The organism is Desulfitobacterium sp. PCE1, assembly GCF_000384015.1.
GTDB lineage: Bacteria > Bacillota > Desulfitobacteriia > Desulfitobacteriales > Desulfitobacteriaceae > Desulfitobacterium > Desulfitobacterium dehalogenans.
The window spans coordinates 3,777,267-3,892,609 of record NZ_KB913023.1 but is presented as its reverse complement, the minus strand read 5'-3'; the positions used below and the strand labels follow the sequence as shown (position 1 = coordinate 3,892,609).

Here is a 115,343-nt window from a genome sequence, read left to right as displayed (position 1 = left end):
ACTGCCTATTTCGCTAAGAAGAGCTATATTGAGGAAAATGCCGGTATCGTCCAGAAGTTCACCAACGCTGTCTATAAAGGCCAACGTTGGGTGGAATCCCACTCTCCGGAGGAAATTGCTCAAGCGATTAAGCCCCATTTCCCAGATACAGATCAGGAGATTTTAACCACGGTCGTAAAACGCTATAAAGATCAAGACAGTTGGAAAAAGGATCCCGTATTGAAAGAAAGGGATCTCGATATTCTGCAAAAGGCACTACAGGATGCCGGCGAATTAAGCAAAACTGCTCCCTATGAAAAAATCATCACTCCAGCCTTTGGAGAGACAGCAGTTAAAAATATCAAATAAAAGTTAAGAATTCTCGAGATGAGAGAACTATCTGAGTGAGTTCAAATAGTTCTCTTATCCGTGTCCTTTTCGGAGAAAATTAAGGTACAATCGAATGAAATATAGTATAATAACTATGTATACACAATAACCTCAACATCGTGTTTAGAGGGTGTTCTTATGTCTTTTGAGCTTATGATTCTTCTGATTTTTATACTAGGGTTGGGTATCTTATACAGTCAAAAATATCAACGGATCCTGGCTGATCGCGTGGAGCAAGTGCGGATTATGGAAAGTGCCTTTGAGCATACAGCTTTAGGGATGGCTATAATCAGCCCTGATTTTCGTTTTATAAAAGTCAACCAGGCCTATGCGGATATCGTAGGCTACACCCGAACAGAGTTACTTAGGATGGTTCCTAAGGATTTTATTTATCCGGAAGATCATGAGAAGGATACTCCCTATACTCAAGAAGTTTTTGCAGGTAATATTCACTCTTTTACTTCCTTAAAGCGCTATATTCATAAGAATGGCAATATCCTTTGGATAAGAGCAACGTTTTCCGCTGTGCGCAATAAAAGTGGCAATATAAAGTATTTTATTGCCCAAATACAGGATATGACGATTGCCAAAAAGGCTGAGGACGAGCTGCGCAAGTCACGGGATGATGCTGAAGTTCTGGCGCGTACCGACTATTTAACCAACACTCTGAACCGCAGAGCCTTTATCGAACGGCTCAAGGAAGAATTAGAACGAACCAGGCGGACCCAAAAAGGTTTTGCCATGATACTCGTAGATGTTGACTACTTTAAGAAAGTCAACGACCAATATGGACATTTGGCAGGAGATTATGTTCTTCAACAATTTGCGGAATGCTTGGGAAATATCGTAAGGGCTTATGATTTCATTGGACGCTACGGCGGAGAAGAATTTATTATTTGCTTACCGGATACGGGTATTGAGCAGGCTACCATGGTAGCGGAACGCATGAGGGAAAGTGTGGAAGCGCTTGAGGTAGACTATTTAGATTCCCTGATTAAAGTCACAGGCAGCTTTGGGGTAGCAGCTTATGACAGCCATTCATCCGATACCCTCGATGAGCTTATAGAAAGAGCCGATTCGGCTATGTATATGGCCAAGCATCATAAAAATACTGTTTACCAGTGGGTATCTTAGATAAATCTCTATTGATTCCTGGAAAATAATATGCTAAACTGTTCTAAACTGTTGATGGGGAAGTAAAACCGCAAGACCAGCCTTAAAGAGAGCCGGGGAAGGTGGAAGCCTGGCAGGTAACGGAGCGAGTAAATGGGCCCCTGAGGGCGGAGCGAAAAGCAATGAGTAGCTTACGACGCATAGCCAGCGTTACTGGGCTAAGGGTGTGATGGCACCCTGCAAGAGAGGATGTATGGTTTATTTCATGCATCAATTAAGGTGGTACCGCAGGTTTATACGCCTGTCCTTAAGTTAGAAACTTAAGGACAGGCGTTTTTGATTGGGTACGAGCCTAATCCCGGCCATTTCCGCGGATGGAGGGGATATTGCAGGGAAGAACCCTCAATCTTAATCAAAAAGAAAAAGAGTGGAGGAATCTTCAATGAAAAAGAAATTTGCGGGGATTTTAAGTGGAGTATTAGCACTATCTTTACTGCTCACAGGTTGCGGTTCCAAGGCTGCAGGACAAGGGAACACAGATGGCGGCAAGACAAGGGTGGGGATTGTTCAAATCGTCGAACACCCTTCCCTGAATACCATTCGCGAATCCACTATTGCCGAGCTTGCGGCCCAAGGATTTAAACATGACGAAAATATTATAATCGACTATAAAAATGCTCAGGGAGACCAAACCAATCTTAAAACCATTGCCCAAAAATTTGTTGAGAATAATTATGATTTAATTATTGCCATCGCCACTCCGTCGGCTCAGGCGGTGGTCAGTGAATCTAAAGAAATTCCTATCGTCTTCTCAGCGGCTACGGATCCCTTAGGCTCAGGGCTTGTCACCAACATGGAAAGACCCGGCGGTAATGTGACCGGGACCTCAGACCGGGTTTCTCCGGAGAAAATTATGGGCTTAGCCGAGCAGATCACCCCCGGAATCAAAACCGTTGGAGCACTTTACAGCACCAGTGAGACCAACTCTGTCTCCGTGATCAAGGATCTGAAAGACTATGCTGTCTCGAAGAACATCCAGGTAATCGAAGCTACCGTAACCAACAGCTCTGAAGTTCTGCAAGCAGTCAACTCCTTAACCGGCAAAGTGGACGCTATCTTTATTCCTATCGATAATACCGTAGCCAGTGCCATGCCCGCCGTGGCACAAGCCGCCAATAAAGCACAAGTTCCGGTTTATGTAGGAGCAGATTCTTTGGTAAAAGACGGAGGCCTTGCGACTTATGGCATTAACTACACCGTTCTTGGTCAAGAGACCGGGAAAATGGCCGCTGAAATCCTTAACGGGAAAAATCCTGGTGACATCCCTGTTAAATCCATGACCGATATGGACATCTACCTCAATCAAAAAACAGCTGATGCCATCGGCATAACCATCCCAGCCGACATCCTCAAGAAAGCTGCCCAAGTCTTCACTGAATAGCATCTACCCCTCCCCACCTTAACTTCCAGGAAGAGATCCGTTTGACGATAGTATATCCCTCATTTAACCTCAATGGTGCACAGGCGAGACAAGGGTCAATCGATTGCCTCAAGTCTCGCCAATTATTTATTAAAGGAGAGACCATCACCTATGAGTAACCTCGCCTTTCAAGGTTCCATCGAACTAGGAATCATCTATGCCATCATGGCCCTGGGGGTATTCTTATCTTTCCGTACCTTGAACATGCCGGATTTGACGGTGGACGGAAGCTTTGTCACAGGTGCGAGCATCTCCGTTGTTTTATGTATGAGCGGTCATCCTTTTCTCGGACTGATACTGGCATTTATTTTGGGTTGTGGTGCCGGATGCATTGCGGCCTTTCTCCACACCAAACTGAAGATCCAAGCTCTGCTGGCCGGGATTCTGGCCATGCTTGCCTTATACTCGATTAATTTAAAGATTATGAGCGGTCGCTCCAATATCGCTCTTTTAAATAAGGCCACCGTATTCAGCGAATTTGAGAAGGTCATGAGCGGAAAATACAGTCAACTGACCTTTGCCTTTACCGTGGTCATCCTTTGCCTTATCCTCCTCTTTCTCTTCTTAAATACTCGTTTGGGATTCCTGGTAAGAGCAACAGGAGATAATGACCAAATGGTAAGATCCTTAGGTGTGAACACCGATCTGACGGTTTTTGTCGGCCTTGCCGCAGCCAATGGTTTCGTAGCCCTTTCTGGAGCCATGATAGCCCAGTACCAATCTTTCGTGGATGTGGGCATGGGTGTGGGGATGGTGGTCATTGGCTTAGCCTCCGTCATTATCGGTGAAGTGGTTTTTGGGATACGAACCCTTCCGCGCCGGTTAATCGCCGTAGTTTTAGGTTCCGTTCTCTATCGCCTTATTATTGCCGTTGCCCTGGAGTTGGGAATGCCGGCTACCGATCTTAAGCTTGTATCGGCAACCATCGTGGCTTTAGCCATGTCCACTCCTATTTTGAAAAAGCAATTTGCACTTATGAAACGCCGGCATTTTTCCCGCAATAAAAGTGCCAAAAGGAATTTGCAGTGAAGGAGGGAACGATTGGAATGCTTAAGCTTATAGGAGTCAGCAAAACCTTTGGCATCGGGAGCAACAATGAAAAGCGGGCCCTGGATCAGGTAGACCTTTCCTTGCAGTCCGGTGAGTTTGTGACGGTCATCGGTGGGAATGGAGCAGGAAAATCCACACTCTTTAACTGTATTTCGGGAATGTATGAAATAGAGGAAGGTCAGATTCTTCTTGATGACCTGGATGTCACCTATCATCCCGAATATAAACGCTCCAAGCTGATTGGAAGAGTTTTTCAGGATCCCCTGAAGGGAACGGCCTTTGATATGACGATCGAACAGAATTTAGCCATTGCTCTGGCCAAAGGACAACCCATCAGCCTGCGCCCCGGCGCAACCAAAAAGGAATTGGCTTTTCTTAGGGAACGTCTGGCCATGCTGGATCTGGGCTTGGAGGACCGAATGAAGCACAAGGTGGGGCTTTTATCCGGAGGGCAAAGGCAGGCCTTAACCCTTCTCATGGCGACCTTGGTTAAACCTAAACTTTTGCTGCTGGATGAACATACAGCAGCCCTTGACCCCGCTATTGCGAAAAAGGTAATGGTCCTGACTCGTCAGATAGTAGCGGAGGATAAGCTGTGCACTCTGATGATCACCCATAATATGAAAGCCTCTCTGGAATTTGGAACACGGACTATGATGATGCATGAAGGAAGAATCATCATGGACCTCCAGGGCGAGGAAAGAAGGCAAATGACGGTGGATCGCCTCATTGAACAGTTCGAGAAGCGCAGTGGGACAGAATTGGATAACGACCGCATGCTCCTTGGCTAAAAATAAATAGAATCCTATAAAAAAAGACGAAAGAATAAGCATGGCTCAGCTAAACAAGTCTATCCTGCGATAATGTTCTGGTTTACCCTTTTATCTCTTTAGCGTATTAAAGTAAAATAGCATCAAGATTATTGCGAGAGAGAAGGGGTTGTTCCTATGAAGAAGTTGATTGCGGCCGGAATGGCTGTAATTATGTCAGGATTACTGTTAATAGGGTGTGGAGCGCCGCAGAAAAAAATAGTCATCGGATTGGATGATACGTTTGCTCCTATGGGCTTTCGGGATGACGGCGGCAATCTGGTGGGTTTTGATGTGGATATGGCCAAAGAGGCGGCTGCCCGCTTGGATATGGAAGTTGAGTTCAAGCCCATTGATTGGAACAGCAAAGAAGTAGAGCTTAACAGCAAAAAGATTGATATGATTTGGAATGGGCTAAGCATCACCGATGAAAGATTGCAAAAAATAGGGTTTACGAAACCCTATATGACAAATCGTCAGATTATTGTTGTTCTATCCGGTTCCGATATTAAAACCAAAGCAGATTTAGCCGGTAAGGTTGTCGGTACCCAGGAAGGAAGCTCCAGTTTAGATGCCATCAATGCGGAACCCGAAGTGGCAAGCACATTTAAGGAGCTGAGAACCTATGGGGACTTTGTGGCTGTTTTAAATGAATTGACCATCGGCCGAGTTGAGGCTGTGGTTGGGGATGAAGTTGTTTTAAAGTATTACATGAGCAAAAAACCAGGCACTTATGATGTGCTCGAAGATAATTTCGGTGAAGAAGATTACGGTGTGGGACTTCGCAAAGATGATACCGAACTGTTAGGAAAATTACAGTCTGCCTTAGATGCTATGAAAGCAGAAGGGAAGTCCGCAGAAATCTCCAAGAAGTGGTTCGGAGAAGATATTGTTAAGTAAAATACCATAAAGTCATTGTAGGAACGCCTCCTGTGTCGTTCCGAAGGGGAGTTTCCTTTTTCGGAATTGCCTGGAGGCAATTCCTTGCACTTTTTTTGCACTTAACCAATGAAGATCATTTCGTATTAAGGTAAATTTCTTTGAGAACTCACTAGGAGAGAAATCATGGACTATATTTTGCAAATACTGGGCCCTATGCTCAATGGCACGGTGGTCACTTTAAAAATATTCTTTGTCACCATAGTCATGTCCTTACCCCTGGGATTGATGCTTAGTCTGGGGCGCATATCCCGGTTTGGAGCGCTTCGCTCAGCAATAGGGGTCTATATTTGGGTTTTCAGGGGCACCCCATTAATGCTTCAGCTCTTATTTGTCTATTTTGGCTTGCCTTTTATTCCGGTTATTGGAGATATGCTTACCCTTACGGATTTTCAAGCCGCCATACTGGCCTTCGTCCTGAATTATGCCGCTTATTTCGCGGAAATTTTCCGGGCGGGAATTCAGTCCATTGAACGCGGGCAATATGAGGGGGCAAAGGCCTTGGGTATGACGTATAGTCAGCTCATGCGCCGAATTATTCTCCCTCAGGTCATTAAACGGGTATTGCCTCCCGTAAGCAATGAAACCATTACCCTGGTCAAAGACACCTCCCTCATCTATGTATTGGCCATGAATGATTTGCTGCGTACTACAAGAGCCTTGGTTCAGAGGGATTTTACCATGACCCCCTTTGTCGTCGCCGGAGTGTTCTACTTGCTGATGACCTTAGCTCTGACTTGGGGCTTCCAAAAGCTTGAGAAACGCTATGCGGCTTATGATGAATAGGGAAAGAAGGTGAGTATAATGAAGATGATCAGTGCCCTAACTATTGAAAAGAATTTCGATAAGCTGGAGGTCCTCAAAGGAGTCTCTCTGGAAGTGTTCAAGGGAGAAGTGGTAGCCATCATCGGTCCTTCCGGCTCAGGAAAGAGCACCTTTTTGCGTTGCCTGAACCGACTGGAAGTGATTGACGGAGGAAGCATCACCATCGAAGGGGATGAATTGGTCTCGACGACTGGGGAAGGAAAAGTAGTCTATGCTGAAGAAACCCAGGCCCGCATGATCTGTCGCAAAATGGGCATGGTCTTTCAGCAGTTTAACCTGTTTCCCCATCTCACCGTTTTGGAAAATGTCATTGAAGCACCCATAACAGTTAAAAGAGTCAAAAAGGATGAGATCATCCCCGAAGCCAAGGAGCTGCTTCGAAAGGTGGGGCTCCTGGATAAGCTGGATTGCTATCCTTCGAGGCTGTCCGGCGGTCAGAAGCAGCGGGTGGCCATCGCTCGTGCTTTGGCTATGAATCCCGACATTATGCTTTTCGACGAGCCTACGTCGGCACTTGATCCTGAATTAACCGGTGAAGTGTTAAAGGCGATGAGGCAGTTGGCGGAAGAGCATATGACCATGATTGTGGTGACCCATGAAATGAGCTTTGCCCGTGAAGTAGCCAATCGTGTTATTTTCATGGACAAAGGAGAGATTGTCGAACAAGGGGAACCGGAAGCTGTGTTTGGAGCTCCCAAGCAACAAAGGACCCAGGCCTTTCTCAATCACATGAGCGCAAAATAGGGAGCATTAACTTAGAAAACTTAACTTAGAAAAGTGTGTTCAAGCCAGCAAAGAATCATTGCTGGCTTGCTTTTTATGTTATCCAGCACACTAGGGAAAATGCGGTCGCTGAATACATAATAATCCGTAGCGAAAAAAGGATTATTTAACTACATGGCGAATAATCAGATAAGCTAGTAATTACTTACTTATTATTAGAATAATTTATAAGTATAGGAAAAAATTCTCTTATTTTTTATATTGATAAGTGACGTTTAGAACAAGCGTAAGGACTAATGTGTATGTTGGAGAATATACTATCTATTAATATAATATCTTATGCCTAACACCAAATTTCTAAGTATCCAGAATTCTATACTACGTTTAAAGCCGAAAGGGAGTGAGTAGCTTGAAAAAAATTGTTCAGATCTTTACCAAGCTGTTCATGAGTCATGCTCCTTTGATTCTCTCCCTATTAGGTGTCTTGTTATGGCTTTTAGTCTATTTTATTTACTGGTTTTTCCCTATGAATCAAGCACGCTGGGTTTGGCTGTCCGTCGTAGTCATCTTAATTTTTAACGGAGTCAGCTTGGGTGAATTTGTTAAAACCTTAGCGGTTAAGGGCTATACAGACTCCCTAACAGGATTGCCCAATAAGGGCTTTATGTACCTTCGTCTTAACATTGATATGGAAAAATACGCAAAGCAACAAAAAGAATACTCTCTAGCCATGATTGATATCGATCGCTTTAAGAACATCAACGATACGTATGGTCATCTTGCAGGGGATAAAGTGATTAAGGAAATTGCCGATATTTTACGTAAAAATGTTAGGGCCAGCGATGAAGTCATACGCTGGGGCGGAGAGGAATATGCGATCTTATTACCTGAAACCAGTGAAGAGGGGGCGGCTAATCTTATTGAGAGAATCCGCAATCTTGTAGAGAATCATGATTTTGGCCCGGAGATAGCTTCCCAAAAAGTAACTATTAGTGCGGGAGTGGTTTCTTACAAGAAACTTGAAGAAGTAAAAGTGAAAGAGAATAGACTCACCAACAACACTGATCTTATTGTGAATTTCTCCGACCAAGCTTTGTACCAAGCAAAGAAGACTCGCAATACAGTCTGTCGCTTTAGTCAAGGAGTTACCGCCTAAGTTCCTTCACCACTGATGAGGACCTTCGAGGGACTAAATCCTGAATGAAACAGGATTTGGTCCTTTTATTATGCTCTTAATTAAAAAATGTGGCGAGTATCAATGTCGTAATTTGTCGCAAAAAGAATTATCTGGAAATTAAAGATAGTATTGACATATTTATTGGAGTATTAAATAATAAACCAGGATGGAAGAGAGTGAGTACTTACTTACCCAACTGGAAGGTCTGGCTTAAAAATCAATGTGGTAAGGGGTTTCCCAATGAAAGGATCAAGTGATGAGGAAGAGTAATTTATCAGTCCGTAATAAAACAATTGTTAAAAATGAAAAGAAACTCAACCTCTACGAAAGTCAAGCATTAAAGACCCTGCAAAGACGCTTTCAAGTTTTAGTGCAAGATTCTCATGAGGTGTTTGAGATTATCAACTCCGATGGAACCATTCAATACATTAGCCCTGCTGTTCAAAAAATTCTAGGTTATCAACCTGAAGAACGGATAGGTAAGCTGGCTTATGGGCTTCTTGAGCCAACAGAAAAATATAAATTTATTCAGATGATGGACGTAGTTTTTAACCACCCTAATCAAGTGGTACAAGAAGAAATAAAGATTAAGACCAAAACAGGACAGGAGATTACCTTGGCATGCGATATGCGTAATGAGCTGTCAGAACCCTCCGTTCAAGGAGTTATTCTTAACTGGAGGGTGTCTTCCTCACATTGTAGCAGAGAGGATAGTTCAAATGCTTCGGAAACCATAGATGAACTAACCAGGCTTCCTAATCGGGCTGCTTTCGAATCTCTTTTAGATCAGCAAATGGCAGAGGCCAAGAAAGGCCAAATCCTGGCTTTGATGATTGTGGATATTGATCGATTCAAGTATATCAATAGCTATTTGGGATACGAGCATGGGGACCAATTGCTTGCACAAATCAGCCAGCGCCTGAGATTGGTACTGACGGATAAGGTATTCCTTTGCAGATTTTCAGGGGACCAGTATGCTTTAATGGTTACCCAAGGAAATAAACGGGATGACTATACTTATTTGGCTGAGGAGATTCTGCGTCTATTTGACTCTCCATTTATAGTAAATGATCATAAATTGGATGTCAGTGTGAGCTTGGGTATTAGTATATATCCTCATGATGCACAAGATAGTGAGACCCTGATTAAGTTCGCTTATACTGCTTTATTAAGGGGCAAAACCGCCGGTAAAAAACGATGCCAATGTTATTCTGCAGATGTGGATCATAAGAATTGTAGAGAATTTCTATTGCGCAGTGACATGCAGAAAGCTCTCGCTGAAGGTCAGTTTGTGGTGCATTACCAACCCATGGTCAACCTGCATACTAATGAAGTGCTTGCAGTCGAGGCATTACTGCGTTGGGAGCACCCCATATGCGGAATGGTTTCTCCTGCCGAATTTATCCCGATAATGGAAGAGACTGGTTTTATTGTGGATGTGGGAAAATGGCTGGTAGAAGAAGTATGCCGCTGTCATAGACAATGGAAAAAAGAAGGACTGCCTCCCCTTAAAGTATCCATCAACTGTTCCTCTGTTCAGTTTGCAGAAGAGAGCTTTGTGGAGAGCATCCAAGCCATCCTTCATAAGATGGGATTTGACCCCCGTCACCTCATTATAGAAATCACTGAAAGTGTACTCATTGAGAATGCCAAGAAAGTTATTTCCGATCTACAAAAACTTCAGGAAATAGGGATTATGGTTGCGGTGGATGATTTTGGGACAGGCTTTTCCTCCTTATCCTATTTACTTACGTTTAATATTGATATTATAAAAATCGATGGCTCCTTTATACAGAACATCCCCACGAACAAAACCAGCACCATTATTACCCATTCTGTGGTGAACTTAGCCCGTGAACTCAATATTAAATTGGTGGCCGAGGGAATTGAAAGCCTGGAGCAGCTTTCCTATTTGAAGCGGTTTAAATGTCACACGGGTCAAGGGTATCTCTATAGTAAACCCATTCCACAGCATAAGCTTATTGAAGTTATAGCTAATAAGAAGTGCGAGCCGAAAAAAACTCAAAGGTTCTAGGGCTTTAAATTAAAAGGAAACTGGAGGAACTGCGTGTTGAAAAGTATCAGAACGAAACTCGTCATTTATTTTTCCATTCTTGTACTGCTGTCATCCTTAGCCCTAGGTTATCTGTCTTTGTCAAGGGCCAGCGATGCTCTTACAGCTGAAGCAGAAAAAGCCTTGACTTCACTTGCCGACGATGCAGCCAGACTCACAGAAAGCCGTCTGGAGATCCAGAAGAAAACCTTAGAGATGATCGCCTTAAGAGAAGATATTCAAACCATGGATTGGCAGGTACAACAACCAATATTGCAGAGACAAGTCCCCAATACAAATTTTCTTGATATTGGGGTAGTTCAGTTGGATGGGACGGTCAACTATTCCGATGGGTCAACCAGTCAACTGGGGGACCGGGACTATGTGAAAAAGGCCTTAAAAAGAGAAACCAATGTATCCGACTTAATTATCAGCAGAGTAACCAATGATCGAGTTATAATGTATGCCACACCTATTATACATGATGGACAAGTGGTGGGAGCACTAATCGGGCGCCGTGACGGCAATGCCCTTAGCCTTATTGCTGAGGATACGGGATATGGCCAAAAGGGTTATGGATATATGATCAATAGTCAAGGAACAGTCGTTGCCCACCCGGACAGTGAAAAAGTACGGAATCAATTTAATCCCATCGAAGAAGTCAAAGGGGATCAAAGCTTAACATCCATAGCAGTTTTGTTTGAAAATGTGCTGAAAGAGGGTCGAGGAGTTGGTTCCTATACTTTTAATGGCCAAGATTTATACGCAGGATATGCCCCTATCCAGGGGAGTAACTGGATCTTCATTATTACAGCGGGTCAGGAAGAAGTTCTGTCAGCCATTCCTGCTCTCCAGAGAAATATTATCATCGCCGGAGTGGTCATTTTACTCGTAAGCATTGGCCTTGTCATCTTAATCGGGAATTCCATGGCTAAACCCATTATGAAAGTGGCAGAGTGCGCAGAGAGAATTGCCCAATTGGATGTGACTCATGATGTACCCGAAGCATTTCTTAAAAAGGAGGATGAGATTGGAACTTTAGCCAAAGGAATTCAGGTTATTACCTCCAGTCTCAGAGAATTTATCAGGGATGTCAGAGAGTCCTCTGAGCAAGTCGCTGCAGTGTCTGTGCAACTAACAGGGTCAACCCAGCAAAGTGCTGCCGTCGCGGAAGAAGTATCAAAAGCAATTAGTGAAATTGCCAAGGGAGCATCAGAGCAAGCCGGCAACACAGAAGAAGGAGCGGTGAAAGCAGTCCGCCTTGGCCAAGTCATAGAAAAGGACCTTGAGTTAGCTAAAGCTTTAAATACCGCATCCTATAAGGTTTCAACCGTTGTGGATGAAGGGTTGAAAGAGATTGATAACCTGACTCACATCTCCGAAGAAAACAACGAAGCTACTCTTGAAATCCGCCAAGTAATTTTTAAAACCAATGAAAGCTCTCAAAAGATCGGGCAAGCCAGCAGTGTGATTGCTTCCATAGCGGAGCAAACCAATCTTTTGGCCTTGAATGCAGCCATCGAGGCAGCTCGGGCGGGAGATGCCGGACGAGGCTTTTCCGTGGTAGCCGAAGAGATTCGCAAGCTGGCTGAGCAGTCCTCAGCTTCCACCAAGTCTATCGATCTTATGGTAAAGGAATTGCAAGATAACTCTCAAGATGCAGTCAAAAACATGGAGAAAGTATCCATGATATCTAAGCAACAAACTGAAAGCGTCATGACCTGCCAGGATAAGTATCGGGTAATTGCCCAATCCATGGCTGAAGCCATTCAAGCTGTGAATGAGTTAAATGCATCCGAAGCAGAGATGGACAAAATTAAGGATGAAATCCTGTTGACTTTACAAACTCTCTCCGCAATCGCTGAAGAAAACTCTGCCGCTACGGAGGAAGTTACCGCCTCCATGGAAGAACAAACCGCATCTATCCAGGAAATCGCTGCTTCCAGCGAAGGACTTTCGGACTTAGCTCAAAGTCTTAAAACGGTCATCATGAAATTTAGGCTATAAATACATTAAAGAAGGGTTATGTGTGCTGACGAGATAAGGAGAATTAATATGGATATTAATCTTATACATAGAAAAGAGAGCTTAGTCATTATGGCCATCTCCCTTATCAATGAAAAGGGCTTCCAAGGCTTATCCACAAGAGAAGTGGCCAAAAGGGAAGGAGTCTCAGAAGCTACCATCTTTAAGCATTTTAAGTCAAAACATGAACTCGTGTTAGCCGTTCTCGAGCACTCTTCCCAATATGATAATGCTTTGTCTGAGTCAGCCTTAAAAAAAGACTTAACTCCCAAAGAGAAGATTCTTCATTTAATTGACAGTCATATGACCTACTGTGAGAACTATCCGGAAATCACAGCGATTTTTCTAGCCTACAGTGGATTGTTGTATGAAAAAGAGCTCAGGGATAAGGTTATGGACATCATATCCCGACGGCTAAAAACCATCCAATCTTTAATCAAGAGTTCCATTGAAATCGGTGAACTTAACCCATCCGTTTATAGTGAAAGCTTAGCCAATATTATTCTGGGGATGATTCAACAGATTATCCTTGAGTGGCGAATGGCAGGGTTTAGCTTCTCATTAAGGGAGTACACCATTACTTCAGCGACCATGCTTTTGGATGCCTTCACCGCGACACACGAATCCAAATCGTAGAGAGGAGATAGAGAAGGGTGGATCCCAGCCTGCATTTAGTGGATAATATCCCTGCCCTTATATGGAGTAACGATCGGGAAGGAAAGCATGACTATGTGAATCAAGCTTGGTTGGAATTTACGGGGCTTACTTTTGAGGAAATCCGTGATGATGGTTGGGTGAGCAGCATTCATCCTGAGGATTACTCGAAGACCATGGATGTGATGGAGCATAGTTGCAGACATAATGCACCCTTTGAAGTAGAGTACCGGTTACGTCGCTATGATGGAGAATATCGTCATTGTTTGAATCGTGGTCAACCCTATTATGATTCCCAAGGAGAACTTGCAGGGTATACCGGTGTGGTCATAGATATTACGGATCGGAAATTGGTACAGGAGGCCGAAAGAGTATATCAGATTGTTTTCAGCCATGCTCGGGATATTGTTCTGATGATTGATGAGGAGGGACAAATACTTGATGCTAATGCAGCGGCGATTAATACCTATGGGTATAGCCGTGAGGAGTTAATATCCTTAAAAATATTTGACCTCCGTACAGAACCCAATTTTGCTTGGCAGCAAATATTTACTGCCCTGGAAAAGGGATGCTTTTTCGAGACGGTACACTTGCGTAAGGACGGAAGCAAAATTCCTGTAGAGGTGAGTTCTCAAGGCATTCTTTGGAGAGATAAACGAATTCTAATAAGCATCATCCGTGACATTACAGAGCGCAAAGAAGCAGAAGTTATTATCCGTGAAAACGAAGAGAAATTCAGAGAGATTTTTAATCGTATCACAGACTGTGTGTTTATCCATGAAGTTAAGGACGATGGACAAATTGGACGAATTCGAGAAGTCAATGATATGGCTTGTGAGCTTATCGGGCTGACCAGGGCTGAGATTATGGACTTAAGTAATGAAGTCATCCAAGCCAAGAGCCCTATGACCTTGGCTAACGAGTTCACTCAGAAATTGTTAAGTAAAAGTCACCTGGTTTTCGAGGGAATGCTTTTGACCCAAAAAGGGAGGGAAATCCCTGTGGAAGTCAAAGCTCATTATACTGTTTTAAACGGCCAAAGGGTGTTGCTTTCCATTGCCAGAGATATTACCAATCAAAAGCGGATCCAACAGATATTATTAGAAAGTCATAATAAATATCGCCAGCTTTTCGATAATATTACCGATGCGGTTTTTGTCCATGAACTAGAAGAAAATGGACATCCCGGGCCATTGATCGAAATTAATGAAAAAGCCAGCAGGCTTATGGGATATAATGAAGAAACCTTCAAACTTTTTATAGGAGCTTGTATCCGACCAGCCTCACCCCAATTGACCTTGGATGAAATGTGGGAAGGCCTTAAGAAAACCAATTCGGTAAGTTTCGAAGGGGTATGTACCAACCTGAAGGGTGAGGATATTCCAGTCGAAGTCAATTGCCATACCTTTAGATTGAACGGCAGAAATGTCATGTTGACTCTTCTTCGTGATATTACCGAGAGAAAGCAAATCGAACAGGAACGCAAACTGGCTGAAGTGGAACTTCAGCAGGCCAAAGAGAAGGCTGAAGCCGCCAATCGGGCCAAAAGCGAATTTCTGGCCAATATGAGTCATGAAATTCGTACACCTATCAATGGGATCATTGGTATGATTGATCTGACCCTCTTAGCCTCCTTAGAGGATATCCAAAAGGAGAATCTAAAGATTGCCAAGAACTGCGCCTATTCTTTGTTCAAAATTATCAATGATATTTTGGATTTTTCTAAGATCGAAGCCGGAAAATTAACCGTTGAAGAGATTGAATTTAACCTTAAGGAAATCATCGAGCAGATTATAAAAACTCATAGCCCTGAAGCTGAACGTAAAGGCTTAGACTTAGTCTATACCTTTTCAGCGAACCTTCCCGATTACTATAACGGGGATCCGGAACGCATTAAGCAGGTGCTTAATAACCTGCTGAGCAACGCCCTCAAATTTACTGAACGGGGGGAGGTCTCCCTTACGATCAAACGCTTACAATGGGACAAGGACTTCTCGGAATTTAAATTCACTGTTAAGGACACCGGGATTGGCATAGCCAAAGAGGAACAATTAAATCTTTTTGAAGAGTTTAACCAAGTGGACGGTTCTATTACCCGCAAATATGGGGGAACCGGCTTAGGGTTAGCTATATCAAGAAAACTGGTCGACATGATGGGCGGGAAAATCTGGGTTGAAAGTGAAAAAGGAAAAGGGAGTTCTTTTTGCGTTGTATTGAAGTTAAAGCACTGTGACAAAGACGCTATAGGCTTCAAACCAGCCCGGAATAAAGATGAGGCAAAGGTGACATCAACGGCAGGATCTTACCGAATCCTTTTAGCTGAAGATCATGCTGTAAATTCCGTCGTGATTACGGAAATGCTCAAAACCCAAGGGCATGTTGTGGATGTCGCCATGGATGGACAGGAAGCATTAGCTCTTTATCATAAGAATTCCTATGATGTCATTCTTATGGATATCCAGTTGCCTCGCTTGGACGGGATCGAAGTAACGAAAAGAATCAGGGAAAGTGAAGGGATCCAAAGCCATACCCCCATCATTGCCATAACCGCATATGCCTTGAAAGGGGATCGGGAAGGATTTCTGAATGCCGGAATGGATGAATATATTCCCAAGCCCGTGATGATGGAGGAACTGATCATGGTCTTGGATAGAGTGGTCACCAAGTTCGTTTCCGGAGATGGACAGGTCCAGCAGGAAGAGGTTGTCATTACAGATGAAGGAGTCTATTTGGCAGGTATGCCCTCTTCCTTAGAGAGAGTCAACGGGGAACTTGAGCTCTTCGAAATGGCCTATGATCTTAAAAAATTGCGAATCGCCCTAAACAATGGAGACAGCGTGGCCCTAGAACATATAGCTCATCGCATAAAAGAACGGTGCTCCGTAATCGGAGCCCATAGATTAAAGGCTCTTGCCTTTAAGATCGAGCTGGCTGCCCGACGCGGAAATCCTGAGGAGGCAAAGGAATATATGTATTATTTGGATAGTGAGTATAAACAATTAAGTGGAGGAAAAGTTGAATGAAAATACTCGTAGCTGAGGATGACTTAGCCAGCAGTGCCTTCCTGGCCCAATTCCTCGCCCAATACGGAGAGGTCGATCGGGTGGTGGATGGTTTAGAAACACTGGAGGCATATTCCTTATGTCGGCAAGAACTTAGGCCTTATGACATCATCTTTTTGGATATTATGATGCCTAAAGTCGATGGAGTCACGGTCTTAAAGGCCATAAGAAATTATGAAACCAAAAAGAAGATTAAACCTGAAAATAAAACAAAAGTTATTTTGACCAGTGCCTTATCTGAAACGGATTATGTCAAAAAGGCTAAAGAAGTCGGTTGTGAGGGTTGTTTATCCAAGCCTATCGATACACAAGAAGTACATAATCTATTGGTGCAATTAGGAATTGTAGATTAGAACCATTTATCAAGCTTATTTGACCTCCTATTGAGACTCTGTTCAAAGATGATTGTCGTTAGGAACTTCATTGATAAGAGGTAAAAAACAACTAGTGTGAGTTTTATCACACTCGCCAAAAACTGAGGTCACAGAATTGTTTTTTACCTTAGGATAAGATAATTCCAGACGGTTGGAACTGTACTAACTGTCAAATGACAAAATTGATGAACACAAAATCATATTAATTATGTATAGGAGGATACGAAAAGATGAGTATGTTCTGTTTTCAATGTCAAGAAACAGCTAAAGGAACTGGCTGCACCATCAAAGGAGTATGTGGAAAGACTGCAGATGTCTCCAACTTACAGGATCTTCTGATCTATGTCATGAAAGGAATCGCAATCAACAGCCTTCAAGCTCGTGAATTAGGAATTGTTCGTCAAGATATAGACAAATTCGTTATGGAAGGCTTATTTGCCACCATTACCAACGCTAACTTTGATAACGCTCGTTTCGTAGCTCTGGTTCGTGAAGGTCTTGCTTTACGTGATAGCTTAAAAGCTGACATCGTCAAAGCTGGAGGGGTTCTTCCTGCTAACCTTCATGACTCAGCAACTTGGGCTGCTGATTCCGCAGAAGAATTTGACCAAAAAGCAGCACAAGTGGGTATTTTAGCCACTGAAAACGAAGATGTACGCTCCCTCCGTGAACTTTTAATCTATGGACTCAAAGGAATGGCTGCTTACGCCGAGCATGCCTTCGCTCTTGGCTATGAAGACAACAGCATTTTTGCCTTTATGATGAAAGGCTTAGCGGCTACTACTGATGACAGCCTCTCTGCGGACCAATTGGTCGCTCTGGTTCTTGAAGCCGGAAAATACGGTGTAGATGTTATGGCTCTTCTGGATAAAGCCAACACCACGACCTACGGCAACCCGGAGATCACCAAAGTCAATATCGGCGTGCGCAATAACCCCGCTATCCTCATCAGTGGTCACGATTTAAGAGATTTAGAAGACCTCCTGAAGCAAACAGAAGGAACCGGCGTGGATGTTTATACACATGGTGAAATGCTTCCCGCTCATTACTACCCATCGTTTAAGAAGTATGATCACTTTGTCGGTAACTATGGAAATGCCTGGTGGAAACAAGATAAAGAATTTGAATCCTTCAATGGAGCCATTCTTCTCACCACCAACTGCTTAGTGCCCCCTAAGGATTCCTATAAAGACCGTCTCTTCACTACCAGTGTCGTGGGCTATGAAGGTGTAAAACACATCCCTGCCCGTGAAGAAGGAAAAGTCAAAGATTTCTCTGCAGTTATCGAGTTAGCCAAGACCTTACCGGCACCTACAGAGATCGAAACCGGAGAAATCGTCGGCGGATTTGCACATAATCAAGTCTTTGCCGTAGCAGACAAAGTCGTCGATGCTGTAAAATCCGGTGCCATCAAACGCTTTTTCGTCATGGCAGGTTGTGACGGACGGATGAAGAGCCGGGATTACTATGCAGAATTCGCTAAAGCCCTTCCCAAAGACACCATCATCCTCACTGCAGGCTGTGCAAAATATAAATACAACAAACTGGAACTGGGGGATATTGGCGGTATTCCAAGAGTCTTAGATGCCGGACAATGTAACGACTCCTACTCCTTGGCCGTCATTGCTCTTAAGCTTAAAGAAGTCTTCGGTCTTGACGATGTCAACCAGCTCCCCATCTCCTACAACATTGCTTGGTATGAGCAAAAGGCTGTCATCGTACTCCTGGCACTCCTCTACCTGGGCGTAAAGAACATTCACTTAGGACCCACCCTGCCTGGATTCCTCTCTCCCAATGTAGCCAAAGTTCTTGTAGAGAACTTCGGAATTGCCGGTATCACCACTGTCGAAGACGACATGAAAATCTTCATGGGTGAATAATCATCCTACTCAATACCTTCCCTCACCTAAAGCAGGAGGCCTAAGCCTCCTGCTTTTTTTTCTTCCGGAGAATCACTTAACCAATCTGCGATTCCGGTTAGCGGCCATGGAATTTTGGTTCGCGTTTTTCCAGGATAGAGGTGATGGCCTCTTTTTTGTCTTCTGTACCCATGCAGAAAGTGGAGCCGGCTTCTTCATACATCAGCCCTACTTCTAAAGGAGCATCCACAGCCAGGTTAATGGCTTTTTTAGCAAAGCGAATGGCATAAGGAGGCATATTGGCGATCTGTTCAGCCATATTAAAGGCCTCATCCAATAAATTTTCCGACTCTACCACAATATCCACAAGTCCGATGCGAGCTGCTTCTTGAGCATCGATCCGCTCGGAAGTGAAGATAAGGCGTTTGGCTTGGCTGGGGCCGACAGTTCGTGTCAGACGTTGCGTTCCTCCCATATCCGGGTTAAGACCAATCCGCACTTCGTTAATGGAAAAGACAGAGGAACTTGAGGCAATGCGGATATCTCCACATAGGGCCAGCTCCAAACCACTTCCCACGGTGATGCCATTGATTGCCATAATGACGGGTTTAATAAAACGATCCCAACGGGTGTTAATGCCTTGATAGCGATACAGATCACGTGAGATAAAATGAGAGTTAAGCTTGGCTAAAAGAGAGAGATCGGCACCCGCACAAAAGAATTTATCCCCTGCTCCGGTGAAGATAACCACCCGGATCTCATCATCATAATGAAGGTCCTCCTGAATTTTCTCCATCTCCTGGTAAGTATCTAAGGTCCAGGAATTTCCCTTATTGGGACGGTTTAAGGTAACAAGGGCTATAGCCCCTTTTTTCTCCACTGTAAAATCATTGTATGAACTCATCGATGCTACCCCTCTCATGGGTTGGTGAACCCATTTATTTAGTATCTCAATTTTCCCTATCGCTGATGGTATCCGGCTATGCAGCAAAAGCCTGAAGGCTGAATCTCCAGGATTTTGCTTTCGGCGTTCACTCTATAAGCTGTGCGGAGCAATCTAATCGCTCAAGACCTCCGCTGCGCCGGGTGCACCTGCGCCGCTAAGTAGTCTCTGTGGGGTGGCGGCTTGGGCGAAACCCTCGCCCGGGTTTCGTGGCTAAATCGGCTCCTCGAAAGCACTGCTTTCGCACTTGTTCTCATAGCCGGTTGGAAAAACCCTGTTCCCAACCCGACTCCGCTGCAGTCTTTTCGCGAAGATTGCTTACCTGCTCGCTTAGAATCCGTTCTCTGCCTTAAAGCAAAATCCTTGGGCTGTCTTTCGGGCTTGGGGGTTGCAGATGAAAAGAATGACCCCAGAAAGGACACGAAAAGACTCGCAAGCGTAGCTTTACGCACAAGAGGGAACGGCTTTCACTGTGTATAAGGCAGCTAAGGCTTCTGCTTCGCTTCACTCACCATAAGCCAAGCTTTCTTTAAGCGGAAGAGCGGTCGGGTCAACGAGGCTTTCTTAACGTAGCGAGCCACCGGTTCACATCAGGTACTACCCAAAGGTTTGGCGACGAAAGTGTCCGGTGGACAGTTTCGCTCAAAGCGGCACACCCCAAAGGGTTCTTATCCGCTGCAGATGCTGTTAAGAAAGCGAGTTAACCAGCTCTGGAGCTATGGAGTACGTGTGCTCCGATGAAGAAAGCCTCCGGTGGAGGGTTTCAGGAGCTCACGCCCGAAGGTTCGTTGTGCGTAAAGCTACATGACCCAGACAACACTTTTCGTCCTCTACCGGTGCCGCCCAAGCTGCATCCGGCTTAACCCAAACTAAGGGCGGCCTTATACCCGGTATGAACCGCATCCAACACTTTGGCGGGTTTAATGGCATCTCCGATCTGATGTAAGGTTACATGGGCGGGTAACCTATCCTGGAGAGCCTTCAGTAACTCCTGGTTAGCCACAGAGCCAACGGCTGACACCACAGTATCTCCGGGAATCAAGCTTTCGCCTTCCGGACCCTCCACCCAGACTCCGTCGGCACGAACTGCTTTTACTGCAGTATGAGTCAAAACTTTTACTCTATGACGTTGAAGATCAGCCAGCATTGCCCATCGGGTGCTTGAGCCCAGGTCGCGGCCCACGCCTTTGGTCATTTCCACCAAAGTAACTTGTTTTTTTCCTTGGAAAAGCAATTTAGCTAAGGCTTCTGTATTTTCCGCTTGATTGACGATCAAGAAACGGAGAGTTTCAGCATCCAGGGTTCCTTGACCGGCTAGGTAGAGGGCTGTTTCCACTCCCACCGAGCCGCCGCCGACAATCACTACATTTTCACCCGTCTCTTTTCCGGTAAGGACATCCCAGGCCTGGATAACCTCTGCCCCTTCATCTACCGGGAAGGGAGGATTCATAGGCAGAGCACCGGTAGCGAGAACGATATCCGTAAAGCCTTCCTTCTCAATACTTGCGGAGAGATTCTCCAGATTGGCCTCTTGATTAGTAAAGAGCCTGACTCCCTGGACCTTGCAGGCCTGAACCAGATATTCCGTAAACCGATTGAAATCCTGGCGATCCGGCGGTGCCGCAGCTAAATTGAGCTGTCCGCCCGGTTGGTCTGATTTTTCCCAGACCGTTATATCATGTCCCTGTGAGCTGGCTACCCGTGCAAACTCCAGCCCGGCAGGACCGGCCCCTATCACGAGAACTTTTCTAGGGGGTGAGGAAGTCCCTCCATTGATGGTATTATCGGTGTTCTTCGCGCCCTTACCCTGAGCCTTTAGCTCAGCTTCCCGTCCGGCTTCCGCATTGACCAGGCAAGCCACGGGCTTCCCGCGGAACACATGATCCAGACACCCTTGGTTGCAGGCCACACAGGGGCGAATGGGGGAGGGATCCAATCCCTGGGCTTTTAAAGGTAAATGGGGATCCGCCAGAATTGGCCGGGCAAACCCCACCAGGTCTGCATCCCCTGAAGTAAGGATATCCCGGGCCAACTCAGGGGTAGTAATGCGATTAGAAGCAAAAACCGGTACTGAAACCACTTTTTTAATTCCCCTCGCTAAATATCGGAATGCAGCCGGGGGAACGTTCATAGTAATCTGAGGGACGACTGTCTCATGCCAGCCCCCTGTTACATTAATAGCATTAACCCCAGCTTCCTCCAAAGCTTTAGCAAAAGTCTGCGCCTCCACGTTGGTATGCCCGCCCGGAATAAAATCATGACCCGCGATTCGGGCAATGACAGGAAAGTCAGGCCCTACCCCTTGGCGAATGGCTTCCACAATTTCCAGCGCAAAACGCATCCGATTGGAAAGATCCCCACCATACTCATCCGTTCTCTTATTGGTCACCGGGGAGAGAAATTCGGAGATGAGATATCCTGTCCCTGCCAGAATTTCCACGCCGTCGAAGCCCGCCTGTTGAGTACGGACAGCAGCCTGGGAGAATTTCTGGACCAGTTCCTTAATTTCTTCCACAGTCAATTCATGGGGGATTTCTTTCGTTAGTTTAGAAGGGAGGGGAGATGGGGCAACGGGTTGATTTCCAGTTAATAGAGAAGATGCATAATTTCCCGCCTGATAGAGTTGGGTTACGACCTTAGCGCCTTCTTGGTGGACGGCCTCCACGAGCCTTTGCAATCCGGGAATGAAGCGATCCTCATCCAATTGAACCATTCCTAAGGTATTGCCGACCCGATCGATGCCGCACCCGCCGATGATGACCAAACCTACACCACCCCGCGCGCGAGCTCGATAGAATTCAATGAGCTGATCCGTGACCTCCCCGTCAGGGCAATAGTTAAGATGCATGGCGGGCAGCACCATACGGTTTTTCAGCTCCATTTTTCCGATGTGAATCGGTGAAAAAAGAGGATCTTGATTGGACATAGCTTGCACCTCCAAAAATGAATGACCATTCATTATCGAACAGCATATCACGAAAAGGCTTTGAAGGAAACATTTTTTTATGAATAATCAGATAATTAAGGAAATATAAAATATTTTAAAAAATAGTATTCCGTTTTGTCCGGGGATTTGATATTATATATTATAAAAATGAATGAGTATTCATTCAGGAACCAGGAGAAAGGGGAAACGAGATGAACATATTGGTTTGTCTAAAACAAACATTTGACACCGAAGCGAAGATTGTGATCAATCCACAGGGTCAAATTGATTCTACCGGAGTGAATCTCATCATGAATCCCTATGATGAGTTTGCTGTGGAAGAGGGAATCCGTCTCAAAGAAAAATTCGGTGGAGAAGTAACGGTACTGAGTATGGGTGGCCCCAAAGTCAGTGAAGTGCTGCGGACAGCCCTGGCCATGGGAGCGGACAAAGCGGTTGCCATTCAGGATCCTGCTTTAGAAGGCAGCGATGAATTTGTTACTGCGGTCGTTCTCGCTAAAGCTGTTCAAAACATCCCCTACGACATCATTCTTTCCGGACGGATTGCCATTGATGACGGTTCGAGCCAAGTGACCACCCGTCTGGCAGAGCTGTTGGGAGTGCCGTCGGTTTCAACAGTTACAGAGTTGAAGGTAGAAGGCATGACAGCTACAGTGTCCCGTGACATCGATGGGGGGAGCGAAGTCCTCGAAGTGCCCCTGCCGGCCGTAATTACCGCCCAAAAAGGCTTGAACGAACCCCGCTATCCATCCGTGGCAGGAATTATGAAAGCTAAGAAAAAGGAATTGAAGACGTTGACCCTGGCTGATCTCGGATTATCAGTAGCTGAAGCCGGTACACAAGGGGCTAAGATGAAGGTGGTCAATATAAGCTTACCTCCCGCTCGCCAAGCGGGCCGCCTAATCCAAGGAGAGCCTCCGCAAGCTGTTGCCGAATTAGTCAATGCCCTGATCAATGAAGCAAAAGTAATTTAATTGAAGGAAAATAAGGAAAGAGAGGATTGAGAAGGATGCCTAAGGGAATTTTAGTTGTACTTGAGCAGTATAACGGGGAGCTTCGCAAGGTCTCCTTGGAGCTCCTGAGTGAAGGACGACGTCTGGCGGACATGGCCGGATTGGACCTCACAGGAGTACTATTGGGCCAGGGAGTTAAGGATTTGGCTCCTGTGGCAGCTTCCTACGGTGCAGATAAAGTGGTGGTTGTAGATGACGCAGCTTTAAAGGATTATACCACCGGTGCTTACACCTCTGTACTTAACCGTGTGATCCGGGATGAGGATCCCGAAGTAGTGGTCATGGGAAATACAGGAATTGGCAGGGATCTTGCTCCACGCCTGGCCCAGCGCTTGGGAGTGGGCTGTGCATCGGATTGTGTGGCCGTTGCAGTAGATTCTAATTACAAATTGCGTTTTAAGCGTCCCATCTACGCCGGTAAGGCCTATGCAGAAATGGCTACCGAGGCGCGCCCCATTCTGGCCACCATCCGTCCCAACAGCTTCAGCGTTGCTGCACCGAACTCAGACCGTCAGGCAGAAGTGGTGGAGGTTGCAGCAAGTATTGATGCCGCTGATCTCAAGGCCATAGTCAAAGAAGTTATTCGTCAGGCCTCCAGTCGTCCTGAACTTACCGATGCCAATGTTATCGTTTCCGGCGGACGTGCTATGAAGAATCCGGAAAACTTTAAAATTCTTGAAGATCTCGCGGATGCCATTGGAGCCGCTGTAGGGGCCTCCCGGGCAGCTGTTGATTCAGGTTATCGCGAATATAAATTCCAGGTGGGTCAAACTGGAAAGACAGTTTCCCCAACACTGTATATCGCTTGTGGAATTTCAGGAGCCATTCAACACTTGGCAGGAATGGGTTCCTCCAAAGTCATTGTAGCTATTAACAAGGATCCGGAAGCAAATATCTTTACTGTGGCAGATTATGGTATTGTCGGAGATCTCTTTGAAATCGTTCCTTTGCTTACAGAAGAGTTTAAGAAGCAGCTGGCCTAAGCCATTGTGAACACTTAGTCTGCAAAGAATGAGAGAACAAATGGATCTGCGACTCCGGATAGCCATACTGAGTAGAAGATAGCTTGACAAGCTTGATAAAAAGGATGTCTAATTAAGTCAAAAAGCTAGAAAAGGAGACGAATTATGGCTGTTTCCCGAGAAGACAAATATGAAAGAATTTTAGATGCAGCAATAGAAGCATTTGCAGAGGTTGGCTATCATTCGTGTCAAGTGTCGAAGATTGCTCGAATTGCAGGAGTAGCTGACGGGACAATTTATCTCTACTTTAAGAATAAAGAAGACATCCTCATACGTCTCTTTACCGAAAGAATGGGAGATTTTATCCAACTCATTCGCAGTAAAATGGAATCTTGTCAGGATACACGAAGTCGTCTCAGGGCAATTGTTCACACCCACTTAACCCATATGGAGAATAATCGTGCTCTGGCAACTGTCACCCAGGTGGAATTAAGACAACCCAATTCAAGCTTGTATAGTGCTATTGCAGTTCCGCTTAGAGAGTACTTTCGATTAGTCGAGGAGGTGATTGAAGAAGGAATAAAGCAAAACGAAATTATTCCTTCACTCAATGTACGTGTTGCACGCCAAATGGTTTTCGGCACCATCGATCGAGCGACTACAGATTGGATTTTCGCACGGTTTGAGCGGTCCTTGAGCAAGGAAACAGACTGTATGTTGAAGTTGTTCTCGGGGGCTCTTGGATTGCCAAAGGAATAGGGGAAGAGGGAGATAAGGTGGAAAGGTAGAGGCAGAGAGATTAGAGGAAGAGATGTAATTCGGGCTTAGAGAATAAAGGGGTAAAATAAGGATTTTAAAAATTTTGGATTAAAAAATGTAAATTTTCTCAGAGAAAGCCATTAATTTAGAGGATCTGAGGGCTTTCTCTAGAAGTAAAAGACTGAATATTCATAAATTTAAAAATCAAAGAACAAAGGCTATTCAAAGAAGGAGGATGACTATGCCTATATACAAGGTAGCGGTTTTAGGCTCAGGGGTTATGGGAAGCACCATCGCAGCCCATCTCGCCAATGCCGGGATTCCCAGTTTACTGCTGGATATAGTACCCCCTAGTTTGTTGCCGGAGGAAGAGGCAGCCGGACTGACCTTAGAATCCCCCAAGGTTAGAAATCGTTTTGCCGCGTCCAACAAAGCCAAACTTATCAAGATGAACCCAGCTCCTTTATTTGTTCCGGAATTTGCGGATCGTATCGAAGTCGGTAACTTTGAGGACGATCTGGTTCGTTTGAAAGAAGTGGATTGGGTCATTGAAGTGGTTGTAGAGCGCTTAGACATAAAAATCGACCTTTTTAAGAAGGTTGCCCAGAATGTCCGCCCAGGAACCATAGTAACCTCCAACACCTCCGGTATTTCCCTAAAATCCATGACGGAGGGACTTCCTGAAGAATTTACTAAGACCTTCTTTGGTACCCACTTCTTTAATCCCCCCCGTTATATGAAGCTTTTTGAATTGATTCCCGGACCCAACACGGATCCTGCGGTCATTCAAGAGATGGAAGAGTTTGCAGAGCGGGTGCTGGGCAAAGGGGTCGTCTATGCTAAGGATACCCCCAACTTCATTGCCAACCGCATCGGAGTCTTCGGATTAGCTGCAACCATTAGGGAGATGCAGCGTTCCGGCTTAACCATCGATGAAGTGGATGCCTTAACCGGACCGGTGATGGGACGTCCTAAGTCCGCCTCCTTCCGGACCGTGGATATGGTGGGCTTAGACACCTTTGTTCATGTAGCCAATAACGTAGGGGATAATGTACCTGAAGAAAAAGAATTCTTCGTCATGCCGGATTTCATTCACACCATGATCAAAAACGGCTGGTTGGGAGATAAAAGCAAGCAAGGCTTCTATAAAAAAGTAAAGACAGCAGAAGGCAAAGAGATTCAGGTTCTTGATCCCAATACCATGGAGTATGTTCCCAAGAAGAAGGTCAAATTTGCCTGCCTGGATAAAGCCAAGAATGCGGGCGGTCTTAAAGATAAGATGAAAACCTTAGTCAACGGCAAAGATCCTGGGGCAGAATTCGCTTGGAATGTCTTAAAGGAAGTTCTCCTTTATGCAGCCCGTCTGGCTCCCCAAATCGCCGACGATATTACAGCTCTTGATGCCGGCATGAAGCTGGGCTTCAACTGGGAAATGGGTCCCTTTGAGACTTGGGATGCCTTAGGCGTTAAAGCTACCGCGGATCGTATCGTAGCTGAAGGCGGTACTTTACCCGAGATCGTGGAAAAACTGCTGGCTGAAGGTAAAGAGTGCTTCTATCAAAAGACCGAGAGCGGGGACACTCTATACTATGCTGATGGGGAGTATAAGGAAAAGGTCGTCAGCCCCTATTCATTCTCTCTTAAAAAAGCTCATAAACAAGGCAAAAAGATCTTCGGCAATTCCGGTGCCAGCTTAGTTGATATGGGTGACGGAGTAGCCTGTCTGGAATTCCATTCACCGAACAACTCCATCGGTGGAGATATCATGAATATGATCCACAAGTCACTGGAGGAAGTGGAAAAGAACTACTTAGGTATGGTGATTGGCAGCCAGGGTAAGAATTTCGCTGTCGGTGCCAACTTGATGCTGATTATGATGGAAGCAGAAGAAGGCAATTGGGATGACTTGGATCTTATGGTTCGCGAATTCCAAAGAGGAACCATGGCCCTTAAATACGCCAAGAAACCTGTCGTAGCCGCTCCCTTTGGCATGACTTTGGGCGGTGGAACTGAGATTTGTCTCCATTCCCATGCTATCCAGCCTGCGGCGGAGACCTATATGGGTCTGGTCGAGTTGGGTGTTGGCCTTATTCCCGGCGGCGGCGGAACCAAAGAAATGGCCCTGCGCGCCATGGAAGGAATTCTTCCCGGTGTGGTCGTCGCTCCGGACTATTTCTTCGCCAAACGCTTTGAAGTGGTAGCCATGGCCCAGGTTTCTACCAGTGCGGAAATGGCTAGAAAGCTCGGCTTCTTACGGGCAAGCGATCGCTACAGCATGAATGCCGACCATATTCTTCTCGATGCCAAAGCCCGTGTCATTGATTTAGCAAGAGATTTCCGCCCCATCATTCCCCAGAAGGTCAAAGCCGCAGGGCCAGGAGTCCGCGCTTTCCTGGAAATGGCTCTGTACGGCATGAAAGAAGGGCGCTATATCTCCGAGTACGATGCTCACTTAGGGAAAAAACTCGCTTACGCCATGACCGGCGGCGATATTCCAGCAGGAACCTTAGTGGATGAGCAATATCTTTTGGATGTGGAAAGGGAAACGTTCTTAAGCCTCGCTGGGGAGCCCAAGACTCTGGATCGCATCCGACATATGCTCACCAAGAATAAGCCATTAAGAAATTAGGAGGTGAAGGATAATGAAAGAAGCATTTATTATTGAAGCGAAACGTACTGCCATCGGAAAGGCCGGCCGGGGATCTTTAGCGCACATGCGTCCGGATGATCTGGCAGCTTTTGTTATTCAAGATGTTTTAAAAAGTGCTCCCAATCTAAATCCCGCAGATATTGATGATTGTGTCATCGGTTGTTCCTTTCCTGAAGGAGAACAAGGGATGAACATGGCTCGGGTGATTGCCCTGCGGGCAGGTCTCCCTATCGATGTCTCCGGACTCACCATCAATCGCTTTTGTTCCTCAGGACTGCAAGCCATCTCCTTAGCAGCGGACAGAATCCGTCTGGGAGAAGCCGATGCTATGTTAGCCGGTGGAGCAGAAAGCATGTCTGCAGTCCCCATGGGCGGCGGCAAACCGGCCCCCAACCCTTACATGATGGAGCATTGTCCGGAAGTCTACCTCTCTATGGGACTTACTGCCGAGAATGTAGCCAAAAAATATGAAATTACTCGGGAACAACAAGATGAGTTTGCAGCATCCAGTCATCATAAGGCTCACGCAGCTCAAGTCAGCGGCCGTTTTGATGAAGAGATCGTTCCTGTTCTTATCTCCAGTGGTAAAAAGGGAGAAGTATGGTTTAGTAAAGACGAAGGAATTCGTGCCGATAGTACCGTGGAATCCCTCGGCAAATTAAAACCCGCCTTCAAAAACGGTGGATGCGTTACGGCAGGGAACTCCTCTCAGACCAGTGACGGTGCCGCAGCAACGCTCCTTATGTCCGAGGAAAAGGTCAAAGAACTGGACCTGAAACCCCTTGCCGTATGGCGCGGTTTCGCAGTCGCAGGGGTTGAGGCGGAACTCATGGGAATCGGCCCCATCAAAGCCATCCCCAAAGTTCTTAAGCAGGTGGGCTTAACCCTTGATCAAATCGATCTGTTTGAGCTCAACGAGGCTTTTGCCTCCCAGTCCCTCGCCATCATCAAGACCCTAGGTATCGACCCGGCTAAGGTCAATCCCAACGGCGGCGCCATCGCCTTCGGACACCCCCTGGGATGCACCGGAGCCAAACTTACTGCTACCCTGCTCCATGAAATGAAACGCCGCGGCCTTAAATACGGCATGGTCACCATGTGCATCGGCGGTGGTATGGGAGCCGCAGGAGTCTACGAGCTTCTATAAGGCCACTGTTCACGAGCGTTCTCCGGGATTTTGCTTGCCCCGTTCACTCTATAAGCTGCGCGTACCCGTTCTAATCGCTCAAGCTTTCAGCTCCGTCGGGTTCCCCGCTAAATCGCCATCCTTGGCTCTTCTTTTGCGATACGGTGGGATAGGTTCCTTGTCCCAAGGCTTAAGCAAGCACCAGACTTCAAAGAATTACATGATCTTAAGTGCAGAATAAGCGTAGCTTTTCGCACAAGAATGAACGATTTTGCGGAGGGGCGGCATATCCCATAAAGTTTCTCTGGGGATAGCGGAGCCACCGGTTTGCATGCAGAAAGCAGCGGGGTTTGGCGGAGCTCCCAGAGAAGCAAATGGGATAGCCCTGGAGCTATTGAGTGAATGATGTGCGAAAAGCTACCTGACCCAAATAAAGAGCAGTGACCCCAATAAAAAGATAGAACGACCCCAAACAAAGACCCCAACACCAACCAAGATTGAGAGAGGAGAAAATACTATGGAATTGGAATTAGGCCTTAAAGGCGGCGGCTTCCTGCTTGCCGATGTAACTCCTGAGCAAGTATATATCCCAGAGGAATTAAACGAGGATCATTTACAGCTTAAGAAAATGACCCGTAACTTCGTAGAAAAAGAAATAGGGCCCAAGATCGAAGCTCTCGAAGAACAGGAAGATGGCCTCATCCGCGGTTTTATGGCTCAAGCCGGTGAGTTGGGACTTCTCGGCTTAGAGATCCCCGAAGATTTAGGCGGCATGAGCATGGATAAGTTCTCAACAGTTGTCGTCGGTGAAGAGGTTCCTCGTGGCTCTTCCTTTGCCGTAGCCTTCGCCGCTCATACCGGAATCGGAACCCTTCCCATCGTCTACTTCGGTACTCCGGAGCAAAAGGCAAAGTACCTCCCCGGCCTTGCCTCAGGGGAAAAAATTGCCGCTTACTGCCTTACCGAGCCAGGATCCGGTTCGGATGCCCTAGGGGCCAAGAGCACAGCAGTTCTTAATGCTGAAGGAACCCACTACATTCTCAACGGAACCAAGCAATTTATCACCAATGCTGGTTTTGCTGATATCTTCCTGGTTTACGCTAAAGTGGATGGTAAGCTCACCAACTTTATCGTTGAGCGGACTATGCCGGGTGTATCCTTCGGACCGGAAGAGAAGAAGATGGGAATCAAAGGATCCTCCACCCGTCAAGTTATCCTGGAAGATGTTGCCGTTCCTGTAGAGAATGTCGTCGGCGAATTGGGCCGCGGCCACGTAGTTGCCTTTAATATTCTGAACGTTGGACGCTTCAAACTGGCTGCTGCGGCTATCGGAAGTGCTCAGCTTGCTTTAGAAGTCACTCTGAAATATGCCGGCGAGCGCAAGCAGTTTGGTGTTCCCTTAAGCTCCTTCGGTGCTATTCAAACTAAGTTTGCCGAGATTGCTACCCAGACTTATCTGGCAGAAAGTGTGGTCTATCGTACTGCCGGTCTGATGGAAGAAGCCTGCAAAGATCTGGATGTCACAGGCGATTGCCGTAAAGAAGCCGGCAAAGCCATCGAAGAGTATGCTATCGAGTGCTCGTTAAACAAGGTTCTGGCCTCTGAGGTTCTGGATCTGGCAGTAGATGAAGGGGTACAGATTCATGGTGGATATGGCTTTATCGCAGAATATCCCATTGAGCGTATGTATCGGGATTCCCGCATTAACCGTCTCTTCGAAGGAACCAATGAAATCAACCGCTTACTCGTCCCCGGCACCTTGCTCAAACGGGCTATGAGCGGTGAACTGCCACTTCTGGCAGCTGCAAAGAACGTTAGCAAAGACCTCATGTCTGCCGGCTTAGGTTCAGAGGAAGAAGGGCTGGCGGCTCTTCTGGATATGACCCAAAAGGCTAAGAAGCTCTGCTTAATGGCTGCTGGAATTGCAGCTCAGAACTTAGGAATGGAGCTAAAAGATAATCAATATGTTCTCCTTGGTATGGCCGAAATGATTCTCCAGGTCTACGCTATGGAAAGCGGCGTTCTCCGCGCCTTGAAAGTTCAGGATATGGATGTCACCGATGACCACAAGCTCTTTGTGGAAAAGGCTGCCACCTTGGGAGCTTACAGTGCTATGAATATCATCGAGCAACACGCTAAAGAAGTCATTTGTGCTGCTGAGCAAGGTGATTCCCTGAGCACTGTTCTGGCAGGAATGCGTAAGCTCTTACGCCGCCCCAATGTTGATATGATCGGACTTCGCCAAGAGATTGCTAAGCTAGTGGTGGAAAAGGGCAAATACCCAATCCGCTAAAATTCTTTAATAATGAAAGCGAGCTTAGGAACTCAAAAGAGCCTAGGCTCGCTGTCCACTTAAGCCGGAGAAAAAGAGAAGACAGTCGGCTAAATATTATAAAGAAAGAAATAGATGGGGAGGATTCAATATGTCAACATGGGTAGAAGAGTACCGCAGGAAGCTGACCACTCCGGATAAAGCGGTAGGGGTAGTGAAGAGTGGAGATTGGATTATCTATTCCTATGCAGCCAATACCTTGCCTGTTCTCGATTTGGCCCTTGCCAAGCGGACTCCTGAACTTCGGGACATTCAGCTCTTAGCTGGAGTAAGTATGCGCCCTCATGCCGTCGTTAAAGCAGATCCCAGAGGTGAACACTTTACTTGGGATTGTGTGCATTTCAGTGTTATTGACCGGAAGTATTATGAGATGGGCCGGGCTTTCTATGTACCTTTAAGATACTCCGAAGTTCCACGCTACATCCTGGAAAACATCAGCCATATTGATGTGTTCATGGTTCAGGTAAGTCCTATGGATCAACACGGTAATTTTAACTTTGGCCCCACGATTTCTCACTATCCGGCAGCTGCCGAAAAAGCAAAGATTGTCATTGTCGAAGTCAATGAAGATATGCCTATTGCCCATGGAGGCTATGGTAATTATATTCATGTCTCAGAAGTGGATTATATTGTCGAGGGCGGTCATACCGGCATGCCTCAGATTCCGACCACGCCCATAACGGATGTAGACCGGAAAATTGCCCAGTATGTTCTCGACGACCTTCGGGATGGGGACTGCATCCAATTAGGAATCGGTGCTATGCCCAATGCCCTGGGTCAGATGATAGCGGCCTCCGATCTCAAGGACCTGGGTGTCCATACGGAAATGCTGGTGGATAGCTATGTGGATATGTGGGAGGCTGGTCGGATATCCGGACGCAAGAAACAAATCGACAAAGGACGGATGGTATATACCTTTGCCGGAGGCACCCAAAAACTCTATGATTTCATCCATAACAATCCTCAAGTGGCAGGCTATCCTGTGGATTACACCAACGACCGCTTTATAGCCAGCCGCAACGATAATTTAGTTTCGATTAATAATGCTTTAGAAATCGACCTCTCAGGACAAGTATGCTCAGAAACCATTGGACCCCGTATGATTAGCGGTGCGGGGGGACAATTGGATTTCGTGGATGCAGCCTATAACTCCAAAGGCGGCCGCAGTTTCATTTGTATGGAATCCACCTTTACCGATGCAGAGGGGAAGAGGCATTCCCGCATTCGTCCGCTGCTGACCGAAGGCGCCGTAGTCACGGATACCCGTCCTATGGTGCAATATGTGGCCACTGAATACGGTATGGCGAATTTGAAAGGCGGCACGACCTGGCAGCGTGCAGAGCGGCTCATCGGCCTGGCTCATCCAGATTTCCGTGAAGATCTGATCAAAGAAGCTGAGAAGTTAAAAATCTGGAGAAGATCTAATAAATAAATCCCTGAATATTTAATGGATAGGGCCAACGAATAGTGTAGTTAAGTCGCCAAAAGGAGGTCGGAATGTATGACTCCTACGCGGGAGATCTATTGGAATATTGACTATCACCTCATGATATACTTCTTTGCAATCATCATGCTGGGGTTCTTTGTTTATGGCATTGTCCGACGTTACCGCCTTTGGAAAATTGGGCAACCGGAAGCTCGATGGAAAGACAGCTGGCAAGGGATAAAGGACATCCTTATCTACGGCTTTGGACATAAGAGAATTCTTAAGGACTTTACCCCAGGGGTCATGCATCTGGCTATTCTGGTAGGGTTTATTTTTCTCTTTTTTGCTACAGCTATCATTACGTTGCAAGCAGATTTTGGGATTAATATTTTCAAAGGTGCATTATATGTCTTTATTAAGATAACAACCAATCTCTTTGGACTGTTGGCGACGATTGGGGTGTTGTATCTTTATTACCGCCGCTATATCAAACGTCCGGATAAATTGGACAACAAAAAGGATGACCTCATTGCCTTAACCCTTGTCTTCTTAATTTTAGTCAGTGGTTTCTTCGTTCAAGGTTTCCGGATGGCTGGAGAGCATGATCCCTGGGCCGTTTACGGATTTGCAGGCTATTGGATGATTGAACCACTTCAGGCTATGTTTAGTCAGGCACAACTTTTGACTATGCATAAATTCACCTGGTGGTTCCATATGTTTGTTGCCTTTACATTCATAGCTTATTTACCTTACTCTAAGCTCTTCCATATTTTCTTGGGGCCGATCAACCAATTTCTCCGTAAGCGGGAACCCATGGGTGTCCCCGCTCTGATCGACTTTGAAGACGAATCCCAGGAAACTTTTGGCCTAAGTGAGTTCAAGCAGCTCTCCTGGAAAGCCATTTTCAACTCGGATGCCTGCATCCGCTGCGGACGTTGTCAGGATAATTGTCCTGCCACCGTCAGTGGAAAACATCTTAATCCTAAGCAAATCATCCAAGATATTAAAGTTCGAGCCGAAGAAGAATATAAGGCGGTTGGCCAAGCTAAAAAAGAGGCAAAATCTGCAAGCAAACAGGCAGGTGTGATGGCTTCCGGCGAGGCAGCCACTGCGGTGGACGGAACGGCTGCCTTGGAGATACCCCCGGGTCATTCTCTAATCGGTGAAGTGATCCAGGAACAAGATATTTGGGATTGCACCACATGCCGTTCCTGCGAACAGCAATGTCCTGTCTTCGTAGAGCATGTGGATAAAACAGTGGAAATGAGAAGAAATCTTGTGCTTATGGAGTCCCGTTTCCCCAGTGAGGCCCAGCTTGCTTTCCGCAATATGGAGAACAACGGCAACCCTTGGGGCATTGGTTGGAACAAGCGGGAAGAGTTCCTGAAAGGGTTGGATGTTCCCACCCTGGAAGAGAACCCCGAGGCTGAGATACTCTATTGGCCCGGTTGCTCCGGAGCTTTTGATGCCCGTAATCAAAAGGTATCTGCTGCCCTTGTCAAGCTCCTCAGAGCGGCTCATGTGAATTTCGCCATTCTCGGCAATGAGGAAAAATGTTGCGGGGATTCAGCCCGCAAGCTCGGCAATGAATTCCTCTACCAAACCTTAGCCGCTGAGAATATTGAAGTGATGAACGGATACGGCGTCAAAAAGATTATTACCCAATGCCCACATTGCTTCCAAACTCTTTGCCATGATTACCCTCAATTGGGCGGTAAGTATGAAGTTGTTCATCATACCACCTATCTTAAAGAGCTTTTAAACAGCGGAAGGCTCAAGCTTAAGGATCTGGAAAGCCTGGGTAAGGATCTTAAAGTGACTTACCATGACTCTTGTTATTTAGGACGGTACAATGAGATCTACAGCGAGCCACGGGAGATACTTAAAGCGGCCGGACTAAACGTTATTGAGATGAAACGGACGAAGGACAAGAGCTTCTGTTGTGGTGCCGGCGGCGGACGGATGTGGCTGGAAGAGCATGGGGGAGAGCGGATCAATGAGCTGCGTACGAATGAAGCAATGGCTACCGGGGCTGACATAATAGGTACAGCCTGCCCCTTCTGCCTAACCATGATCAACGACGGCATCAGCGCCAAAGAAGAGGCCGGGGAAAAGACCAAGGCTCTGGATATTGCCGAAGTTCTCGCCCAAAGGGTTTAAGTTACAAATAAGAATAGATCCTGAATCAAAGTAGCGGTAAAATAATAGGTATCAAAGCGTTCAAGGCTAAATACAAAAGAGACGGTCATGGATCCATGACCGTCTCGGCTTAAATTCAGTTAAATACACTCAGCATACTTAAATTCCTTCGCACTGATCACATTTGACTAAGAAAACTTCACCATCCTTGCCGGAATAGCTGATGGTCTTTTTGCATACTGAGCAGACCACTTGAAATGGATGTTTCACCTCTTGCTCATCTTTGGGCTGAGCTGTTTGATGTAAGGTTTGCGAGTTCATCGAGAAGAAGGCCTCCTTAGAAGTAAAAATGGATAAACTTATTGTACTACATGTTGCAAACATATACAAATCGACGCTGAATGAGCGAAGAGGGATTTGAGGGGAGATATGAGATGAAGCTAAAAGAAATTGCTCCTGAAATCTTTTGCCTAAAGGTTTCAATTGATCTAAGTGAAGAAGATGTTAACCTGTACATTTTCCGAGGTGAAGTGCCCACTATAATCGATTCCGGTACGAATACCCCTGAGGTTTATCAAGCCATTCAAGAAGCTCTGCAGGAATTAGGTATCCAGCGCTTAGAACAAGTCCTGCTCACCCATTGGCATGTGGATCATGCAGGGGGAGCCGAAAACTTAAGAAAAGACGGTGCTCGAATCCTGATCGGGAAGCGGGATTATGAAGAATGGGCTGATTTTTGCAGTGGCGAAAGTCTTAAGGTCTTTGAGAAATATGCCGGGCATGTTTGGGGAGTACCCCAGGAGCAACTAGCGATAATTTCAAAATACAATAAAAAATTAACCTATCTCACTACACTGCCAGAGGAAGTTGAAAAAATAGAGATCGGAGCAGTGCTCAAAGCCGGTAACAGTACCCTCAAAGCCATCCTTACGCCCGGACATACTGCAGGTCATCTTTCTTATTATGAAGAAGACTTAGGGCTACTCTTCTCCGGCGATTTTATCCTGCCCGATGTGGTCCCCTATCCGGGAGCATGGCTGGAAAATGGAGAGGTAGTCAGTGGATTACCCAGCTATATGCGTGCCTTGGATCGGGTAGAATTCCTAGGAGCAAGAGCTTATTTCCCTGCCCATGGAGATTCTCGGAGAGCCCCAGCATCTCGCTGTATAGAGATCCGCAATCAAATACTCAGACAGGTCGAACGTTACACACCCACCGGCTCAGTCTATGAAGGAGGCCTGGAATTAAGCAAAGGTAAATTTAACCCTATTTCAGCTTTTGCCTACATGCATTATGTTTTCGGCTGGAGCTCCTTAAAGTCCACCACAATCACCCAAAGAACATCTTCAATGAGCCGGTAATACGCTAAGGCCTCTCCACTGGGGAGGTCCTTTTTCATACTTATAAAAAACATGGTATACTAAAAAAGATTAATTACTGGCTCGTCTGTTATCTTGAGACCATGGGACAGGTCAGTTGATCCCATCGGCTCCTTGAGCCGGAAAAAGTCAATAGCTGCTAGCAAGGTGAAAAAAGATGATAAATAAAGATCAATCCCCCATTCTGAAAGAAAAAAGAGCCCGTGGCGGGACCTACCGCAAAGCCAATATTGCCCTTGGCCTTTCTGCTCTCGGCTTATTTGCAGCCTATCCATTTCAAGGCACCACCTGGGGGGGATTATTGACAAGCGGTTGTTCAGCAGCCTTAGTAGGGGGACTGGCAGACTGGTTTGCAGTCAATGCCTTATTTCGGCGTCCCTTGGGAGTGCCGGCGGGAAAGGTATTCCGCACAGAGATTATTCCCCGCAACCGGGAACGGATATTTCAAGCATTGAGATCTATGGTAGAAAATGAACTGCTTTCCCATGAAGTTTTGAAGACCAAAGTGGAAACCTATGATTTTTCCGCCCCTGCTACTGCCATCTGGAATACCCTGGATAGAGATTCCTTTCAAAGCATTCTTACCCAGTGTCTGCAGCAGATCCAGGAGAATCTAGACGACAGCATCAAGGAATTGCATAAAGAGAGCTTAGCACTTTTGAAACAGAAAAGCATACGAGAAGAGCATTTTATTCCCTCGGCAGAAAAAGCCTTCCACAATGTATTAGAAAGCCAAGAAGGGAAAAGGGCTGTAACGATCCTTCTCGATAATCTCAGTTACTGGGTTCAGGAGACCGAGATCCATCTCTGGTTGACCCATTGGCTGGAAAAGTCCATTGATCGCTATATAAGCAAAAATCCCTCCCGGAAGGTTTTTGCGCTGTTTTTGCCTGACCCTTCTAAGCTGGCCCACAGTCTTCAAAAGCAGGTCGCCGACTATCTGTTGGAGGACCAAACCCATGCTGAGGTTATAGAGTGGCTGAAGCTTCGGGTTAAGGAAGAAACATGGGTCATATCAGGTGTTTATCCCAAGCTAATAGAGTGCCTCACCACAGGCCTGATGCAAAAGCTTCATACTCCAGAAAGTGCCCTTTCTTTAAGCAAGCAGCTTCTGCAAGGCTTAGATGAAGGTGTTCTTTCTCTGAATGAAAACCCAGAAAAACGCCATCGCTTTAACAGATATGTCCAAGGCCTAGTGGTTCCTTTCCTTGATAATAAACATGAGAAAATCGGAGAGATCGTCTATGAAGGACTCGAAAACTATTCAAATGAGATGCTCGTGGAATTGATTGAATCCAAAGCCGGAGATGATCTGCAGATGATTCGGATTAATGGTTCTGTGGTCGGAGGCCTGGCGGGTATGGTGATCTATCTGGTAAGTCAATTCTTAGTCTGAGTTTGAGATAAGTACGTTATGAGTTTTAGCTCTGGAGGACAAGTATGAATTATCGTCGTAAAGCCAATAGTGTTCTGGGAAGTGTTTTTATACTATTTCTCATTACTGCAGGATTAAAGCACGCCTATCCCACAGTTCCAGGGATTCATTTTTTCTTCTTTGTTACGGAAGCAGCTCTTGTTGGCGGGCTGGCGGACTGGTTTGCAGTGACCGCCTTGTTCCGTAAACCTCTGGGCTGGCCCTATCATACTGCCCTGATTCCCCGCAATCGGGAGAAGATGGTAGAAGCCATAGTGGCCATGGTTCAAAATGAGCTGCTGAGTGAGAATCTCCTACGCCAAAGAATACAAGGATTCCGCCTCAGTTCCTGGTTGATAAATACAGCAGAAAAATCCGGTGGAGCATCATTTCTTGCCGAAAAGTTGAGCTCGGTTTTAATAGAAGGATGCAAAAATCTCAAGATACCTGAGTCAGCTGCAGCCTTGGAATCTGTCATCAGGAACAAGCTCATGGAGTCAGGCTTAGCTAAAGACCTTCTTGCTCAACTTTGTATACTAATTGAAAAAGATGAGCTTGACCCCTTGCTCAATGAGGGAATCGAGAAAGGTATAGACTTTGCCACAACACCCCAAGCCAAAGAGCTTCTGATCCAAGTTCTCGGGCAAATTCAAGAAAAACAAATAGGCAATGGGGGCAAACTACAGAGAACGATTCTGGGGCTATTTCAAGTTACCGATGGAATCAACCTGGATGAGGCTGCCGAGGACTTGCAGATTGAGCTCATCCTCCATCTAAGAGAGCTCCAAGCACCGTATCATCCCGCAAGAGGTCAGTTGAAGGAACTTATCCTTGAGAAACTTCAAGCCTGGGAGAGGGATACTGGTGCACTCAATACTTTGGAAAGCTGGAAGAACACCCTGTTTACAGAAGCTAATTTACAGCCTTTTCTGGGAAGCATCCTGTTGCAGGCTCAAGAAAGTCTAAAAGAGGGGAAACTTCCTTCTGGTCAAGGGCTTTTGAATGTTCTTGAACCGATGCTGGAAGCTTGGTGGTCCGAGATAAAGAAAGACACCCGCTTCTATGCCATCATCGATCAGTTCGTTCAAGAACTTCTGGCTCAAGCATTGCAAAGGGAGCATGCGGTGATCGGTCAAACCGTCCGTGAAACCCTGCAGAGCTTAAGCAATGAGGAGCTCAGCTATTTCGTCGAAGACAAAGCAGGCAACGATCTCCAGTGGATCCGTATTAACGGATCCCTCGTGGGAGGAATTGTCGGGGGGATTCTTTTTTTGATACTGAATTATGGATATAGTCCTCTGCTGAAATTAATACAGTTATATTAAATATAAATTTTATTTGACTCCACAAAGCTTGTAGCATTACAATTATATAGACCGACCGAACAGTCGGTTCTGAACTGAAGTTGAATTTAATAAGCTATACTATTTGGGACCGAAAAGGATAGGCCGCTCTAAGCGCTTACCGGGAAATGTCCGTTCAGAGGGGAGGGATATGGGAATTAAATCAAGAACGTCCTTGTAACAAAAAGATATTTACTCGACAAGTAAAATTGCGGTTGGATTCGCTTTAAAAGAGAATCAAAACGGAGGATCCTTAAAGTGAGAAAAGAAGAAAAGCGTATAGAAATCCTCAAAGCGGCTCTCAAAGTTATTTCCGGGATGGGATTTGAGGGAGCCAAGATGGAGGATATCGCCAGAGAGGCGGGGGTAGGGAAAGGTACTATTTACGAGTACTTTGAGAGTAAGAATGCCTTATTGCTGGAAATGATTCAATATTGCACTAAGTGCTTTCAAGAAGGATTGGAGAAGACCCTGGCAGAAGAGGAAGACATGCTGGGAAAGATCCGGAATCTATCTATGTATGGTGCAGAGTTTCTGAACGCTCATGCTGTGCTTATGAACTCTCAAATCGTCCATCAGGCCCTACCCAAAGACATGGAGACACAGATGAAGAGAGATTGGAACCTGATCTATCAAACTATCGAAGATGAGGTTAGAAAAGGGATACATATCCAGGAGATTCGTTCTGATATCGATCCGGAGATGGCCGTTGCAATCATCGTCGGAGGAGTGAATCAATACACATTCAAGAAGCTTATGGAAGATAACTTCACTCCTCGGGAGATCGATCATACAGGGATCGCTAAGACCATTCTTGCAGGTCTCATTCCCTAAGACCCGCCATCCCTTAGTATTTACCAATATACATCAATTAGTTTAATCTTATTAAAAAAAGAACATTAGCCTTGCACATCAAAAAACATAGGGCTTAGACCCAAATGGAGGATTATAACTATATGAAGTTAAGGTTTCGTTTATTATCGACTGCCCTAATCATCGGTTTAACCCTAACAGTTACAGGGTGCGGTTCCCAAGCAGCACAGACAGTAGTTGAAGAAGAATCTTATATCCCTGTTGAGGTTCAGTCGGCTACAGCCAGGACCTTAGTAGAAACGGCAATTTTCAGTGGGAAAGCAATCTCAGATCAAGAGGTTTCCATCGTTCCCAAAATGCCGGGAAAAGTGACGGGCATTAATGTGAAGGTAGGAGATAAAGTCCAGGCAGGACAGGTTCTCTTCACTATGGACACCGTCGATCTGCAGAAATCAGTCGATACAGCAATGATTGCCATAAAGAGTGCGGAGCTTTCTTATCAGATGACCAAGGACTCCCTGGATTCTGCCAAGGAGAATCTTGAACGGCAAAGAGCCCTTTATGAAGCCGGAGCTATTTCAAAAGTCCAGTTTGAAGGCATGGAAGATCAAGTCACCTCATTGGAGAATAATCTTAAAGCAGTTCAGCTTCAGATGGAGCAGGCTCAACTGGGCTATAACCAAGCTTATGACGCTATGTCCGATATGACCGTAACGGCACCTGTCAGCGGAACCCTTGCCGCTCTTAATGTCGTGGTGGGACAAATGGCCTCTCAAGCCATGGCCGCCGTGACGATTACTCAATTGGATGCCCTTTATGTTTCCTTAAGTGTTCCTGAGAATATTGTGAATACCCTTAAAGTGGGACAGGAAGCGACCGTCATCATTAATTCCGCCGGGGAAAAGGAGATAAAAGGTGTTTTAACCAGCCTTGCTCCGGCAGCTAACGCACAGACCGGTCTCTATCCTGTTAAAGTGACCATTGAGAATACAGAAAACCTGGTTAAGCCGGGTATGTTTGCTAAAGTAGAGATTCCCACCAAAACCAAAGAGAATGTCCTGGCCGTCAACAGTGAAGCCGTTGTCTTGAAAAACGGAGAATACATTGTCTTTGTGGTTGAAGAGGAGCGCGCTGTTGCCAAGAAAGTACGTTCCGGACTCGATACCGGAGCTGAGGTGGAGATCCTCGAGGGCCTGCAGACAGGAGAACAAGTGGTTGTCAAAGGACAAACCTTAGTTGAGCAAGGAAGCAAAGTTAAGGTGGTAGGGGGGAGCGAATCTTGAAACTAGCGGAAGTCTCCGTCAAGCGCCCTGTTACCATTATCATGACGGTTTTGATCGTCATTCTATTAGGAACCGTCTCTTTAACCCGTCTTCCTATTGACCTCTTTCCGGAGTTTGAACTTCCCATGGCCATCGTCATGACGGAATACTCGGGAGTTGGCCCTCAGGAAATTGAAAAGCTGATTACGAACCCTATTGAAGGAGCAGTATCTTCTGCCGAAAATATTGATATAGTAACCTCCACCACCACAGAAGGGTCGTCCATCGTCATGGCCTCCTTTAAAACGGGAACCGACATGAACTTTGCCACTTTGCAAATGCGCGAAAAGGTCGACATGATCAAATTTGCTTTGCCTGAAGGGGCCGGTTCGCCTATGGTTCTCAAAATTGACATCTCTATGATGCCCATTATGCAACTGACCATGACCTCAGAACATGCGGATTTAGCTCAATTGCAGGCCTTGGCTGAGGATGAAATCAAACCGCGGATTGAACGGGTCAAGGGGGTTGCCTCAGTCTCCGTCAGCGGTGGTTATGATAATGAAGTGAAAATTAAAACCCATCAGGAAAAAATGCAAGGCTATGGTTTAAGCATCAACACCCTGGCCGGTATCCTTGCCGCTGAAAACCTTAATTCCCCTGCCGGAGAAGTTAAGAAAGGGAACCAGGACTTAACCATCCGTACGACGGGAGAGTTTCAATCCCTGGAGGAGATAAAAAATCTCCTGATTCCTCTCAACACAGGCGGGCAGGTCAGGTTAAAGGATATCGCCGATGTTGAAATTGGACACACCGATGTAACCACCATTTCCCGCACGAATGGTTTACAAAGTGTCAGCATTGCGATTCAAAAGCAATCCGGAGTCAACACCGTGGCTGTGGCAGAGGATATCACCAAGGCTATCGGGGGGTTAAAGGCAGAATTCCCGGAACTGACCTTGGACACAGTCTATGATGAATCGGTGTACATCAAAGAAACCATTAATACGGTGTTCAAAGAAGCGCTTCTTGCCGGTATTCTGGCCATCGGCATACTCTTTATCTTTTTCCATAACCTGCGTACCACCTTTATTACAGCAACCGCCATCCCCATTGCTGTTATGGCGACTTTTGCCTGTTTGTATTTTATGGACGTCAGCATCAATATGATGACCTTAGGCGGCTTGAGCCTGGCTATGGGCCGTCTGGTTGACGATAATATCGTAGCCCTGGAAAACATCTACCGGTTCCGCGAGGCCGGACATTCCAAATTTGATGCCGCAGTTAAAGGGGTTTCAGAAGTAGGGATGGCTATTACGGCATCGACTCTGACCACCGTAGCCGTATTTTTACCCATCGTCTTTGTTGAAGGCTTAACAGCGACTCTCTTCCGGGATCTCGCTCTGACCGTAGGGATATCCTTAGGTGCCTCCCTTCTCGTATCCCTGACACTGGTCCCCGCTTTATCCGCTAAAATTATGAAGGTTGGGGAGATCCCTATGGGCCGAAAAGGACTCAGAGGCCTTTTTGACGGCTTTGGCCGGGGCTTTGATAACGGATTCACCCGACTTGAAAAAACCTATCGGCGCTTCCTTCACTACGCTCTTGGTCACCGCAAAACCATCGTTGTGGGATCCATCCTGATCTTTGTTCTCTCCGGGGCTTCCACATTCTTTCTGGGAGCGGAGTTCATGCCTTCTTCCGATACGGGGCAAATTACCGTTAGTGTGAAACTGCCTGACGGAGCTCAATTGGAAGATACGGATGCCGCCATTGCCGAAGTGGAAAAAGACCTGGAAGGAATTGAGGAAGTCCAAACAGCATTCGCTCAGGTTGGAGGGGGAGGACTCATGTCCTTCGGTGGTGCATCAGGGAATTCAGGTTCAATCTCGATCCAGCTGGTTCCGCTCATGGAGCGGGATCGCAGTGTTGATGAAGTGGCCGAGGAACTTCGTGCTTTGACTAAGGATATTCCTGGAGCAAAAATCGAAGTAACGGTGACCGATATGATGTCCATGGGAACAACAACACCTATCGATATTGCGATTAAGGGAGATGAACTCGACCAGCTGCAACAGATTGCCACAGATATTCAGACTATGGTGGTCTCAGTAGAAGGAACCCGGGAAGTAAAAACCAGCATGGGGGAAGGAATTCCTGAAGTCCAGGTGGCAATTGACCGGGAGAAGGCCTCTAAATACGGGCTTACTGCCTACCAGATTGCCAATGGTTTGAAAGGTACTCTTTCCGGGACCACCGCCACAAGATATCGCTATGAAGGAAAAGAGATCAACGTGGTCATCACAGGAGATGATACCTTCAAGCAATCCTTATCCAATTTAGAGCAAACCCCGATTACAACACCCCTTGGTACGGATGTACCTTTAAGCCAGATCGCCGAGGTGACCATTGAACGTGGCCCAACAGCCATTGAACGTTCAGGCCAAGCTCGTGTCGTTCATGTGAGCAGTGATATTGTGGGCAGAGATCTGGTCAGCGTCACCAATGATATTCAGGCAAAACTTAAAGACTATCCTCTTCCCAATGGCTACACCTATGAAATGGGAGGGGAAAATGAAGAGATGGTTAAGTCCTTCCAAGACTTAGGTATGGCTTTAATCCTGGCTATTGTCCTTGTCTACATGATCCTGGCGGCTCAGTTTGAATCACTGATCCATCCGTTCACCATCATTTTTTCACTGCCCATGGGCTTTTCAGGAGGAATGCTCGGCCTCTTTATTACGAGGAGTACGATCAGCGTCCCCGCCTTTATCGGGCTCATTCTTCTTACGGGTATCGTAGTAAGTAATGCCATTGTGTTGGTCGACTATATTAACAAGCGGCGTGAGATGGGAGATGGCCGTGAAGAAGCTATTGAGAATGCCGGTCCCATCCGTTTGCGCCCCATTCTCATGACCTCACTGGCTACCGCGCTGGGCCTTCTTCCCATGGCTTTTGGTATAGGAGAGGGTTCAGAGACTATGGCTCCCATGGCTATCGTGGTCATCTTTGGCTTAACCCTTTCCACCCTTTCCACTCTCATTCTGGTTCCGGTAATCTACACCATGAATGACGACTTTAAGAATTTCTTGAAAAGAAAGGGTAAAAGAAAAGCAACCCCAGAACCCAGTGAAACCGTCACAGCCTAGGTGAATGAATAATGGGTGAATAATGAGGACAGGTTCCTTGATTCACCCAAGTTAGCAAATTAAAGAGGAGGGCAAAGCGCCCTCCTCTTTAATTTGCCTTTTCAGCATTAGTCTTCATCTTCCCGATACTTACCAAGTTCCAGCTCCACCTTGCGCAGGTGTTCATAAGTCAACTTACGGGCCATGTCTGCATTTTGGTCCCGTATCATTTCATAGATACTTCGGTGATCTTCAAAAAGCCGGGACGACGTCCCTTCGGTAGTTGCCGACATCCAGAGGGCCCGGGTTACTTGCAAAGTCTGTCCCATAATTTCCTGGACGGTATTCATCATACGGTCAAGGAGCGGATTCTCACTGGCCTTGGCCAAAGTCAGATGGAATTTTAGATCCAGGGTCTCACTGTTTTTAGCACCCGGCAAATCTTCTTCCATCTGCTCGATGAGCTCTTTAAGAGTTGCCAGTTCTTCCTCATTGCGGCGAAGTGCGGCTAAGCCCGCAGCCTCTACCTCCAAAGCCTTGCGGACCTCAAGAATATTTTGAAGTTTATCCTTTTCCAACAGGAGGATAAAAGTTAATGGTTCTATAATAGCGTTGGAGGGATTAGCCTTGACATAGATACCTCCCCCTTGGCGAATCTCCAAAATCCCTGTCAAGCTTAAAGCGGCTAAGGCCTCCCGGACCGAAGTTCTTGAGACCTGGAAACGTTCCGCTAATTCATTTTCTGTAAGGAGCTTATCTCCTTGAGAAAGTTCACCTTTCACAATAAGCCCCTTAATTTGATCTAAGATAATTTCGGTGGTTCGCTTGCTTTTAATTGGTCGAATATCCATATTTTCTACCTCACAAATTCAGATCGTTTGTTCGATATCATTGCTCGATTTTGTTTAATAATTCTTACTTGTGTAAAAATTATATCATATTGCATGGGGAAGAGGGTAGTTAATTAATCTTTATAATTCCGGAGGACCACGTTTCATCCTCTGCCGATGCCGCTTGCGGCATGGGGGGGCTACCCTGAAAAAGACCTGAAAGCTGATTCTCCAGGATTTTGCTTTCGGCGCTCACTCCATAAGCTGCGCGGAGCAATCTAACCGCTCAAGACTTCCACTGCGTCGGGTGCACCTGCGCCGTTAAGTAGTCTCTGTGGTGTGGTGGCTTGGGCGAAACCCTCGTCCGGCTTTCGTGGCTAAATCGGCTCCTCGAAAGCACTGCTTTCGCACTTGTTCTCATAGCCGGTTGGAAACGTCCTGTTTCCAACCCGACTCCGCTGCAGTCTTTTAGCGAAGATTGCTTACCTGCTCGCTTAAATTCGTTCCCTACCTTAAAGCAAAATCCTTGGGCTGTCTTTCGGGTCTGAGCGGTGCTGCTACCCGATCCAAACAAGCTTTTTCATCCTCTGCTGGTGCTAAAGCCCGAAAACAGAGCTGAAAAAGACCCGCAAGCGTAGCTTTACGCACAAAAGTGAACGGATTTCACTGTGTATAAGGCAGCTAAGTCTTCTGCTTCGCTTCACTCACCATAAGCCAAGCTTTCTTTAAGCGGAGGGGCGGTCGGGTTAACGAAAGCTTTCTTAACGTAGCGCAGCCACCGGTTCACATACAGAAAGCAGCGGGGTTTGGCGTAGCTGTTAAGAAAGCGAGTTGACCAGCCCCGGAGCTATAGAGTAAACGTTGTGCGTAAAGCTACGTGACCCGAGCCGTTTTTTATTCCTCTGCCGGTGCCGCCAGCGGCATGAATAGCTATTCTAAAACTTATAAGAAACTTAAAACCCTAAATGCTAATCTGAAAATGCTAATAAATGGGGTAAAATCAGAAAGTTTTTTTTAGTCACAAAGTTCTTTTTTTCCCAATGTAGGAATTTATCGAAGGATACCGAATAATATATAAAATAATACAACGTATCATAGGATGGTCAGACCAATGAATTTGTACAATCTCATTAGTTTAATTCCACATAAGGAGGATTTATTGTTATGTTAAAAGCGGAAGCTTTGAATGAACTCATCCAAGTCCTGGGCAAGGAGAATGTGGTCACGGAGCATGAAGAACTCCTGTCTTACTCTTATGACGCCACCGCAGCGATGCCTCGCCAAACCCCGGATGTCTTTATTACTCCAAAGACCACAGAACAAGTCTCTGAAGTCATGAAGATTGCAACTAAGTATGATCTTCCCGTTTATCCACGGGGATCAGCCACTAACCTCAGCGGCGGGACTATTCCCATCGAAAAAGGAATTGTCATGTCCATGCTTCACATGAACCAAATCATCGAGGTGGACGCTGAGAACCTGACGGCTACCGTCCAACCCGGTGTCATCATTCAAGACTTAAACGATGCTGCATTAGAGCATGGTCTTTTCTATCCTCCCGATCCCGGTACAGTAAAAACCGCGACCATGGGCGGTTCTGTTTCAGAATCCTCCGGTGGTCTTCGTGGACTGAAATACGGTGTGACCAAGCACTATGTTATGGGCATGAAGTTGGTTCGCGCTAATGGGGATATCATCAAATGGGGCGGCAAAACCGTGAAGAATGTTACCGGTTATGATCTGACCGCTTTATTCACAGGTTCTGAAGGTACCCTGGGTATCATCACTGAAATTCTTGTCAAACTTAACCCCGTACCCGAATCCAGAAAAGCCCTCCTCGGAGTATTTGATGATATTGATAAAGCGGGAAGTGCCATCGCAGCCATTATCCGCAACAAGGTCATTCCTGCTACCTTGGAGATTATGGACAATATCACCATTCGCACGGTAGAAAACTTTACCCATGCCGGACTTCCTGTAGATGCTGAAGCAATTTTGCTCTGTGAAGTGGATGGCTATAAGGAAGCTGTCGAACGTGAAGCCGACCTGGTGGAGAAGATTCTCAAAGAACAAGGCGCTGTGGAAGTCAATGTAGCGAAAACCGATGAAGAACGGGACAAGATCTGGCTAGCTCGTCGGAATGCTCTGCCTGCCTTGGCTCAACGCAGACCCACCACTGTATTGGAGGACGCTACCGTACCTCGCAGCAATATCCCTCACATGATTAAAGCCATCCGTCAAATCGCGGATAAATACGATCTCCTCATTGGCACCTTTGGTCATGCCGGCGATGGCAATCTCCATCCCACAATTCTGACCGATGAAAACAATAAGGAAGAAATGGAGCGTGTCGATAAGGCTGTCGAGGAAATCTTCCAAGTAGCCGTATCCTTGGGCGGAACTCTTTCCGGTGAGCATGGTATCGGCATGGCTAAAGCCAAGTTCTTACCCTTGGAATTCGGCGAAGCCGGTGTAAAGCTTCTGAAAGATATCAAAGAAGCGTGTGACCCTGATTATCGTATTAACCCTGGTAAAATGGTGAGGAGGGACTAAGGTGAGTATTTTCAGTTCACTTGACTCCATCCAAGACGAATTAAATAAATGTATGAAATGCGGAAACTGCCAAGAAGTTTGCCCCATCTACAAAGAAAACCGCCGGGAAGTCTCGGTGGCCCGGGGGAAAATCAGCTTGGTTCAGATGGTCATGAATGGTGAGGCAGAGATGACAGAAGGCATTGCCGACCGTCTATCCCTCTGCACCACCTGTATGGCCTGCAATAAGATTTGTCCTTGTGGAGTTCGCTTTGATAAAATTATTCTGGCTGCCCGGGCCGAAGCCGTTCGTAAAAAAGGTCTTCATCCAGTCAAAAAGATCGCCTTTACTGCCCTTAAAGCCAACCGTCTCTTTGACTTTGGCATGAAGATGGGAAGTACTTTCCAAGGGTTGGCCATGAAACGTGTTCACGGCAGTGATAAAGGTGCCCGCCTCCGTATTGATATCGGGATTGGCAAGGAAAAGATCCTCCCCAATCTTGCTCCCCGCCCCTTAAAGGATGAGCTTCCTGAAGTCACTAATGTAAAAGCGCCCAAAATGCGGGTGGGCTACTATATCGGTTGTATGACCAACTATTTCTATACCGACATGGGTAAAGCTGTCGTCGATGTCTTAAAAGAAAACGACTGTGAAATTGTCGTTCCTAAAGACCAAGGCTGTTGCGGTACTCCCGCAGCCGTCAATGGGGATGTGGAATCTGCCAAAGCTTGCGCTCGCCGCAATCTGATGGCTTTTGAAAAGCTGAACCCTGATGTGATCATTTCCAATTGTTCCTCCTGTGGAGAAGCGTGGAAGCACACCTTCCCCCAGATTTACGAAGAGGATCCGGAAATGAAAGCTTTAGCAGACAAATGGGCAGCTCGAACCTATGATATAGCAGAATTCCTTATTCATAAGGTTCCCTATAAAAAAGAGGGCCTGGGACCTGTTAAACGCAAAGTAACCTATCACGATCCCTGCCACTTAAACCGTGGTCAAGGGGTCAACAAAGAACCGCGTGAGATCCTTAACTCCATTCCCGGTCTTGAATTTATCGAAATGAAAAAACCGGATCGTTGCTGCGGAATGGCAGGATCCTTCTACTTGGTTCATCCTGATCTGTCCAGTCAGATCGGCGAAAAGAAAATTGCGGACATTGCTCAAACCGGCACCGATACAGTGGTCACCGGCTGCCCGGCCTGCCGTTTACAACTGACCAGTGGAGTTATGAATGCCGGCTTGCATGAAAATGTTATGCACACTGTTCAAATTCTCGCTGAATCCTACAAAGCAGGTCAAAAAGGAGCAAAGCAAGCAGCCCGTTAAGGGATCCCGGCCTTTGCCCTCCATAAAATATTCAATGAGCTGAAGACGATTCAGAGGAAAGAGTCGGAATTTAAGCAGTGCAAACTTCGGTTTGCACTGCTCTTTCGCTTGGCTGAAAGTTACCAAACGAACTGGACACGACCCAAAAATATATTTAATTCTATAACAAAAAAGGAATATATAGAGTGTATCAAGAACTCTTTGACAAGAACTCTTTGAATAGAGTTCTCCATATGCTGGTATATACTTTAGAATATTTTTTATAACATGCATCAAGATCAGATGAAGGGGTGCAACGATGGAATTAACCTCGGCTATAGCCAATAAAATTGTAGATTTTATTTATGAACAAAGTGGATACCATAGTATAGTGTGCGATCCCTCCGCCCGCATTATTGCAGACTCAGCCAAAACCCGGCTGGGTGTGGTGCACGGAGGAAGCCAAAAGATTTTAACCGGTAATCAGGATACTGCAGTCGTTACTGCAGTAGATGCTGAACAGTCGGGAGGAAGCCTGAAGGAAGGATTCAGCCTGGCCATAAAGCTCAATGGAGCCAAGATTGGGAGCTTTGGCATTGCCGGACCTTTAGCTATTGTTACACCCATTGCCAAAGTGGCCACCGGTATGGTCATTACCACTATTCGTGATGAAGAAATAAAGGACACCATTCGGGATCAGGTCCAGAATCTTACGGCCTCAATTGATCAAGCAGCTGCAGCTATAGAAGAAATGGTCGCTTCCTCCCAGGAGGTAGCCTCGATTGGGATGTCGGTGGCAGAGGAAGCCCAGAGGGGCCATGAACAGGTTAAAGCGACGGAAGAAATTCTTGATTTTATTCGACGGGTCGCCAACCAAACCAATTTACTGGGGCTCAATGCCGCCATCGAAGCCGCGCGGGCGGGGGAGCAGGGACGGGGTTTCCAAGTGGTGGCAGGAGAGGTGCGAAAGCTTGCTGAGGACAGCAGCCGCTCAGCTAATGACATCCAGGTCATTCTGAAGAATTTTCGTGATACCATCGAAGCCGTCGCCGCAGGCGTGAGCCAAAGCGGCAAAATCAATCTGGAACAAGCCAGCAATACTCAGGATATTGCCGAAATGGTAGAAGGAGTAAAAAAAGTCGGGCATTATCTAAGTAAGCTTGCCGATGAGCTATAATTTTGTCGCTAATTTATATTTGACCTTTATTGACCTTTGTACTAAAATAAGAGTATCGGGAAAGGATATAGTGAGAACAACTAACGAATACTGGTTAAAGAATTAGACAAGGGGGATTCTTAATGGGCTATTTAGTACCAATGGTCATTGAACAAACCAATCGTGGAGAACGTTCCTATGATATTTATTCAAGACTTCTTAAAGACCGAATCATTTTCTTAGGGGGACCGGTTACCGATGACGTAGCCAACCTAATCGTCGCCCAGATGCTCTTCCTGGAAGCTGAAGATCCTGAGAAGGATATTTTCTTATACATCAATAGTCCAGGAGGATCCATTTCTGCCGGTATGGCTATTTATGATACCATGCAATACATTCGTTCAGATGTCCACACCATCTGTGTCGGTTTGGCAGCAAGCATGGGGGCCTTCCTCTTGACTGCTGGGGCTAAAGGAAAGCGTTCCGCTCTCCCCAATGCCGAGATCCTCATTCATCAGCCCTTAATTGGCGGGGGAGGGATTTCCGGTCAAGCCACAGAGATCGAAATCCATGCCAAGCATTTACTCCGGGTCAAAGAACGTATGAACCGCATTCTCGCTGAACGTACAGGCCAAACCATCGAACGCATCGAAGCAGATACAGATCGGGATCGCTATATGACAGCAGAGGAAGCTAAGGAATACGGTCTTATTGATGAAGTCTTTGAAAAAGCCAACAAACCCGAAAAATAAAGACCACAGTAAAGCAAGGGAATAGTTCCCTTGCTTTACTTTTTTCGATCTTCTTGATGTTATTGGGTAAGATATTGGATAATATATACAAGATATCTAAACCTAGCTATAATTTACATAGACATAGCTGTTTATAATCATAGACAACTAAATCTGAAAAGGAGTAGAGGAATTGAGCAGACGACAGATCAGAAAAGCCATTATCCCGGCAGCAGGCTTGGGAACACGGTTTTTGCCCGCCACCAAAGCCCAACCCAAAGAGATGCTCCCCATTGTGGATAAACCCACCATTCAATACATCGTCGAAGAAGCCGTTAACTCTGGAATCGAAGATATCATCATCGTTACCGGACGCAATAAACGGGCTATTGAAGACCACTTTGACCGCTCCATAGAATTAGAGACCTTTCTTCAGAAGAATGAAAAGGAAGAACTTCTCGACATGGTTCAAGACATAGCGCGAATGGTGGATATTTATTATGTGCGGCAAAAAGAGGCTTTAGGCCTGGGCCATGCTATCTATTGTGCCAGAAAATTCATAGGAAACGAACCCTTTGCAGTCCTCCTGGGAGATGATATCATTCATTCCGAAGTACCCTGTCTCGGTCAGATGATGCATATCTATGAACGGCATGGTGCCAGTATCGTCGGCGTTAAACAGGTGCCTCTGGAAGATACTTCGAAATATGGAATCGTGGATGCAGTCCCCCTCGATGATTCTTTATACAGGGCTCAGGACCTGGTAGAGAAACCACAGCCCGAGGATGCTCCCAGCACCCGATTAGCCATTATGGGCCGCTATATTCTTAATCCTGAAATCTTTGGCATCCTGGAAAATATCCCTCCCGGCAAAGGGGGAGAAATCCAACTTACAGATGGCTTAAAGGAATTGGCTAAGTTCCAGGAGATTCTCGCTTACGAATTCGATGGCCAGCGCTATGATGTAGGGGATAAGCTAGGCTTTGTACAAGCCACCATCGAATACGCCCTGCGTCGAGAGGACCTTTCTGAGCCCCTTATGCAATACCTTAAACAACTGGTCAAGTAATATAGAATTTGCTGTTCTTTTTTCGCGAAAGCTTGTACCCCTAGGTAAACTCATGACAAATCGGACAAGCTGAGGGCGGAAAAAAGGTCGGGACTTTCAGGAAAAGCGACAGGTTTTACTCCTAAAAATTGGTAATATGATTAAGAACTATATTCCATTTTAAAGGAGGGAGATTCATGGAGTTCGACAAAAAGAAGGTCCTTACTCTGGCGGGAACCCTCGTATTGGCCGGTGCGGTGGTTGTCGGCGGAATCTATGGACCGAGTGCCTGGAAGGTCTTTATGAATAAGGCAGCGCCCGAAAAAGATTCTGTCGTTATTCAGACTCCTCCTGTTGAAGGCGCGAACCCTCAGGATCCTAATGTCACCGAAAGTCCGCCTGGACAATCCTCTGGGGTTAGCCCTGCTGTGACAGTGACTGAACCGCCAGGGATTAATGCCACTCCACAGGGAGATGTCTCAGGGCCAAAGAAATATAAAGAGCCCGATACAAAAGACATCAGCTTAGCCCCATCTGTCGCCGGCTTTTTTGGCGAGAATGGCTTGAGCCAAGATGCCCAGAACCTGGTTTTTGGTGCGGCTTGGAATGTCCATCAGTATGTAGATGGATATTTATTTGGACCTAATGCAGGTCCTCAGATGAATGAAGAAGATATCAAGCGCTACATCGTATTCCACAAATCCCTGTGGGATCAACGCTTAAAGAGTGAGACCAATCCAATGGCACAATTTAGTGAATACTTTAGTGCCTTGCTGAATCGTGGAGCCGATGCTTTTAATGCGAAGGACAAAGTTCGCATCGAGCAGTTCCATCAGGAGCTTCATGATTTGGACACCCATCTCATGCGTGATGATCAGAGTTCGAAGATTTACGGGGCCACTCCATTTGCCACGAAACGGTAAAGGATTCGACTTTTTACATGGACTATAGGAAGGAAATACACTATGGAAAAAGTAAAGAGTATGTCAAACACTGCGGCTGATTCTTCACGAAAGATCGAATGCAATACCGTGACGGGCAGAGGACCGTTCGACGTAACGATGAGCAAAAGCATTGAGATAGAGTTCAAATCAAGGGGACAACTGAATATGGCATGGGAAGAACGCTTTGTCGCGTGAAGAAAAGCCCTAAGGGGTTTTGGTCTGCAGCAGGATTCTGATTAAATCGATGCTGCAGGTATCTGGAAAAGGAACGAAAGTGCGCACCAGCCGGCGTAACAATAGGCTGCATCACTTAAGAAAGGATCTATGCTAAGTGAGAAGATCTTCTCCATGGGGCAAGACGGCTTTAAGCGCTTAAGACCGGAATGCTCACAATGGTTAGAGAGGTTGAAGCGGTGAAGTAGATTCGCTTCAGGGTGAATAAAATGGAAATAATGCGCGCTTTAAAAAAAGAAGATCTGACCGACGGGTCAGGTCTTTTTTCTATTGAGAAGAATAGTGCTATAGTGGACCTTGTATTGACTTATACACGGTAATACTATATATTTAGATTTAGATATTTAGATAATTATCTAAATGTCTAAATCTAAATATCTGAGGCAAGGGGGGATAATATGTCTCCACTCAACGAAACCTTCAAAGCTCTCTCAGACAAAACACGCCGTCAGATTCTTAAACTCTTGCGAGCAGAGGATTTAACAGCCGGAGAAATTGCCGATCACTTTGATATGACCAAGCCGAGCATTTCTCATCATTTAAATATACTGAAGCAGTCTGATTTGATCAGCGATCGCAGGCAAGGGCAGAATATCTATTACTCTCTTAATACTTCAGTTTTTGAAGGCATTATGAGTTGGATTCTGGAATTTACGGTCAAACAACCTGAGGAACCGGGGTTTCAGCATGATGAACATGACTTTGCAGAAACACCCAAAACATCCGAGACCAAGAAGTAGAGCATTCAAATCAAAGCCATAGGGGGAAAATGTATGGAAAATACAAACACCAATCACCAAGGAAGCCTTTCCAAAATCATTTCCGGCATACTTGTTATCATCAATATCATTGTTGGCATATGGGCCTATCCCCAACTCCCTGAGCAAGTTCCGTCCCATTGGAACTTTGCAGGACAAGTGGATGGTTATTCCGGTCCTTTTGCAGGGGCATTTCTTTTACCGCTGATCATATTAGGAGTCTACATTATATTTTGGATCATTCCCCGGATCGATCCCAAAAGGGCGAATTATCTTAAGATGGGAAGAGTTTTCTGGATTGTCAGCACCACCTTGGTCGTGTTCTTGTCCCTCATGTATTGGGGAACCATAGCCGTAGCAATAGGCTATTTTGAGACCTTGCCTCGCTGGTATTTCTCAGGAATAGGCATCATCTTTATTCTACTGGGCAACTATTTTGGAAAAATCAAATTCAATTATACTTTTGGTATCCGGACTCCCTGGACCTTGGCCAATGAAGAGGTCTGGGCAAAGACCCATCGTTTTGCCGGACCTATCTGGATAGTCGGAGGAATACTCATGGCTTTGACCGGACTTCTCCCCGCGGCGTGGACGGTCCCCCTTTTTGTCATCGTAATGTGTCTCATCGCTGTGGTTCCTATGGCCTATTCCTATCTCGTCTATCGCAAGCTTAACTTCTAAAATATTTTAGTGCTTGTGTCTAAAATCTCTTTTCCCTGGTCAAGCTATGAATAGAATCCAGGAAAAGGAGATTTTTGTTATGCGTAAGATGTATTTACTCATTGGATCTGTAGCCCTTGGAGTAGGCTTAGTCATCGGAATCGTAGGCTATGCCCTGGCAACAACACCGACGGATGGAAATTCACGACTGACTTTTTGGAATAAGGAGAACGGTTTGTATACTTCTGAATTGGGGGAGGGGGCTCCTCAGACTGGAATGGATGTACTATATCCCCATAGTCCGGAAGAAGAAGCCTTAGATCCCACAGAAGCAGGGTCAGAAGAGGTGACCATTCCCAGCACTGCCTCAAACAATGTCTCAGAAGACTTAGCACAAGAAATCCTGGCCGACTACAAACTCAATGTAGCCGCATTGTTTGAAGCATGGAAATCCCCGGATATGGTCGCTTTCCGTAAACAACTGGAAGAGGCTTATACAGGAGAACTTTTTGAAAAGCATGCTCGCCAGGCAGAGTCATTCATTGTCCAAGGAGTGGGGATGGAAGTCAGCTCTATCCTCTTTGAGGAGGTAAAAGTGGATACCGCTACGATGACCTCCGCCACACTAACAGCCACTTACAATTATGTCGCCCATGACTATGATATCGGCAATCAAATGGCCATAGGTGAAAGCACCAAACATCAGGTCAAGGTACGAGTTAATATGGTAAAGAAAGATACCCGTTGGCTCATTACAGGGGAGACTGTTTTAGAGTCATAAACCTCTCTTACCTATAGAGAATAAGAGTTTAGCCCAGGCATCGATTTCTAAATTTAGGAATCGATGTCTGGGTCTGTTTCATTCGTTACAGGAATTTGCTAAAATAGAACTGAAAGACCACGAAATGTTAGGATGATGGGGAGGGCTTAAGGTTGGAAGAGAAAATCTTAAGCATCTTAGGTGAACTGCTTAAAGGCCAAGAGGAATTAAGAAGCGATGTAACAGCCTTAAAAGACGGGCAAGAGGAATTAAGGAGCGATGTAGCGGCCTTAATAGTTGGACAAGCGACTTTGAGGTCGGAAGTGACTCAAATTAAACTAACGTTAGAACATAAGACTAATGTTAAGATCCAAGCCTTATTTGATGCGCGAGAAGTCCAGAAGGATGTCAATCAACAAATTTTTGCCGAATTGGATGAGATTAAAGGAAAGATTGACCGTTTGCAGATAGAAACAGCACATGTAAGAGTTGCTAAATAATAAGTATGAAGGCTTAAATAATAAAGCATGCCATTTAATCGCATGGTTTTGTTCCCCGATTGAACAGAACCATGCGTTATTATTTTCCGCGAATCTCCGGCCCCGAGGAAGGAAACAAGGGGAAAATGTTGAAATAAGTACAAATCGACACGAATTAGGAGGAGTCGCTGTGATCCGACGCTATGCCATAACCGGTGTTATGATGTGTGCTTTATTAACTACTCAAACATTTGGTCAGCCTGTTGTTCTTTATGCTGCTACGGAAAGCACGGGGAGCTTATCCCAAGCAACGAGCACTACCTATGTCAATCCATCCTATGAGGACATCAATCAAATCATCGAAAACATTGCCAAGGAAAAAGAAATTCCCAGCATTATACTCAAAGCGATCGCCTTTAAAGAAAGCTCCTGGCGCCAATTTGATAAAGAAGGTAACCCCATACTTTCCAGGCTGGAGCATCCCGCCATTGGGATAATGCAGGTGGCAACCTATAATGATAATGACCAAGAAACCATCGATAAGCTTAAAACAGACCTTGAGTTCAATATCCGCATGGGTGCCGACCTTCTCAATGAAAAATGGCGCTTTACTCCAACCATCGGGGATGGGGATCGCAATAAACTGGAGAATTGGTATTTCGCCCTTTGGGCCTATAATATCTGGACGGACAAAAACAACCCCAATACTCTCGCAGCAACAAGTCCCGGCACCTTGACTTATCAAGAGAAGGTCTTTAGCATTCTGGCTCAGCCGGAAGGTTTCTTTGCTCAATACATCGAGCCTGTGGTAGTTACCCCCATTCCCACAGAGCTGCTTCCCGTTGCGGGAGTTCCGGCTAAGGATAGTGTTTGGGCCACCCCAGAACCTATCCATTACGGAGATCTCAATACTTCAGGAAACCCCGGCGATGAATCCACCGACCCTAATAATTCCGACAATACGGAAGAACCCCCCGGCGAAGAAGAAGTACCCGACCCACCTCAAACACCTGAATCTCTGGAGTTTATCCGTTTAGCTGGTGAAAACCGGATTGATACAGCTATTGAACAAGCGTTAAGCGGGTGGCCGGCCGGAGCGGCAACTGTCGTCCTGGCTCGGGCCGACCATTTTCCCGACGCCTTAGCCGGTGTTCCTTTGGCAGCTCACTATGATGCGCCTATTCTCCTGACTTCAAGTCAAACCCTTGAAACCCGGGTGGAAGAAACCATCATGGCCTTAGACCCGGAAAAAGTGATCCTGCTTGGCGGAGAAGGAGCCTTGAGCCAGGGGATATCAGACAAACTGAAAGACTTAGGCTGGGGCAGTGACCGACAAATACGGGTCAGCGGACTCAACCGCTATGGGACTGCGGCCGACATTGCCCTGGCTACAGTGGAAGTATCCCAGGACCGGTCGGCAGGTTCAATAGAAGCGGTGGCTATTGCCACCGGAGAAAACTTTCCCGATGCGCTCAGTATTGCTTCCATCGCCGGCATCAAACAAATGCCCATCCTCCTTACAGAAGCCAAGACCCTGCCCAAGGAAACCCTGGAAGCCCTAAGGACCTTAAACCCTCAAAAGGTGTACTTGATTGGGGGCGAAGGGGCTATTAACTCATCGATTCAAGATAAAATCCAGGAGCAGCTCAGTCTTTCCTCCTCACAGCTGGTTCGTTTATACGGAAATTCCCGGTATGATACGATGGCAGCAGTAACGGAGGCTTTTGCGGCCGAAAGTCAGGGCTTATGCTTTGCCACAGGGCAGGAATTCCCGGATGCTTTAGCCGGTGCTGCTTTAGCTGCCCGCCTGAAAGCCACGGTCATTCTTCTGCCCAAAAGCTCCATCGAGGATTATCCCCGACTCAAAAATGCTATCGCCCGGCACCCCCGTAACATAGAAGCCCAACCGTATATCTTTGGGGGAGATGGCGCAGTATCCCCTGAGCGGATTGAAGAGCTTAAAGAGCTATTAGGGAATACTTATTTAGCCGGTAATCTACTCGAAAAACCATAAAAATCGCCATGTGGAAGCCTTACGGAAGCTTGTACTCACCCCTTGATATCAGGGGTAATCTCTCGCCCGCATAGACAGGGGTATGTCATGTTGTAAAATGGCAGAAACTATAGTAAACTGAAGAACGGTGCAAATAGTTTGCAGGGAAGGGATTATTTTTACCATGAGATTGCGCAAAAGGACTCTACTACTAATGGCTATAGACGCTGTGTTAGTTAACCTCGCAGCGTTTTTAAGCTTTTATATTCGTTTTGCTGTTGATGGGGATGGAACTATACCTGAGGAGTATCTGCTCACACTGACTCACTCTGCGTGGACAGCCACCCTGATTTATTTAGCCGTGTTTTATGTCTTTGGCTTATATAACAAGCTCTGGCAGTATGCCAGCATCGGGGAGCTACTATCCATTATCTTTGCGGTCACTGTCGCTACAGCAGGGACGGTCACCATGGTGTATTTTATTGCTCCCATGCGTTTTCCCCATACGGTATCCGCCCTTATGTGGTTCAGCACCCTCTTCTTAATCGGCGGCTCCCGCTTCATCTGGAGAATTCTTCAGGATAATATTTTTACTCCCCATGTACCCGGTTCTCAGAATCAAGTCTTGATCATCGGAGCAGGGGATGCGGGAGTGATGGCAGCCCGGGAGCTAAAAAACAAAAACTACCGCGAAGGCCGTCCTGTGGGCTATATAGACGATGCAGCCACAAAGCAAAGACTCCAGCTCATGGGGATTCCCGTCTTGGGTACCCGCAAGGATATTCCTCGAGTCGTTAAAAACCATAATATTGATAAAATCATTATCGCCATGCCTTCGGTCTCAGGGGAGATTATCCGGGAGATCGTAGGAATCTGCGAAAAAACCGGTGTGGATCTAAAGATCATGCCTGGAGTGTTCGACGTGGTCAGCGGTAAGGTGGATACCACCGAAATCCGCCAGGTTCAGGTGGAGGATTTACTGGGACGTGAACCCGTTACCGTAGACCTGGAGGATGTAGCAGGTTATCTCACCGGTGAAGTGGTCCTGATTACCGGTGGGGGCGGGTCCATCGGCTCCGAACTCTGCCGGCAGGTCACCCGCTTCAACCCAGCCAAACTGGTGATCGTAGGTCATGGAGAAAACAGCGTCTTTGACATAGAGCAGGAGCTGCGCTCGGAAAACCCAAGTCTGGATGTAGTCACGGAGATTTTGGATATCAAGGACCAGGAAAAGGTCCATATCGTCTTCCAACGCTATAAACCGGGTGTGGTGTTCCACGCCGCTGCCCATAAACATGTCCCTCTCATGGAAAAGAACCCGGAAGAGGCTCTGAAGAATAATGTGATGGGTACCAGCAATCTGGCCGAGGCGGCTGACGCCGTCAAGGTCAAGACCTTCGTCCTGATCTCCACCGATAAAGCGGTCAATCCCACCAGCATTATGGGGGCTACCAAGCGGGTGGCAGAGATGGTGATACAGAGCATGGACAGGCGTTCCGACACGAAGTACGTTGCGGTACGCTTTGGTAATGTGCTGGGCAGCCGGGGAAGCGTTATTCCCACCTTTAAGCGTCAGATTGCCAAAGGGGGGCCGGTCACAGTAACCCATCCCGATATGGTTCGCTATTTTATGACCATCCCTGAAGCTTCCCAGCTGGTGATTCAAGCCGGTTCCATGGCTCAAGGGGGAGAGATCTTTATTCTTGATATGGGTCAACCGGTTAAAATTCTGGATCTTGCCCGAGATCTCATCCGTCTCTCGGGGTTTGAGCCGGAAGTTGATATCAAAATTAAATTCACAGGGATGCGCCCTGGTGAGAAACTCTTTGAAGAACTCCTTACCGCAGAAGAAGGGACTTCAGCGACGAAACATAAACGGATTTTTGTGGCTAAACCCAATAACATTAATGTTTCGCAGCTTGAGGAACTCATTCACCTCATCCGTGAGCGGGGCTCCTATCTCACCCGGGAAGAAGTTATCGGACAGTTACAAGCCATCGTGCCTACATTCAAAAAACAAGCTTCCAAGGCAGTTGCCAATCAATAAGGGGGAAAAATTTCATGTTGCGTATGAAAGAAGTTATTACCAGTGAAGATGTTTTAGCAAAAAACCTGAAAGAAAAAATCCAGGATCATTCCGCAACGGTGGGTGTCATCGGTCTTGGTTACGTAGGACTCCCCTTAGCCGTAGAAAAGGGAAAAGTAGGCTTTTCAGTCATCGGGTTTGATATTAATCCTGCTCGCGTAGCCAAAGTCAACGCTGGAGATAATTATATCGGCGATGTCAAGGACGAAGAACTCCGGGAACTGACCCAGAAGGGAGCCATTACTGCTACCACAGATTACGCAAGACTGTCCGAGTGCGATGTTGTCGTCATCTGCGTTCCTACCCCTCTAACCGTTACCCGGGATCCGGACATCTCCTATATTCAGGCCTCTTCCGAACAGATTGCTAAATACCTCAAGCCCGGACAACTGGTGACCTTAGAAAGCACCACCTATCCCGGCACCACTGAGGAAATCATTCTACCCATGCTCGAAAAAAGCGGTCTTAAGGTCGGTAAGGATTTCTTCCTGGCCTTTTCCCCGGAGCGGGTTGACCCGGGGAACAAACGCTTTACCACCAACAATACCTCCAAAGTTGTAGGAGGGATGACCCCAGTCTGCCTGGAAGTCGCTTATACCTTCTATGCTCAGACCATTGTCAACGTGGTTCCCGTATCCTCACCCGCCGCAGCGGAACTCACCAAAGTCTTTGAAAATACTTACCGTGCCGTTAACATCGCTTTAGTCAATGAGCTCATGCTCCTTTGCGATCGTATGGGGATCGACATCTGGGAAGTGGTGGAAGCCGCAGGAACCAAACCTTTTGGGATTCAAACCTTCTGGCCCGGCCCAGGGGTGGGCGGACACTGCATCCCCATTGACCCCTTCTACCTTACCTGGAAAGCCCGTGAGTACGACTTCCACACCCGCTTTATTGAGCTGGCCGGAGAGATTAATGTCGAAGTCTCCTACCATGTCATTAATAAAGTCATTCGTGCCCTCAACCAGGAAAACAAAAGTCTCAAAGATGCCAAAGTCCTCATCCTCGGGGTAGCCTACAAAAAAGACATTGATGATGTCCGTGAGTCCCCAGCCCTTAAGATCATGGAACTGCTTCGGAAAAATGGAGCCAATATTTCCTACCATGACCCCTATATCCCCGTCATCGAGCCCCACGGCGGCTCCACAGTTCATCTCGAAAACACTGACCTAACCGACGAAGCCTTGGCTTCCGCAGACTGCGTTCTCATCCTTACCGACCATAGCGCTATAGACTATGAGCGAGTCGCTGAAAAAACTGCCCTCATCGTCGACACCCGCAACGCCACCAGAGACGTAGAGAACAACAGAGAAAAGATCGTTAAAATATAAGCAGGTGCAGGGGAATCGTAAGATTCCCCTTTTAATACAAGCAGACTGCACTCTGGGAGTGCTATAATAGATAGAGTCAAACAGTAAGGAGTGAGATTATGGATAAGAAAATGCGTTTTGCCATTATCGGTTGTGGAAGAATCGCCCCCAAGCATGCTGAGTCCATCGTGGCCCTGGAAGAGGCTGAGTTAGTGGCAGTCTGTGATAGTGTCCCGGAAAAAGCTCAAGCTTTTGCCGATAAATATGGAGCCAAGCCCTATACCTCTTACCAGGAAATGCTGGAGAAAGAAGAACTTCATGTGGTGACTATTGCTACAGAGTCGGATCTTCACGCCCCCATCGGCATCACTTGTGCCAAAGCAGGTAAGCATGTCATGGTAGAAAAGCCTATGGCCATGACCTTAGAAAGTGCCGATGAGCTGATACGCATCTGTCATGAAGAAGGGGTCAAACTGTCGGTTATCCATCAAAATCGTTATAACAAATCCATCAAGCTTATGCGCAAAGCGCTGGAAGAAGGTCGTTTCGGAAAACTGACCCACGGACAAGCTACGGTGCGCTGGAACCGTAACGATGAATACTATGCTCAAGCCCCTTGGCGTGGGACCAAGCTCCAGGATGGGGGCGTTCTCATGAATCAATCCATCCATAATATTGACCTTCTCCAATGGACCTTTGGCCCCGTAGAGTCCGTCTTTGGCTTTACCCGCACTGCTCTGCGCAAAATCGAGATGGAGGATGTAGGAGTCGCTGTCCTTAAGTTTAAAAACGGTGCTCTGGGTGTCATCGAAGCCGCATCTACTATCTATCCCAAAAATATCGAAGAGACTCTGAATATTTTCGGGGAAACCGGCTCCGTCATGGTGGGCGGAATCGCTGTCAACCGCATCGAGACTTGGGAGTTCCCTGACAGTGAAGAGGAGAAAAAGCAGATCTTTGCCGGCCAGGAAAATGATCCCCCCAATGTCTACGGGTTTGGCCATCGGGAAGTTATGAAGGATATGATTGCTGCCATCCGCGAGGACAGGGCACCGGCTATTCCCGGGGAAGAGGGACGGAAAGCCTTGGAGATTATCCTGGCTATCTATAAATGCCAGGAGACGAAGGAGCCTGTGGTATTCCCCTTGTGTGAGTAGGGTTTATATAGTCATGGTTGGGTCGTGTAGCTTCTCTCATAACGCTCTCTCAGTAGCTCCGGGGCTGGCGTACTCGCTTCAGAAGCAGGATGCGCCAAACCTCAGGGTAGTACCTGATGTGAACCAGTGGCGATCCTAAGCTACTGAAGCATTGTTTGCCAGACCGCCCCTCTGCGAAAATCGTTCGCTTTTATGTGAGAAGCTACGCTCACGGGCCCAGATGGGATTGCTTTTAAAGACTCTGGAAATGAGGTCGTTTACATATGTCGGATCAAGATATAAGAGATGATGATAACAGATTATGCCCCCAAAGCCCTTTTGCCTCCATCGATCCTACAGCTACTATTCCTTCCGGTGTAACGGTTTCTCCCTTTTGCGTGATTCAGGCTAATGTTACATTGGGAGACCATGTCACCTTGGGTGTGGGCTGTGTTATCGAAGAGGGGGCTGTCATCGGTGCAGGTACTTCTCTCGGCCATCATGTTACGGTTGCCGCCGGAGCGACCGTGGGAGAAGGATGCCAGATAGCCGCTCATGTGAGCATCGGCTCCGGGGCTTCCATCGGAGCACGGACTCGCATCGGGGAGCATACTGCAATCTATCCTCGAGCAGAGTTGGGCGAAGAGGGGTTTATTGGGAGCAGTGCTTCCATCGGTCGTTTTCCTAAAGCGGCAGCTACCAGTACAGTGAAGGCACAGGCGGATCTGCCTCCCCTAAAGATGGGGAACGGTTACACTATAGGATGCTCGGCAGTCCTCTATGCCGGAACGGCCTATGGGGATCAGGTCTTTTTGGGAGACGGGGCTTTGGTTCGGGAACGCTGCACCATCGGCAGGAACGTAGTTATCGGCAGCGGTGCGGCAGTAGAGAACGATACCCGCATCGGAGATTATACCAAGATTCAGACCGGTTCTTACATAACCGCCTATATGGAGCTGGAAGAGCGGGTCTTCATCGCCCCTATGGTGACCACCACCAATGACAATTATATGGGTAGGACGGAAAAGCGGTTTGAATCCATCAAAGGAGCAAGCATCGGCCGCGGTGCCCGGGTGGGTGGCGGATCTATCCTTTTACCGGGAATCAGGGTCGCCCCTGAGACCTTTGTGGCAGCAGGAGCATTGGTGACCAAGGATACCGAGGCCAAGCGCGTGGTCAAAGGATTCCCGGCCAAGGATTTGCGGGAAGTGTCCGAGGACGAGCTTCTTCCGGAAGACTAGTATATCAATAAATAAAAAGTCAAGGGTTCTCACTTGATGAGGTGACACCCTTGACTTTTTTTAGTAGGCATTCTTTCCTAAAAGCACCACAAAAATGGTCTTCCAGAGAATCTTGATATCTGACCATAGGGACCAGTTCTTCACATACTGGACATCATAGTTTAAGGTCTCAGAGAGGGTCAGGGCACTGCGGCCATTGATTTGGGCCAGGCCGGTGACTCCGGGAGGCATATTCAGCCTTTGGCGCTGTTCAGAAGTGTATTGCTCCACGATCTCCGGCACCTCAGGACGAGGGCCTACCAAACTCATGGTACCATTGACAATATTGAGCAGCTGGGGAAGTTCATCCAGACTGGTCATACGCAAAAAGCGGCCACTTCCCGTAATCCTGGGATCATCTTTTTCTTGGAAGACGAATTCATCCGCGTTGAATTTGCCTTCCTTTTTTAATTGCTCAATCTTAGCTTTCATCACCCGATCCGCATCCGGTACCATGGTACGGAATTTATAAATAGTAAAGTGCTCTCCCTTAAGGCCCACCCGCTGTTGGCGAAAGATCGCCGGGCCCGGCGAATCAACCTTAATCCAAATCACAATGAAAAGCCAAAGTGGGGAGATGAGAATGAGCAACGGTATGGCTATGATGAGGTCTAAAAGGCGTTTAAAGCCCATCAATATGCCTCCTAACATCTATGATAATTCAGTTCTTTCCAGCTGCTTAAGCCAATTGCGAATGAGGCTGTCCCAGGAATAATGCTCTACCACATAGGCTCTGCCTTTGAGGGCGAGTTCCTGGCATAGGGAAGGATTATTCTTCAGCTCGAGGATGGTGCGGGCCAGAAGCTCAGGATTCTCGGGCTCCAGAACCACTCCGCCCCCGCTTTCCTTTACGATCTCAGCACCTTCTCCTTCGCCCACATAGATGAGAGGCTGCCCACTGGCCAGAGCAGGGAAGACCTTCGAGGGGCGTACCCCCTCAGAGAGCTTGTACCGTCTTAAGGTGGAGAGATTAATGCTGCTTAAGGAATAATAGCGGGGTATGACCTCCAAGGGCTGAAAGTCGATAAAGCGTACATTAGGCAGCTTTTTCTCCTGGGCTATGGCTTCCAGCTTGGGACGTTCCGATCCATCCCCCACGAAAAGAAAGAAGACCTCCTCATCATTGCGTAAGATGTCTGCCGCTTCCAAAGCCGTCTCTATCCCGTGGGCGTAGCCCATGGTTCCGGCATAGAGTATTACGGTCTTGCCTTCAAGTCCCAGACTCTTCTCCAGCTCCCGATCCTTTTCACGTGATTGAAAAAGCTCCGTATCCACGCCATTGGGGAGAAAGAGGATATCCTCGGGGGGGACGTTTTTGCGCCTCAGCCCCTGCACAATCCCTTGGGTTTGTGCAGATAGCTTATACGCTTTTTTGTAGAAATATCCTTCCAGCCATTCGGTGGCCCGGATGATGGTTTTATTGGTGACCAGACCCAGCTGCACAGCGGATTCCGGCCAAAGATCAGAGACATTGAAGATATAGGGGGCCTTTTTCAGCCAGGAGGCAGTCATCGCTGAGAAGCCGATAAAAAGAGGGGGGGACTCCACAATAATTAAATCCTGTTTTCCTGAGCGGACAATGCCATAGAGAGAAGAAAAGACAAAGGAAAAATAGTTGAGGAGACGCAGCCAGAACCGGCCCCTCCGCACCGGATAGATCCAGGTCCGGAGCACCTTGACCCCTTCCATCTCCTCCCGCATGAACCTCTTCCCTTGGTATTCTTCAGGGATGATTCCGGTGGGATGATTAGGGAAGGCAGTGACGACGGTGACCTCATGGCCTTGATTATGCAAGCCTTTAGCCAGTTCCCAAAGGCGTACTTGAGCGGCTCCTTTTTCCGGGGGGAAGTATTGGGTTAGCAGTAGAATGCGCATGGTGGGTATCTCCTAGATTCTTAAATTCGGGGGATAAGTACTTCTCCAGGATTTTGCTTTCGGCGTTCACTCCATAAGCTGCGCGGAGCAATCTAATCGCTCAAGACCTTCGCTTCGTCGGGTTCCCGGCTAAATCGGCTCCTGCCTCATAGCCGGTTGGAAACGTCCTGTTTCCAACCCGACTCCGCTGCAGTCTTTTCGCGAAGATTGCTTACCTGCTCGCTTAAAATTCGTTCTCTGCCTTAAAGCAAAATCCTTGGTGGTTTTTCAAGTATCTGTTTAAGTATTCTTTTCAAGATGTTTAAGTTAAAGAGACCCTTAAGCGTAGCTTTACGCACAAAAACGAACGATTTTCACTGTGTATAAGGCAGCTAAGGCTTCTGATTAGCTTCACTCACCATAAGCCAAGCTTTCTTTAAGCGGAAGGGCGGTCGGGTCAACGAGGTTTTCTTAACATAGCGCAGCCACGGTTGACATGCAGAAAGCAGCGGGGTCTGGCGACGAAAGTGTCCGGTGGACAGTTTCGCTCAAGGCGGTATTCCCCAAAGCATACTCATCCGCCGCAGATGCAGTTAAGAAAGCGAGTTGACCAGCCCTGGAGCTGATGAGAGAGCGTTGTGCGTAAAGCTACACGGCCCAAACAACCCTTTTCATCCTGCCGCTGCTCTCTTACTCACCGATACCCATACCGATAACTTTCCTGCCGTAAGCGCAGGAAGACCAGTCCAGCACAGCTGAGCCAGAGGATGGGATCTTCGAAGAAGCGGCCTTCTCCTTGGGAGCTGATGAATACGGTCATGGCCCAAAGGAAGTAGCCGGCGGCCACAGAGTATTTTTCGTTGGTTTCACTGAATACGCTGAGGTGGGCCCGATTTTGATTATATAAGGTATAAAGGCGGCCTAAGATGGCTACCCATATGGCACTTAAGACAAGAAGCCCCAGAATTCCCAGCTCAGAGGCTATGGTCAAGATGGTGGTATGGGATAAGGTCGCTCCATCCGGGATATTCTTCAGATGGATGTAATCCTGGAGAAAGACCGTTTGGAAACTCCCTAAGCCTGTTCCGATCCACGGATGGTCTGTAAAGATGGCGATACCGGCTTGCCAAAGGTATAAACGCTGCGGACTGGACACCGTAAGATCCTGAGTAAGCAAAAGCATTCGTTCCCAGATCTCAGGGCGAATCAGGAGAAGAACCCCGGCACCTAAGGCACAGACACCCAGGAAGCCCAGAATGTTCTTTTTATTGGGCAAGAAGAAAAGGGCCAAGACCAACACCATTCCCAAGGTCAGGATACCTCCCCGGGAACCAGTCAAGAGAAGCTGGATCAGCAAAAGGGGTAAGCAAGCCCAATAAATAAGCTTAACCCGTCGGTTATGGGTAAAGATTTGAAGGACAAAATTAGCCACGATGCCTAAAACGAGAAAACGGGCATAAATATTGGGATCGATAAAGGTAGTGTTAACCCGTAAGGTATGTTCTTTTAATAGATTTTCCCCCTGCCAGATGAGATTTCCGGAGATTCCTTCATAAAGAGCCAGTGGCAGCAGGGCCAAGGCAGTGAGATGAATCCCGTGGAAAGCCAAAAGAATAGTATCTTGATCCAGAAGCAGGGCAATCGAGAGAAACACGGCGAAAAGTACCAGGAGACGCAGGGTCTCTTTTACAGTATTGCCCATATCTGCCGAATATACTAGGCTTAAGGCCCCGCAGGCTATATAGAGCAACAGAAGCAGGGTTACCGGGTCCTTGAAAATGGCAGCAAGCCTTGCCCGTATCTCCACTTCAAAAAACAAGCGTAAAACAGCCGCCAGAATGATGCTGATGCTGGTAAAGCGCGTCAGAGAGACTTCCCCCAATACCTTTTCCAGGATACCGAGATCCGGATACCAGGTGCTGGAGATCTCCAGAGCCACTGCCGCACCCAGTAAGGGAATCAGCCAAAGGGGCTTTTTCACAATGAGAATACCAAGAGAGAGGAGGGTTAACAGCAGCACTGCCCACTGAATCATTGGTTATCGACCTCCTGTCACACGTCTTACAATGTACAAACCGATTCTTCGAAAATCCTTATCCAGGATGGCGATGGCTAGGCAAAACACGACTCCAGCCACGGAAGCGGAGAGCAAAGGGTGAAAATCAATCAAGAGCCAAGCAGTTCCTGCCATAAGCATAGAAGAGATCAAAGTGCCGGGCAGCTGCCGCCAGATGCGAATCTTATAGACATTCTTCCTGATCAGGTAATAATAGGCGAAGAAGATAAAGACTTCAGCAATGATGACAGCATAAGCAGCCCCATAAATCCCCAGCAGAGGGTTCAAAGCGTAGGTTAGAACCGTAAGAAGCAGCAAAGCTAACCCCTGGACCACTGTTCTTTGCATTTGGCGGCTGGTGGTGGTGAGAATATCCCCCAGAGAAAAGCTCATACACTCTAAAGCCAGAAGCCAAGCTACAATCATGAGAATTGGAATGGCTTCATTGAACTTCCCGTCATATAACCATTCCATCAGGGGGCCTGCCAGAACAAACATCAGCATACTACCGGCAATCCCCACAGCAGAGAGAACCTTAAAGACCTTTTCGATCACACCCTGATGCTGACTCCGGTCCGAATCCCCCAATTGATAGAGGATGGGGTAGAGAGCGCTGGTCATGAGACTGGGAATAAAAATCAAAATAAGAACCAGCTTATAGGCTGCCGAGAAAATCCCTACTTCTACGTTGCTGACGGTTAAGGAGAGGATAAGAATACTAAACTGGGTAAAAAGATAATAGAAAATCCGATGAACGCCGAAAGGAAGCCCATCCCGAACCATTCCAGTCAGGTTGGGGATATCCGTCCGGGGTCTGATTTCTTTCCTGAGAGCCAGATAAAGGAGTATTGTAATGATGATGTAACTGAACAGATGGGTAAAGGTAATGGATACCACACCTAATCCCGCTACAAGAACGATGATGGTAAAAAGGGCTATCAATACCGTGGTCAGGAATTGAAAGGACGCGGAGAGGTAGATTTTTTGCACGGCCTGATAATAATTATAAATGGATTGATTGACGGAGTTAAAGCATACAGCAATTCCCACAAAGACAATCATCAGTCTTACGGTTTCATTGTACCCTGCCGGAAACATAAAGACCAGCATGGCCAGGTAACATAAGATGCAGAGCAGGGTCTTCAGAAAAAGAGTGTTGCCGAAATACCGGGGCAGAACAGAAGGATTCTTGGCTCCTTCCTGAACCATCAGCTGGCTGATTCCCAACTCGGAAAAGAGGATGAAGGTTCCTACATAAGCATAGGCCGTGGAGTAGTCCCCATAAGATTCCGGGCCCAAATAGCGGGTAACCAGGATACCCAGGACAGCGGCGATGGATTTGGCCAGAATACTGGAAATTCCTAAAGCGGTGGCATTTTTAGCAATGAGGCGAGTATCCATTAATTTCACTTCCTCACTTCAAGACGAGCGTAGAGCTTAAGGAGCCGTTCCTCCATCTTCCCCCAGTTATAGGCTTCTCTAACGGCCATGAGACCGTTAGCTCCCATGTCATGACAAAGCTTGGGGTCGGAAAGCAAGGTGTTAAAGGCCTGGGCAATCTCCTCCGGTTGGGTAGGATCCACGATCATGCCGCTGTTATAACTGGTAAGGAACCGGGTGATAGGCGGCAAATTGCTGCCCACCACAGGGATTCCGCAGCTCATGTACTCAAATTGCTTGATAGGGATATTCTTGTAATACTTCGGTAAGGGGAGAAGGGTTACGGCACCGATACGGGATTTGCGAACATAGTCTTCCACATCCACATGGGGTACCTTACCAGTAAAGAGTATATTATTCTCCAGGTGATGTTTTTTGATATAGTCATCCACCAGTCTTTGGCCTTCCGGATCATTAAAAGGGCCGACGAAGATCATCTTGATTTCGGGGTAATCTCCTTTGAGGAGGTGAATGGCCTGAACCAGATGATAGGCACCGCGTTCTAAGGTAATGCCCCCTTGGTAAATGACATCATATTCCTTTTCCAGCTGGATGTCTTTTGGCTCAAATTCTGAGAAATTATAAATCACATCCACATGGGAGTTATAAGGATCAAAGCGTTCCTTTACCGCATCATCCGCCGTAATGATCTGATCGAACTTTTTGGCTAAAACGATCTCGCTTTTATCCACGACAAAGGTGGCTAAAGGTCGCAGCAGCCGGGGGACCTTCTTGGACATGCTCATCATATCAGGATAATGCTCGTGGACATCATAGATAAGCTTGCAGTGAGGAAGGGTCTTTTTAATCTTATTTACTTTATAAATTAATTCAAAATCATGAAAATGATAGATATCGGCTTTAACTTCAATGGCCTTTGCCACTACCGTATCTCCCAGTTGGAATCTGCCGTAGAGGGAATTGGCCCGTTTCACGCCCAGAATGCGAATTCCCTGTTCCATGTACTCTTCGCGCTCATCCGGAACGATTAAGGTGATATTATCATACTTTTTTCTCAGGGTCAGGGCCTGTTTGTAGAATATCCTGTTATCCAGGGCTTGGTGCCCTGTGGTGAGAATACATAGTTTCAAAGGTGCTTACCTCCGTCTTTGGAGTTTTGTTCGGGTTAGTTGGTTCGGGTCGCGTAGCTTTACGCACAACGCTCACTCCATAGCTCCAGGGCTGGCGCACTCGTTTCCGCAGCAGCTCCACCAAACCTCTGGGTAATACCTGGTGTGAACCGTGGCTCCGCTAAGCTGAGGAAACATCGTCCGCCTTGCCGCCCCTGCGCTAAATCCGTTCGCTCCTGTGCGTAAAGCTACGCTTACGGGTCCCTTTTCAGCGCTTTTCTGGGTCGGGTAGCTGCACCATTCAGCCTCGAAAAGTAGCCCAAGGATTTTGCTTTAAGGCAGAGAACGGATTCTAAGCGAGCAGGTCAGCAATCTTCGCGAAAAGACTGCAGCGGAGTCAGGTTGGAAATAGGACGTTTCCAACCGCCCATTGAGCAGGAGCGATTTGGGCGGGTACCTGACAGAGCGGAGGTCTTGAGCGATTAGATTGCTCCGCGCAGCTTATAGAGTGAACGCCGAAAGCAAAATCCTGGAGAATGAAAAGAGAATTACACCAACAAACTCTTATACAGATCGACCGTCTTTGCTGCATTATGCTCCCAGGTGAATCCTGCCAAGACCGTAGACTTACCGGCCATAGCCAATTTCCGGGCATAGTCGGGAGACTTCAAGAGGGAGTCCAAGGCCTCCACCAGGTCACTCACTTCATGAGGGCGGACGAGAAGTCCGTTTGTTCCATGCTGGATAACATCTTCGATCCCTTCTCCTTTGACCCCTATAACCGGAATGCCTGAGGCCATGGCTTCAATATAGACAACGCCGAAGCCCTCCTGCCAGCTGGGCAGGCAGAAGATATCCGCCTGGCCCATCTCTTGGAGAGCCTCCTGGTGAGGGAGCTTGCCAAGGAAGAGAACATTGCTTCCCAGATTAAGGCTTTCCGCCAAGGTTTCGAGATTCTTTCGCTCCTCCCCATCTCCCACGATCCTGTAGGTTAAGTTGGGATAGGTTTTCGCCAAAGAAGCCAGGGCTCGGAGGTTTAGGTCGATTCCCTTGGTCTTTTTGAGATTAGAGACACTGAGGATGGTAAGTTTATCACGAACTCCATTATCATGGGCACCAAACGGTCTCCCTTCGGCCTGGTTAAGTTCAGCAAGATGGATTCCATTGTTAATGACCTGGATTTTAGGATAGTAAGGTTCATCCTTAACCAGGTTTTTCAATTTCGTGCTGACGGTAATCACTCTGTCCGTACCCAGCAAGACTTCCTCCAGCCTCTTCCGGGAGGGTTTTCCTCTATGCAAAGTGGATTGAAAGTCCTGCCCATGAATGGTAACTACTGTGGGAACAGGTATTTCTTTTTTTAGGCAATAAGCAGCATACCCATCAGGTAAAGCCACATGGGCATGGACCAGGTCGAATCTAAAGTCTTTATAAATAGTCTTAACCAAATCCCGCAGGCCCAGATACATAAAATATCCGGAATGCTCTAAGAGATAAGAACGGGGAAATTCTATATATCTGGGATAGAACACCTCAATCCCATCCACCCTGTCCTTTGACGGAATAGAGGCGTAAGCCTGCCACTTTTTTTTCAAAACAGGGAGAGGCCAAGGGGCATAGGGGACAGGAGAAATGACTTTGACCTCACAGCCTCCTGCTACTAAAGCCTTGACCTGCTCGTGGACGAAAATTCCGTAGGTGGGATTCTGGGTTGAAGGATACATATGAGAAAGTACTAAGATCTTCATAATGGAACCTCAGGCTTCTTTAGAATAATCCTCGTTGTTTCTTAAGGGAATTGTAGACCAGTCCGATCGTGATGCAAAAGAGAGTCATGAGCTGAAGATTGTAAAAAATACCTGCCATAAAATTATAGACAAAGATGGAAGGTAAGACGGCTACATAGGCAGCGATCAGCTTTGAGGGCAGGTCGAAGGATCGCCCTTGTGCCAGTAGGTGGCGTTGATCTCTAAGATAGATAAACCCTTTGATAAAGGGCAGAAGGAAGAAGCTCAGATAAACTGCCAACCCTACAAAACCATAGCGTCGGGAAAAGAGGGCATATTCATTATCCACCAGGGTGGTCATAACATATTTCTGGGTACCCCAGCCCAAAATAGGAGATTGGGTCATGGTTCCCACAGCTGTTCCCCAGCGGTCCATATGCCCTTGGAAAGAGGTGCTGTTGGAGAAGTTCAGTCCCTCTGTGAGCCGGTAGAAGAAATCTCCGGAGGCCGTTGTAAAGAGGATCATGGTCAGGAGAAACAAGGCCCCTATTTTAATGAGGACCTCTTTACTGTGTTGGTGATAGACAAAGGCCCAAGCACAAAGAACGATAAAAAGCAAAGCGATACCAAAGAGAGCCGTTCGGGAGATGGTGAGAAACTCCAGCTTGATGACCAAGCCGATGAGAATAAAGAGCAGCCAAGGGAATCTGCCCCTATGTTCCCCGAAGAAATAGTGAACCGTGAGATAAGACAGAGTGATCACTGTAAAGATACCGAAAACATTGGGGTTATCGAAAGTTCCCAGAACCCGGGCCGGGTTACCCAGGATGAGGGTATCCCAGTGGAGGGGATTGAAGAAAGGAGATATCCAGGTATTCATATTAAATAGGTTGAAATGTTGTCCCCAGCCAAACAGGATCAGAAAACCCAAAGCTCCTAAGAAGACATTCTTTAGAAAAGCGAATTCGCCTCGTTGTAAGTCAATGGAGAGAACGAGAGTGATGATCAAGAAATGTTTGAAAAAGGTCACCAGTTCCATCACATCTCTTAAGCCATAATAGCCGGCTCCCAGAATCACCACGCCATAAACATTGGAAATGGTATAGGAAAGGGTAAGAAGCCCTAAAAGGATCAGAACCCATTTGAGTACCGGCTGCTGTGCCTGAATCTCTTCCCGGGCATCGGGGGAGAAACGAAAACCTCTAACCATGAAGGCTAAGAGATTGAAGCCGAAGATTCCAAACAAGAGTACCTCATCCACGCGAATATTGGGTAGAGCAGGGTGAACCTCAAAGGAAGGGAGAAGCATAGCAGATAACATAACCAGTACCAGTACAATCAAACGACTCTCATTTCGCCGGGTTAGTCCATTATTCCAAAACATAGGGCCTCCTCAATCATGTTACTTATTTTTTCTAATGTTAATTTACCCTAAATAAAAAATATCATGAAAATCAGCCTAACACCTCTAAAAGTATTGCGGCAATCTCCTCTTGCTGTCCTGAGGTCAACTCTGGATAACAGGGAATAGCCAGGGCTTGCAGACATGCTTCCTCCGCTATGGGGAAGTCTCCGGCTTGATAACCCAGATAAGCTAAGGCATTCTGCAGATGAAGAGGGACCGGATAATAAATGGCGTTGGCCACGCCTTTCGACTTTAAAGCAGCCATAAGTTTTTCCCGCTGAGCAGTTCTCAGCACATAAAGATGAAAGACATGCTTCTTCTCCGCATCGGTATGAGGGAGGATGATCCTATGAGCGTCCGCCAAAGGAGCCAACAGTTGATGATAGAGAGCGGCCTTTTCAGCCCGGGCATTATTCCACTGATCGATGTACCGGAACTTAACCCGGAGGATGGCTGCCTGCAGCTCATCGAGACGGCTGTTGTACCCGATCTGATCATGATAATACTTGGTCTTGCAGCCATGAAAACGCAGCATGCGAACTTCCTCGGCTATGGCATCGTCGTTGGTGACGATCATCCCGCCATCCCCATAGCCTCCCAAGTTCTTGGTGGGGAAAAAGCTAAAGGTCCCCGCATCCCCAAGAGAACCGGCTTTCCGTCCTTGATATTCTGCCCCTATGGCTTGTGCCGCATCCTCGATCACTTTTAAATCGTACTTTTGAGCCAGAGCCAGGATGGGATCCATATCCGCCATCTGGCCAAAAACATGGACAGGGATAACTCCCTTGGTCCGTGGGGTAATCTTCTCTTCCAGCTTAGCCGCATCCATATTCAAGGTATGAGGCTCTACGTCTACAAACACCGGTGTAGCACCCACCAGAGCGATGGATTCCGCAGAGGCAAAAAAGGTGAAAGGACTTGTAATCACCTCATCCCCAGGGCCTATGCCACAGGCTTTTAAAGCAATTACCAAAGCATCCGTCCCATTGCCTACAGCTACGGCATGCTTGGTTCCGCAGTAAGCGGCCATTTCTTCTTCAAAGGTCTTCATCTCCGGACCAAAAATAAATTTACTCGAATCCAGAACCGCCAAAACAGCCTGGTCCATTTCCTCTTTAATAGAAAGATATTGAGCCTTCAAATCTAACAGGGGAATAGACATAGTATTCTTCCTTTCATCGTATAATGTATAATACGTCCAAAATTCTACACTTAAGGGTACAACGAATAAGAGCACATTTCAAGGCGTGAGCTGGGATTTTTAGACCAGAAAAGATGCCGGGTCGGTGTAGCTTTACGCACAACGCTCACTCAATAGCTCCAGGGCTGGTCAACTCGCTTTCTTAACAGCTACGCCAAACCTCCGGGTAATACCTGATGTGAACCGTGGCTATGCTACGTTAAGAAAGCTTTGGTGACTCAGCCGCCCCTCCGCTAAAGCCGTTCGCTCTTGTGCGTAAAGCTACGCTTTCAGGTCTTTTCTGGGCTATTCAGGATTGCAACGATTATTGACAAATGACTTCTCTTTGTAATACTATGTATTACAAAGAGAAAAGGGGGTCAACTTAATGACTATTTCGATTAGGCTTAGTCCTGATGAAGCAGAACTTATCAAGGGATATGCAAAAATGAAAAATCAAAGTGTATCAGATGTGATGAGAAAGGCGATCCTTGAACAGATAGAAGACGAATATGATCTTGAGTTGTATGAAAAAGCAATGACAGAATACCGAAAAGATCCTGTGACCTATTCCCTCGATGAAGTGGAAAAGGAATTGGGTATTCGCTAATGTACAAGGTTGCTTTTACTGAGGAAGCGAAAAAGAACATTAAGAAACTGGATAAGACTATTGCTCTCCTTATTCTTGCCTGGATACGCAAACATTTGGAGGGGTGTGAAAATCCACGTCAACATGGAAAGGCATTAAAAGGAGATTTAGACCATAAGTGGCGATATCGGGTGGGTGACTATCGTTTCCTTGCGGAAATAAATGACCGTCAAATCACAATACTCATCGTGGCAGTAGGCCATCGTAAAGAAGTTTATAGAAAGCAATAGTATAAAGGGAGTGTCCAACTACTGTGAAGTAGCCAATGACACTCCCTTATCTGTTTGAGTTATCGTTCTAGCGCAGATGCTGATGGAGCAGTGGATACAGCTCTTTCGCCGTATTCTCATCTACCCAGCCCATCGCCCAAGGCCCTACTCCGGCCAGTCCAAATTCATTGATGATGGAGAGCTTAGCATTCCAGCTGGTATAATCATCGAAAAATACGGTATGCTCCACACCCTTCCCATCGGTGTACTTAAAGGTCGGTGTCCCTACAGGATCCTGATCATTGTATTTGGAGTAAGTGATGGTCGCTCCATAAGAGTCAGCGATCTCTAGTGCCTTGGAATAACCAAAGGCTGTGGAATCATAGGTGGGATTGCCGTTGGCATCTTTTCCGGAAACCACCCAATCCCGTCCATAATAGGGAACTCCCATCAGGACTTTGCTCATGTCCACTCCTTGACCTTGGATATAGGTTAGGACCTGCTTAATCCAGGGATAAGGGGCGATGGGTCCGGGTGCGGAGGTCCGATAATGATGATCATAGGTCATTACATGCATATAATCCACGGCATGGGAGAGCGCTTTATAATCATAGACATCCAACCAATACTGAGAAGAAGACATGCGGGGCATGACGGCCATAACCACAAGTTTATTCATAGGATGTAACTCTGAGTAGAGGGATTCCATAAAGGCGGTCAAATCATTTCTTACGCCATCATAGGGATCCTTTGCATCCCCATAATCCAAAGGAGTCTCAAAATCGATGACCACTCCATCCGCGTTCGTGTTCTTAAGAAGGGTCACGATCTCTCCGATCAACTTTTCCCGGGCGGATGTGCTTTTCAGGAGAGTGTTTAAGGTTGCTCCGCTGCCATTAACCAAAGGGAGCACTTTCATGCCCAGTCCATGAGCCATATTGGTCAGCTGTTTATAATTGCTGGACCCTTCATCCCAGACCAGCTTCAGACTTCCATCCGTACCGATGGACCCGCGCCAATTAGGAGAGACATAGTCTACATAGTCCGTAGCCTTATTGGGAATCAATGAGAGCTGGCGAAGATAGGTCTCATAGCTGGCATAACCATCCCAGTACTGCAGGGAAATCTTCGGATTCACATTCCCTGTGCGAATGATGCTTTCCATCCCATAGCTGATAGCTCCCCAGCCCCCTAGGAGAGTGAAGGATGATCCTTCGTTACGGCGGGTACCCAGGTAGCTCATGCCCTCTCCGCTAAAGGCCTTTTGAGGAGCCAGGACGATAGGATTATTATCCTTTGCTGCCAAGGCCGCTCCCGCCAGGGCATCGGGGAATTTGGTCCCAGTAGCTACATAGACGGCCTCTGTACTAAAGCTTAAGTTGTTGAGGATTTCCATATTGGTTTCGTAACGGTCGGCACCGGACAAACGGTCAACGGTGTAGCCTAAGCCCTTCAGTTGCGCCTCCACTTCGGGAAGGATGACTCCCTCTCCGCCGATTAAAGTCACTTTAGAGACATTAAGGGTTTGCAGAGTTTCCAGAGTCACTTCAGGAACGGTTTTCTTCTCTGTTAAAAGAAGAGGAATCCCTTGAGCAGCAGCATAAGAGGAGATACTTAATGCATCGGGAAAATCACTGCCCGAAGCTAAGAAAACCTTTTCAGCCTGGGGAACGACTGCTTTAGCGATCTCGCCGGCAGTCCCATAACGATTCGGCCCTTCAAGGCGTTCCACCGCTAAGCCCTGATCAGTTAAGGTGTTCTCTACTTTCTTGGATACAGCCCCCGGGCTGCCCAGAATATAGACCTTACTTGCTCCCAGACGCTGGATCTCTCCCAGCACACCTTCTGTTAACTGAGCTGTCTCGGTCAGGAGAAGGGGGCCATTGACCAAGGAACTCTTCGCTAAGACCACACCGGACAGGGCATCGGGAAAATCATCTCCCCGGGCCAGAACCACCGCATCGGCATACTCCCAACCTGATTGGGAAACTTGAATGGCTGTATCATAACGGGAAGTCCCCGCAAGACGCAAAGGCTGAGTCATGATGGTCTCCGCTTTAACTTCCTCAGGTGCTTTGGGAGGTATCATTGGACTTGTGAATAAAAGGGTGAATGCCGTCAGAGTCACAACGGCTATCTTGATTTTCTTTTTCATCTTTCTCTCCTTCCATACTTCTCATCTCGTAAACTTAGCATCATATAAACTTGCGAACCCCAGTTGCCATCACTTCATCAGCGTACTCAATTAATGAGTGATGTTCTTAACATAGACTACAGCAGAACACAAAATCTGACAGGCACTTTAGTCCTTGCAAGTAATTCGTTATAAAAGGACAAATACCTTGTAGAAATCACAGGGAAATGACAAAGTTAATAAATTCTTAACATCTAAAAGAGGAAGAAAATCTTAATTTTTTCTGTCTATTACTTTATGGTAGACTGAGTCTATTGGTCGAGATTTCCAAGAGGATTAAAGTGAAACCTGTCGAAAGTCCCAAGGATACTTAGTCAAATAAGGAGGGTTTTTCTGTGTGGCCACGACGAAAAAAATGGAGCCTGGTACTGGGTGCCGCCTTCAGCCTCTGGCTGATGGGGCAGGCCAGTGTTGATGCAGCTCCTTTAACGGCAGATGTAACACGCATCTATGGAACAACACGTATCGAGACCGCCATACGGATTTCCCAAGAAGGTTGGAATGAGGCGAATACCGTCCTCTTAGCCCGCTACGATGATTTTCCCGATTCCTTAGTCGCGGTTCCTCTTTCCAAGCGCTATGACGCCCCCATACTCCTGACACCGTCCCGAGGTCTGGATGAAGGAGTTCTGGCAGAAATCAAGCGGCTCAACGCTCAGCATGTGATCCTTTTGGGAGGGACGGGAGTCATGGGAAATCCCGTAACAAAGGCATTGGAAAAAGAGGGATTGACCTGGGAGAGAATCGGGGGTGCAGATCGTTATGAGACCGCAGTGATGGTGGCGGAGCGCTTAGGCGGGAACGGTCAAGTGATTCTCACCAGCGGGGAGAACTTTCCCGATGCTCTCGCTATCGGTCCTTACGCAGGGATGACAGAGACGCCCTTGCTGCTGACTAAGGCCAAAGGCCTCCCCGAGGCCACCCGGCTGAAGCTGGAGGAATTGGGAGCTTATCAGCTCAATCAGGAAGCGGAATCCGTGACCAGGACCACAGTAATCGGGGGAGAAAAAGCAGTTTCTCCGGAAGTGGTGGCAGGGCTGACGGGAATGACCCGTATCTCAGGGGACAATCGCTATGATACAGCGGCCAAAGTGTTCTGGTTTACCCAGGAGGAATTTGGACCGGACTTTGCTTCCGAGAATCAGAGAAGTTTTTTGGTGACAGGGGAAAACTTTCCCGATGCTCTGGTGACAGGGGCTTTAGCGGTTAAACAAAATGCTTACTTATTTATGTCTTACAAGGAAGATCTGCCGGCAGTGACTTACTCGGCACTGGGCAATGCTGCAGCCGCTCAGCTCTTGGTGACCATCATCGGCGGGGATACAGTGCTTTCAGAACGGGTCAAGGGAATTGTGGAAGGGACCATACAACCCCCCTATCTCCTGGCGGGTCTCACCATCGTGGTCGATCCGGGCCATGGCGGCAAGGATGTGGGAGCAGTAGGCTCCAGCGGTTCTTATGAAAAGAACTCCACCCTGCCCGTGGGACTTTACCTGGCGGATCTTTTACGGCAAGCAGGAGCTAAAGTGGTGATGACCAGGACGGGAGATACCTCACCTGCCGGCGCCGATTATACCGAATTAAAAGATTTACAAGCCAGAGTAAAAATAGCGAATCAGATTCCGGCCGATCTCTACGTCTCTATACATAACGATGCCTTTTCCAACCCCGAAGCCGGTGGGGTGACCACCTATATCTCTGCAGATAATCCCAAAGCCGAGGAGGGAAGAAAACTTGCTTCTGCTGTTCAGCAAGAATTGATCAAGCAGGTTGGGCTTCAGGATCGCAAGGTTAAAACCGCTAATTTTTATGTGATCAAGAATACCACCATGCCGGCCATCCTTGTTGAACTGGGCTTTATCTCCAATCCGGTAGAAGAAAAACTTATCACGGACCCGGAATTTCAGAAAAAATCTGCGATGGGGATATACCGAGGAATACTCATTCACAGGGGATATTAGCTTAATCAGAACAGGAATTAAGAAAAAGTTAATAAAAATATTTACAAAGGGTATGGAAAAAAACTTCGTTTTTAGTTAGAATTTAAACATGCGCTCGTAAAATGAACTTCTCCAAGATTTTCTAAGAAATTTTTTTGGAGAGATGCAGGAATATTAAATCCGGCATCGAATAGTTTATTACGAGTGTAGAAACTGTGAAAGGTTTCTTCATTAGGTTTGTCTAAAGGGTAAGCCACCCGCGAGGCGTAAGCTTCTCAGGGGGGACGCCCCCATTAAGGGGTGGGATGCCTTTAGATATTGCGCAATGTCTAAAGATTTGCGGCTTATTTAAGGGGGTGAGTGACGACCACTGATCAGCAAAGGTGAGGAGTCTGGCACATAGCTTCTTAGATTAAAAAATGTACATGACCGCCGCGACTCCGGAAGACAAGAAAAACGTTACCACAAGAATGAGAGGAGAAATTCACTACATGAAGAAGACAAAAAAGGCTTTAGCCTCCTTAGCTATCGCCGGTATGGTACTGTCAATGGCTCCAGCCAGCGTATTCGCTGCTGACGATTTTGTTCGTCTTGCTGGTTCTGACAGATACCAAACCTCGATCAAAATCGCGGAAAAAGCTTATTCCGATGCTACCACTGCAGTTGTTGCAGCTGGTAACCCCAATAACCTCGTGGACGCTCTTGCTGCAGCTCCCCTGGCAGCTCAAGAAGATGCTCCGATCTACCTGACCGACAAAGCTGACATGAATGACGATGTCGTCAAATCCATGAAAGCTCTCGGTGTTAAGAAAGTTGTTGTAGTTGGTGCTGCTGCCAGCAAAGCTGTCGTTGACGAACTGAAAGCTGCCGGCTTCACAGTTGACGAAGTTAAAGGTGCTGACCGCATCGCTACTGCTAAAGCTATCAACGCTAAGTTGACTGCTCCTGCAGGAACCTTCGTTGTAGGTTATGACGGCGTTGCTGACGCTATGTCCGTTGCTTCCTACGCTGCTGCTAACAACTATGCTATCGTTGTTGCTAACCAAAGCGGTGCTGTAGACGCTGGTGTTAAAGCTGACTATATCGTTGGCGGAACCACTCGTGTTAAAGACATTGCCGGTGCAAAACGCTTAGCAGGTGCTGACCGTTATGACACCAACAAACAAGTTATCGCTGAACTCGACTTCGATTTCGGTACTGTCTATGTTGGTAACGGCCTGACTTTGGCTGACGCCCTTGTAGGTTCCGTGCTTGCTGCACAAACCGATTCCCCGATTGCTTTAACTGACGGAAAAACTGTAAAAGCTGACATCGCTTCCAACCTGGACGATGACAGCGTTCTGGTTGCACTGGGCGGAACTGCTGCTGTTAGCAACGCAGTCATGGATGCTGTGAAGAATCCAGCTCCTTCTACTGGAGAGTTCAAAGTTGAGAGTGTAAAGGCAGCTGCTGCTAACGCTTTCAAAGTAAAATTCACCAAAGCTCCTGCTGACACTGAAAAAGTTACCTTTGAAGTGAAAAATGTCGGAACAGCTATGACCACCACTGTGAACTGGAATGAAGCTAAAACTGAAGCCAACTTGGTCTACAGTGCTAACTTCCCCCAAGGAGACTACACTGTAGCAGTTAAAGAGGGTACCAAAGAATTAGGCTCTTTCGAATTAAAGATCGAGCAGCAAAAAGTTGCTAAAATTGAAGTTACTTCCGATGTACTCTCTATTGATATTACTGGTTATAACGATGGTACTAACGCTGATGCGGGTCGGGGCAACGGATATGCCGTTTACAAAGTTCTTGACCAATATGGCATTGACATTACCAACCTTCCCATGGCTAACAACATTACCTGGAATGTAGGTATTGGAGAGCTGGATACAGCCAAAACAAGAGATGGTTTAATCGTTATTAAGCAAGGTGCTAGCGGCCTTCCGTTGCTTAGCTATCCTACTTGCGTAATCAGCGGCTATGACCAAAGCAGCTATGTCAATGTTAATGCGACCTTAAGCGTTTCTCAAGCTACCGGAACCATCAGCAAAATGAACCTGAAAAAACTCTATAGTCTCACTGATGATGCCTTCAGTATCGACAATAGATTAGGTGGAAAATGGTATATCGAGTATGAAGCCTTTGATGCCAGCGGCAAACCCACTACTAATTATGAACTGATCAAAGCCGGAGTCCTCAATGTCAATGGTGGAGGGTATGTCAAAGGAGAAATTAAGCAAGATCCCAAGGATAGCAAAAAGGCTGTCATTGAAGTAGAACTGGAACAACAAGTAGACTATCTGAATATGGATGTACCTGTCACTATTACTGTCATCCTGAAAAATGGTCAAAATGCAACCTTTAATACAACCTTGACTCGCGGTAAGCGTCCTGACAGCGTTACCCTCTATGCACCTGCTGAGACTGTATCTTCCGAAGAAAGATTCATAGTGCCCTTTGCAGTCTATGATCAAGAAGGAAAACAGATTACATCTTATACCGATATCGTCAACAATGACGCTATTAATATTAGCGTAAGCGGTGGTGATAATAGGGGCCCCAATGGTAAAGATTATGAATGGCTGAGAAACGGCGATGGCAGTGCCTCTCTGGCTGTTTATGCTCCGAAACTTGGACCTACTGAAAAGTCCCGTAGTATCTATGTCATGGCCACCGTTCAAAAGACTGCTAAAAACAGCCGCATCAATATCACCGTCCAAGAAGAAGCTAAACCTTACTCACTGAGCCTTGATAGCAGCAAATTGACCCAAGCAATGCAAAAAGGTGCCAGCCAAGACGTTGAATTAGGTAAAGCCTTGGTGCTCAAGGATCAATACGGTCGTAACTATGACTTAAATGCTCAAAAGCTATACAAAATGGACGTTACAGGTGACCTAAATGTGACAGACGTTAATGATAACCCATTAACTACACTTGGTGATGGTGTGAAAAAGGCGAAACTTACTGCTACTGCTACTGCTGCCGTAGGAAGTAAAAGTGTAAAATTTGAATTGTACTATATGAATGGTACTGAAAGGAAAGTTATCGACTCCAAAAGCTACAGCTTCAATGTTGTAGATAATGACAGAATTACCGGCTACACCTTAGGAGAGCTGAAAACCCTCTATGCAGTTGGGGAAACAGACAGTAATGGTGTATTAAAAACACTAACACCACAAAATGCAGAGTACGTTGCTGATCTTAAAGTATTTGGAACTCTCAGCAATGGCAGCAAAGTAATCTTAGCAAGTACCGTTGATGGTACAATAAAGACTGTTCAGAATGCAACTGTCGGCAGCGACTTTAAAGCAAATGTGAAGGCTAATAGCACTGTAACCACAGTTGCCGCGATCAAACTGTCAGACAACAAAACATCTGCTTCTTCAACAGTTACAGTAGTTGTCAATGGCACAGATGGCAATGTCTACCCCTTGACTGCTAAGGTAGAATCCTCTACAGAAAAACCTGTCGTGAAATCAATCGGATATGAAGCTGATGATTCTAAGAACGATCGTGTAACCATAGCGAAGTCTGCAAGTGGGCAAACACTAAACGTCAGCAAGTACGATTCTAATGGTGCTAAGAATGGTAGCGCTGCATTCCACTTCTACGGTGAAGACCAATATGGTACAAAAGCCGGGAACATTGGAGTCTACCTAGGTAACCAAGACTTAAAAGTTGGTAGTACTACTGTTAAGGCTACAATCCTTGGTAATGTACTGACTATTCCAGCTAATGCAACAGGAAGTATTTCACTTACTGCTGTAGCAGGCGGTATCAGCAAAACTATTACCCTGGAAATCAAGTAAAAACCAAAAGATTTATTAACTGAATCACAAATGTAAATCTCATTGAAAAACTAGACAGACTCGACCGTCTCTGCGGTCGAGTCTGCTATGTCTCACAAATGGTAGTCTGAGGAGGAGTCATAATTAATGGGAAAGAACAAAGAAGCTAAGTGGCATCATTTTTTACCCCTCATGTTTGTAGTTGCCCTGTTACCCTTAATCGTATATTTGAAAGTCATGCCCTTAGAGGGAGCGAGCTATGATTACTGGGTTGGCACTATGGAGAATTATGATTTCTTCTCATACTATAAAGGGATAGGGTTGCTTATTGCTGCATCCTTCTCCATGGCTATACTATTGATCAGGGTTTTTCAAAGTAAACAAAATTTGCTGAATCAGGATTTTAAGCCTTATTATATAGCTCTTGGGGTCTATGTTTTATTAATTATAGGCTCTACCTTGACCTCTGAGTATCTTGCTGTCTCCTTGACCGGCTTTCCTGATCGCTATGAAGGGCTCTATGTACTCATTGCCTATACAGTCCTTTTCTTTGCGACTACTGCCCTTGTTACCCGAGAAAACCACGTTAAATACCTGGTAAATTCACTGCTGGTAGGGGCTTTATTACTCTCAGTCATTGGACTGCTGCAGTTTGTCGGCTTGGATATCTTTAAGACCGGGCTGGGTAAAAGCCTTATTCTCCCCGGTGAATATATGAGTATTGCTGACGAGCTGGAATTTTCCTTTGATAAATATACTATTTACGCTACCTTGTTCCACTATAATTATGTAGGCAGCTATGGAGCATTGGTCTTTCCCCTTTGTCTCGCCTTATTCATCCTCTCTGGGGACAAGCCCTTTAAAGTCGCCATGGCTGGAATGACAGGCTTATTGGGAATCATGGTGATTGGTTCTAATGCCCGCTCAGGAATCGTGGGTGTTGCCTTGGCTTTAGTTGTACTTCTCATTTGTCTTAATAAGATTATCTTAAAATACAAGAAGACTGCTGCCCTTAGCTTAGTTTTGCTCCTGGGGATTTTTCTGGGACTTAACCAGCTGTCGGGAGGCTTTATTGAATCCCGGATATCATCCCTCATTACAGACGCTAAAGTCTTGCTGGGAGTAGAGGAGAGGGTAGAACCGGGGGCAGAAAGTATACCTCTGAAGGAGGTAACCATCGACGGCACACACTGCTCAGTTATCACTGCAACTGAAACCCTCAGCTTTGATTTTAAAAATGGAGCCCTTAGCTTTTTCGATGAAAATAACGACCGGATTGAAGCATTCTTTGAAAACAATAAAATACAATTTCTCGACGATGCCTACCAAGATTATAATTTAACCTTTGGCAACTTTAATGACCAACTCTCCATGCAACTTATCAAAGGCGACATCTTCCTGATGTTTGCCTTAGAGCCTGATAAGGTTGCTTTAATTGACAATAAAGGGAATGAAGTCAGCATGGAGCCTGTAGAGGCTTGGGGATTTGAAGGTCATGAGAGGCTGGGCTCTTCTCGTGGTTATATTTGGTCCCGTTCCCTTCCTTTGCTGAAGGATACATTAATTCTCGGCACAGGCCCTGATACTTTTGCTATAGCCTTTCCACAACACGATATCACAGGCAAGATGTACGCCTACGGAAATATGTGGGAGATTGTCGATAAGCCTCATAATCTTTACTTGCAAATCGCGATCAATACCGGTGTGGTTTCCTTGTTGGCCTTCTTATTCTTAGTCGGATATTATATTTACCGAAGCTTCAGGCTTTATCTATTTAATTCCTTTGATACCTCTCTCGCTCAGGTGGGTGTGGGTGTATTTGCAGGGATTGTCGGGTATTTGGGTGCAGGAGTATTTAATGACAGTGTGGTATCGGTAGCTCCGGTCTTTTGGTGCCTCTTGGGATTAGGTGTCAGTATAAACCATATGATATCCCGTGAGAAAAAAGCTGTGGCGTGATAGGACTTTTTTCTAAGTCCTGAGAGGAGGATTCCATGCGAAAGAGCTATTCCATAATGATCGTTCTATGTTTAATCGTTTTACTGCTGGCAGTTCCCTTAAGTGTTTTGGCTGCCGGCACTTCAGCGGGAATGTCCCATGAGCGAATTTTCGGGAGTAACCGCTATGCGACGGCTGCCGAGATTGCCAAGAAAGGCTGGACGACATCGGATTATGCCGTTTTAGCAAGCGGTGAGAATTTTCCTGACGCTTTATGTGCTTCTCCTTTGGCCGCTAAATACAATGCCCCCATTTTACTGACATCTAAAAACAATTTGCCGGAGGAAACTAAGGAACGGCTGCTGGATTTAAACGTTACGAAGGTGATCCTTATCGGAGGGACCGGGGTAATAAGTGAAAAGGTAGCCGCTGCTATTAGAACACTGGGAATCGACGTTTCTCGGCTGGCAGGAAAAGACCGTTATGAGACGTCAATAAAAGTAGCGAAGGAAATGGGGGACTTCTCTAAGGCGGTTGTTGCCTCAGGGTTAAACTACCAGGATGTGCTTTCCATCGCTTCCATTGCTGCTAAAGAAGCAATGCCGATTATCCTCACGCCTAAAGATGATATCACTCATGACGCAAAGGGTTTGCTTAATCAATATGTCAAGGAGACTTATGTTTTAGGCGATACCAAGAGTATCAGTAACAAAGTATATGATGAACTGGTAAACCCAAAGCGCTTCACAGGATCCAATTGGTATGAGCTGAATACTAATATTATCGAAGCTTTTGCTGATACCTTGAATTTAGAGACTTGCTATCTAGCCACAGGGACAGTGTACCCCGATGCTTTGGCAGGAGCTGTATTCGCTTCCCGGAGCAGCTCCCCGTTAGTATTAGTGGGTAATCCATTAGAGCGGGCAACTCAGGATTTTTTGGATAACTACTCTAATCAAATCAATAAAGTTATAGCCCTTGGAGGACCAGCTGCCATATCCGAGAGCCTTCTTAATGGAATTAATACGAAAGAAGAGACCGGAAATAACCAAGGTTCTTCGATTGATAATTTTGCAGCTGTTCCGCAAAGTACGAATCATATTAATCTGACCTGGAACCAAGTACCTAATGCAACCGCATACTATGTCTATAAATCATCGGCTTATGATGGAATATATGAAAGAGTAGCGATCGTTACTGTGCCATATTATACGGATAACTACCTGAAAGCGGGAAGTACTCACTACTATAAGGTTCAAGCTATTCAGAATGGGAAAGAGGGAAGTTATTCGAATCCTGTAGCAGCTACCACCCTTGGCGCCGATCGTGGCTTGAATGCACCGGGTAATGTTAAGGCTAATGTCGTGAGCGATAATCAAGTAAACCTATCCTGGGATACGGTAAGTGGTGCCCTTTATTATAATGTCAATAGAGCAACTTCAGTTGATGGCCCCTATACCAGTATTGCTATTGTTTCTACACCTTATCACGTGGACAACGGATTAAACCTGGGAACAACTTATTATTATAAGATACAGGCGGTGAATACGACTTATTCGAGCCAATATTCCAGCATTGTACAAGCTCAGGCCGTAGTGGACAGCAGCCTATTGGCAGCGCCTTCAAATGTGAAGGCTTCAGGTTTCGGTGCCGGGCAAATTTATCTGAATTGGGACAGTGTAGATAAGGCGACATTTTACAATGTTTATCGTTCTACCGCCGGCTTTGGGACATATGATTTAATTGCAACGGTAATGACCCCATTTCATATTGATGCCACAGTAAACTCAGGAACCATATATTATTACAAGGTCCAAGCGGGAAGTAGCTTGGGAATGGGAAGCTTTTCAAATGCAGTTAATGCAAACTTGATAATTACCAGTGACTTAGGAGTTCCTTCAAATATCAAGGCAGTACCACAAAGCGCTACGGAGGTATCATTGACATGGGAAAAAGTACCCCATGCAACCTACTATACAATTTACCGGGCCACGACCGGCATGGAAGATTATAATATTGTTGGAACGGTAAACACTCCATATTTCACAGATTCAAAATGCACATCGCAAACTACGTATTATTATAAGATCCGGGCTGGCAGCAATACTTCCACAGGAGCTCAGTCAGGTGCGGTGTCAGTGAAGACCAAGTAAATAGATGTATAGTAACAGAATTGCCCCGATTCTCCTTCTTAAGGAAATCGGGGCATTCGTCGATTAAGAGCTTTTTTAGGTTACTTACCAAATAACTTCTTTACTACATCCTCACTGACAACACCCTGAAGTCCAAAGACATATACATCGTCAGTTTGTTTAAGAGATTTAGCGGAGTATTGAGTGGTTACGGATTTTAGATTACTATTATCCACCAGAACGATGGCGGTGGAAAGGTTTGCGGCAAGGGCTGAACCGGAGAGAGCATCGGGAAAAGCAGCACCTGTAGCTATGCATATCGTCGATAAATCAAGATCACTTTCAAATGCCTTAAGGATATTGATATTTCGTTCGTATATATTGTTGCCTTCAATGCGTTCTGAACCAGGAAGCTGATTCTTTACCTGATTACTTATCAGATCCGTCCCGCCTAAGATATAAGTTTTATAAAAACTATTTGAGTTTACAAAGGTTTTTATTGAATCAGGAAAAACACTTTTATCCGTCAATAAAATGGGGATGCCTTTTTTTGCAGCGATAGGTGAAACAGATAAGGCATCTGACCATTCATACCCATTAACAAGGACCAATTCACCTGATGTAGTACCTAATTCCTTAGCTATGGAGACAGAGGTTTCATAGCGATCCTTGCCTTCAAGCCTTTTCGTAATAATTCCCATCGTGTTGAGCTGGTTTTCGATAGCTTTGGATATGGCGCCGGTACCGCCGCAGATAAAGATTTGTGCGGGTTTTAAACGGGTGATTTCATTTAAGGTGACCTGAGGAAGTGTTTTATCTGTAAGTAAAATGGGGGCATTGTATTTCTGAGCTAAGGGGGCAGCGCTTAAGGCATCCGGATAATTATTCCCTGTCGCAAGCACTGCATAGGTCGAACCCGTTGGCCAACCTTCTTTGGAGATTTGAACTGAAGTCTCGTAGCGGTTTGCTCCACCCAGCCTGGTGGCATTAATACCGGTTTCGGTTACGGTGACATTACATATGGCACTGGATGAACCATCGGAGGCAATCGCTGTAATCACAGCACTTCCCAGAGTTACTCCGGTTATGACCCCTCCCGATACGGATACAATACCGGGATTGGAAGATTGCCATATTATATAGGCATTATAGGGAAGTGGGGGAGATGCAGTTGCGATCAAGGTTTGAGATTCTTTAACAGCCAGTGTAGCGGTGGTTTTATTTAATGAGATGGAAGCCGGAGCGTCAGTGACTGTGATCATACAGGTTACGCTGTTGGAACCATCGGCTGCTGTGGCAGTAATCAACGCCGTCCCAACCTTTTGAGCCATCAATACACCATTAAATACCTGAACAATTTCGGTGTTTGAGGATGTCCAATGAACCGCCTGGCTGGGTGAAATAGTGACAGTTAAGGTCTCTGTAGAGCCGACGGTCAATGTGGAAGATGTCTTGTTGATTTTCATATCCGAATCAGGCTTCTTGACAATAACGAAACATGAGGCATAATTGCTGTTTGCCGAGGGATTTATAGCGTTGATATAAGCGGTTCCTTCACTGAGCCCCATGAGCACACCATTGAACACTTTAACGACATTGGGATTGGAAGATATCCAGGTTATGTTTTTGTTAGGTGCATCTGAAGGAAGAACCGTCGCGGTCAAAGTATCTGTTTGGCCTACGGTAAGCACGATTGTGCTTTTATCCAGACTAACTGAAGTTGTACCTGTATTCGCCGATACGGGAATACTTACGGACAGAAGTGAGAAAATCAGCACCAGGCAGAGTAAAGACATTGAATATTTTTTTTTCATGAAAATCCTCCTTGTATTTGGGTCAGAAATATCTCCATATCTCTCATTTTGAAGATAATTGCGATGCCAGGATCGTTTCTATACAATATAATTAACTTACCCTTTGCGTTTAAAATCCCCCCTCGATTCCCCTGGATTTTACCATGTCAATATATCACCGCAGCCCTTATAAAACGACGATATCACGATATAATGTAAGTTCTACGTTAAATAGTTAAATCCTTCAAAAACCGACACATTTATGCGGTTAACCAAGGCAGTCTGCCACTGGCTTCTGTGACAAGATATGTATGTTGCAAATGAACTGGAATTTAAGTATGATAAATAGGTAATGTACATAATTTGTGATCTTTTTAATAAGAGTATATAAGTAAAGGAATGGTAAAATCATGAAAAGATTTTTGATTATAGCAGTTGCTGCTATAATGCTATTGTTAAATTTTTCGCCAAGTGCGGATGCGGAAACGATAGCGACACGTTTGTCTGGCGCTGATCGCTACCTGACTGCAATCGAAGTCAGTAAAGACGGCTGGCCCACGGGAGCAGATACGGTGATCTTAACCACCGGAGAGAATTACCCGGATGCCTTGAGTGCAGCCCCTTTAGCTGGAAAACACAATGCCCCGATACTTTTAGTCAGTTCGAAAGGCATGAGTCCGGAAACATTAAGTGAGGTTAAGCGCCTTAAAGCCAAGAAGGCTTATATCGTAGGGGGAACAGGGGTTATCCCGGCCAGCGTTGAAAGTCAGTTGTCTACCAACAAAATATCGGTGACTCGCATCGCAGGCAAAGATCGCTACGATACATCTATGGCCGTAGCCCGATCAGTGGGGATGAGCAAAGGAATCTTTATCACTTCAGGACATAGCTTTGCAGATGCTTTATCGGTAGCTCCGATAGCTGCTGCGGAAGGAATGCCCATTATCACCGTACCTAAGGATGATCTTACCACGAGCCAGCAATCCTATTTTACCAGAGCAAAAGAAGTAAGGACGATCATTGTCGGGAGCAAAAGTGAAATCCCTGATAAAATTCGCGGACGGTTTTCATCTGCGGAAAATATTGAAGGGGCTGATCCGTATACCCGCAATATTGCTCTGCTGCAAAGTTTCGGGGACAGCTTAAACCAGTCCACGATTTTTGTCGCTACTGGGCAGGCTTATCCTGATGCATTGTCTGCAGGAGCTTATGCCCAAAAGGAAAAAAATCCGGTGATTTTAATCCAGGGAAGTAACATTCCCCTTTCTGTAGAACGCTACCTTTCGATGAATGCTGTTAGCGAGATTAAAGTCTTGGGGGGAGAAGGGGTCATCTCTGCAAGCGCGGCATCTCAATTAACGAGCTTGACGCCTATGATTACAGAAGTCAGGAGCTTATCCGTGACAGTTCAGGAGAACCAGAATTATGAGCCTCCCCGGACCGTTGAGGCGAAAACGGATAAAGGGAACTGGGTTCAGGTGCCGGTGGACTGGAACCTGGACAATGTATCGACCAAAGAAGCGGGGACTTATTACTACAGTGGGAAAGTCGCTGGCTTTACCGGGTCAGTGGAATTGGCTTTGACAGTTGAATCAGCGCCGACAGCTGCCGATTCTTTGACCGCTGAAATTATATTGGGCAACAATTACACTCTGCCGGAAAGGGTGACGGTTACGTTTAGTGACAAGAGCACCAAAGAAATGCCGGTGAAATGGAGCTCAAACCCTACTGTAAGCAATTTGAATAAGGTAGGAAGTTATAATTTCCAAGGAGAAGTGGAAGGTACAGACCTTAAGACCAGTTTTAACCTGAAAGTTTCAGAAGATAAAGCAGTTGATTTTAAGAATTCCCATCTTGAGTGGACAGTGAGAGTTGCGGTAGGCAAACGGGATACCCCTCAGCCTGTCTATTTAAGCGATGTATTAAAGCTTACCCATTTGGAGGCCAAAGGACAGGGAATTGACGACTTAACAGGTTTAGAGACATTCACCAATTTGACTTCCTTAGACCTGAGCAGTAATTTTCTTGAGGGAGGGAAGCTGTCGCCTTTGCAGAACCTGAAAAACCTGAAGTCACTGAACTTGGAGTTCAATAAACTGGAACAGATTAGTTCTCTGCAGAATTTAACACAACTGACTTACTTAAAGATTAACTATAATAGGATAAAAGATTTATCGCCGATTAAGAATCTGACGCGACTTAAAGCACTATATATTAAGGGGAATGAAACAGTAGACTTCAGCCCGACTAGAACATTCTATCATCAGCTGAATGAGAAGGATTTTACGTTATAAAATGAATTGGAACTTTCCACTGGCTAGGAGGGAGATTATTGAAGAAAGCAGTAGTATCCATACTGTTAATTGGTACAATGTTAGTAAGCACGACAAGTGCGGTGCAAGCGAATGAAAACAAGCTGGATATCGAAAAAGTAGCGATTAAATCAGTTGAAAATTCCCAGTTTATTCACTCCAATAACCGACAGGTTAAATTTGTCAAGAAGACTTATGAGAATCTTGGGACCGCGGTAAATCAAGCTAAGCAGGGTCTGGTGTTTTTTAATTCTTATGAACTGGTAAAGGTAGTTGTTTTAACTCCAAAGGCGATGGAGAACATGATGACCCAAGTTACCAACGGACAAGCTGTAGTATCAAACTTTGTTCGTATCTCAGCTTACGGAGAATACATTAGCCTCCTTAAAGCGGACTATGCCCTCAATACTCAGGCTGATCTTATGAATTCGCTTTACGAGGACTATAAGAAAGCCCGGATCCAGCGGGAGCAAGGGTTAATCACTCAGTATGAGCTGAGGTTGGCCGAGATAGCTTACGAACAGGCACGCTATAACTATCTTAGTGCTCAGAACAGTAGAGAGTCCGCCATAATGGCGATAAACAATATGATGGGGGAGGATATCTCCAAGAAATATGCTGTTTTACAGGATAATAATATTACCCCGTCTTCTCAAATTAAAACCCTTGCAGAGTACACTGATTTAGCATTGGCGAATCGAGTTGAGATTATCAATAAACAAAATACGCTTGATCTGAAGAAAGAGCAATTTCGTTATGACAGGGCGGGAATGCCTACAGAACTTGATGTACAGCAGCAAGAGTACGAGATTGAGAACTTAGAAAACGAGCTGGCTTTAACGCGAATAGATGTGCAGCAAAATATTAGTGAGCTATATACAGGCGTGGAAAGTGCTATGAAAAAGCTGGAAGCCATGAACTATCTTGCCCAGCAGGCAGAAGAGAATTATACAGCGGCACAAACTTCCTATGAAAATTCACTGATTAGCTTAAATGATCTTAACAACGCCAAAATAGCTAAAGCTCAAGCGGACATTAATCTAAAGGATGCAGAACTGGACACATGGTTAGTGCAGACGACAATGGGTATGGCCTGTAACGCCGGTTATATGCCAACCATATTACAATAATGAATGACCGTAATTAAACGATCTTGGAGGTGCCAATGTGAAAAAATATATCAAATTAGTGGCTCTTGTCTTGATTACCTCGGTAGCTTTTACTACGAGCAATATATTTGCTGATGAGAACCAATCAACGGGCAACAATCCCGCCTCAGCATCAACTACTAAAACTGCAGAAAATGAGGAAGCCATTGCAGATAGTCCGTCAGCAGCTGACAAAGGCGCGACTCTCTCCCTCACCCTTGAGGAAGCTTTAAACTTAATTGAGACAGGGAACAGCTCTCTGAAACTGACGGATAATAAGATAGCTATCTATGAGAAGCAATATGAGCAAGCTTTGGCGCGGCACAATGCTAATTATGCTGAAGTTGATGAAGATTCGGCTAAAGTCAGGAAACTTAATCACAAAAAAGCGCTATGGACTTTGGAAAATGCTAAATATGATCGTGAGAAGCAGTTAAAGGATGTGAAAGTCCAGGTTGCGAATCAGTACCAGAATATTTTGGCTCTTCAGGAGCAAGTCAAGAACTTAAAGCTTCAAATAGATAATGTAGATAAATACATAGAGCAGCTTAAACTTCAAATTAATCTGGGAATGGGCATTGAATCTCAGATTTATGCTTTAAATGCCCAGAGAAGCGGCTTGGAAGCAGCTTTGAAAGCATCTCAAAATAGTATCACCAGTTCTATGATCGCTTTAAAAAAGGATCTGGGAATTGATATCGCTCGTGAGGTGGTATTGAAATCCGATTTGATTGCGTATAAGAAATTTGATGATTCTCAGATTAACGAACGAATAGCTAAAGCCATCGAGAATGATTATGATCTCAAGAGATACGAGCAGGATGTAGAGTTGACTGAAATTGAGTATGATATCGCTTACTACTACTCAAATGGTTCGGCAGATCAGCTGCAAATCAGCGTAGAGGATAAAAAGGCAACCCTGGAGGCCCTCCCGGTGACGAAGGAGGTCGAGCTAAGGAAAGCTTATAATGGCCTGAGGTCCCTTGAAAACAGCATTAAAGCCGCCGAACTGGCGGTGGAAGCGGATATAATCAATATCAAGGTATTGCAAAAGAAGATTGATGCAGGAGTATCCAGCAGCATTGAAATGATTGAGCTTCAGAATAAATTGTTGAATGACCAGTACACTTTATTGCAGCATAAGATTTCCTACATGTCGGCAGCGGCCAGCTTCGAAAATAGTTTGGAAAACTAAGCGGTTTTTGGGAAGGTTATCCAGAACATACAGCCCTGAGGTAAGCTTAAACTTGCCTCAGGGCTGTTGCATGAGTATTGAGATTTAAAGAATCATTATTAATCAAAAAAGAAAGGAAAAGGATTTCCTGTGTAATTGTCGAATAGGAAAGAAGTATAGGAAAAAATAAAGGTACTAAGGACAATTGGCGGAGAGAAAAAGATGATCAGGGAAAACCAAAAGACACTGAATAAGATTCAAGTCATTCTTGATTTGGGAATCGTAGTTGTTGCATTAATCCTGGCTTATGGGCTTAGATTTGCAAATTATGAAGGAACTCATTTAGAGTTTGAAAGTTATGTCCCTACATTGATACTCCTGGTTCCTTTGCATTTTTTCCTCTATTATTTTTTAGGTCTATATGAACCAAGGCGACGGAAGAGCTTATCGTTTGAAGTTGGGAAGATTATACAAGCTAACCTTCTGAGTACCATGATTCTCTTCACACTCCTTTATATTATGAAGGAGATAGACTACTCCCGACAGGTTCTTATCTATTTTGTAGTTCTTACAAGTATCCTAACTATAGCTGAGCGAATAACGCTTAGAGCCATACTCAATAATATCCGCGAAAAAGGATATAACAAAAAACATGTTCTCATTATCGGTACAGGCAGATTGGCTAAAAGGCTGATTATGGCCCTCAAAGAAAATCTCTATCTTGGTTATGAGATCATCGGGATTGTTGATGAAAATACTACAGTGGGTAAAAATCTAGCTGAAGTCACGGTAATCGGAGGAATCAGCGATCTGGAGAACATCATAGAAGAAAGCAAGATCGATGAAATCTTCGTCACTATCAGTACCAGGGAGTATGATGCCTTCAGGAAAATCATCAAAATTTGTGAAAAAAGCGGTGTCCGCACCCAGATCGTTCCGGATTATGCCCGCTTCATCCCGGCCAAGCCTCAGATGGATGAAGTGGAGGGTATTCCGCTTATCAATATACGCCATGTGCCTTTGGATAATTTTTTAAAGGCCTTTGGGAAGAGAACCTTTGATATTGCAGTATCCTTCGTAGGATTAGTTCTGTGTGTACCTTTATTCCTCATCATAGTCATCAGTATTAAACTTGATTCTCCCGGTCCGGTTATTTTCTCTCAGGAGAGGGTAGGGCTGAATAAGAAGAATTTCAGGATGTATAAATTCCGGACGATGAAGGTCCAGTCTGCTGAGGAATCGGACCAGGAATGGACGACAAAAGAAGACTACCGCAAAACAAGGCTCGGCAATGTATTGCGCAAAACCAGCTTTGACGAACTGCCCCAGCTTTGGAACGTCCTTAAAGGGGATATGAGTTTAGTAGGCCCCAGACCGGAGCGTCCTTTTTTTGTAGAGCAATTCAAGGAGAAGATTCCCCGCTATATGGTCAAGCACCATGTGAGGCCGGGGATAACAGGCTGGGCCCAGGTCAACGGCTGGCGGGGGGATACTTCGATTCGCAAGAGGATTGAGTGTGATATCTACTATATTGAGAATTGGACGTTTATGTTTGATTTGAAGATCTTGGTGATGACGGTTTTTAAGGGGTTTGTGAATAGGAATGCTTATTGAACGAAAAAATAATTAGGCTTTTGGAGTATATTTGATGATGAAAAAAGTACTTGTCGATGCAGTTCATCTATTGTCTCCTAAAACGGGTATAGGTAAATATACGTTCGAAAATTGTATCCGTATGCAGAATCTAGCTTCAGAAAAAATCCAGTGGTATTATAATTACGGATATATAAGAGAACAGCTGATAGATGTAGATAATAAGGAGACACCAGACAACAAACACCGTAAGATACAAAGGTTGAAAAACCTGTTAACGAAGTCTTCATTGATAAAATCAGCAGTTAAGACGCTGATTGATTTTTGTCATCGGTTTTCATCTGTGAATTACGCTCTTTACTGGCAGCCTAACATTATTCCTGGCTCAGTGCGAGCAAAAAAAGTTGTGACTACTATTCATGATTTATCTTTTTTGGTTCATCCTGACTGGCATCCTCTGGAGCGGCAAAAATATATGACTGATAGAATCTTCGAGGGCATTAAGCGATCAGATAAGATTATTACAGGATCTTACTTTATCAAAGAGGAGATAATGAAATATGCGGTTTGTGATTCAGATAAAATAGCTGTTATTTATCATGGTATAGACCATCAGACCTTTAGGCTTTATCCTCAGGATGAGCTTAAAGACTTTAAACAGCTTTATTATCTTCCTGATCGTTATTTACTCTTTGTTGGCAGTATTGAGCCACGGAAAAACTTATTAAGGCTATTGCAGGCGTATAAAAGGTATGTTGAATCGAATCAGAAGGCATTGGAGATGATTTTAGTAGGGTTTAAAGGATGGCAAAATGATGAAATCATGCAAATGATTCATTCCTTAAGCGGCAAAGTAAGATATTTAGGCTATCTTAATGACCAGGAATTGGCGTATGTTTATAATCTGGCAACAGTTTTTATCTATCCTTCGTTGTACGAGGGTTTTGGAATTCCTCCTCTTGAGGCAATGGCCTGCGGAACCCCTGTAATTACTTCAAATGCTACTTCAATTCCGGAGATATGTGGAGAGGCTGCTGTGTACATCGATCCTAATGATGAAATAGATATACAACAGAAGATTGAATTATTGGCCACTAGAGAAGATATGCGAAACGATTTTATTCAAAGAGGTTTAAAAAGAAGTCAGGGGTTTACTTGGGAAGCTTCTGCTCGGAAACATCTTGGACTTTTTGAAGAGCTAATGAGCGGATGAGCTGAGAATCTAGTATTTAGGCGGTAGTGTAATGAAAGTGGCGATTGTTCACGAATGGCTGACTAATATGGGCGGCTCGGAAAGGGTTATAAGTGTCTTTCATGAGATCTTTCCGGAAGCTCCGATCTATACAACGTTATTTGAACCGGAGAAAATAGACTTACCCTTAAGAAATGCCGATATCAGGACATCTTTCCTCCAAAGGCTGCCAAAGCCTTTGCGCAAGCACCAGCGATTGCTGCCCTTTATGCCCTATGCCTTTGAACAGTTTGATTTAAGTGAATATGACCTGGTGATCAGCAGTTCACATGCCTGTGCCAAGGGAGTTCTTACACGAGCAGATGCCCTGCATGTTTGCTATTGCTATACGCCAATGCGCTATGCTTGGGATATGTACCATGATTATATTGCACCATTGAAGGGACTTAAACGGTGGTTTGCCATCTGGCAGCTGCATGAAATAAGAATTTGGGATCAGACCAATGCACAAAGAGTGGATCGGTTCATTTCGATCTCTCAATCGGTGGCAAAGCGCATTAAGAAGCATTATAGCGCTGATTCGAAAGTCATAGCACCCCCTGTAAATGTTGCCAGGTTTCGGTATATGGATGACCGAGAGGATTATTATCTGGTTGTATCGAGGCTTGTAGGCTATAAGCGGGTTGATATAGCTATTGAGGCATGTATTCGCTTGAAGAGGAAACTTTTGGTGATCGGGATAGGTGAGGAAGAGAAGCGTCTCAAAGCTCTTTGTGAAGGAAAAGAAAACTGGATTAATTTCCTTGACTGGCAAAGTGAAGAGCAGGTCGTTGATTATTTGGCTAAAGCCAAGGCCTTTTTATTTCCTGGAGAAGAAGATTTTGGCTTAACCATGGTGGAGGCATTGGCATCCGGGTGTCCGGTTATAGCTTATGGGCGTGGCGGTGCGCTGGATATTTTAAGGGACGAAGAAACGGGGATATTATTCGAGGAACAGACTGTGGGTGGAATGGTATCCGCTATTGAACGATTCGAACAACTCAGCGGTCAAAATAAAATGCATTCTCCTGACCTTTTACGCAAGAATGCGGAAAAATTTTCAATTGAAAATTTCAAAGAGAAATTTCTTGAGGTGCTAGACTGTTATAATATGGAATAATAAGCAAATTTGAAAAAATAAAATGAAAACGGTATAATTTTAAAGAATAACCTGAGTGAGAGCATAGACAGGAGGAAGAGATGGTTAATGTAATCCTTTGCGGTGGAAGCGGGACTCGACTATGGCCTGTTTCGCGCAAAATGTATCCGAAACAATTCAATAAACTCATTGGGCACAAAACACTTTTTCAAGAAACAGTACATAGAAATCGCAAGTATTGCCAGGAGACGATTGTCGTCTCCAATGAAGAGCAGTACTTTTTGTGTTTAGACCAGTTAAGAGAATTGAATGTTGCCGATTATCAGTTTATCTTGGAACCTGTAGGTAGGAATACAGCACCGGCGATTGCTTTAGCTTGTTTGGATCTTGACCCGGAAGAATTGGTTTTTGTTACTCCCGCCGATCATGTGATTTCCGATCTTCGGGGCTATGATCAGGCTATAGCAGAGGCGAGAATGCTGGCCAGAGATAACTTTATTGTTACTTTTGGCATCATCCCGGATTATCCGGAGACGGGCTTTGGATACATCGAAAGCAGAGGGTATGATGTTGTTTCCTTCAAGGAAAAACCAGATAAAGCTAAGGCCATTGAATATATCGAGCAAGGCAACTTTTTTTGGAATAGCGGCATGTTCCTCTTCAAGGCGGGAGTTATCGTTGAAGAATTGCAGAAGTATGCTCCGGAAATCTATGCAGAAAGCCAGAAAGCTTTGCTTAAAGCTTATGGCGAAGAATATAAAAAAATACCGCTGGAGGATATGCAAAAGATTCCGGCTGACAGTATTGATTACGCTATTATGGAGAAAAGCAGCAAAATCAAAGTTGTGGCAGCTTCAATGGGGTGGTCGGACTTGGGGAGCTTTGAATCCCTCTATGAAAAGCTTCCTAAAGATAACGATAATAATGCGGTAACCACGCCGAACCATATCAATATTGAATCCAAGGGCAACTTGCTGTTTGTCAGAGATAAAACTGTGGTTACCATCGATATTGAGGATCTGGTTATTGTAGATACCAACGATGCTCTTTTGATCAGTAAGAAGGGTGATTCCCAAAAGGTCAAGGAAGCAGTCGGGATTTTGGAAAACCAGTTGTCTGAGTTGGTGAATGTTCATCAGAACGCTTTCCGACCATGGGGAAGTTACACTGTTCTTGAGGATATGGAACGCTTCAAGATGAAACGAATTGTCGTCAAGCCCGGGAAGAGATTATCCCTCCAGAAGCATTACCACCGCAATGAACATTGGATCGTGGTCTCAGGTACCGCCAAGATAACGATCGAAGATGAGGAAAGGATTGTCAGGACTAATGAATCTACCTATATTCCCATGGGGAAATTGCATCGCCTTGAGAATCCAGGAAAAATAGATCTTGTCCTCATCGAGGTACAGGTGGGTGAATACTTAGGCGAAGATGATATCGTCAGAGTAGATGATGATTACAAAAGAAATGAAAATGGGAGTAAAGGAGAAGCATAGATGAAGAACGCACTTATTACAGGAATAACCGGTCAGGATGGGTCCTATCTGGCCGAGCTGCTGCTGGAAAAAGGATATAATGTCTATGGTGTTATGCGGAGAAAGAGTGTTGTCGACTATGGTAATGTCGAGCACCTAAAAGACAGGATTACCTTTATTTATGCGGATATGACTGACTTAGTATCTCTCATTAATGCCATGAAGATTTCTCAGGCGGATGAAGTATATAACCTGGCGGCTCAATCCTTTGTGGGCACAAGCTGGGAGCAGCCGGTTGCTACGGCTGAAATTGATGCGCTTGGTGTGACCAATATACTGGAAGCAATTCGTACGGTAAAGCCGAGCTGCCGTTTCTATCAGGCGTCTACCTCTGAAATGTTTGGTTTGGTCCAAGAAATGCCTCAGAAAGAAACAACGCCTTTCTATCCAAGGAGTCCTTATGGTGTGGCGAAGCTTTATGGGCACTGGATCACCAAGAATTATCGAGAGAGTTATAATATGTATGCTTGTTCCGGGATTTTGTTTAACCATGAGTCAGAACGGCGGGGACTAGAGTTCGTTACCAGGAAAATTACTGATGCTGTTGCCAAAATTGCAGCCGGTCAACAGCAATGCTTAGAACTTGGCAATATGAATGCGAAGAGGGATTGGGGCCACGCCCAGGATTATGTAAAAGCGATGTGGCTGATGCTCCAACAGGATGGGCCGGACGATTATGTGATCGCTTCTGGGGAGACCCATACGGTCAGAGAGTTCGTGGAACTGGCTTTCGGTCAGGTGGGTAAAGAGCTGAAATGGGTAGGGGAAGGCATTGACGAGCAAGGTATAGATGTAAAGACAGGCAATGTGATCGTGAAAGTAAATCCCACGTTCTTCCGTCCGGCAGAAGTGGAAATCCTCCTTGGCGATCCGTCAAAGGCGATGAAGAAGCTGAAATGGAAAAGAGAAGTATCCTTTAAAGAGTTGGTGGAGAGAATGGTAGCGGAAGATGTAAAGCTATTGAAGGATTAAGGAAATAGAGAAGTTGCTGTAGAGAGTGAATCAGGTAAGCTTAGTAAGCGGGGTGAAAATGTGAAAGCACTGATAACCGGAATAAATGGTTTTGTCGGTGGGTATTTGGCCGAGCGCCTTTTGCGTGATGGTATTGAAGTATGGGGGACAGATCTGAATGAGGAACTCAGTCATAAAAGCTATGATATAAAATACAGGAAACTTGATATCATAGAAGCCTCTGCGGTCGAAACCGTATTAAACCAATGTCGTCCGGATTACATCTTTCACCTCGCAGCCCAGAGTTCTGCCGCTGTTTCATGGAAAAACCCGCAAATGACCATGGATGTTAATATTAATGGGACAATTAATCTTTTGGAATCGGTAAGAAAGCTCAGAGATGAAAAGGCTATTGGAGATAATCAGGAATATGAACCCAGAATTCTTTTGATAGGTTCCAGCGAAGAATACGGATTCGTGGAACAGAGGGATATGCCGATCAAGGAAGAACAAGCTATAGTCCCCGGAAATCCTTATGCTGTAAGCAAAATTGCTCAAACCCTGCTGGGACAAGTGTATGCAAGGGCTTATGATTTGCAGATCGTTGTCGTACGGGCCTTCAATCATATTGGCCCGCAGCAAAGTCCGATTTTTGTGGTATCTGATTTTACCAAACGGATCGCGGAGATCGAAAAAGGGCAGAGGGAGCCGGTATTGCTGGTGGGCAATCTGGAAGCGGAAAGGGATTTTACAGATGTACGGGATATCGTGGAGGCGTACTGTAGTCTGATAGAAAAGGGTAAAGCCGGGGAAATCTATAATGTGGGTTCTGGAAGAGTATATAGAGTTCAATATCTTTTGGATTATCTACTTTCCTGCTCACAGGTGAGTGTTAAAATTCAGCAAGATCCTGCTCGGATGCGCCCCTCGGATGTTCCTGTTATTTCTTGTGATAATAGGAAACTCCAGGAGCTGACGGGCTGGTTCCCTAAACATAAAATTGAGGATACTTTGCGAGAAGTGTTGGAGTATTGGCGGCAGGAGATAGGTTAGTTCTAAATAGGAAGGGTTGTTTAACATTCTCAGAGCATTATGGAGCTATAGACAGTTTATAGGCGGATTGGTGGTTAGGGATTTCCAGAGCAGGTATACCAATTCCATATTGGGGGCCGTTTGGTCCATACTTAATCCCTTAACCCAGATATTGATATATACTTTGGTGTTCTCTCAGGTTATGAGAGCTAAATTACCGGGATTGGATGATACTTTGGCATATAGCATATACATATGCTCGGGAATTATTACTTGGCAGTTCTTTTCCGAAGTTCTCTCGCGTTCAATCAATATATTTATCGAGCAGGGAAATTTATTGAAAAAGGCGAGCTTTCCGCGCTCAACCCTTCCAGTATTTGTATTCTTGTCCGCCGGTATCAACTTTCTTATCATATTTGGGATATTTATAATCTTTCTTACCGTAACTAACAGATTTCCGGGGTTATCGATCATTGCAGTATTCCCATTAGTCATTATTCAAATGGCTCTAGGCGTGGGTCTAGGGACATTTTTAGGTACCCTGAATGTGTTTTTTCGGGATGTCGGTTATGTAATGGGCATTATCCTTCAATTCTGGTTTTGGCTTACGCCAATAGTATATCCTTTTGAAGTAATCCCTGAGAAATTTTTACCTCTTATGGCATTTAATCCACTTGCTGGGGTAGTCAGAAGTTATCAGGAGATATTTCTCACCAATACTTGGCCGGAATGGTTAGCAGTAGTGCCGGCTATCGTATTAGCCGGTGTATTCCTGGTATTAGGATATATAACCTTCTTGAAATTAGATAAGGAAATGGTTGATGAACTTTAATGAGTATGATAGAGGTAAAGAATTTAACAAAAAAATATAAAAAATATCCTGTGCGCTGGAAAAGGATTATAGAATGGATTAGTCGGGATGAGCTTAGGTATCATGAGGAACTATGGGTTTTACGAGGGATTACTTTTTCAATTAGCCCAGGGGAGGCTGTAGGAATAATCGGTCAGAACGGGGCTGGGAAAAGCACTTTACTCAAAATTATGACAGGAACGACAAAACAAACACAAGGTGAATACCATGTCCATGGGAGAGTGTCGGCACTTTTGGAACTGGGAATGGGGTTTCATCCTGAATTTACTGGCAGGCAAAATGTCGGCATGTACGGGCAGATACTCGGAATAGATAAGTCCGAAATAATCCGCTTGATGCCTGAGATTGAAGCTTTTGCAGAAATTGGAGAATATATAGATCAACCGATCAGGACCTATTCGAGCGGCATGGTGGTCAGGCTCGCCTTCTCAGTGGCAACGGCTATAAGGCCTGAAATTTTAATAATAGATGAAGCATTATCTGTTGGCGATGCTTACTTCCAGCATAAATGCTTTGACCGTATTCGTAAGTTTAAAGAAGAGGGAACAACACTGCTTTTTGTCTCTCATGATCCCGCGGCAGTAAAAAGTTTGTGCGACAGGGCGATTTTATTAGATAAGGGCTTAATGGTTCGAGAAGGTACCCCGGAAGAAGTGTTGGATTATTACAATGCCGTGGTAGCTAAATTTAGCCTCGAGTATGAAATTAAACAAAGCAGAGGAGATATTAAAGGAACCGTGACCAGATCAGGTAGTGAACAGGTTACAATAGAAGATGTAAAGTTATTGAAAAATGGAAAAAATATCGCTGTAGTACAAGTTGGTGATAAGATTGAGATTGCGGTTGAATTTGAAGCTCATACTGAGGTAATGAATCCTACTGTTGGAATCTTGCTAAAGGATAGGCTTGGTAACCATATTTTCGGTACGAATACCTATCATCTTGGATTAAATATCGGATTGTGTAAATCCGGTGAAAAAAAGAGAGTAGTATTCTCTTTACCTTTAAATCTCGGGATAGGCCATTACAGCTTAACTGTTGCGGTTCATGAAGAATATAGCCATATGCAAGGAAATTATGACTGGTGGGATCATGCTGCGACATTGCAGGTGATACCGGGAATTGAAGAGCAATTTACAGGTGCGTGTTATCTGAATGCAGAAGTGAGCTTGCTCCAATAATAGTTCAAGGAGAATATCTGAAAAAACGCATTGAAATTCAATAATATGATGAGTATTAGCTAATGTGAGTAAGATTAGTGTATATTATTCAGAAGTGAAAGACGAAGAAATTGTTCGATTGAACATAGGTAGGAAGTATAAATAAGTGAGGAAATATTATGGATTATGCTAGATTAAGTGAGGAATCCTTAGATGAAATTATGAAGAAAATCAGAACTGAAATAGGATTGGGCTCTACTATAAAGACACCTGTTATAAAAGAGGAGAAGAAAGGCATTTCTACTCTAGATAACGACTTTCATATAATTGATAAGTATCTTAATGATGCAATTATCGGAAAGCAGGTAGGGCTCCACAAAGCTCCAATGTATAGGATGCATGGTATAAAGCGCATCCTCGCTCGTCTGGTTGAAAGGGTTTATTTACGTGTAGCAGATTTGACCAACCGGGATGTTCGCGCATTTAATTCAAGAGTTTTGACTATTTTTCATGAGATGAAGAAAAAGTTGGAGTCTCAGGGCGAAGTCATAGAAATTGAGCAGGAACAGCGCCGGTTGATGGAAACAAACATTGACACTTTAAAGACAGAGATGCGAGTTGAAATTAATTCGCAAAAACAAGCTTTAGATGAGCAAGCAAAAATAAATAATGAGAGAAATGAAATAAATGAATTAAGAATACGGGAGTTAACAGAGCAAGCAAAAGTAATTGTCGAGAGAAATATTACTCAAGAAATTAGAATTCGTGAGTTAAACGAGCAGGTTACTATGTTAAAATCTATTGTTCATTGGACTAACAATGCGCAGTTTACCAAGACCTTAGAGAAAAAGGTAGGAAGCTCTCCATTGGACAATCCTGTTTTTTATCATGATTTCGAAGAAAGATTTCGGGGAACCCGCGAAGATATTAAGGACAGGTTAAGGATATATCTTCCAAAAATAACCGAGCATTTTGGAGACTGGGCAAATAAGACTTTTGTTGATATCGGCACCGGGCGTGGTGAATGGATGGATCTGCTTAAGGAGCATGGTGTGAATGATTATATTGGCGTGGATTTAAATGATATACAGTTAAACATTTGCAGAGAGTACGGACATCAGGTGGAGTTTGGAGATTGCCTAGATTACCTCAGAAAACTTCCAGATAGTAGTGTGGACATGATTACTGGATTTCAAATTATTGAGCATCTCCCGCTTGAGGTACTGCTTACACTATTTGCACAATCTTATCGAGTTCTAAAAAAGGACGGCATGGTGCTGTTCGAGACCCCTAATCCTAGTAACATACTTACGGCGGCAACCTATTTCTATACTGACCCTACCCATATTCGTCCTTTACATAAGGACGCTATGCGCTTTTATGCTGAGCGTTCTGGTTTTTCCAGTGTTTCAATCATAGAGGTTAATCCAGCACGGTATTCTCAAACATTAATTAATCCTATCTGCAGTGATGGAAATCAGGAAGTCTGGAATATGAATATTGAGTTGATGAACAACCTTCTTTATGGCGCGCAGGACTATGCGGTAGTGGGGATTAAGCATGAATAAAATAAGAACACTTGCATTTATCTCCAATGCGCAAATGACTGGAGAACGAGGGGGCGCTGAGATCTTTAACGAGCGGATGCTGGAAGCTCTTAAAAACCATGTTCCATATGTTAAACATTTCCCTGTTCCCTGTTCGGAGGAAACCTTTGAGGATATTTTAAAGGGCTATTTAACGTGCTATGATTTAGACTTGAGAGAGTTTGACGGCGTAGTGTCGACAAAGGCTCCAACCTTTGCAGTACAGCATCCTAACCATGTCAGTTATTTAATCCATACAATTCGTGTGTTCTATGATATGTTTGATGAGATTAAGTGTGATTTAAGCAATTATGATAAACGTAAATTGATTCAACACATGGACACTGAACTATTGAGATATCCACGTGTAAAGAAGATTTTTTCCATAGGGCATGAAGTGAAAAATCGATTAGAAACGTATAATGGGTTAACTAGTGAAGTCCTTCATCTTGGAATGACCAAAGAAGGCTTTTATTGTAAAGACTATGATTATATATTTTTGCCTGGACGATTGCATAAATGGAAGCGTGTAGATCTGATGGTGAAAGCTATGAAATATGTAAAGGCTCCCATAAAGCTAAAAATAGCTGGTACTGGGGAACAAATGCAGGAGTTAATTGGAATTGCCGGTGATGACGATCGAATCGAATTTTTAGGTTTTGTCAGTGATGAGATGATGAAGGAACTGTATTCTAATGCGCTAGTCGTTATTTTTATTCCAATTCAAGAAGATTATGGTTTTATTCTTCACGAAGGCTTTACAAGTAAGAAGCCAGTTATCACTTGTACCGATTCAGGTGAACCAGTTCGCTTTATTCGACAGGGGGAAAATGGATTTATCGTTGAGCCTGAGCCCCGGGAAATAGCAAAATGTGTCGATTCTTTGTATGAGAACAAAGAGCGGGCAAAACAGATGGGACAGTGTGGATTTGAGACGATTGCGGATATTTCATGGGATCAAATAGCTAAGGTGTTGTTAAAGGCTTTGGAGGATTAATTAATGAATAGGACAAAAATAGTCATCTTAGATATGCAGCCGATCGATCCTCCGATTGGTGGGGGAAGGTTGCGCCTTTTGGGATTATACAGTGGGTTTAAAAATGAGATTGATGCTACCTATGTCGGCTCATATGACTGGCGAGGCCCAGGATATCGGAAGCATAAACTTTCTGAATGTTTAACTGAGATTAATGTTCCACTTTCAGAGGAGCATTTTATTGCACATGATCAACTTTCTTCTCAATTAGGGAAGAATTGTCTTGATACAGCATTTCCAATGCAGGGGCAATTATCCGAGGAGTTCATTAATAGAGCTAGAGAAGAAGCAAAAAATGCACATATTGTTATTTTCTCACACCAATGGCTTTTTCCTTTCGTCGCACCGGTATTGAATAGGAATAAGCAATTGATTGTCTATGATTCTCAAAACTGTGAGGGACTGCTTAGAGTAAAGCTCTATGATGACGGAACACCTCTTGCTGATACAATTTGCAGAGAGGCCGTTCGATGCGAATATGAGCTTTGCATAGCTGCTGACTTAATTTTGGCCTGTTCATTGGAAGATAAGCGTAGTTTTGAGGGGCTTTATGGAATTGAATCAGATAAGATCATTATTGTACCCAACGGAGTATTTGCTAAAAAGATTTTGCCGTGTGACGACAAAAACAAAAAGGATACTTTGCGTAAAAAACTTGGCTTAAATCTTCCTACTGCATGCTTTATCGGAAGTGAATACTATCCAAATGAGCAAGCTGCGAGACTAATAGCTGATATTGCGGAGACTCTACCACAATACCAGTTTGTAATTATTGGTGGTGTAGGAAACAATATCAAAGATATCGATGCTAAAAAGCTCAATAATTTAATTGTGACTGGCTTCGTGGAGGAGAGAGAAAAGTTAGAGTATCTAGCAGCCAGCGATATTGCAATAAATCCAATGCTATCTGGCTCCGGTACAAATATCAAAATGTTTGATTTTATGGCGGCGGGGTTACCTATTGTTACTACTAATATCGGAGCTAGAGGGATTGAAAATACCGGTGGAAATATCTATATGCTTTGTGATATAGATAAGTCTGATTTGATAGAAAAGATTGTTCAATTATTCAATGATGAAAATCTATTTAATAACCTAAGAGAAAATGGACGAAAGAAGGCTTCTGAGAAGTATAGCTGGGAACAAATTTCATATGAACTGGGTTATAATCTAGTTCAGCGATATAAATATAAGATACTGGAGAAACGACCTTATTTTTCAGTGATTATTCCATCTTATGAAAGACATGAGCTATTGACAAAGCTTATGGAAAATATAAAGCAACAAACATTTCGTGATTTTGAGGTAATTATAATAGATCAATCAAGTTCGAAGTGGAAAGATGAGCAACATTTTCAGGATTTGGATCTTACCTATTTTAAAACGGAAATTAAGGGTGCAACTAAAGCAAGAAATACAGGGATACGTCTAGCTAAAGGAAAAGTAGCTGCATTTATTGATGATGATTGTATTCCAGATCAAGAATGGTTAGTAAATGCCGTAAAATATGTAAAACAGCCATATGTAGTAGGAGTGGAAGGCATCATCGAAGCAGATAACTATGATACTAAGACCCATCGTGTGGTTAGTAATGTCAATTTCGAAGGAATTGGTTTTATGACAGCAAATTTATTTATTAGATTAGATATTTTGAGAAAAATAAATGGCTTTGATGAAACATTTGATAATCCTCACTTTCGTGAGGATACTGATTTGGCTTGGCGTGCACTGAATTTCGGGGATATTCCATACGGAAGTGATGTTAAAGTTTTACATCCTTCACATCCGCGGAGCAATTTCAGAGAAAGTCTTATGGAGCGCAATAAGTTTTTTATACATGATCCACTGCTTCTTAAGAAACATCCTCAAAAGTTTGCGGATATTTTTGTGATGGAAAACCACTATAAAGAAGAGACATATTGGAGGTTTTTTAAGGAAGGAATGAAGCGGCACGATGTACCTACTGTACTTGTGAGGGAATTATTAGCAGACAAGCGAGTGGATCTTAACTATGTACCCGAGGAGTTTATTTTAATGAGTTGAAGGGTCTTCAACTATCATTTGTGAAAAAGATAAGGAGTAAATGTTTTAATTTGAAGTTTGAGTAAAATTTAATTAAAGGTACTCCCCGGCAGGGAAAACCATTCTGGAGGATTTATGGTATATTTTGTGGTTTTTATGGTAGGCATTCTTTTAACTTGTATTCTAGTAGCGTGTTGTTATACCAAAATTAATATAGTAAAGTTGATATCAATTAGTTTGCTTAGTTTTATTGCAATATACACTGCTTTATCCTGTATATTACTATATTTAGATGTTTTTAGTGTGCTCTTTGCGCTTATTGGTGCTACTTTGGTTTTTTTTCTCTTACTATTATTATTTGACATAAAAAAAATAAAGAATATTAATTCCAGAATAAATTATAATGTTCAGCCGCACCTATTAGTTATTTTATTATTAATTGTATTAATCCCTTTTATTTCAATAAAGTCAGAGTTTATTTCAAGTGATTCTGATGCTGGTGCTTATACAACCAGAGCGATTGACTTTATGTATGGCGATGCAAAAATCATAAAAACAGTTGAAGAGTATAAAGCAATTAATAATATTCAAATAAAAGAGGAGCTTATTGAATTAATAAATCATCAGTTGTCATTAAATGTGAGAGCTGACTTAAATAGTGATAATATAATTAATTATGAATACCATGCTTTACCTACATGGCCTATGGTGCTGGCACTATTTGGTAAAATGTTTGGGCTATATAATATGGTCAATGTTTTAACTCTTTTTTACATTTTATCAACGTTATGTCTTTATTTTATTATAGAGAAGTCAGGTAGATATCGAATAGCTAAATATTTATCGATTCCTTTATTTGCATTTTCTCCATTGATTATTTATCTTGCAAAAACACCACTATCTGAAATGATGTTTATTTCTATGTTGTTTCTTGCTTTAGTATTCATTACTGAAGATGAGGATAAGCTTAAACTTTGTTCGTTTTTACCGTTAGGATTACTTGGATTCATACATTTCTCTATATTCATTTATATTCCTATTATATGGTTTGTTTTTTTTGTGCTTAGTATAATTAAAAGAAAAACAATATATGGAAAGATTAATATCTATACTTTGTTTCTGTATATATTATGTTACTTATATAGTTATAGAGTTTCTTTTAAATATACATCAGATCAACTGAGTAATCTGATAACATCTAACCCAAAATTAGGCTTGGTTATTATTTTCAGTTGTATTCTGGTGCTATGCATTTTACAATATGTGGTTTTAGCTTTAATTAAGCAAGAAAGAAAAATTGATGTTATAGATATTATGGGAAATCTATTTAGTAAATACGCGATGACAGTCCTTAAGTACTTGTTGGCGTTTCTTGTAGTGTTGACCTTATATAGAGCCTATCAATTAGGATTTACCGAAGCTTACACTCAAGGCGGGGGTAGTTGGGAGTATAGAAAAGTTTATGGTAATTCTGGGTGGAAGGGTTTAATTCATCTTAATATTATTTCAATCATTGCGGGGACATCGTATATTGTTATTCCATATATCTGTTTTAAGCTACTTAGATCAAGTAGTAAGCAATGGGAGCTAGTGCCTAAAATACTTACCATGGTTTTTCTATACTCATTAGCAATATATACAATAATAAGGCCGGACACTCCTCATAATTATTATGCTTCAAGATATTTTGCGATTGTTCTTATCCCTGCAGTAGTAATATTATGTGCAATTTTAGTTGAAAACAAACGAAGTTTTATTGCTATATGCGGGATTGCAATTATTACAGCCTTTCCATATAATCTTCTTTTACTTTCCTCAGCGGGGAATATGGGGAATCATGAATTGCTTAATGATGCTAGAAGCATTATTAAGCCCGGGAGTATAGTGCTTTTAAATCCATTAGAAATGAAAACTAACAGAGTATTTTATCATAACTTGCGAGAAATAGATGGTGATTTCATATTTAGCATAAAATCAAAGAATATGCTGGTAGAGGAGTTTCCAACAAAAGAACAATATATAATCAGTGAAGTTAAAATTGAAGATGATAGATATGAAAAAGTATTTGAAAAAACTTATAAATTATCAAATGACATTGCTGCTTTTAATCAGTTATATCCAGTATCACATAATATATATGAAAATAATTTGTATATCTATAGGTTCATGCAAGAAAAAACTAAAGTAACGTTAAACAATATGGATAAAAGATATACCGATGGTTTTTATAGTTTTGAAGAGTATAACGGAGAAACATATGCATGGACATCTGCCCAAGCATCTGTTCAACTTTACTTCACTCCGAGGGTATATAATGTTTTTCGGATTTATTATAACAATATGCCACATGAACTTTTTGAAAAAAAGCAAACACTTCATATTTGTTTTAAAATAGGTAATAATTTAGTTTTCGAAAAAGATATGACTTATAATGATAGATTTGATGGTTATTTCGAATTTAATGTATCTAATGAAATTTTAGGAAATGAGAGAAATTGTCTCGTTAAGATAGAATCTGAAACATGGGAGCCAATAAAGTATCTTGAAAATAGTGCAGATACAAGAGCATTAGGAATACCCATTGTTAGTGTAGAGGTTCATTCCCATGACTGATGAGTAGTGGTTCGCAGTATATAACCATATTTTTAAAATATTAAGAGTTAAAATACTAGTTTATTTTTGTTGAATAAATCATTAAGGAGATACACTTACTATGAAACTCATCATACAAATACCTTGTTATAATGAAGAGGATACCTTAGCAGTGACATATACTGATCTACCTAAGCAAATTGATGGTATAGGCGAAATAGAATATCTCATCATTAATGATGGTAGCCGAGATAAAACAGTTGAAATAGCGAGAAAGCTAGGCTTTCATCATATAATATCCTTTAAGCAAAACAAAGGACTAGCAAAAGGATTTATTGCGGGTATTGATGCCTGCCTCCACCTTGGTGCTGATATTATAGTCAATACTGATGCTGATAATCAGTACTGTGGGGCAGATATCGAAAAGTTAGTGCGTCCGATTCTTGATGGCAAAGCAGATATTGTTATTGGTGAACGTCCTATTGATGAGACTAAGCATTTCTCGTGGCTGAAAAAGAAATTCCAACATATTGGTAGCTGGGTAGTACGCTTGGCATCGGGGACTAAAGTTCCTGATGCCCCTAGTGGGTTTCGGGCCTATTCCAGAGAAGCGGCCTTACGTCTGAACGTGGTCAATGAGTATACCTACACATTGGAAACGATTATTCAGGCGGGGCATAATAAAGTAGCCATGACATCTGTACCCATACGAACGAACCCAGAGACGAGAGAGTCCCGCTTATTTAAAAATATGTGGGCTTATATGAGACGTTCTGCTTCAGTGATTATTCGGGCTTTTATGATGTACAAGCCATTAAGATTTTTCAGCATGTGTGGAATGATTATTTTTTTGTTGGGAATAGCTTTAGGGGTTCGGTTTTTATTTTATTATTTTGGCGGTTCTGGAGAAGGGCATGTCCAGTCCCTTATTTTAGCAGCCGTGTTGATGTTGATGGGTGTTCAAACTATTATTGTTGGGCTGCAGGCTGATATTATTGCTGCTAACCGAAAAATATTAGAGGATATTCAGTATAGGGTGAGGAAGATAGAATGTAATGGGAGGGGGAGATAAATTGGATTTCCATCCTATGCCGAGATATTTGATGCGCAAAAACGCTATTAAAAAGATACTTGAGACATATGATTGTATAGATAAAGAACTATTAGAAATTGGCTATGGGTCTGGTGATATGTTTTCGGTGTATCTGGACTTTGGCTTTAAGTGTTATGGCTATGATTTTTCGGAGGAAGCATATCAATATGTAACAAGAAATCTCAAGGAAACTACAGGAAGAATAGTGCTTTTAAAACATGAGGAAGAAATCACTCAGAAAACTTATGATTTTGTGGTTGCCTGTGAAGTGTTGGAACATATTGAAAATGATGTGCAGAAATTGCTAGACTGGAAAGCGTATCTTAAAGATAATGGGAAACTGCTATTTTCCGTACCGGCTCATCAAAGGCGCTGGGATTACAACGATGTCTCCTCTGGTCACTATAGAAGGTACGAAAAAAATGAGTTAATTGATGTCCTGGATAAGATCGGTTTTAATGTTTGCGATTTTTATGCATATGATTTTCCGTCATGCTTGATTTTAGATCCAATAAGAGCTAGAAGCGCAAAAAAGAATCATCAATTAGCAGGTCTTAATGGGATGACAAAAGAAGAATTAACAAAAGTTAGCGGACTTAGACGGGATCAGAATAAATTATTCAGAAGACTGTCAAATCAACAGTTACTGTACTTAGTAATTAAATTCCAAGAGTTATTTTATAAATCTGATTTTGGCTCAGCATATGTTGTTTTATGTGAAAAGAGAAAGTAAGAGGAGTATTATGAATTTTGTCACATTCGAAGATCTCAACGATTGTCTTTATAAAAATATAAATAAGTTACCACGGGATATTGATTTGATTGTCGGGATTCCAAGAAGTGGACTTATGATCGCTAGTTTATTGGCACTTTATTTAAACCTGCCTTTTGCGGACATTGATAGCTTTATTAAAGATGAGATATATAAAACCGGGAAAACGAGAAAATCAAATAACTGGATTACTCAGGCCTCGGAAGCAAAAAAGATTCTGGTAGTTGATGATAGTATCAGTGCAGGAGATGCAATCAAAGAAGCCAAAGAAAAGCTTAAGGATATTATTCATACTAAGGAAATAATTTATTGCGCTATTTATGCGCTCCCATCCAATTTTAAAGCGATAGATATTTATTTTGAAATATGCAATCATCCAAGAATGTTTGAGTGGAATTATCTGCATCATTGGGGCTTGGAGTATACTTGTGTAGATATAGATGGGGTGCTATGTCAAGATCCAACTCTAGTTCAAAATGACGATGGTAAAAATTATTTGGAATTTATTAAAAATGCAGTGCCTAAGTTTTTGCCGACAAAGTCTATAGGATATCTTGTTACGAGTCGTTTAGAGAAATATAGAAATGAAACTGAAGAATGGCTGAATAAGAATGGTATAAAGTATAAGCAACTAATTATGCTTGATAGTAAAAATGCTAAAGAAAGAGCATTGAATAGCAGCCATGCTGAATTTAAAGCATCAATTTACAAAAAAACAGATTGTTTTCTTTTTATTGAAAGCTCTTATGAGCAAGCTGTTGAAATAGTTAAACTTACGGGAAAACAGGTTTTTTGTGTGGAAAACAGAAAGCTCATTGAACCGGAAAATGTTGTGAATCATATACAAATTATAAATCGAGATTTACGTATAACTATAAAAAGAGTTATAAAAAAGATCTTAAAAAAGTTATAAAAATGAAAAGTACAAAAAAAATTCATTTAAAAAAATACATGAAATATCTTGGGGCTTTAATTGTAATTATGGCCTTTATATTCATGTTAGAAAAATTAAAAACTATCGATTTAGATTATTCAATATTTTTTAATAAGAAAAATCTTACAATTTTCTTTTTATTGGCTTGCTTTAATACCATGTTAATAATTATTAGTTATATTCCATGGATGAAGATAATCTCTATATTTTCTAACGAAAGAATACCACATACAACTATTATATATATTTTTTCGAAATCAAATATATTAAAGTATATTCCAGGAAATATATTTCAATATATAGGCAGAAATCAATTAGCTTTTGAAACCAATGTAAAGCACACTGATTTAGCATTTGCTACAATATTTGATGTAGGCCTGCTTGTTCTTTCTTCTTTTCTGGTTTCGATATTTTTTTTAGGGGAGGATGCAATTCATTATATTATACAAAATGGACGGATAAGCTATTGGGTCATTTTACTCAGTATTTTAATTTCAATTGCTTTTACCTTAATCGCATATAGATACAGAGAAAAAGTTATTGAGTCTTTAAGGAAATATGTCGGAATCATAAATTTGAAGAACTTTTTAAAAATACTATTTTGTATTACGTACTATCTAATTTATTTGATGTTTTTTGTCGGGATCTATTTAATAATATTAGTATTTATACTTAAACAAGAGATTAGTTTTCAACTCTATTTAGATCTAATTGGAGCATTCAATCTTTCCTGGGTTATTGGATTTATTGCCCCTGGAGCACCAGGAGGAATTGGTGTAAGAGAAGCAGTAATGACCCTGATAGCAGGAGGATTGATTAGCAGCGAGGTAATTATAATTTCCATGGTTATCTTTAGGTTCATCAATCTTCTGGCTGATCTGGGAGCATTTTTGATTGCTTATTTTATAATATCATTGACCAAGTTTTATAGAAACTAACAATTAACTTAGAGGAGAAATAGCTGGATGTACAATATTGGTGTAATCGGCACAGGTTATGTGGGCTTGGTACAAGGTGTTATCATGGCGGAGTTTGGCATGAATGTTATCTGTATGGATGTGATAGAGGAGAAGATCATAAAGCTTGAAAGCGGAATCGTGCCTATTTATGAGCCTGGCCTTAAGGAATTACTTGATAAAAACGTTGAAGCAGGCAGGTTGCACTTTACGACAGATATACATAAAACGGTTGAAATCAGCGATGTTATCTTCATTGCGGTTGGCACACCGCCCCAGGAAAATGGAAGTGCGGATTTGCATTATGTCAGGGATGTAGCCCGAAGTATTGGCGGATGTATGAATGGATACAAAGTTATTGTGAACAAGTCCACTGTTCCGGTGGGCACAGGGAAAATGGTACAGAGGATCATTCGCGAGGAGCTCGATAGCCGGAGAGTAGACTTCGATTTTGACGTTGTGTCCAACCCGGAATTTCTTCGGGAGGGGAGAGCGGTGCGTGACTGCATGATACCAGATAGGGTTGTTATTGGGGCGGAAAGTAAAAAGGCGATTGAAGTCATGAAAAAAGTGTATGATGTACTTTATATCAACCAAACGCCTTTTCTCATTACGGATATAGAGACTGCGGAAATGATCAAATATGCCTCCAATGCATTTCTGGCTGTGAAGGTTTCCTTTATTAATGAGATGGCATTACTGGCGGATAAGGTCGGTGCCAATATTCAGGAGATCGCCCGAGGTATGGGTATGGATGGCAGGATTTCGCCTAAATTTTTGCATGCTGGTCCTGGGTATGGGGGTTCATGCTTTCCTAAGGATACCAGAGCTATTGCAGATATTGCTCATCAGTATGATGAGCAAATGCTGGTGATTGAAGCAGCTATCCAAGCCAATGAAAAGCAGAAGCGAAAGATAAGTGAGAAAGTTATCAAAATGGTTTCGCGGGAGATTCCCATGGAAAACGCAACGTTTGCTATATGGGGACTATCTTTCAAGCCAGAAACTGATGATATGCGCGATGCCCCTTCGTTAGACATTATTCGGAATCTGGTAAGTGCTGGGGCAAGAATTCGCGCATACTGTCCTCAGGGTATAGAAGAAGCAAAATGGAGATTAAAGGATATAGAAGAATCCATTTTATATTGTAAAAATGAGTATGAAGCGGCTGAGGGCACGGATGCAGTTGTTTTAGTGACAGAATGGAACCAGTTTAGAGGAGTTTACCTGGATAAGGTGAAAGCAGTTATGAAAGGTGATTATTTCTTTGATTTGCGCAATGTCTTTTCCAAAAATCTGGAGATAAAAAGGATATTTCGATATTCAGGGGTTGGATGTCCAAATTGTAGAGAACAATAATATCAGTGGAAGTCGGATACCCATTATTGGAGGATAGATCGGTATGAAGGATATAGAAAACAACCTTGACTGCAGGATAGATAAAATAACTACGGATATTAAAAGGATAGAATCAAAACAGGATGAATTAATT

At 44.7% G+C, this 115,343-nt stretch carries 84 protein-coding genes (1 of these 84 only partly in view); 70 read left to right on the top strand and 14 right to left on the bottom strand.

All coding sequences use genetic code 11. The annotated features are described in order from the left end of the window. From DESPCE1_RS0119265 to hcp, 15 genes are all read left to right on the top strand, one after another. Positions 1-348 carry the 3' end of an ABC transporter substrate-binding protein gene (locus tag DESPCE1_RS0119265; protein WP_014795650.1) on the top strand. It extends 669 nt beyond the left edge of the window, so 348 of the gene's 1,017 nt are visible here — the last part of the coding sequence; the start codon falls outside the window, past its left edge; the stop codon is at positions 346-348. A 159-nt stretch (positions 349-507) separates the two neighbouring features. Next, positions 508-1,503, top strand: coding sequence for a GGDEF domain-containing protein (locus DESPCE1_RS0119260; RefSeq protein WP_014795649.1), 996 nt, complete (start codon positions 508-510; stop codon positions 1,501-1,503). 421 nt (positions 1,504-1,924) lie between these two features. Further along, a complete protein-coding gene (locus tag DESPCE1_RS0119255; RefSeq protein ID WP_019851397.1) occupies positions 1,925-2,923 on the top strand; it encodes an ABC transporter substrate-binding protein in 999 nt (332 codons plus the stop codon). A 150-nt stretch (positions 2,924-3,073) separates the two neighbouring features. Beyond that, complete coding sequence (locus tag DESPCE1_RS0119250; RefSeq protein WP_019851396.1) at positions 3,074-3,991, top strand: ABC transporter permease; 918 nt, start codon at positions 3,074-3,076, stop codon at positions 3,989-3,991. 17 nt (positions 3,992-4,008) lie between these two features. Then, positions 4,009-4,803 (top strand): ABC transporter ATP-binding protein, encoded by a 795-nt coding sequence (locus DESPCE1_RS0119245; protein WP_019851395.1) that lies wholly within the window; start codon positions 4,009-4,011, stop codon positions 4,801-4,803. A 156-nt stretch (positions 4,804-4,959) separates the two neighbouring features. Continuing rightward, positions 4,960-5,721 (top strand): amino acid ABC transporter substrate-binding protein, encoded by a 762-nt coding sequence (locus tag DESPCE1_RS0119240; RefSeq protein ID WP_019851394.1) that lies wholly within the window; start codon positions 4,960-4,962, stop codon positions 5,719-5,721. 165 nt (positions 5,722-5,886) lie between these two features. Continuing rightward, positions 5,887-6,546, top strand: a complete 660-nt coding sequence (locus DESPCE1_RS0119235; RefSeq protein ID WP_019851393.1) for an amino acid ABC transporter permease — start codon at positions 5,887-5,889, stop codon at positions 6,544-6,546. Between the two features lie 18 nt (positions 6,547-6,564). Then, complete coding sequence (locus tag DESPCE1_RS0119230) at positions 6,565-7,329, top strand: amino acid ABC transporter ATP-binding protein (RefSeq protein ID WP_019851392.1); 765 nt, start codon at positions 6,565-6,567, stop codon at positions 7,327-7,329. Between the two features lie 388 nt (positions 7,330-7,717). Beyond that, positions 7,718-8,464: a GGDEF domain-containing protein gene (locus DESPCE1_RS0119225; RefSeq protein WP_014795642.1), complete on the top strand. Its 747-nt coding sequence runs from the start codon at positions 7,718-7,720 to the stop codon at positions 8,462-8,464. Positions 8,465-8,741: 277 nt separating this feature from the next. Then, positions 8,742-10,520, top strand: coding sequence for a GGDEF domain-containing phosphodiesterase (locus DESPCE1_RS0119220; protein WP_019851391.1), 1,779 nt, complete (start codon positions 8,742-8,744; stop codon positions 10,518-10,520). 36 nt (positions 10,521-10,556) lie between these two features. Then, on the top strand, positions 10,557-12,545 hold the full coding sequence (locus DESPCE1_RS0119215; RefSeq protein WP_028305637.1) for a methyl-accepting chemotaxis protein: 1,989 nt from the start codon (positions 10,557-10,559) through the stop codon (positions 12,543-12,545). A gap of 48 nt (positions 12,546-12,593) precedes the next feature. Next, positions 12,594-13,199: a TetR/AcrR family transcriptional regulator gene (locus DESPCE1_RS0119210; RefSeq protein WP_014795639.1), complete on the top strand. Its 606-nt coding sequence runs from the start codon at positions 12,594-12,596 to the stop codon at positions 13,197-13,199. Positions 13,200-13,216: 17 nt separating this feature from the next. Beyond that, on the top strand, positions 13,217-16,240 hold the full coding sequence (locus tag DESPCE1_RS21620) for a PAS domain S-box protein (RefSeq protein WP_019851389.1): 3,024 nt from the start codon (positions 13,217-13,219) through the stop codon (positions 16,238-16,240). Then, entirely contained in the window at positions 16,237-16,632 is a 396-nt protein-coding gene (locus tag DESPCE1_RS0119200) for a response regulator (protein WP_019851388.1), read from the top strand. The genes DESPCE1_RS21620 and DESPCE1_RS0119200 overlap by 4 nt, the downstream gene beginning before the upstream one ends. A gap of 251 nt (positions 16,633-16,883) precedes the next feature. After that, positions 16,884-18,533, top strand: a complete 1,650-nt coding sequence (hcp, locus tag DESPCE1_RS0119195; RefSeq protein WP_019851387.1) for a hydroxylamine reductase — start codon at positions 16,884-16,886, stop codon at positions 18,531-18,533. A 97-nt stretch (positions 18,534-18,630) separates the two neighbouring features. On the opposite strand, the gene DESPCE1_RS0119190 is transcribed toward hcp, so the two are convergent. Both DESPCE1_RS0119190 and DESPCE1_RS0119180 read right to left on the bottom strand, forming a co-directional pair. Next, positions 18,631-19,416 (bottom strand): enoyl-CoA hydratase/isomerase family protein, encoded by a 786-nt coding sequence (locus DESPCE1_RS0119190; protein WP_014795635.1) that lies wholly within the window; start codon positions 19,414-19,416, stop codon positions 18,631-18,633. 898 nt (positions 19,417-20,314) lie between these two features. Next, the gene (locus DESPCE1_RS0119180; RefSeq protein WP_019851385.1) at positions 20,315-22,381 is read right to left on the bottom strand and encodes an FAD-dependent oxidoreductase; all 2,067 of its coding nucleotides are present in this window, start codon (positions 22,379-22,381) and stop codon (positions 20,315-20,317) included. A 212-nt stretch (positions 22,382-22,593) separates the two neighbouring features. Between DESPCE1_RS0119180 and DESPCE1_RS0119175 the strand changes: the two genes are divergently transcribed. From DESPCE1_RS0119175 to DESPCE1_RS0119140, 8 genes are all read left to right on the top strand, one after another. Beyond that, entirely contained in the window at positions 22,594-23,376 is a 783-nt protein-coding gene (locus tag DESPCE1_RS0119175; protein ID WP_019851384.1) for an electron transfer flavoprotein subunit beta/FixA family protein, read from the top strand. 35 nt (positions 23,377-23,411) lie between these two features. Then, positions 23,412-24,398: an electron transfer flavoprotein subunit alpha/FixB family protein gene (locus tag DESPCE1_RS0119170; RefSeq protein WP_019851383.1), complete on the top strand. Its 987-nt coding sequence runs from the start codon at positions 23,412-23,414 to the stop codon at positions 24,396-24,398. A 144-nt stretch (positions 24,399-24,542) separates the two neighbouring features. Continuing rightward, a complete protein-coding gene (locus tag DESPCE1_RS0119165) occupies positions 24,543-25,136 on the top strand; it encodes a TetR/AcrR family transcriptional regulator (protein ID WP_019851382.1) in 594 nt (197 codons plus the stop codon). 241 nt (positions 25,137-25,377) lie between these two features. Next, positions 25,378-27,765 (top strand): 3-hydroxyacyl-CoA dehydrogenase/enoyl-CoA hydratase family protein, encoded by a 2,388-nt coding sequence (locus tag DESPCE1_RS0119160; RefSeq protein ID WP_019851381.1) that lies wholly within the window; start codon positions 25,378-25,380, stop codon positions 27,763-27,765. A gap of 13 nt (positions 27,766-27,778) precedes the next feature. Beyond that, a complete protein-coding gene (locus tag DESPCE1_RS0119155) occupies positions 27,779-28,933 on the top strand; it encodes a thiolase family protein (protein WP_014795629.1) in 1,155 nt (384 codons plus the stop codon). 496 nt (positions 28,934-29,429) lie between these two features. Continuing rightward, positions 29,430-31,205, top strand: a complete 1,776-nt coding sequence (locus DESPCE1_RS0119150; RefSeq protein WP_014795628.1) for an acyl-CoA dehydrogenase family protein — start codon at positions 29,430-29,432, stop codon at positions 31,203-31,205. A 130-nt stretch (positions 31,206-31,335) separates the two neighbouring features. Next, entirely contained in the window at positions 31,336-32,676 is a 1,341-nt protein-coding gene (locus DESPCE1_RS0119145) for an acetyl-CoA hydrolase/transferase family protein (protein WP_014795627.1), read from the top strand. A 69-nt stretch (positions 32,677-32,745) separates the two neighbouring features. Beyond that, a complete protein-coding gene (locus tag DESPCE1_RS0119140; RefSeq protein WP_019851380.1) occupies positions 32,746-34,830 on the top strand; it encodes a heterodisulfide reductase-related iron-sulfur binding cluster in 2,085 nt (694 codons plus the stop codon). A 138-nt stretch (positions 34,831-34,968) separates the two neighbouring features. Here DESPCE1_RS0119140 and DESPCE1_RS23440 read toward each other — a convergent pair whose 3' ends face one another. Further along, positions 34,969-35,130 carry a hypothetical protein gene (locus DESPCE1_RS23440; RefSeq protein WP_014795625.1) on the bottom strand — a complete coding sequence of 54 codons (162 nt, stop codon included), beginning with the start codon at positions 35,128-35,130 and terminating at the stop codon, positions 34,969-34,971. Between the two features lie 113 nt (positions 35,131-35,243). Here DESPCE1_RS23440 and DESPCE1_RS0119130 point away from each other — a divergent pair, with 113 nt between their 5' ends. The 6 genes from DESPCE1_RS0119130 (at position 35,244) to DESPCE1_RS0119105 (ending at position 44,169) form a co-directional block, all read left to right on the top strand. Continuing rightward, positions 35,244-36,170: an MBL fold metallo-hydrolase gene (locus tag DESPCE1_RS0119130; RefSeq protein ID WP_014795624.1), complete on the top strand. Its 927-nt coding sequence runs from the start codon at positions 35,244-35,246 to the stop codon at positions 36,168-36,170. A gap of 175 nt (positions 36,171-36,345) precedes the next feature. Then, positions 36,346-37,584, top strand: a complete 1,239-nt coding sequence (locus DESPCE1_RS0119125) for a DUF445 domain-containing protein (RefSeq protein ID WP_019851379.1) — start codon at positions 36,346-36,348, stop codon at positions 37,582-37,584. Between the two features lie 44 nt (positions 37,585-37,628). After that, positions 37,629-38,927, top strand: coding sequence for a DUF445 domain-containing protein (locus tag DESPCE1_RS0119120; RefSeq protein ID WP_019851378.1), 1,299 nt, complete (start codon positions 37,629-37,631; stop codon positions 38,925-38,927). Positions 38,928-39,203: 276 nt separating this feature from the next. After that, on the top strand, positions 39,204-39,779 hold the full coding sequence (locus tag DESPCE1_RS0119115) for a TetR/AcrR family transcriptional regulator (protein ID WP_014795621.1): 576 nt from the start codon (positions 39,204-39,206) through the stop codon (positions 39,777-39,779). A gap of 122 nt (positions 39,780-39,901) precedes the next feature. Next, positions 39,902-41,041: an efflux RND transporter periplasmic adaptor subunit gene (locus DESPCE1_RS0119110; protein ID WP_019851377.1), complete on the top strand. Its 1,140-nt coding sequence runs from the start codon at positions 39,902-39,904 to the stop codon at positions 41,039-41,041. Then, entirely contained in the window at positions 41,038-44,169 is a 3,132-nt protein-coding gene (locus tag DESPCE1_RS0119105) for an efflux RND transporter permease subunit (protein WP_019851376.1), read from the top strand. Before DESPCE1_RS0119110 ends, DESPCE1_RS0119105 begins: the two co-directional genes overlap by 4 nt. A gap of 107 nt (positions 44,170-44,276) precedes the next feature. Here the strand turns inward: DESPCE1_RS0119105 and DESPCE1_RS0119100 are convergent, their stop codons facing one another. Beyond that, positions 44,277-44,999 carry a FadR/GntR family transcriptional regulator gene (locus DESPCE1_RS0119100; RefSeq protein WP_019851375.1) on the bottom strand — a complete coding sequence of 241 codons (723 nt, stop codon included), beginning with the start codon at positions 44,997-44,999 and terminating at the stop codon, positions 44,277-44,279. Positions 45,000-46,142: 1,143 nt separating this feature from the next. On the opposite strand from DESPCE1_RS0119100, the gene DESPCE1_RS0119090 reads away from it, so the two are divergent. The 15 genes from DESPCE1_RS0119090 to DESPCE1_RS0119015 all read left to right on the top strand — a co-directional run bounded on the left by DESPCE1_RS0119090 (position 46,143) and on the right by DESPCE1_RS0119015 (position 63,352). Further along, complete coding sequence (locus DESPCE1_RS0119090; protein WP_019851373.1) at positions 46,143-47,531, top strand: FAD-binding oxidoreductase; 1,389 nt, start codon at positions 46,143-46,145, stop codon at positions 47,529-47,531. 1 nt (position 47,532) lies between these two features. Next, a complete protein-coding gene (locus DESPCE1_RS0119085; RefSeq protein ID WP_019851372.1) occupies positions 47,533-48,837 on the top strand; it encodes a (Fe-S)-binding protein in 1,305 nt (434 codons plus the stop codon). 298 nt (positions 48,838-49,135) lie between these two features. After that, complete coding sequence (locus DESPCE1_RS24220) at positions 49,136-49,993, top strand: methyl-accepting chemotaxis protein (protein WP_014795615.1); 858 nt, start codon at positions 49,136-49,138, stop codon at positions 49,991-49,993. 122 nt (positions 49,994-50,115) lie between these two features. Beyond that, positions 50,116-50,724, top strand: a complete 609-nt coding sequence (gene clpP / locus DESPCE1_RS0119075; RefSeq protein ID WP_014795614.1) for an ATP-dependent Clp endopeptidase proteolytic subunit ClpP — start codon at positions 50,116-50,118, stop codon at positions 50,722-50,724. 172 nt (positions 50,725-50,896) lie between these two features. Then, the gene (galU, locus tag DESPCE1_RS0119070) at positions 50,897-51,772 is read left to right on the top strand and encodes a UTP--glucose-1-phosphate uridylyltransferase GalU (RefSeq protein WP_019851371.1); all 876 of its coding nucleotides are present in this window, start codon (positions 50,897-50,899) and stop codon (positions 51,770-51,772) included. A 176-nt stretch (positions 51,773-51,948) separates the two neighbouring features. Continuing rightward, positions 51,949-52,674 carry a hypothetical protein gene (locus tag DESPCE1_RS0119065; RefSeq protein ID WP_014795612.1) on the top strand — a complete coding sequence of 242 codons (726 nt, stop codon included), beginning with the start codon at positions 51,949-51,951 and terminating at the stop codon, positions 52,672-52,674. Positions 52,675-53,327: 653 nt separating this feature from the next. Continuing rightward, on the top strand, positions 53,328-53,669 hold the full coding sequence (locus DESPCE1_RS0119055; RefSeq protein WP_014795610.1) for an autorepressor SdpR family transcription factor: 342 nt from the start codon (positions 53,328-53,330) through the stop codon (positions 53,667-53,669). Between the two features lie 33 nt (positions 53,670-53,702). Then, positions 53,703-54,368, top strand: a complete 666-nt coding sequence (locus DESPCE1_RS0119050; RefSeq protein WP_014795609.1) for an SdpI family protein — start codon at positions 53,703-53,705, stop codon at positions 54,366-54,368. Between the two features lie 79 nt (positions 54,369-54,447). Further along, a complete protein-coding gene (locus DESPCE1_RS0119045; RefSeq protein ID WP_019851370.1) occupies positions 54,448-55,128 on the top strand; it encodes a hypothetical protein in 681 nt (226 codons plus the stop codon). A gap of 152 nt (positions 55,129-55,280) precedes the next feature. Beyond that, positions 55,281-55,607 (top strand): hypothetical protein, encoded by a 327-nt coding sequence (locus DESPCE1_RS0119040; RefSeq protein WP_014795607.1) that lies wholly within the window; start codon positions 55,281-55,283, stop codon positions 55,605-55,607. 169 nt (positions 55,608-55,776) lie between these two features. Next, positions 55,777-57,600 carry a cell wall-binding repeat-containing protein gene (locus DESPCE1_RS0119035; RefSeq protein ID WP_019851369.1) on the top strand — a complete coding sequence of 608 codons (1,824 nt, stop codon included), beginning with the start codon at positions 55,777-55,779 and terminating at the stop codon, positions 57,598-57,600. 163 nt (positions 57,601-57,763) lie between these two features. Further along, complete coding sequence (locus tag DESPCE1_RS0119030) at positions 57,764-59,626, top strand: nucleoside-diphosphate sugar epimerase/dehydratase (RefSeq protein ID WP_028305636.1); 1,863 nt, start codon at positions 57,764-57,766, stop codon at positions 59,624-59,626. A gap of 14 nt (positions 59,627-59,640) precedes the next feature. Next, positions 59,641-60,996: a nucleotide sugar dehydrogenase gene (locus DESPCE1_RS0119025; protein WP_014795604.1), complete on the top strand. Its 1,356-nt coding sequence runs from the start codon at positions 59,641-59,643 to the stop codon at positions 60,994-60,996. Between the two features lie 98 nt (positions 60,997-61,094). Then, positions 61,095-62,132, top strand: a complete 1,038-nt coding sequence (locus tag DESPCE1_RS0119020) for a Gfo/Idh/MocA family protein (protein WP_014795603.1) — start codon at positions 61,095-61,097, stop codon at positions 62,130-62,132. A gap of 263 nt (positions 62,133-62,395) precedes the next feature. After that, the gene (locus DESPCE1_RS0119015) at positions 62,396-63,352 is read left to right on the top strand and encodes an N-acetyltransferase (RefSeq protein ID WP_014795602.1); all 957 of its coding nucleotides are present in this window, start codon (positions 62,396-62,398) and stop codon (positions 63,350-63,352) included. Positions 63,353-63,412: 60 nt separating this feature from the next. On the opposite strand, the gene DESPCE1_RS0119010 is transcribed toward DESPCE1_RS0119015, so the two are convergent. The 8 genes from DESPCE1_RS0119010 to DESPCE1_RS0118975 all read right to left on the bottom strand — a co-directional run bounded on the left by DESPCE1_RS0119010 (position 63,413) and on the right by DESPCE1_RS0118975 (position 74,105). Beyond that, entirely contained in the window at positions 63,413-64,024 is a 612-nt protein-coding gene (locus DESPCE1_RS0119010; RefSeq protein ID WP_014795601.1) for a sugar transferase, read from the bottom strand. An 18-nt stretch (positions 64,025-64,042) separates the two neighbouring features. Next, positions 64,043-65,266, bottom strand: coding sequence for a glycosyltransferase family 4 protein (locus tag DESPCE1_RS0119005; RefSeq protein ID WP_014795600.1), 1,224 nt, complete (start codon positions 65,264-65,266; stop codon positions 64,043-64,045). A gap of 673 nt (positions 65,267-65,939) precedes the next feature. Further along, positions 65,940-67,280, bottom strand: a complete 1,341-nt coding sequence (locus DESPCE1_RS0119000) for an O-antigen ligase (protein WP_019851368.1) — start codon at positions 67,278-67,280, stop codon at positions 65,940-65,942. Positions 67,281-67,283: 3 nt separating this feature from the next. Then, the gene (locus DESPCE1_RS0118995) at positions 67,284-68,702 is read right to left on the bottom strand and encodes an O-unit flippase Wzx (protein WP_019851367.1); all 1,419 of its coding nucleotides are present in this window, start codon (positions 68,700-68,702) and stop codon (positions 67,284-67,286) included. Between the two features lie 5 nt (positions 68,703-68,707). Then, positions 68,708-69,832: a glycosyltransferase family 4 protein gene (locus DESPCE1_RS0118990; RefSeq protein WP_019851366.1), complete on the bottom strand. Its 1,125-nt coding sequence runs from the start codon at positions 69,830-69,832 to the stop codon at positions 68,708-68,710. Between the two features lie 527 nt (positions 69,833-70,359). Beyond that, positions 70,360-71,559 carry a glycosyltransferase family 4 protein gene (locus DESPCE1_RS0118985; RefSeq protein ID WP_019851365.1) on the bottom strand — a complete coding sequence of 400 codons (1,200 nt, stop codon included), beginning with the start codon at positions 71,557-71,559 and terminating at the stop codon, positions 70,360-70,362. Positions 71,560-71,578: 19 nt separating this feature from the next. Continuing rightward, entirely contained in the window at positions 71,579-72,922 is a 1,344-nt protein-coding gene (locus tag DESPCE1_RS0118980) for an O-antigen ligase (RefSeq protein ID WP_019851364.1), read from the bottom strand. A gap of 70 nt (positions 72,923-72,992) precedes the next feature. Then, positions 72,993-74,105 carry a DegT/DnrJ/EryC1/StrS aminotransferase family protein gene (locus DESPCE1_RS0118975; RefSeq protein ID WP_019851363.1) on the bottom strand — a complete coding sequence of 371 codons (1,113 nt, stop codon included), beginning with the start codon at positions 74,103-74,105 and terminating at the stop codon, positions 72,993-72,995. 406 nt (positions 74,106-74,511) lie between these two features. Between DESPCE1_RS0118975 and relB the strand changes: the two genes are divergently transcribed. After that, entirely contained in the window at positions 74,512-74,733 is a 222-nt protein-coding gene (gene relB / locus DESPCE1_RS0118970; RefSeq protein ID WP_019851362.1) for a type II toxin-antitoxin system RelB family antitoxin, read from the top strand. Beyond that, positions 74,733-75,002, top strand: a complete 270-nt coding sequence (locus DESPCE1_RS0118965) for a type II toxin-antitoxin system RelE/ParE family toxin (RefSeq protein WP_019851361.1) — start codon at positions 74,733-74,735, stop codon at positions 75,000-75,002. Before relB ends, DESPCE1_RS0118965 begins: the two co-directional genes overlap by 1 nt. A gap of 67 nt (positions 75,003-75,069) precedes the next feature. Here the strand turns inward: DESPCE1_RS0118965 and DESPCE1_RS0118960 are convergent, their stop codons facing one another. Beyond that, the gene (locus DESPCE1_RS0118960) at positions 75,070-77,136 is read right to left on the bottom strand and encodes a cell wall-binding repeat-containing protein (RefSeq protein WP_019851360.1); all 2,067 of its coding nucleotides are present in this window, start codon (positions 77,134-77,136) and stop codon (positions 75,070-75,072) included. 374 nt (positions 77,137-77,510) lie between these two features. Here DESPCE1_RS0118960 and DESPCE1_RS0118955 point away from each other — a divergent pair, with 374 nt between their 5' ends. From DESPCE1_RS0118955 to DESPCE1_RS0118940, 4 genes are all read left to right on the top strand, one after another. Beyond that, the gene (locus DESPCE1_RS0118955; RefSeq protein WP_019851359.1) at positions 77,511-79,136 is read left to right on the top strand and encodes an N-acetylmuramoyl-L-alanine amidase; all 1,626 of its coding nucleotides are present in this window, start codon (positions 77,511-77,513) and stop codon (positions 79,134-79,136) included. Between the two features lie 470 nt (positions 79,137-79,606). After that, positions 79,607-82,909 carry a cell wall-binding repeat-containing protein gene (locus DESPCE1_RS0118950; protein WP_019851358.1) on the top strand — a complete coding sequence of 1,101 codons (3,303 nt, stop codon included), beginning with the start codon at positions 79,607-79,609 and terminating at the stop codon, positions 82,907-82,909. 126 nt (positions 82,910-83,035) lie between these two features. Beyond that, positions 83,036-84,847, top strand: a complete 1,812-nt coding sequence (locus DESPCE1_RS0118945) for an O-antigen ligase (protein ID WP_019851357.1) — start codon at positions 83,036-83,038, stop codon at positions 84,845-84,847. Between the two features lie 35 nt (positions 84,848-84,882). Further along, positions 84,883-86,979, top strand: coding sequence for a cell wall-binding repeat-containing protein (locus tag DESPCE1_RS0118940; protein ID WP_019851356.1), 2,097 nt, complete (start codon positions 84,883-84,885; stop codon positions 86,977-86,979). Between the two features lie 80 nt (positions 86,980-87,059). Here the strand turns inward: DESPCE1_RS0118940 and DESPCE1_RS0118935 are convergent, their stop codons facing one another. After that, on the bottom strand, positions 87,060-88,772 hold the full coding sequence (locus DESPCE1_RS0118935; RefSeq protein ID WP_019851355.1) for a cell wall-binding repeat-containing protein: 1,713 nt from the start codon (positions 88,770-88,772) through the stop codon (positions 87,060-87,062). 389 nt (positions 88,773-89,161) lie between these two features. On the opposite strand from DESPCE1_RS0118935, the gene DESPCE1_RS0118930 reads away from it, so the two are divergent. The 20 genes from DESPCE1_RS0118930 to DESPCE1_RS0118835 all read left to right on the top strand — a co-directional run bounded on the left by DESPCE1_RS0118930 (position 89,162) and on the right by DESPCE1_RS0118835 (position 115,210). Then, positions 89,162-91,045, top strand: coding sequence for a cell wall-binding repeat-containing protein (locus DESPCE1_RS0118930; RefSeq protein ID WP_019851354.1), 1,884 nt, complete (start codon positions 89,162-89,164; stop codon positions 91,043-91,045). Between the two features lie 38 nt (positions 91,046-91,083). Then, positions 91,084-92,193: a TolC family protein gene (locus DESPCE1_RS0118925; protein WP_019851353.1), complete on the top strand. Its 1,110-nt coding sequence runs from the start codon at positions 91,084-91,086 to the stop codon at positions 92,191-92,193. 37 nt (positions 92,194-92,230) lie between these two features. Continuing rightward, positions 92,231-93,406: a TolC family protein gene (locus DESPCE1_RS0118920; protein WP_019851352.1), complete on the top strand. Its 1,176-nt coding sequence runs from the start codon at positions 92,231-92,233 to the stop codon at positions 93,404-93,406. Positions 93,407-93,607: 201 nt separating this feature from the next. After that, the gene (locus DESPCE1_RS0118915; protein WP_019851351.1) at positions 93,608-94,999 is read left to right on the top strand and encodes an undecaprenyl-phosphate glucose phosphotransferase; all 1,392 of its coding nucleotides are present in this window, start codon (positions 93,608-93,610) and stop codon (positions 94,997-94,999) included. A 34-nt stretch (positions 95,000-95,033) separates the two neighbouring features. Next, complete coding sequence (locus tag DESPCE1_RS0118910; RefSeq protein WP_019851350.1) at positions 95,034-96,191, top strand: glycosyltransferase family 1 protein; 1,158 nt, start codon at positions 95,034-95,036, stop codon at positions 96,189-96,191. 31 nt (positions 96,192-96,222) lie between these two features. After that, complete coding sequence (locus tag DESPCE1_RS0118905; protein WP_019851349.1) at positions 96,223-97,329, top strand: glycosyltransferase; 1,107 nt, start codon at positions 96,223-96,225, stop codon at positions 97,327-97,329. Between the two features lie 80 nt (positions 97,330-97,409). Next, positions 97,410-98,807, top strand: a complete 1,398-nt coding sequence (locus DESPCE1_RS0118900; protein ID WP_019851348.1) for a mannose-1-phosphate guanylyltransferase/mannose-6-phosphate isomerase — start codon at positions 97,410-97,412, stop codon at positions 98,805-98,807. Continuing rightward, positions 98,808-99,818, top strand: a complete 1,011-nt coding sequence (gmd, locus tag DESPCE1_RS0118895; RefSeq protein ID WP_019851347.1) for a GDP-mannose 4,6-dehydratase — start codon at positions 98,808-98,810, stop codon at positions 99,816-99,818. It abuts the gene before it with no gap. Positions 99,819-99,878: 60 nt separating this feature from the next. Next, complete coding sequence (locus tag DESPCE1_RS0118890) at positions 99,879-100,850, top strand: GDP-mannose 4,6-dehydratase (RefSeq protein WP_019851346.1); 972 nt, start codon at positions 99,879-99,881, stop codon at positions 100,848-100,850. Positions 100,851-100,920: 70 nt separating this feature from the next. Beyond that, positions 100,921-101,661, top strand: coding sequence for an ABC transporter permease (locus tag DESPCE1_RS0118885; protein WP_242835408.1), 741 nt, complete (start codon positions 100,921-100,923; stop codon positions 101,659-101,661). Beyond that, the gene (locus DESPCE1_RS0118880; protein ID WP_019851344.1) at positions 101,661-102,881 is read left to right on the top strand and encodes an ABC transporter ATP-binding protein; all 1,221 of its coding nucleotides are present in this window, start codon (positions 101,661-101,663) and stop codon (positions 102,879-102,881) included. The genes DESPCE1_RS0118885 and DESPCE1_RS0118880 overlap by 1 nt, the downstream gene beginning before the upstream one ends. A gap of 158 nt (positions 102,882-103,039) precedes the next feature. Then, a complete protein-coding gene (locus tag DESPCE1_RS22155) occupies positions 103,040-104,428 on the top strand; it encodes a class I SAM-dependent methyltransferase (RefSeq protein WP_019851343.1) in 1,389 nt (462 codons plus the stop codon). Further along, the gene (locus DESPCE1_RS0118870; RefSeq protein WP_019851342.1) at positions 104,421-105,443 is read left to right on the top strand and encodes a glycosyltransferase family 4 protein; all 1,023 of its coding nucleotides are present in this window, start codon (positions 104,421-104,423) and stop codon (positions 105,441-105,443) included. The genes DESPCE1_RS22155 and DESPCE1_RS0118870 overlap by 8 nt, the downstream gene beginning before the upstream one ends. 3 nt (positions 105,444-105,446) lie before the next feature. Further along, positions 105,447-107,525: a glycosyltransferase gene (locus DESPCE1_RS21610; RefSeq protein WP_019851341.1), complete on the top strand. Its 2,079-nt coding sequence runs from the start codon at positions 105,447-105,449 to the stop codon at positions 107,523-107,525. A gap of 114 nt (positions 107,526-107,639) precedes the next feature. Next, positions 107,640-110,117 (top strand): hypothetical protein, encoded by a 2,478-nt coding sequence (locus DESPCE1_RS0118860; RefSeq protein WP_019851340.1) that lies wholly within the window; start codon positions 107,640-107,642, stop codon positions 110,115-110,117. 100 nt (positions 110,118-110,217) lie between these two features. Next, positions 110,218-111,168: a glycosyltransferase family 2 protein gene (locus tag DESPCE1_RS0118855; protein ID WP_019851339.1), complete on the top strand. Its 951-nt coding sequence runs from the start codon at positions 110,218-110,220 to the stop codon at positions 111,166-111,168. A 1-nt stretch (position 111,169) separates the two neighbouring features. Beyond that, entirely contained in the window at positions 111,170-111,922 is a 753-nt protein-coding gene (locus DESPCE1_RS22150) for a class I SAM-dependent methyltransferase (protein ID WP_172637632.1), read from the top strand. Between the two features lie 10 nt (positions 111,923-111,932). Then, positions 111,933-112,874: a phosphoribosyltransferase family protein gene (locus tag DESPCE1_RS0118845; protein WP_019851337.1), complete on the top strand. Its 942-nt coding sequence runs from the start codon at positions 111,933-111,935 to the stop codon at positions 112,872-112,874. Positions 112,875-112,876: 2 nt separating this feature from the next. Next, positions 112,877-113,833, top strand: coding sequence for a hypothetical protein (locus tag DESPCE1_RS0118840; protein WP_019851336.1), 957 nt, complete (start codon positions 112,877-112,879; stop codon positions 113,831-113,833). Between the two features lie 27 nt (positions 113,834-113,860). Then, positions 113,861-115,210, top strand: coding sequence for a UDP-glucose/GDP-mannose dehydrogenase family protein (locus DESPCE1_RS0118835; protein WP_019851335.1), 1,350 nt, complete (start codon positions 113,861-113,863; stop codon positions 115,208-115,210). Positions 115,211-115,343: the final 133 nt, after the last annotated feature.

What these genes read in the sequence shown, in the direction of transcription:
- DESPCE1_RS0118855 (WP_019851339.1), top strand. Translation starts at nt 110,218, where the DNA reads ATGAAACTCATCATACAAATACCTTGTTATAATGAAGAGGATACCTTA.
- DESPCE1_RS0119190 (WP_014795635.1), bottom strand. Translation starts at nt 19,416, where the DNA reads ATGAGTTCATACAATGATTTTACAGTGGAGAAAAAAGGGGCTATAGCC.
- DESPCE1_RS0118985 (WP_019851365.1), bottom strand. Translation starts at nt 71,559, where the DNA reads ATGAAGATCTTAGTACTTTCTCATATGTATCCTTCAACCCAGAATCCC.
- DESPCE1_RS0118950 (WP_019851358.1), top strand. Translation starts at nt 79,607, where the DNA reads ATGAAGAAGACAAAAAAGGCTTTAGCCTCCTTAGCTATCGCCGGTATG.
- DESPCE1_RS0119220 (WP_019851391.1), top strand. Translation starts at nt 8,742, where the DNA reads ATGAGGAAGAGTAATTTATCAGTCCGTAATAAAACAATTGTTAAAAAT.
- DESPCE1_RS21610 (WP_019851341.1), top strand. Translation starts at nt 105,447, where the DNA reads ATGAATAGGACAAAAATAGTCATCTTAGATATGCAGCCGATCGATCCT.
- hcp (WP_019851387.1), top strand. Translation starts at nt 16,884, where the DNA reads ATGAGTATGTTCTGTTTTCAATGTCAAGAAACAGCTAAAGGAACTGGC.
- DESPCE1_RS0118995 (WP_019851367.1), bottom strand. Translation starts at nt 68,702, where the DNA reads ATGGATACTCGCCTCATTGCTAAAAATGCCACCGCTTTAGGAATTTCC.
- DESPCE1_RS0118960 (WP_019851360.1), bottom strand. Translation starts at nt 77,136, where the DNA reads ATGAAAAAGAAAATCAAGATAGCCGTTGTGACTCTGACGGCATTCACC.
- DESPCE1_RS0119150 (WP_014795628.1), top strand. Translation starts at nt 29,430, where the DNA reads ATGGAATTGGAATTAGGCCTTAAAGGCGGCGGCTTCCTGCTTGCCGAT.
- DESPCE1_RS22155 (WP_019851343.1), top strand. Translation starts at nt 103,040, where the DNA reads ATGGATTATGCTAGATTAAGTGAGGAATCCTTAGATGAAATTATGAAG.
- DESPCE1_RS0119100 (WP_019851375.1), bottom strand. Translation starts at nt 44,999, where the DNA reads ATGGATATTCGACCAATTAAAAGCAAGCGAACCACCGAAATTATCTTA.
- DESPCE1_RS0118980 (WP_019851364.1), bottom strand. Translation starts at nt 72,922, where the DNA reads ATGTTTTGGAATAATGGACTAACCCGGCGAAATGAGAGTCGTTTGATT.
- DESPCE1_RS0119065 (WP_014795612.1), top strand. Translation starts at nt 51,949, where the DNA reads ATGGAGTTCGACAAAAAGAAGGTCCTTACTCTGGCGGGAACCCTCGTA.
- DESPCE1_RS0119120 (WP_019851378.1), top strand. Translation starts at nt 37,629, where the DNA reads ATGAATTATCGTCGTAAAGCCAATAGTGTTCTGGGAAGTGTTTTTATA.
- DESPCE1_RS0119155 (WP_014795629.1), top strand. Translation starts at nt 27,779, where the DNA reads ATGAAAGAAGCATTTATTATTGAAGCGAAACGTACTGCCATCGGAAAG.
- DESPCE1_RS0119055 (WP_014795610.1), top strand. Translation starts at nt 53,328, where the DNA reads ATGTCTCCACTCAACGAAACCTTCAAAGCTCTCTCAGACAAAACACGC.
- DESPCE1_RS0119170 (WP_019851383.1), top strand. Translation starts at nt 23,412, where the DNA reads ATGCCTAAGGGAATTTTAGTTGTACTTGAGCAGTATAACGGGGAGCTT.
- DESPCE1_RS0119010 (WP_014795601.1), bottom strand. Translation starts at nt 64,024, where the DNA reads ATGGGCTTTAAACGCCTTTTAGACCTCATCATAGCCATACCGTTGCTC.
- DESPCE1_RS0119090 (WP_019851373.1), top strand. Translation starts at nt 46,143, where the DNA reads ATGTTAAAAGCGGAAGCTTTGAATGAACTCATCCAAGTCCTGGGCAAG.
- DESPCE1_RS0119210 (WP_014795639.1), top strand. Translation starts at nt 12,594, where the DNA reads ATGGATATTAATCTTATACATAGAAAAGAGAGCTTAGTCATTATGGCC.
- DESPCE1_RS0119200 (WP_019851388.1), top strand. Translation starts at nt 16,237, where the DNA reads ATGAAAATACTCGTAGCTGAGGATGACTTAGCCAGCAGTGCCTTCCTG.
- gmd (WP_019851347.1), top strand. Translation starts at nt 98,808, where the DNA reads ATGAAGAACGCACTTATTACAGGAATAACCGGTCAGGATGGGTCCTAT.
- DESPCE1_RS0118900 (WP_019851348.1), top strand. Translation starts at nt 97,410, where the DNA reads ATGGTTAATGTAATCCTTTGCGGTGGAAGCGGGACTCGACTATGGCCT.
- DESPCE1_RS0119110 (WP_019851377.1), top strand. Translation starts at nt 39,902, where the DNA reads ATGAAGTTAAGGTTTCGTTTATTATCGACTGCCCTAATCATCGGTTTA.
- DESPCE1_RS0118965 (WP_019851361.1), top strand. Translation starts at nt 74,733, where the DNA reads ATGTACAAGGTTGCTTTTACTGAGGAAGCGAAAAAGAACATTAAGAAA.
- DESPCE1_RS0119240 (WP_019851394.1), top strand. Translation starts at nt 4,960, where the DNA reads ATGAAGAAGTTGATTGCGGCCGGAATGGCTGTAATTATGTCAGGATTA.
- DESPCE1_RS0119000 (WP_019851368.1), bottom strand. Translation starts at nt 67,280, where the DNA reads ATGATTCAGTGGGCAGTGCTGCTGTTAACCCTCCTCTCTCTTGGTATT.
- DESPCE1_RS0118910 (WP_019851350.1), top strand. Translation starts at nt 95,034, where the DNA reads ATGATGAAAAAAGTACTTGTCGATGCAGTTCATCTATTGTCTCCTAAA.
- DESPCE1_RS0118930 (WP_019851354.1), top strand. Translation starts at nt 89,162, where the DNA reads ATGAAAAGATTTTTGATTATAGCAGTTGCTGCTATAATGCTATTGTTA.
- DESPCE1_RS0118940 (WP_019851356.1), top strand. Translation starts at nt 84,883, where the DNA reads ATGCGAAAGAGCTATTCCATAATGATCGTTCTATGTTTAATCGTTTTA.
- DESPCE1_RS0118860 (WP_019851340.1), top strand. Translation starts at nt 107,640, where the DNA reads ATGGTATATTTTGTGGTTTTTATGGTAGGCATTCTTTTAACTTGTATT.
- DESPCE1_RS0118905 (WP_019851349.1), top strand. Translation starts at nt 96,223, where the DNA reads ATGAAAGTGGCGATTGTTCACGAATGGCTGACTAATATGGGCGGCTCG.
- DESPCE1_RS0119230 (WP_019851392.1), top strand. Translation starts at nt 6,565, where the DNA reads ATGAAGATGATCAGTGCCCTAACTATTGAAAAGAATTTCGATAAGCTG.
- DESPCE1_RS0119245 (WP_019851395.1), top strand. Translation starts at nt 4,009, where the DNA reads ATGCTTAAGCTTATAGGAGTCAGCAAAACCTTTGGCATCGGGAGCAAC.
- DESPCE1_RS0119050 (WP_014795609.1), top strand. Translation starts at nt 53,703, where the DNA reads ATGGAAAATACAAACACCAATCACCAAGGAAGCCTTTCCAAAATCATT.
- clpP (WP_014795614.1), top strand. Translation starts at nt 50,116, where the DNA reads ATGGGCTATTTAGTACCAATGGTCATTGAACAAACCAATCGTGGAGAA.
- DESPCE1_RS0119235 (WP_019851393.1), top strand. Translation starts at nt 5,887, where the DNA reads ATGGACTATATTTTGCAAATACTGGGCCCTATGCTCAATGGCACGGTG.
- DESPCE1_RS0119175 (WP_019851384.1), top strand. Translation starts at nt 22,594, where the DNA reads ATGAACATATTGGTTTGTCTAAAACAAACATTTGACACCGAAGCGAAG.
- DESPCE1_RS0119260 (WP_014795649.1), top strand. Translation starts at nt 508, where the DNA reads ATGTCTTTTGAGCTTATGATTCTTCTGATTTTTATACTAGGGTTGGGT.
- DESPCE1_RS0119015 (WP_014795602.1), top strand. Translation starts at nt 62,396, where the DNA reads ATGTCGGATCAAGATATAAGAGATGATGATAACAGATTATGCCCCCAA.
- DESPCE1_RS0119030 (WP_028305636.1), top strand. Translation starts at nt 57,764, where the DNA reads ATGAGATTGCGCAAAAGGACTCTACTACTAATGGCTATAGACGCTGTG.
- DESPCE1_RS0119025 (WP_014795604.1), top strand. Translation starts at nt 59,641, where the DNA reads ATGTTGCGTATGAAAGAAGTTATTACCAGTGAAGATGTTTTAGCAAAA.
- DESPCE1_RS0119125 (WP_019851379.1), top strand. Translation starts at nt 36,346, where the DNA reads ATGATAAATAAAGATCAATCCCCCATTCTGAAAGAAAAAAGAGCCCGT.
- DESPCE1_RS0119180 (WP_019851385.1), bottom strand. Translation starts at nt 22,381, where the DNA reads ATGTCCAATCAAGATCCTCTTTTTTCACCGATTCACATCGGAAAAATG.
- DESPCE1_RS0118975 (WP_019851363.1), bottom strand. Translation starts at nt 74,105, where the DNA reads ATGTCTATTCCCCTGTTAGATTTGAAGGCTCAATATCTTTCTATTAAA.
- DESPCE1_RS0119250 (WP_019851396.1), top strand. Translation starts at nt 3,074, where the DNA reads ATGAGTAACCTCGCCTTTCAAGGTTCCATCGAACTAGGAATCATCTAT.
- DESPCE1_RS0119130 (WP_014795624.1), top strand. Translation starts at nt 35,244, where the DNA reads ATGAAGCTAAAAGAAATTGCTCCTGAAATCTTTTGCCTAAAGGTTTCA.
- DESPCE1_RS0119160 (WP_019851381.1), top strand. Translation starts at nt 25,378, where the DNA reads ATGCCTATATACAAGGTAGCGGTTTTAGGCTCAGGGGTTATGGGAAGC.
- DESPCE1_RS0118935 (WP_019851355.1), bottom strand. Translation starts at nt 88,772, where the DNA reads ATGAAAAAAAAATATTCAATGTCTTTACTCTGCCTGGTGCTGATTTTC.
- DESPCE1_RS0118915 (WP_019851351.1), top strand. Translation starts at nt 93,608, where the DNA reads ATGATCAGGGAAAACCAAAAGACACTGAATAAGATTCAAGTCATTCTT.
- DESPCE1_RS0119165 (WP_019851382.1), top strand. Translation starts at nt 24,543, where the DNA reads ATGGCTGTTTCCCGAGAAGACAAATATGAAAGAATTTTAGATGCAGCA.
- DESPCE1_RS0119145 (WP_014795627.1), top strand. Translation starts at nt 31,336, where the DNA reads ATGTCAACATGGGTAGAAGAGTACCGCAGGAAGCTGACCACTCCGGAT.
- DESPCE1_RS0118835 (WP_019851335.1), top strand. Translation starts at nt 113,861, where the DNA reads ATGTACAATATTGGTGTAATCGGCACAGGTTATGTGGGCTTGGTACAA.
- DESPCE1_RS0118845 (WP_019851337.1), top strand. Translation starts at nt 111,933, where the DNA reads ATGAATTTTGTCACATTCGAAGATCTCAACGATTGTCTTTATAAAAAT.
- DESPCE1_RS0119005 (WP_014795600.1), bottom strand. Translation starts at nt 65,266, where the DNA reads ATGCGCATTCTACTGCTAACCCAATACTTCCCCCCGGAAAAAGGAGCC.
- DESPCE1_RS0118880 (WP_019851344.1), top strand. Translation starts at nt 101,661, where the DNA reads ATGAGTATGATAGAGGTAAAGAATTTAACAAAAAAATATAAAAAATAT.
- DESPCE1_RS0119255 (WP_019851397.1), top strand. Translation starts at nt 1,925, where the DNA reads ATGAAAAAGAAATTTGCGGGGATTTTAAGTGGAGTATTAGCACTATCT.
- DESPCE1_RS0118840 (WP_019851336.1), top strand. Translation starts at nt 112,877, where the DNA reads ATGAAAAGTACAAAAAAAATTCATTTAAAAAAATACATGAAATATCTT.
- DESPCE1_RS0119140 (WP_019851380.1), top strand. Translation starts at nt 32,746, where the DNA reads ATGACTCCTACGCGGGAGATCTATTGGAATATTGACTATCACCTCATG.
- DESPCE1_RS24220 (WP_014795615.1), top strand. Translation starts at nt 49,136, where the DNA reads ATGGAATTAACCTCGGCTATAGCCAATAAAATTGTAGATTTTATTTAT.
- relB (WP_019851362.1), top strand. Translation starts at nt 74,512, where the DNA reads ATGACTATTTCGATTAGGCTTAGTCCTGATGAAGCAGAACTTATCAAG.
- DESPCE1_RS23440 (WP_014795625.1), bottom strand. Translation starts at nt 35,130, where the DNA reads ATGAACTCGCAAACCTTACATCAAACAGCTCAGCCCAAAGATGAGCAA.
- DESPCE1_RS0119020 (WP_014795603.1), top strand. Translation starts at nt 61,095, where the DNA reads ATGGATAAGAAAATGCGTTTTGCCATTATCGGTTGTGGAAGAATCGCC.
- DESPCE1_RS0118945 (WP_019851357.1), top strand. Translation starts at nt 83,036, where the DNA reads ATGGGAAAGAACAAAGAAGCTAAGTGGCATCATTTTTTACCCCTCATG.
- DESPCE1_RS0118870 (WP_019851342.1), top strand. Translation starts at nt 104,421, where the DNA reads ATGAATAAAATAAGAACACTTGCATTTATCTCCAATGCGCAAATGACT.
- DESPCE1_RS0119045 (WP_019851370.1), top strand. Translation starts at nt 54,448, where the DNA reads ATGCGTAAGATGTATTTACTCATTGGATCTGTAGCCCTTGGAGTAGGC.